Annotated in this window: 122 protein-coding genes, 2 tRNA genes, 1 pseudogene and 1 riboswitch (1 of these 126 running past the window's edge); of the genes and pseudogenes, 64 read left to right on the forward strand and 61 right to left on the reverse strand. The window is 68.3% G+C overall.

Going from position 1 to position 110,117, the window contains the following annotated elements:
- The 6 genes from EV137_RS41465 to EV137_RS18405 all read right to left on the reverse strand — a co-directional run.
- On the reverse strand, positions 1–256 hold a 256-nt coding region (locus tag EV137_RS41465; protein ID WP_238175406.1), incomplete at its 3' end, for a hypothetical protein.
- Positions 257–309: 53 nt separating this feature from the next.
- Entirely contained in the window at positions 310–2,622 is a 2,313-nt protein-coding gene (locus tag EV137_RS18385; protein ID WP_166679927.1) for an HNH endonuclease signature motif containing protein, read from the reverse strand.
- A gap of 78 nt (positions 2,623–2,700) precedes the next feature.
- Positions 2,701–3,252: a DUF4240 domain-containing protein gene (locus EV137_RS18390; protein ID WP_134001969.1), complete on the reverse strand. Its 552-nt coding sequence runs from the start codon at positions 3,250–3,252 to the stop codon at positions 2,701–2,703.
- Positions 3,253–3,308: 56 nt separating this feature from the next.
- Positions 3,309–4,781 (reverse strand): hypothetical protein, encoded by a 1,473-nt coding sequence (locus EV137_RS18395; protein WP_202871035.1) that lies wholly within the window; start codon positions 4,779–4,781, stop codon positions 3,309–3,311.
- 119 nt (positions 4,782–4,900) lie between these two features.
- Positions 4,901–5,845, reverse strand: a complete 945-nt coding sequence (locus EV137_RS18400; RefSeq protein WP_202871036.1) for an aldo/keto reductase — start codon at positions 5,843–5,845, stop codon at positions 4,901–4,903.
- A 29-nt stretch (positions 5,846–5,874) separates the two neighbouring features.
- Positions 5,875–6,678: an alpha/beta fold hydrolase gene (locus EV137_RS18405; RefSeq protein ID WP_134001973.1), complete on the reverse strand. Its 804-nt coding sequence runs from the start codon at positions 6,676–6,678 to the stop codon at positions 5,875–5,877.
- A 78-nt stretch (positions 6,679–6,756) separates the two neighbouring features.
- Here EV137_RS18405 and EV137_RS18410 point away from each other — a divergent pair, with 78 nt between their 5' ends.
- Positions 6,757–7,416, forward strand: a complete 660-nt coding sequence (locus tag EV137_RS18410) for a TetR/AcrR family transcriptional regulator (RefSeq protein ID WP_134001975.1) — start codon at positions 6,757–6,759, stop codon at positions 7,414–7,416.
- On the opposite strand, the gene EV137_RS18415 is transcribed toward EV137_RS18410, so the two are convergent.
- Positions 7,396–8,472, reverse strand: coding sequence for a LacI family DNA-binding transcriptional regulator (locus EV137_RS18415; protein ID WP_238175407.1), 1,077 nt, complete (start codon positions 8,470–8,472; stop codon positions 7,396–7,398). The genes EV137_RS18410 and EV137_RS18415 overlap by 21 nt on opposite strands.
- Before the next feature lie 226 nt (positions 8,473–8,698).
- Here EV137_RS18415 and EV137_RS18420 point away from each other — a divergent pair, with 226 nt between their 5' ends.
- From EV137_RS18420 to EV137_RS18445, 6 genes are all read left to right on the forward strand, one after another.
- Entirely contained in the window at positions 8,699–9,031 is a 333-nt protein-coding gene (locus EV137_RS18420) for an L-rhamnose mutarotase (RefSeq protein WP_134130121.1), read from the forward strand.
- A complete protein-coding gene (gene rhaI / locus EV137_RS18425; protein ID WP_134130122.1) occupies positions 9,028–10,191 on the forward strand; it encodes an L-rhamnose isomerase in 1,164 nt (387 codons plus the stop codon). Before EV137_RS18420 ends, rhaI begins: the two co-directional genes overlap by 4 nt.
- 6 nt (positions 10,192–10,197) lie before the next feature.
- Entirely contained in the window at positions 10,198–12,231 is a 2,034-nt protein-coding gene (locus tag EV137_RS18430) for a bifunctional aldolase/short-chain dehydrogenase (RefSeq protein WP_134130123.1), read from the forward strand.
- Positions 12,232–12,239: 8 nt separating this feature from the next.
- The gene (locus EV137_RS18435) at positions 12,240–13,664 is read left to right on the forward strand and encodes a rhamnulokinase (RefSeq protein WP_134130124.1); all 1,425 of its coding nucleotides are present in this window, start codon (positions 12,240–12,242) and stop codon (positions 13,662–13,664) included.
- A 5-nt stretch (positions 13,665–13,669) separates the two neighbouring features.
- Positions 13,670–13,912: a helix-turn-helix domain-containing protein gene (locus EV137_RS18440; RefSeq protein WP_133786749.1), complete on the forward strand. Its 243-nt coding sequence runs from the start codon at positions 13,670–13,672 to the stop codon at positions 13,910–13,912.
- Between the two features lie 71 nt (positions 13,913–13,983).
- Positions 13,984–14,478 (forward strand): hypothetical protein, encoded by a 495-nt coding sequence (locus tag EV137_RS18445; RefSeq protein WP_134130125.1) that lies wholly within the window; start codon positions 13,984–13,986, stop codon positions 14,476–14,478.
- Between the two features lie 6 nt (positions 14,479–14,484).
- On the opposite strand, the gene ilvA is transcribed toward EV137_RS18445, so the two are convergent.
- Positions 14,485–15,777 (reverse strand): threonine ammonia-lyase IlvA, encoded by a 1,293-nt coding sequence (ilvA, locus tag EV137_RS18450; protein ID WP_134130126.1) that lies wholly within the window; start codon positions 15,775–15,777, stop codon positions 14,485–14,487.
- A gap of 229 nt (positions 15,778–16,006) precedes the next feature.
- On the opposite strand from ilvA, the gene EV137_RS18455 reads away from it, so the two are divergent.
- Positions 16,007–16,873, forward strand: a complete 867-nt coding sequence (locus EV137_RS18455; protein WP_134001989.1) for an HIRAN domain-containing protein — start codon at positions 16,007–16,009, stop codon at positions 16,871–16,873.
- A 74-nt stretch (positions 16,874–16,947) separates the two neighbouring features.
- On the opposite strand, the gene EV137_RS18460 is transcribed toward EV137_RS18455, so the two are convergent.
- Positions 16,948–17,772 carry an NAD(P)H-binding protein gene (locus EV137_RS18460; RefSeq protein WP_134130127.1) on the reverse strand — a complete coding sequence of 275 codons (825 nt, stop codon included), beginning with the start codon at positions 17,770–17,772 and terminating at the stop codon, positions 16,948–16,950.
- 76 nt (positions 17,773–17,848) lie between these two features.
- Here EV137_RS18460 and EV137_RS18465 point away from each other — a divergent pair, with 76 nt between their 5' ends.
- Both EV137_RS18465 and EV137_RS18470 read left to right on the forward strand, forming a co-directional pair.
- Positions 17,849–18,268, forward strand: a complete 420-nt coding sequence (locus EV137_RS18465) for a MarR family winged helix-turn-helix transcriptional regulator (protein WP_134130128.1) — start codon at positions 17,849–17,851, stop codon at positions 18,266–18,268.
- Between the two features lie 14 nt (positions 18,269–18,282).
- Entirely contained in the window at positions 18,283–18,513 is a 231-nt protein-coding gene (locus EV137_RS18470) for a hypothetical protein (protein WP_134001995.1), read from the forward strand.
- Positions 18,514–18,525: 12 nt separating this feature from the next.
- On the opposite strand, the gene EV137_RS18475 is transcribed toward EV137_RS18470, so the two are convergent.
- Positions 18,526–18,906 carry a hypothetical protein gene (locus EV137_RS18475; protein ID WP_134001997.1) on the reverse strand — a complete coding sequence of 127 codons (381 nt, stop codon included), beginning with the start codon at positions 18,904–18,906 and terminating at the stop codon, positions 18,526–18,528.
- Positions 18,907–19,046: 140 nt separating this feature from the next.
- Between EV137_RS18475 and EV137_RS18480 the strand changes: the two genes are divergently transcribed.
- The 3 genes from EV137_RS18480 to EV137_RS18490 are packed head-to-tail and all read left to right on the forward strand — an operon-like array spanning position 19,047 to position 22,063.
- Positions 19,047–20,984, forward strand: coding sequence for a sensor histidine kinase (locus tag EV137_RS18480; RefSeq protein ID WP_134130129.1), 1,938 nt, complete (start codon positions 19,047–19,049; stop codon positions 20,982–20,984).
- Positions 20,981–21,625 (forward strand): response regulator, encoded by a 645-nt coding sequence (locus EV137_RS18485; RefSeq protein ID WP_134002001.1) that lies wholly within the window; start codon positions 20,981–20,983, stop codon positions 21,623–21,625. The genes EV137_RS18480 and EV137_RS18485 overlap by 4 nt, the downstream gene beginning before the upstream one ends.
- A 36-nt stretch (positions 21,626–21,661) precedes the next feature.
- Positions 21,662–22,063, forward strand: coding sequence for a GNAT family N-acetyltransferase (locus EV137_RS18490; RefSeq protein ID WP_134002003.1), 402 nt, complete (start codon positions 21,662–21,664; stop codon positions 22,061–22,063).
- Here EV137_RS18490 and EV137_RS18495 read toward each other — a convergent pair.
- The 3 genes from EV137_RS18495 to EV137_RS18505 are packed head-to-tail and all read right to left on the reverse strand — an operon-like array spanning position 22,041 to position 23,261.
- Positions 22,041–22,433, reverse strand: coding sequence for a VOC family protein (locus tag EV137_RS18495; protein ID WP_134130130.1), 393 nt, complete (start codon positions 22,431–22,433; stop codon positions 22,041–22,043). The genes EV137_RS18490 and EV137_RS18495 overlap by 23 nt on opposite strands.
- Positions 22,426–22,929: an SRPBCC domain-containing protein gene (locus tag EV137_RS18500; protein WP_166679928.1), complete on the reverse strand. Its 504-nt coding sequence runs from the start codon at positions 22,927–22,929 to the stop codon at positions 22,426–22,428. Before EV137_RS18500 ends, EV137_RS18495 begins: the two co-directional genes overlap by 8 nt.
- 14 nt (positions 22,930–22,943) lie before the next feature.
- Positions 22,944–23,261 (reverse strand): ArsR/SmtB family transcription factor, encoded by a 318-nt coding sequence (locus EV137_RS18505; protein ID WP_133786740.1) that lies wholly within the window; start codon positions 23,259–23,261, stop codon positions 22,944–22,946.
- 211 nt (positions 23,262–23,472) lie between these two features.
- Between EV137_RS18505 and EV137_RS18510 the strand changes: the two genes are divergently transcribed.
- Positions 23,473–23,988 carry a hypothetical protein gene (locus EV137_RS18510; RefSeq protein WP_134130132.1) on the forward strand — a complete coding sequence of 172 codons (516 nt, stop codon included), beginning with the start codon at positions 23,473–23,475 and terminating at the stop codon, positions 23,986–23,988.
- Positions 23,989–24,026: 38 nt separating this feature from the next.
- On the opposite strand, the gene EV137_RS18515 is transcribed toward EV137_RS18510, so the two are convergent.
- The 4 genes from EV137_RS18515 to EV137_RS18530 all read right to left on the reverse strand — a co-directional run bounded on the left by EV137_RS18515 (position 24,027) and on the right by EV137_RS18530 (position 28,130).
- Positions 24,027–24,986 (reverse strand): acetylxylan esterase, encoded by a 960-nt coding sequence (locus EV137_RS18515; protein WP_134002009.1) that lies wholly within the window; start codon positions 24,984–24,986, stop codon positions 24,027–24,029.
- A gap of 4 nt (positions 24,987–24,990) precedes the next feature.
- On the reverse strand, positions 24,991–25,449 hold the full coding sequence (locus tag EV137_RS18520) for a hypothetical protein (RefSeq protein WP_134130133.1): 459 nt from the start codon (positions 25,447–25,449) through the stop codon (positions 24,991–24,993).
- Positions 25,450–25,483: 34 nt separating this feature from the next.
- The gene (locus tag EV137_RS18525; RefSeq protein ID WP_134002013.1) at positions 25,484–26,269 is read right to left on the reverse strand and encodes a hypothetical protein; all 786 of its coding nucleotides are present in this window, start codon (positions 26,267–26,269) and stop codon (positions 25,484–25,486) included.
- Between the two features lie 265 nt (positions 26,270–26,534).
- Positions 26,535–28,130: an LCP family protein gene (locus tag EV137_RS18530; RefSeq protein ID WP_134130134.1), complete on the reverse strand. Its 1,596-nt coding sequence runs from the start codon at positions 28,128–28,130 to the stop codon at positions 26,535–26,537.
- A gap of 278 nt (positions 28,131–28,408) precedes the next feature.
- Here EV137_RS18530 and EV137_RS18535 point away from each other — a divergent pair.
- Positions 28,409–28,498, forward strand: a tRNA-Ser gene (locus tag EV137_RS18535).
- Between the two features lie 202 nt (positions 28,499–28,700).
- Here the strand turns inward: EV137_RS18535 and EV137_RS18540 are convergent.
- Positions 28,701–29,585 carry an LLM class flavin-dependent oxidoreductase gene (locus EV137_RS18540; RefSeq protein ID WP_134130135.1) on the reverse strand — a complete coding sequence of 295 codons (885 nt, stop codon included), beginning with the start codon at positions 29,583–29,585 and terminating at the stop codon, positions 28,701–28,703.
- Between the two features lie 151 nt (positions 29,586–29,736).
- On the opposite strand from EV137_RS18540, the gene EV137_RS18545 reads away from it, so the two are divergent.
- Positions 29,737–29,976, forward strand: a complete 240-nt coding sequence (locus tag EV137_RS18545) for a hypothetical protein (RefSeq protein WP_134002019.1) — start codon at positions 29,737–29,739, stop codon at positions 29,974–29,976.
- A gap of 39 nt (positions 29,977–30,015) precedes the next feature.
- Complete coding sequence (locus EV137_RS18550) at positions 30,016–30,672, forward strand: phosphoribosyltransferase (RefSeq protein ID WP_202871037.1); 657 nt, start codon at positions 30,016–30,018, stop codon at positions 30,670–30,672.
- A 61-nt stretch (positions 30,673–30,733) separates the two neighbouring features.
- Here EV137_RS18550 and EV137_RS18555 read toward each other — a convergent pair whose 3' ends face one another.
- From EV137_RS18555 to EV137_RS18570, 4 genes are all read right to left on the reverse strand, one after another.
- Entirely contained in the window at positions 30,734–32,617 is a 1,884-nt protein-coding gene (locus tag EV137_RS18555) for a phosphoenolpyruvate carboxykinase (GTP) (RefSeq protein WP_134130137.1), read from the reverse strand.
- Between the two features lie 322 nt (positions 32,618–32,939).
- Positions 32,940–34,151, reverse strand: coding sequence for a hypothetical protein (locus EV137_RS18560; protein ID WP_134130138.1), 1,212 nt, complete (start codon positions 34,149–34,151; stop codon positions 32,940–32,942).
- Entirely contained in the window at positions 34,151–34,744 is a 594-nt protein-coding gene (locus EV137_RS18565; protein ID WP_238175408.1) for a hypothetical protein, read from the reverse strand. Before EV137_RS18565 ends, EV137_RS18560 begins: the two co-directional genes overlap by 1 nt.
- A gap of 145 nt (positions 34,745–34,889) precedes the next feature.
- Positions 34,890–35,444 (reverse strand): hypothetical protein, encoded by a 555-nt coding sequence (locus EV137_RS18570; RefSeq protein ID WP_134130140.1) that lies wholly within the window; start codon positions 35,442–35,444, stop codon positions 34,890–34,892.
- Between the two features lie 180 nt (positions 35,445–35,624).
- Between EV137_RS18570 and EV137_RS18575 the strand changes: the two genes are divergently transcribed.
- Positions 35,625–35,700 (forward strand) — tRNA-Arg (locus tag EV137_RS18575).
- Positions 35,701–35,877: 177 nt separating this feature from the next.
- On the forward strand, positions 35,878–36,111 hold the full coding sequence (locus tag EV137_RS18580; protein ID WP_238175409.1) for a hypothetical protein: 234 nt from the start codon (positions 35,878–35,880) through the stop codon (positions 36,109–36,111).
- A gap of 42 nt (positions 36,112–36,153) precedes the next feature.
- On the opposite strand, the pseudogene EV137_RS41080 reads toward EV137_RS18580, so the two are convergent.
- The 4 genes and pseudogenes from EV137_RS41080 to EV137_RS18595 form a co-directional block, all read right to left on the reverse strand.
- A pseudogene (locus EV137_RS41080) lies at positions 36,154–36,284 on the reverse strand (dihydrofolate reductase family protein); the annotation flags it as partial.
- Between the two features lie 72 nt (positions 36,285–36,356).
- On the reverse strand, positions 36,357–36,890 hold the full coding sequence (locus EV137_RS18585; RefSeq protein WP_202871038.1) for a nucleotidyltransferase domain-containing protein: 534 nt from the start codon (positions 36,888–36,890) through the stop codon (positions 36,357–36,359).
- 4 nt (positions 36,891–36,894) lie between these two features.
- Positions 36,895–37,836 carry a hypothetical protein gene (locus tag EV137_RS18590; RefSeq protein ID WP_134130142.1) on the reverse strand — a complete coding sequence of 314 codons (942 nt, stop codon included), beginning with the start codon at positions 37,834–37,836 and terminating at the stop codon, positions 36,895–36,897.
- Between the two features lie 122 nt (positions 37,837–37,958).
- Positions 37,959–38,489 carry a GNAT family N-acetyltransferase gene (locus tag EV137_RS18595; RefSeq protein WP_134130143.1) on the reverse strand — a complete coding sequence of 177 codons (531 nt, stop codon included), beginning with the start codon at positions 38,487–38,489 and terminating at the stop codon, positions 37,959–37,961.
- 109 nt (positions 38,490–38,598) lie between these two features.
- Here EV137_RS18595 and EV137_RS18600 point away from each other — a divergent pair, with 109 nt between their 5' ends.
- Positions 38,599–39,264 carry a Type 1 glutamine amidotransferase-like domain-containing protein gene (locus EV137_RS18600; RefSeq protein WP_134130144.1) on the forward strand — a complete coding sequence of 222 codons (666 nt, stop codon included), beginning with the start codon at positions 38,599–38,601 and terminating at the stop codon, positions 39,262–39,264.
- A gap of 4 nt (positions 39,265–39,268) precedes the next feature.
- Here the strand turns inward: EV137_RS18600 and EV137_RS18605 are convergent, their stop codons facing one another.
- A complete protein-coding gene (locus EV137_RS18605; RefSeq protein WP_134002039.1) occupies positions 39,269–39,850 on the reverse strand; it encodes a dihydrofolate reductase family protein in 582 nt (193 codons plus the stop codon).
- 335 nt (positions 39,851–40,185) lie between these two features.
- A complete protein-coding gene (locus EV137_RS41085) occupies positions 40,186–40,506 on the reverse strand; it encodes a hypothetical protein (protein WP_202871039.1) in 321 nt (106 codons plus the stop codon).
- 378 nt (positions 40,507–40,884) lie between these two features.
- Between EV137_RS41085 and EV137_RS18615 the strand changes: the two genes are divergently transcribed.
- The gene (locus EV137_RS18615; protein ID WP_375372032.1) at positions 40,885–41,334 is read left to right on the forward strand and encodes a nucleotidyltransferase domain-containing protein; all 450 of its coding nucleotides are present in this window, start codon (positions 40,885–40,887) and stop codon (positions 41,332–41,334) included.
- 181 nt (positions 41,335–41,515) lie between these two features.
- Here the strand turns inward: EV137_RS18615 and EV137_RS18620 are convergent, their stop codons facing one another.
- Positions 41,516–41,950 carry a VOC family protein gene (locus tag EV137_RS18620; RefSeq protein WP_134002047.1) on the reverse strand — a complete coding sequence of 145 codons (435 nt, stop codon included), beginning with the start codon at positions 41,948–41,950 and terminating at the stop codon, positions 41,516–41,518.
- 72 nt (positions 41,951–42,022) lie between these two features.
- On the opposite strand from EV137_RS18620, the gene EV137_RS18625 reads away from it, so the two are divergent.
- The 3 genes from EV137_RS18625 (at position 42,023) to EV137_RS18630 (ending at position 43,840) form a co-directional block, all read left to right on the forward strand.
- A complete protein-coding gene (locus EV137_RS18625) occupies positions 42,023–42,772 on the forward strand; it encodes a phosphotransferase (protein WP_202871040.1) in 750 nt (249 codons plus the stop codon).
- Positions 42,773–42,955: 183 nt separating this feature from the next.
- Entirely contained in the window at positions 42,956–43,120 is a 165-nt protein-coding gene (locus tag EV137_RS40630; RefSeq protein WP_166679929.1) for a hypothetical protein, read from the forward strand.
- Positions 43,121–43,177: 57 nt separating this feature from the next.
- Positions 43,178–43,840, forward strand: a complete 663-nt coding sequence (locus tag EV137_RS18630) for a nucleotidyltransferase domain-containing protein (protein WP_134130147.1) — start codon at positions 43,178–43,180, stop codon at positions 43,838–43,840.
- On the opposite strand, the gene EV137_RS18635 is transcribed toward EV137_RS18630, so the two are convergent.
- The gene (locus EV137_RS18635; protein WP_134002053.1) at positions 43,808–44,203 is read right to left on the reverse strand and encodes a cytidine deaminase family protein; all 396 of its coding nucleotides are present in this window, start codon (positions 44,201–44,203) and stop codon (positions 43,808–43,810) included. The two genes, EV137_RS18630 and EV137_RS18635, sit on opposite strands and share 33 nt — an antisense overlap.
- Positions 44,204–44,266: 63 nt before the next feature.
- On the opposite strand from EV137_RS18635, the gene EV137_RS18640 reads away from it, so the two are divergent.
- On the forward strand, positions 44,267–45,121 hold the full coding sequence (locus EV137_RS18640; protein WP_166679930.1) for an alpha/beta fold hydrolase: 855 nt from the start codon (positions 44,267–44,269) through the stop codon (positions 45,119–45,121).
- Here the strand turns inward: EV137_RS18640 and EV137_RS18645 are convergent.
- Together EV137_RS18645 and EV137_RS18650 are read right to left on the reverse strand one after the other, a co-directional pair.
- Complete coding sequence (locus tag EV137_RS18645) at positions 45,109–45,684, reverse strand: histidine phosphatase family protein (RefSeq protein ID WP_238175520.1); 576 nt, start codon at positions 45,682–45,684, stop codon at positions 45,109–45,111. The genes EV137_RS18640 and EV137_RS18645 overlap by 13 nt on opposite strands.
- A 13-nt stretch (positions 45,685–45,697) precedes the next feature.
- On the reverse strand, positions 45,698–46,042 hold the full coding sequence (locus tag EV137_RS18650) for a ClpX C4-type zinc finger protein (RefSeq protein ID WP_134002059.1): 345 nt from the start codon (positions 46,040–46,042) through the stop codon (positions 45,698–45,700).
- 94 nt (positions 46,043–46,136) lie between these two features.
- Here EV137_RS18650 and EV137_RS18655 point away from each other — a divergent pair, with 94 nt between their 5' ends.
- Positions 46,137–46,556 carry a hypothetical protein gene (locus EV137_RS18655; protein WP_202871041.1) on the forward strand — a complete coding sequence of 140 codons (420 nt, stop codon included), beginning with the start codon at positions 46,137–46,139 and terminating at the stop codon, positions 46,554–46,556.
- Positions 46,553–47,071: an AAA family ATPase gene (locus tag EV137_RS18660; protein ID WP_511194531.1), complete on the forward strand. Its 519-nt coding sequence runs from the start codon at positions 46,553–46,555 to the stop codon at positions 47,069–47,071. The genes EV137_RS18655 and EV137_RS18660 overlap by 4 nt, the downstream gene beginning before the upstream one ends.
- Here the strand turns inward: EV137_RS18660 and EV137_RS18665 are convergent, their stop codons facing one another.
- A complete protein-coding gene (locus EV137_RS18665; RefSeq protein WP_134130152.1) occupies positions 47,072–47,452 on the reverse strand; it encodes a VOC family protein in 381 nt (126 codons plus the stop codon).
- 176 nt (positions 47,453–47,628) lie between these two features.
- On the reverse strand, positions 47,629–48,828 hold the full coding sequence (locus EV137_RS18675) for a phosphotransferase (RefSeq protein ID WP_202871042.1): 1,200 nt from the start codon (positions 48,826–48,828) through the stop codon (positions 47,629–47,631).
- Positions 48,829–48,848: 20 nt separating this feature from the next.
- Here EV137_RS18675 and EV137_RS18680 point away from each other — a divergent pair, with 20 nt between their 5' ends.
- Together EV137_RS18680 and EV137_RS18685 are read left to right on the forward strand one after the other, a co-directional pair.
- Positions 48,849–49,691: a DUF72 domain-containing protein gene (locus EV137_RS18680; protein WP_134002067.1), complete on the forward strand. Its 843-nt coding sequence runs from the start codon at positions 48,849–48,851 to the stop codon at positions 49,689–49,691.
- Between the two features lie 19 nt (positions 49,692–49,710).
- The gene (locus EV137_RS18685; RefSeq protein WP_134130153.1) at positions 49,711–50,169 is read left to right on the forward strand and encodes a hypothetical protein; all 459 of its coding nucleotides are present in this window, start codon (positions 49,711–49,713) and stop codon (positions 50,167–50,169) included.
- A gap of 11 nt (positions 50,170–50,180) precedes the next feature.
- On the opposite strand, the gene EV137_RS18690 is transcribed toward EV137_RS18685, so the two are convergent.
- Both EV137_RS18690 and EV137_RS18695 read right to left on the reverse strand, forming a co-directional pair.
- Positions 50,181–50,681 carry a methylated-DNA--[protein]-cysteine S-methyltransferase gene (locus EV137_RS18690; protein WP_134130154.1) on the reverse strand — a complete coding sequence of 167 codons (501 nt, stop codon included), beginning with the start codon at positions 50,679–50,681 and terminating at the stop codon, positions 50,181–50,183.
- Between the two features lie 37 nt (positions 50,682–50,718).
- Positions 50,719–51,558, reverse strand: coding sequence for a carbon-nitrogen hydrolase family protein (locus tag EV137_RS18695; protein WP_134002073.1), 840 nt, complete (start codon positions 51,556–51,558; stop codon positions 50,719–50,721).
- Between the two features lie 400 nt (positions 51,559–51,958).
- On the opposite strand from EV137_RS18695, the gene fgd reads away from it, so the two are divergent.
- Genes fgd through EV137_RS18710 form a run of 3 tightly spaced genes read left to right on the forward strand, consistent with a single transcriptional unit; the run spans position 51,959 to position 54,158 of the window.
- Entirely contained in the window at positions 51,959–52,963 is a 1,005-nt protein-coding gene (fgd, locus tag EV137_RS18700) for a glucose-6-phosphate dehydrogenase (coenzyme-F420) (RefSeq protein WP_134130155.1), read from the forward strand.
- A 10-nt stretch (positions 52,964–52,973) separates the two neighbouring features.
- Positions 52,974–53,549: a GNAT family N-acetyltransferase gene (locus tag EV137_RS18705; protein ID WP_134002077.1), complete on the forward strand. Its 576-nt coding sequence runs from the start codon at positions 52,974–52,976 to the stop codon at positions 53,547–53,549.
- Positions 53,550–53,576: 27 nt separating this feature from the next.
- Complete coding sequence (locus tag EV137_RS18710) at positions 53,577–54,158, forward strand: GNAT family N-acetyltransferase (RefSeq protein WP_134130156.1); 582 nt, start codon at positions 53,577–53,579, stop codon at positions 54,156–54,158.
- A gap of 278 nt (positions 54,159–54,436) precedes the next feature.
- On the opposite strand, the gene EV137_RS18715 is transcribed toward EV137_RS18710, so the two are convergent.
- The gene (locus EV137_RS18715; RefSeq protein WP_134130157.1) at positions 54,437–55,198 is read right to left on the reverse strand and encodes an IclR family transcriptional regulator; all 762 of its coding nucleotides are present in this window, start codon (positions 55,196–55,198) and stop codon (positions 54,437–54,439) included.
- 112 nt (positions 55,199–55,310) lie between these two features.
- On the opposite strand from EV137_RS18715, the gene EV137_RS18720 reads away from it, so the two are divergent.
- The 8 genes from EV137_RS18720 (at position 55,311) to EV137_RS18755 (ending at position 61,375) form a co-directional block, all read left to right on the forward strand.
- Positions 55,311–56,516 carry a DUF6986 family protein gene (locus tag EV137_RS18720; protein WP_238175410.1) on the forward strand — a complete coding sequence of 402 codons (1,206 nt, stop codon included), beginning with the start codon at positions 55,311–55,313 and terminating at the stop codon, positions 56,514–56,516.
- A 9-nt stretch (positions 56,517–56,525) separates the two neighbouring features.
- Positions 56,526–56,765 carry a thiamine-binding protein gene (locus EV137_RS18725; protein WP_134130158.1) on the forward strand — a complete coding sequence of 80 codons (240 nt, stop codon included), beginning with the start codon at positions 56,526–56,528 and terminating at the stop codon, positions 56,763–56,765.
- Positions 56,758–57,132: a helix-turn-helix domain-containing protein gene (locus tag EV137_RS18730; protein WP_134130159.1), complete on the forward strand. Its 375-nt coding sequence runs from the start codon at positions 56,758–56,760 to the stop codon at positions 57,130–57,132. Before EV137_RS18725 ends, EV137_RS18730 begins: the two co-directional genes overlap by 8 nt.
- A gap of 86 nt (positions 57,133–57,218) precedes the next feature.
- Positions 57,219–57,710, forward strand: a complete 492-nt coding sequence (uraD, locus tag EV137_RS18735) for a 2-oxo-4-hydroxy-4-carboxy-5-ureidoimidazoline decarboxylase (protein ID WP_134002089.1) — start codon at positions 57,219–57,221, stop codon at positions 57,708–57,710.
- A complete protein-coding gene (uraH, locus tag EV137_RS18740; RefSeq protein WP_134002091.1) occupies positions 57,707–58,024 on the forward strand; it encodes a hydroxyisourate hydrolase in 318 nt (105 codons plus the stop codon). Before uraD (EV137_RS18735) ends, uraH begins: the two co-directional genes overlap by 4 nt.
- 6 nt (positions 58,025–58,030) lie before the next feature.
- On the forward strand, positions 58,031–58,936 hold the full coding sequence (gene pucL / locus EV137_RS18745; protein ID WP_134130160.1) for a factor-independent urate hydroxylase: 906 nt from the start codon (positions 58,031–58,033) through the stop codon (positions 58,934–58,936).
- Positions 58,933–60,276 (forward strand): 8-oxoguanine deaminase, encoded by a 1,344-nt coding sequence (locus EV137_RS18750; RefSeq protein WP_134130161.1) that lies wholly within the window; start codon positions 58,933–58,935, stop codon positions 60,274–60,276. Before pucL ends, EV137_RS18750 begins: the two co-directional genes overlap by 4 nt.
- A 118-nt stretch (positions 60,277–60,394) precedes the next feature.
- Positions 60,395–61,375: a type IV toxin-antitoxin system AbiEi family antitoxin domain-containing protein gene (locus EV137_RS18755; protein ID WP_134130162.1), complete on the forward strand. Its 981-nt coding sequence runs from the start codon at positions 60,395–60,397 to the stop codon at positions 61,373–61,375.
- Here EV137_RS18755 and guaD read toward each other — a convergent pair whose 3' ends face one another.
- From guaD to EV137_RS18785, 6 genes are all read right to left on the reverse strand, one after another.
- Positions 61,376–62,653, reverse strand: a complete 1,278-nt coding sequence (gene guaD, locus EV137_RS18760) for a guanine deaminase (protein ID WP_134130163.1) — start codon at positions 62,651–62,653, stop codon at positions 61,376–61,378.
- Complete coding sequence (gene xdhC / locus EV137_RS18765; RefSeq protein ID WP_134130164.1) at positions 62,650–63,516, reverse strand: xanthine dehydrogenase accessory protein XdhC; 867 nt, start codon at positions 63,514–63,516, stop codon at positions 62,650–62,652. Before xdhC ends, guaD begins: the two co-directional genes overlap by 4 nt.
- Complete coding sequence (xdhB, locus tag EV137_RS18770; RefSeq protein WP_134130165.1) at positions 63,504–65,843, reverse strand: xanthine dehydrogenase molybdopterin binding subunit; 2,340 nt, start codon at positions 65,841–65,843, stop codon at positions 63,504–63,506. Before xdhB ends, xdhC begins: the two co-directional genes overlap by 13 nt.
- Complete coding sequence (locus EV137_RS18775; RefSeq protein WP_134130166.1) at positions 65,840–67,276, reverse strand: xanthine dehydrogenase small subunit; 1,437 nt, start codon at positions 67,274–67,276, stop codon at positions 65,840–65,842. Before EV137_RS18775 ends, xdhB begins: the two co-directional genes overlap by 4 nt.
- Positions 67,273–69,198, reverse strand: coding sequence for a 2-oxo-4-hydroxy-4-carboxy-5-ureidoimidazoline decarboxylase (gene uraD / locus EV137_RS18780; RefSeq protein ID WP_134002104.1), 1,926 nt, complete (start codon positions 69,196–69,198; stop codon positions 67,273–67,275). The genes EV137_RS18775 and uraD (EV137_RS18780) overlap by 4 nt, the downstream gene beginning before the upstream one ends.
- Before the next feature lie 151 nt (positions 69,199–69,349).
- Entirely contained in the window at positions 69,350–70,894 is a 1,545-nt protein-coding gene (locus EV137_RS18785; RefSeq protein WP_134130167.1) for a PucR family transcriptional regulator, read from the reverse strand.
- 174 nt (positions 70,895–71,068) lie between these two features.
- Here EV137_RS18785 and EV137_RS18790 point away from each other — a divergent pair, with 174 nt between their 5' ends.
- From EV137_RS18790 to EV137_RS18815, 6 genes are all read left to right on the forward strand, one after another.
- Positions 71,069–71,881 carry a hydroxypyruvate isomerase family protein gene (locus EV137_RS18790; RefSeq protein WP_134130168.1) on the forward strand — a complete coding sequence of 271 codons (813 nt, stop codon included), beginning with the start codon at positions 71,069–71,071 and terminating at the stop codon, positions 71,879–71,881.
- Between the two features lie 68 nt (positions 71,882–71,949).
- On the forward strand, positions 71,950–72,834 hold the full coding sequence (locus EV137_RS18795; protein ID WP_134130169.1) for a 2-hydroxy-3-oxopropionate reductase: 885 nt from the start codon (positions 71,950–71,952) through the stop codon (positions 72,832–72,834).
- The gene (gene gcl / locus EV137_RS18800; RefSeq protein ID WP_134130170.1) at positions 72,834–74,603 is read left to right on the forward strand and encodes a glyoxylate carboligase; all 1,770 of its coding nucleotides are present in this window, start codon (positions 72,834–72,836) and stop codon (positions 74,601–74,603) included. Before EV137_RS18795 ends, gcl begins: the two co-directional genes overlap by 1 nt.
- A gap of 3 nt (positions 74,604–74,606) precedes the next feature.
- Positions 74,607–75,782, forward strand: coding sequence for a glycerate kinase (locus EV137_RS18805; RefSeq protein WP_134130171.1), 1,176 nt, complete (start codon positions 74,607–74,609; stop codon positions 75,780–75,782).
- Positions 75,779–77,119: an allantoinase AllB gene (gene allB, locus EV137_RS18810; RefSeq protein WP_134130172.1), complete on the forward strand. Its 1,341-nt coding sequence runs from the start codon at positions 75,779–75,781 to the stop codon at positions 77,117–77,119. The genes EV137_RS18805 and allB overlap by 4 nt, the downstream gene beginning before the upstream one ends.
- Positions 77,116–77,931, forward strand: coding sequence for a bifunctional allantoicase/(S)-ureidoglycine aminohydrolase (locus EV137_RS18815; protein ID WP_134130173.1), 816 nt, complete (start codon positions 77,116–77,118; stop codon positions 77,929–77,931). Before allB ends, EV137_RS18815 begins: the two co-directional genes overlap by 4 nt.
- On the opposite strand, the gene EV137_RS18820 is transcribed toward EV137_RS18815, so the two are convergent.
- Together EV137_RS18820 and EV137_RS18825 are read right to left on the reverse strand one after the other, a co-directional pair.
- Positions 77,921–78,460, reverse strand: coding sequence for a GNAT family N-acetyltransferase (locus tag EV137_RS18820; protein WP_134130174.1), 540 nt, complete (start codon positions 78,458–78,460; stop codon positions 77,921–77,923). The genes EV137_RS18815 and EV137_RS18820 overlap by 11 nt on opposite strands.
- Positions 78,461–78,510: 50 nt before the next feature.
- Complete coding sequence (locus tag EV137_RS18825; protein WP_134130175.1) at positions 78,511–78,870, reverse strand: hypothetical protein; 360 nt, start codon at positions 78,868–78,870, stop codon at positions 78,511–78,513.
- 17 nt (positions 78,871–78,887) lie between these two features.
- Here EV137_RS18825 and EV137_RS18830 point away from each other — a divergent pair, with 17 nt between their 5' ends.
- Complete coding sequence (locus EV137_RS18830) at positions 78,888–79,655, forward strand: SDR family NAD(P)-dependent oxidoreductase (RefSeq protein ID WP_134130176.1); 768 nt, start codon at positions 78,888–78,890, stop codon at positions 79,653–79,655.
- Here EV137_RS18830 and EV137_RS18835 read toward each other — a convergent pair.
- The 3 genes from EV137_RS18835 to EV137_RS18845 form a co-directional block, all read right to left on the reverse strand.
- A complete protein-coding gene (locus EV137_RS18835; RefSeq protein WP_134130177.1) occupies positions 79,645–80,547 on the reverse strand; it encodes an FkbM family methyltransferase in 903 nt (300 codons plus the stop codon). The genes EV137_RS18830 and EV137_RS18835 overlap by 11 nt on opposite strands.
- A gap of 98 nt (positions 80,548–80,645) precedes the next feature.
- Positions 80,646–81,440, reverse strand: a complete 795-nt coding sequence (locus EV137_RS18840; RefSeq protein ID WP_134130178.1) for an ABC transporter permease — start codon at positions 81,438–81,440, stop codon at positions 80,646–80,648.
- The gene (locus tag EV137_RS18845) at positions 81,437–82,378 is read right to left on the reverse strand and encodes an ATP-binding cassette domain-containing protein (RefSeq protein WP_238175411.1); all 942 of its coding nucleotides are present in this window, start codon (positions 82,376–82,378) and stop codon (positions 81,437–81,439) included. Before EV137_RS18845 ends, EV137_RS18840 begins: the two co-directional genes overlap by 4 nt.
- 95 nt (positions 82,379–82,473) lie before the next feature.
- Between EV137_RS18845 and EV137_RS18850 the strand changes: the two genes are divergently transcribed.
- Positions 82,474–83,247 (forward strand): TetR/AcrR family transcriptional regulator, encoded by a 774-nt coding sequence (locus tag EV137_RS18850; protein WP_134002128.1) that lies wholly within the window; start codon positions 82,474–82,476, stop codon positions 83,245–83,247.
- Here the strand turns inward: EV137_RS18850 and EV137_RS18855 are convergent.
- From EV137_RS18855 to EV137_RS18865, 3 genes are all read right to left on the reverse strand, one after another.
- Positions 83,233–83,835 (reverse strand): FMN reductase, encoded by a 603-nt coding sequence (locus tag EV137_RS18855; RefSeq protein WP_134130179.1) that lies wholly within the window; start codon positions 83,833–83,835, stop codon positions 83,233–83,235. The genes EV137_RS18850 and EV137_RS18855 overlap by 15 nt on opposite strands.
- A complete protein-coding gene (locus tag EV137_RS18860) occupies positions 83,832–84,944 on the reverse strand; it encodes an LLM class flavin-dependent oxidoreductase (protein WP_134130180.1) in 1,113 nt (370 codons plus the stop codon). The genes EV137_RS18855 and EV137_RS18860 overlap by 4 nt, the downstream gene beginning before the upstream one ends.
- A gap of 181 nt (positions 84,945–85,125) precedes the next feature.
- Positions 85,126–85,461: a tetratricopeptide repeat protein gene (locus EV137_RS18865; protein WP_238175412.1), complete on the reverse strand. Its 336-nt coding sequence runs from the start codon at positions 85,459–85,461 to the stop codon at positions 85,126–85,128.
- A gap of 121 nt (positions 85,462–85,582) precedes the next feature.
- Here EV137_RS18865 and EV137_RS18870 point away from each other — a divergent pair, with 121 nt between their 5' ends.
- Positions 85,583–85,885 (forward strand): hypothetical protein, encoded by a 303-nt coding sequence (locus EV137_RS18870; RefSeq protein ID WP_134130182.1) that lies wholly within the window; start codon positions 85,583–85,585, stop codon positions 85,883–85,885.
- Positions 85,882–86,172 carry a hypothetical protein gene (locus EV137_RS18875; RefSeq protein WP_134130183.1) on the forward strand — a complete coding sequence of 97 codons (291 nt, stop codon included), beginning with the start codon at positions 85,882–85,884 and terminating at the stop codon, positions 86,170–86,172. The genes EV137_RS18870 and EV137_RS18875 overlap by 4 nt, the downstream gene beginning before the upstream one ends.
- Before the next feature lie 70 nt (positions 86,173–86,242).
- Here EV137_RS18875 and EV137_RS18880 read toward each other — a convergent pair whose 3' ends face one another.
- Positions 86,243–87,118 (reverse strand): aldo/keto reductase, encoded by an 876-nt coding sequence (locus EV137_RS18880; protein WP_134130184.1) that lies wholly within the window; start codon positions 87,116–87,118, stop codon positions 86,243–86,245.
- Positions 87,119–87,269: 151 nt separating this feature from the next.
- Between EV137_RS18880 and EV137_RS18885 the strand changes: the two genes are divergently transcribed.
- Positions 87,270–88,793, forward strand: coding sequence for an alkaline phosphatase D family protein (locus tag EV137_RS18885; protein ID WP_238175413.1), 1,524 nt, complete (start codon positions 87,270–87,272; stop codon positions 88,791–88,793).
- Positions 88,793–89,602 (forward strand): polysaccharide lyase family protein, encoded by an 810-nt coding sequence (locus EV137_RS18890; RefSeq protein ID WP_134130186.1) that lies wholly within the window; start codon positions 88,793–88,795, stop codon positions 89,600–89,602. Before EV137_RS18885 ends, EV137_RS18890 begins: the two co-directional genes overlap by 1 nt.
- Positions 89,603–89,604: 2 nt before the next feature.
- Here the strand turns inward: EV137_RS18890 and EV137_RS18895 are convergent, their stop codons facing one another.
- Positions 89,605–91,185, reverse strand: a complete 1,581-nt coding sequence (locus EV137_RS18895; RefSeq protein WP_134130187.1) for an alkaline phosphatase D family protein — start codon at positions 91,183–91,185, stop codon at positions 89,605–89,607.
- Between the two features lie 186 nt (positions 91,186–91,371).
- Here EV137_RS18895 and EV137_RS18900 point away from each other — a divergent pair, with 186 nt between their 5' ends.
- From EV137_RS18900 to EV137_RS18910, 3 genes are read left to right on the forward strand one after another with little or no spacing between them, the layout of a single operon-like run.
- Positions 91,372–91,602, forward strand: a complete 231-nt coding sequence (locus EV137_RS18900; RefSeq protein WP_134002147.1) for an antitoxin VbhA family protein — start codon at positions 91,372–91,374, stop codon at positions 91,600–91,602.
- On the forward strand, positions 91,599–92,417 hold the full coding sequence (locus EV137_RS18905) for a Fic/DOC family protein (RefSeq protein ID WP_134130188.1): 819 nt from the start codon (positions 91,599–91,601) through the stop codon (positions 92,415–92,417). Before EV137_RS18900 ends, EV137_RS18905 begins: the two co-directional genes overlap by 4 nt.
- A 19-nt stretch (positions 92,418–92,436) precedes the next feature.
- Positions 92,437–92,919 carry a GNAT family N-acetyltransferase gene (locus tag EV137_RS18910; protein WP_134130189.1) on the forward strand — a complete coding sequence of 161 codons (483 nt, stop codon included), beginning with the start codon at positions 92,437–92,439 and terminating at the stop codon, positions 92,917–92,919.
- A gap of 423 nt (positions 92,920–93,342) precedes the next feature.
- On the opposite strand, the gene EV137_RS18915 is transcribed toward EV137_RS18910, so the two are convergent.
- The 6 genes from EV137_RS18915 to EV137_RS18940 all read right to left on the reverse strand — a co-directional run bounded on the left by EV137_RS18915 (position 93,343) and on the right by EV137_RS18940 (position 99,519).
- On the reverse strand, positions 93,343–94,782 hold the full coding sequence (locus tag EV137_RS18915; RefSeq protein ID WP_134002153.1) for a diguanylate cyclase domain-containing protein: 1,440 nt from the start codon (positions 94,780–94,782) through the stop codon (positions 93,343–93,345).
- Positions 94,783–94,863: 81 nt separating this feature from the next.
- Positions 94,864–95,619 (reverse strand): sugar phosphate isomerase/epimerase family protein, encoded by a 756-nt coding sequence (locus tag EV137_RS18920; RefSeq protein WP_134130190.1) that lies wholly within the window; start codon positions 95,617–95,619, stop codon positions 94,864–94,866.
- Positions 95,620–95,634: 15 nt separating this feature from the next.
- On the reverse strand, positions 95,635–96,450 hold the full coding sequence (locus EV137_RS18925; RefSeq protein WP_134130191.1) for a sugar phosphate isomerase/epimerase family protein: 816 nt from the start codon (positions 96,448–96,450) through the stop codon (positions 95,635–95,637).
- Entirely contained in the window at positions 96,447–97,613 is a 1,167-nt protein-coding gene (locus tag EV137_RS18930) for a dihydrodipicolinate synthase family protein (RefSeq protein ID WP_134130192.1), read from the reverse strand. Before EV137_RS18930 ends, EV137_RS18925 begins: the two co-directional genes overlap by 4 nt.
- On the reverse strand, positions 97,613–98,773 hold the full coding sequence (locus EV137_RS18935; RefSeq protein ID WP_134130193.1) for a Gfo/Idh/MocA family protein: 1,161 nt from the start codon (positions 98,771–98,773) through the stop codon (positions 97,613–97,615). The genes EV137_RS18930 and EV137_RS18935 overlap by 1 nt, the downstream gene beginning before the upstream one ends.
- Positions 98,770–99,519: a cupin domain-containing protein gene (locus EV137_RS18940; protein WP_134130194.1), complete on the reverse strand. Its 750-nt coding sequence runs from the start codon at positions 99,517–99,519 to the stop codon at positions 98,770–98,772. Before EV137_RS18940 ends, EV137_RS18935 begins: the two co-directional genes overlap by 4 nt.
- A gap of 200 nt (positions 99,520–99,719) precedes the next feature.
- Between EV137_RS18940 and EV137_RS18945 the strand changes: the two genes are divergently transcribed.
- Complete coding sequence (locus EV137_RS18945) at positions 99,720–100,574, forward strand: hypothetical protein (RefSeq protein ID WP_134130195.1); 855 nt, start codon at positions 99,720–99,722, stop codon at positions 100,572–100,574.
- Here EV137_RS18945 and EV137_RS18950 read toward each other — a convergent pair.
- Positions 100,561–101,979 (reverse strand): FGGY family carbohydrate kinase, encoded by a 1,419-nt coding sequence (locus tag EV137_RS18950; RefSeq protein WP_134130196.1) that lies wholly within the window; start codon positions 101,977–101,979, stop codon positions 100,561–100,563. The genes EV137_RS18945 and EV137_RS18950 overlap by 14 nt on opposite strands.
- A 116-nt stretch (positions 101,980–102,095) precedes the next feature.
- Between EV137_RS18950 and EV137_RS18955 the strand changes: the two genes are divergently transcribed.
- The 7 genes from EV137_RS18955 to EV137_RS18985 are packed head-to-tail and all read left to right on the forward strand — an operon-like array spanning position 102,096 to position 108,925.
- Entirely contained in the window at positions 102,096–102,989 is an 894-nt protein-coding gene (locus EV137_RS18955) for a nucleoside hydrolase (RefSeq protein WP_134002170.1), read from the forward strand.
- The gene (locus EV137_RS18960; protein WP_134002172.1) at positions 102,986–104,281 is read left to right on the forward strand and encodes an ABC transporter substrate-binding protein; all 1,296 of its coding nucleotides are present in this window, start codon (positions 102,986–102,988) and stop codon (positions 104,279–104,281) included. The genes EV137_RS18955 and EV137_RS18960 overlap by 4 nt, the downstream gene beginning before the upstream one ends.
- Positions 104,282–104,283: 2 nt before the next feature.
- Positions 104,284–105,183 carry a carbohydrate ABC transporter permease gene (locus EV137_RS18965; RefSeq protein WP_134130197.1) on the forward strand — a complete coding sequence of 300 codons (900 nt, stop codon included), beginning with the start codon at positions 104,284–104,286 and terminating at the stop codon, positions 105,181–105,183.
- Positions 105,180–106,067 (forward strand): carbohydrate ABC transporter permease, encoded by an 888-nt coding sequence (locus EV137_RS18970; RefSeq protein WP_134130198.1) that lies wholly within the window; start codon positions 105,180–105,182, stop codon positions 106,065–106,067. Before EV137_RS18965 ends, EV137_RS18970 begins: the two co-directional genes overlap by 4 nt.
- A gap of 10 nt (positions 106,068–106,077) precedes the next feature.
- Entirely contained in the window at positions 106,078–107,073 is a 996-nt protein-coding gene (locus EV137_RS18975; protein ID WP_134130199.1) for a sugar phosphate isomerase/epimerase family protein, read from the forward strand.
- A gap of 8 nt (positions 107,074–107,081) precedes the next feature.
- On the forward strand, positions 107,082–107,960 hold the full coding sequence (locus EV137_RS18980) for a transketolase (RefSeq protein ID WP_134002178.1): 879 nt from the start codon (positions 107,082–107,084) through the stop codon (positions 107,958–107,960).
- Positions 107,957–108,925, forward strand: a complete 969-nt coding sequence (locus EV137_RS18985) for a transketolase family protein (protein WP_134002180.1) — start codon at positions 107,957–107,959, stop codon at positions 108,923–108,925. Before EV137_RS18980 ends, EV137_RS18985 begins: the two co-directional genes overlap by 4 nt.
- Here the strand turns inward: EV137_RS18985 and ribB are convergent.
- Entirely contained in the window at positions 108,909–109,523 is a 615-nt protein-coding gene (gene ribB / locus EV137_RS18990) for a 3,4-dihydroxy-2-butanone-4-phosphate synthase (RefSeq protein ID WP_134002182.1), read from the reverse strand. The two genes, EV137_RS18985 and ribB, sit on opposite strands and share 17 nt — an antisense overlap.
- A gap of 84 nt (positions 109,524–109,607) precedes the next feature.
- A riboswitch (FMN riboswitch) is annotated at positions 109,608–109,741 on the reverse strand.
- 47 nt (positions 109,742–109,788) lie between these two features.
- On the opposite strand from ribB, the gene EV137_RS18995 reads away from it, so the two are divergent.
- Positions 109,789–110,117, forward strand: the beginning of a protein-coding gene (locus EV137_RS18995) for a glycoside hydrolase family 140 protein (RefSeq protein WP_134130200.1). It continues 1,159 nt past the right edge of the window; 329 of the gene's 1,488 nt are visible here — the first part of the coding sequence; the start codon lies at positions 109,789–109,791; its stop codon lies beyond the right edge, outside the window.

Genomic DNA, 110,117 nt, shown 5'->3' on the forward strand with positions numbered 1-110,117 from the left:
TCCGCGCTGGGGTCACGTTCCGCGCTGGGGTCACGTTCCGCGCTGGGGTCACGTTCCGCGCTGGGGTCACGTTCCGCGCTGGGGTCACGTTCCGCGCTGGGGTCACGTTCCGCGCTGGGGTCACGTTCCGCGCCGGGGTCACCTCCCACGCTGGGGTCACGTCCCGCGCCGGGGTCACGTCCCGCGCCGGGGTCACCTCCCACGCCGAGGTCACCTCCCGCGTCGGCGTCGCCTTCCATGCCGGGTCACCTTCCATGCCGACGTCACCTTCAAGGAATGATCGCTTGAAGGTGAGACGTCGGGTGTGGATCAGAAGGGTGGCGGGTGATCCGGAGATCGGCTGACAGAGGTGGGCGTGTTGGCGTGTGGAGTGATGGGACCGCGGGCGGGTGGGACGGTGGTGTAGCGGTGGCCGGTGGGGGCAGTGAGAGTGACGGAGCCGTCGGGGTGGGTGGTGCTTTTCCATCCCCATGCCGGGGTGTCCTTGATGACGTGGTGGTATTCGCAGTAGGGCACTAGCCCGGTCAGGTTTGTCCGGCCGGATTGTTTGAATGGTGTGGCGTGGTCGCGGTCGCATTGGCGTGAGGTGCGGTTGCAGCCGGGCCAGGCGCAGACGGGGTGGCGGGCGAGCAGGGTTTCGGTGACGACCGTGCCGGGGTCGTGGCGGGTGGTGGATGCGTCGAGGACGGTGCCGTTGGTGGGGTCGGTGAGGAGTCGTCGCCAGGTGCCGTCGCTCGCGATGCGGCGGGCCATTTCGGCTGGGATGGGTCCGTAGCCGGTGAGTTCGCAGGGGTCGTCGTCCACGCCGAGGAGGGTGGTGATGGGGACGAGGACCTCGATGTGGGGTCGTCGGCGGTGTTGGTCGGGTAGTCGGCGGCCGAGCCAGTCCAGGCCGTTGTGCAGCATGTGTTCGAACACGTCGGCTACTACGTCGGCTCGTCGTTGCTCGACGTTCCGCTCGTCCTTTGCCCGCTGACCTGACTCCTTCTCGGCCGGTCCACCGGAGAAATCCGGTCCGGACTCGGCGGTTCCGGTGACATCGTCAGCCCCGGCAGCGTCAGCCCCGGCAGCGTCAGCCTCGTCGGCGTTGGACGTGGCGTTGAACGTGGTGTTGGCGTCGGTCCTCCGAGCCCCGGAGATCGCGTCGGTTGTCGCGCTGGTGTCGGCGTCGGTTGTGGCGCTGGAGTTGCGAGCGCCCGGGAACGCGTCGTCGAACTCCACGGAGCGGCGGCGATCACGTGGCGGATCGGTGACGGCGGTGTTGTCCGCGCTGTCGTTGTTGCCCGGGATGCCGGCAGTGCCTGAGGTGCTCGCGTTGCCCGCGGCGTTGTCCGTGCTGTCGCCGTTGCCCAAGCTGCTGGCGTTGCCCGGGGTGCTGGCAGTGCCCGGGGTGCTGGCAGTGCCTGGGGTACAAGCAGCGCCTGGGGTACAAGCAGCGCCCGGGGTACAAGCAGCGCCCGGGGTACAAGCAGCGCCCGGGGTGCTGGGGGTGCTCGCGGTGTTCTGCGTGGCGGTCGTGTTGCGGTGGTGCGAGGCCGGCGCGTCGGTGCCTGCGGTGTTTGGGGTGTGCGCGGTGTTTTGCGGGGCGGTCGTGTTGCAGTGGCGCGGGCCCGGCGTGTCGGTGCCTGCGGTGTTGGGCTTGCCGGTGGGGTGGGTCGTCTGGGTGGGGTTGGTGGTGGGGCTTGTTCGTTTGGCGAGGTCGGCCATGGCTTGGATGACGACCCACATTTGCTGGATCTTGTCGGCGGTGTGTACGACCCAGAGCCCGGCCATGCCGTCCGTGAGCGGGACGATTTTGCAGGTGCGCTCCGCGACCGCGGTGCGGTGTCGCTCCGCGGTGTCGTGGGTGGTGTGTTTGGCGACCTGGCGGCGCAGGGATGCGTTCAGGTTGGCGTGGGTTTGGCCGGGGGCGCGGCGCAGCACGTGTGCCTCGACGGCTTGGGCGGCTGTGTCGGACAGGGCGCGGGTGGCCTCGGAGATCGCGAGGGCTTTGGCGAAGCTCAGGGCGCCGCAGCGCAGCGCGGTGTGGGTGGCCGGCAGGGTGCCGGTCAGGTGGAGTGCGGTGTCGATGTGTCGGGCTGCGGTGTTGGTGGACAGCCGCAGTGCGGCGCCGACTTCGGCCGCCCAGGATCGTTCGGGGTCGATCGGCCGGCCGGTGGAGTCGATCTGGGTGGGGCGGGGGATCTCGGTGGCTTGGGCCTTGCGTTGGCGGTGGAACGAGGCCATCGCCGAGGTCTTGATGGCCGCGGCCCAGGCTTCCATGCGGGCTGCGGCCTTCATGGCCTCGATCAGCGCGATCGGTGACTCGCACTGTGGTCGCAGCTCCTCCAGCGCCGCGGCGAGCTCGGCGCCGGGCGGCAGGAAGACCCAGGCGGGTGCTTTCAGGCGAAGCATCTCGCGTTCGGCCTCGTCCTGCTCGACCCCGGCCCACAGTTCCCATTCCAGTCCGTCCACCCGCGACATCGGCGGCAGGTCCTCGTACCAGTCCTCCTCGTCCAGATAGCGCGGAGGACATGGATCCGCGAGGTCGGGCAAGTCATCCGGCGGCACCAGCGCCCACGCAGCCTCGGCTCCGGCGAGTGCCTGCTCGCCGGGAAGCTGTGCCATCACCACCGCCGTCATGGACCTATATTGGAACATGCGTTCGACTCAAGCAAACGCGTGGATCCGCGATGTGGCCCGATGGTGACAAGCCGAACGTCAGGCGTCGAGGTACAGGGCCGCGAGCCGCGGCAGGCGCGTCTGCAGATCGTCCTCGTCGTCGAAGTCGATCTCCTTGCCGGCGGGGAGGTCCGGGGTGTCCGGGGCGTCGCGGTCGACGGCCTTCCAGTACGCCGCCTCGTCGCCGGTCAGGTTCTTGTAGGCGTGACTGCCGACGTGCAGCATCCCTTCGCCGTCGAAGCCCTCGAACCCCTCCGGCCGGTCCTCGTCGACCACATCGGCGAGCGAGTCCGGATCGGTCAGCGCCGCTTCCCACACCTCCCGCCCCTGTGCGAGCAGCCAGCCCCGGAACGAGTCGAACCCGTCCTCCGAAGCACCGGAGTTGATCAGGTACGCCGCCGCCCACAGATCCCAGCGGTACGACTCGACCTGCAACCGCGCGAGCTCGGTCCCGAACCCGACGATCTCCTCGGCCTCCGCCGTACCCAGCACCTTGGTCAGCGCGTCCGCAACTCCGTCCGCATCAGCCACGGTGTCATCCACCGAGGCCCGCGCATCCTCGACCAGACCCCAGAACGCATCCCTGTCCACCCCCAAACCATCTCACCGACCCCGGGTCCAACGGGAGCGCTGATCGAGGATGATCTTCAGATAGATGGCTCAGGCGTTCCGGGCCGGCCGCCTGCCAGGCTCGGAGACGGCTGCCCAGCACCTTCCGTGTCCCACCGATCGTCGGGGGCGTCCGGGTGCAGTGCGTGACCGTCCTCGGGCTGCTGAGGGATCTCGTCGGCCTCGGCTCCGTCCTGCGACGACAACGCGGTGGACGTCAGCGCCGGTCGTTCGTCCGAAGTCTCCGGTACTTCGCGTAGTCGCGGCGGTGCTGCCGTCCAGGCCCGCAGGTCCTGCACGATGTCGCCGTAGAAGGTGTTGATCGCGTTCTCCACCGAGTCGATGAAGGAGCCGCGGCCCCGCCCACGCTTGCTTCCGATCGGTGAGCCGAGTGCGATCCGGAACGAGCGCAGGTCCTTCTTCGGATCCTCGATGAGCAATGCCGGCTGATCACGGACAGCACGCAGCAACTCCGCCGTACCAGCCCCACGACCATGCATCACGAACGCTTCGACCCTCGTCGAGTCCGGTGCGTGCCTGAGCTGGCGCAGAAGCCAGTTGACCCGCGTTGTAGCCCGGCCGTCCCGCGGTGCAGCGATGTCGACGTGACAGGTGACAACCCCAGCGCGGAGATCGGTGGTGACGACCAGCGGCCCCACAGCGTTCTGGATGTTGATCGCTCCTTGAAGCGTCCCCTGCGTACTCATCGACTGCACCAGCGACTGCGAGCGCAGAGCGGGATCGGCCAGCTGCTTTCGGGACAACGCGGGTGTGACATCCTCACCGAGCTTCCGGCCAAGTTGAAGGCTTACGTAGGTGAGGAGCGCATCGAACCGGGCAGCAACCTCGGGTGCGCACTTGTCGCCCGCGCGGAGCGTGCCGGAGGCAACGGCCTCCCGGGTCGTCACCCACGAGGGACCCATGTCGTCGAACTGGAGCGCTCCTGACCGCGGATGCTCGAGGTAACGGATCAGCTCACCGAGGATCCAGGCTTGGTCAGGATCGGCGACGCCCCGATGTTCCTTCTGCAGCACGGCCTCCGCGAGGACCATCGACCAGGACCAGTGGTGCAGGGCGACCCGCTTGAGCTTCCGCTTGTCGACCGTGGTCGGATGCAGCCCAGCGACGGCGGGAATCTCGTTCGAGATCGTGATGACGGCATCGAATCCCTGCTCACGGGCGATGTCGAGGTAGGCCTCGAGTTGTTCCGCGTCGAGTGCGTTGACGCCGGTCTTCACCTCGACGAGCGCCGTCCATTCCTTCTGGCCGCGCCGCGATCGCAGAAGTCCGTCTGGATAAAGGCGCCGCTCGCCCAGGTAGAACGGCACCTCTATAAACGTCTCCAGTTGTCCTGCGGGTGCTCCCAACGGCTGCGTAAGAACCCGGCCGAACTCGCGCACCGACGACATCACGGCGAGCAGAGCGGACGTCGCCCGGCGTTCCTGTTCATCAGCGCCGTTGATTCCCGACGTCGGTATCAGACGTGCCTGATGCCAGCTTTCCTCTGTCATGTGCCATCCCCCACCAACTCGTCACGGCCGACCCCCCACAGGCCCGCGTGATCATGCCGTTGAGCACGGCACCCTACGCCTGCCGTCACGCAACGTGAAGGGTTGGTGGAATCTGGTGTCTACCAGGCCTCGTCGAGTTGGTTGCGTTGGGCGGGGGTTAGGGAGAGGTTTGCGCCGGTTAGGGCGGTGGTGAGGTAGGTGGGGGTGCTGATGCCGACTATGGGGGTGATGGCGGGGGCGCCGCCGGTGAGCCAGGCGAGGACTACTGCCGAGGGGGTGGTGTTGAGGGTGGTGGCCAGGTCGGTGAGGGCCTCCAGGCGGCGGGTGGTGCCGGGGTGGTGGAAGGCTGGGTCGATCGGGCGGTCGGCGCGGTTCTCGTAGGCACCGGACATCAGCGGGCTGTAGGCGAACAGCTGCTGCTCCGGGTTGTTCTGTGCGTAGTCGAGGACCTCGTCGGTGATCCAGCCGAAGCGGTGGTCGTGGGTGTGGTCGCGGACGAACGGCCGGGGCTGCAGGTACGAGTACCGCAGCTGCAGCGCACTCGGAGCCATCACGCCCAGCTCACCCGCCAGACCGCGCATCCGCTCCACCCGCCAGAGTGCGTAGTTCGACAGCCCGAGACGGCCGATGGTGCCGGCCGCAGCGTGCTTGCCGAACGCGGCGACGGTCTCCTCGAGTGGAGTGGACCTGTCGTCGCGGTGTGCCCAGTAGAGGTCGATGTGGTCGACACCGAGGCGGCGCAGCGAGGTCTCGAGCGCAGTGTCGATCGCCTTGGAGCCCAGGCCTTCCGAGTGTTCGGGCCAGCTGCCGGGCCAGAGCGGTTCGCACCCGACCTTGGTCGCCAGCTTGACCCGGTCCCGTACGCCGGGCCGCTGGGCGAACCACCTCCCGAGCAGCTCCTCACTCTGGCCACCGTGTCCGCTCGGGTCCTGCCAGAACGCGTAGCAGTTCGCAGTGTCGATCCACTCCCCGCCCGCGTCCACATAAGCATCCAGCAACCGGAACGAGGTCTCTTCGTCGATCCGCGTCCCGTACTCCATAGCGCCCAGCGCAAGATTCACCATGCGCAAGAGCCAACAAGCTGGAGCGCGCCCTAGGTCAAGTCCGCGAATTCCCGCAGTACCGGAGCCAGCGTCGCCGCCTCGGTCCCGTGGTTCTCTCCGGGGATCGCCTTCAATGTCGCGGTAGGCAGGTGCTCGGCCACGGCCCTGGCTCCGGCGGACAGCGCGGGCCAGGTCTGGTCGCCGTACAGAACCAGGACCGGAACCTTCACGTCCGCCCAGCGGTCGGCAGGCAGCGGGTTGCCCGACATCGTGGTCCCCATGATGCGGCCGTCGTACGAGATCGTGTGCGCGATCTCCTCGACCGGCGCCCAGTACGGCGACTGCTTCATGCCCGGGATCGCCTCTGCGGGCATCATTGCGGCCGCGGTCATGAACAGCTCGGCGGCCTGGTCGCGGCGCCCCTCCGCGACGAACGTCTCGAGCTGCTCGACGTAGTCGGATGGCAGCGGCGGCCGTACGTCGTCGACGACGACAGGCGGCTCGAACAACACCAGCCCGGCGATCGGCAGCCCCGCAGCCGCGGCGTCCAGCGCCAGCAAACTGCCCGACGACCAGCCGAAGAGGACGGCCGGCTGACCAGCGTCCTCGATCAAGGCGGCGATGTCCTCGATCTCGCGCTGGATCGCGTACGGCGCGGTGTCGCCACTCTCGCCCCGCCCACGCCGGTCGTACGCGTACGTCCGGAAGCTGTCGGTCAGCAGCTTCCCGACCTCGTCGTTCACCGGGTTCACCGCCCGGTGTGCGGTCGCCCCGTCGATCAGGATCAGCGGCCTGCCCTGGCCGTACGCCTCGAAGGCGATCGCGGTGCCGTCGGCCGAAGTCACGGTGCTCATGCTTCTTCCCCTCTCCTATGAAGAACTAGACCGTACAGTACTCATCAGAGAACTGGACTGTCTAGTATGATTTTCCGCATGGAGCGAGTGGAGCAGGCAGAGATCGAGGGACGGACGCCCCGCAAACGCCGCGCGATCCTGGCCGCGGCGACCGAGGTCTTCCTCAGCCACGGGTACCTCGGCGCGAGCATGGACGAGGTCGCAGCCAAGGCCGGCGTCTCCAAACAAACCGTCTACAAGCAGTTCGAGAACAAGGAGCGCCTGTTCGCCGAGATCGTCCTCGGCACCAGCGACCAACTGCTGGACGGCCTCCAGCAGGCGTACGTCGACACGCTCGAAGGGGCCGCCGACGCGCGCGAAGCCCTGCGTGCGTTGGCGCATCGCCTGCTCCAGAGCCTCACCGCCGACAGCGTCCTGCAGCTCCGCCGGCTCGTGATCGCCGAGGCGGACCGGTTCCCCGAGGTGTGCGGCGCCTGGTTCAACAGCGGCTTCGAGAAGTCCCTCGACGCGCTCGGGCAGGCGCTGACCCGGTTGAGCGACCGCGGTCTGTTGAAGCGACTCGACGACCCGACGCTGGCGGCGTACCAGTTCGCCGGTCTGGTGATGTACAAGCCGATGAACCGCGCCATGTTCGCGGGCACCCGGCAGCGCCCGAAGCCCGGTGAGCTCGAGAAGCTCGCCGACCAAGCCGCCGAGGTCTTCCTCGCGGCCTACGGACTAGAGCGTTCCGCGCGTTGACGTGCGAACCACCAGCTCCGGCGTGAACGTCACGCGCTGGTGCTCGTGGTCCGGGTTCGACGACTCGTCCAGCAGCAACTCCGCGGCCGTGCGGCCGAGCAGCTGCCGCGGCTGACGCACCGAGGTCAGCGGTACGGCGGCCGCCTCCGCGAACTCGATGTCGTCGTACCCGACGATCGCGAGATCCTCCGGAACGCGCAGCCCGAGGCTCACGCACTGTTGCAGCAATCCCAACGCCAGCAGGTCGTTCGCGCAGAACGCGGCCGTCGGCCGGCGATCCGCCGGGAGCCCCGCAAGTCGTTGCCCAGCGCCCCTACCTTCGGCGACCGTCAGTGCGCCGGTGGTCAACTCGATCAGGTCCGCCATCGGCCTCCCGGCGGTCCGCAGCGCACGGCGAGCACCGTCGCGGCGGTCGATGACCTGCCCGATCGTGTTCGGCCCGCCGACGTACGCGATCCGCTCGTGGCCGAGCTCCAGCAGATGCGAGATCGCGAGCTCGCCGCCGAGGACGTCGTTCACCGCGACTGAGCAGTGCGAGGCGTCGTCGAGCGCGCGGTCGACCACGACCACCGGCGTACCGCGCGACGGCAGCTTCCGCAGGCGGGACGAGTTCTGGTCGATCGGCGTGATCAGGATGCCCTGGACGCGTTGCTGCTCGAGCAGATCGAGGTACGCCGCCTCGCGGTCGACGTCCTCACTACTGGTACAGAGGAACACCGAGAGGCCGGCCGCCTGCGCCGCCTCCTCGACGCCCTTCGCGACATCGGTGAAGAACGGGTTGCCGGCGTCGAGCATCACGTACGCGAGGATCCGGCTGGAGCCGGCCCGCAGTTGCCGCGCCGACTCGTTCCGGACGAAGCCGAGCGAGGCCATCGCGGCCTCGACCTTCGCCCGGGTCAGGGGGCTGACGACCTCGGGACGGTTCAGGACGTTGGACACGGTCCCCAGCGAGACCCCGGCGGCCGCGGCGACCGCCTTCACCCCGGCGGCGTGCGGCTTCGGCGCACGGCGTCGCCGGGTGCGCTCGGGCACGGCTTCCGCGTCATCCACCGACACGAGAACCTCCCTCCGCGCTGCAAACACTTGAAACGTCTTAGCGGCCGAAGAATACCCGCTTCCGGCCCGATTCCCGCGCTACCGGTCCGGGATCGGCCGCGAAAGGTGGGCAGACTCTTGACGCCCGGGCGTACACCCGCTTAGCGTCATGGGACGCTCTTGAAACCTTTCATCCCAGGAGTCGTCAGCACGCCACAGTCCCGCCCGCTCGAGTACAGGTGACGCCGTGAATCGTTACTGCTTCTGTCTGCAGGTCCGGCCCGACCGGCTCGACGAGTACGTCGAACGGCACCGCGACGTCTGGCCGGACATGCAGGCCGCGTTGCGGGACTCGGGCTGGCACAACTACTCGCTCTTCCTCCGCGACGACGGTCTGCTGATCGGGTACGTCGAGTCCGAGGACCTGGAGGCGGCGCAGAAGGCGATGGCGGCGACCGAGGTAAACACCCGCTGGCAAGCCCAGATGACCGAATTCTTCACCGGTATAGACGGCAGGCCGCCGGACGAGTCGTTCCTCCTCCTGCCCGAGATCTTCCATCTGAAAGAGGACCAACCATGACGACCGAAGCCGTGAAGGCCGCCCTCAGCCGCCAGGAGATCGAGCTGCCCTCGTGGGCGTTCGGGAACTCCGGCACCCGGTTCAAGGTGTTCAGCCAGCCCGGGGTGCCGCGGTCGCCCGAGGAGAAGATCGCCGACGCGGCCGTCGTCCACAAGTACACCGGGGTGGCGCCGAGCGTGGCGCTGCACATCCCCTGGGACAAGGTCGACGACTATGCGGCGCTGGCGGCGTACGCGAAGGAGCAGGGTGTCCGGCTCGGGGCGATCAACAGCAACGTGTTCCAGGACGACGACTACAAGCTGGGCAGCGTCACCAACCCGGATCCCGCGGTACGCCGGAAGGCCACCGATCACCTGCTCGAATGCGTCGACATCATGGACGCGACCGGGTCCCGGGACCTCAAGCTGTGGTTCTCCGACGGCACGAACTACCCCGGCCAGGACGACATCCAGGACCGGCAGGACCGGCTCGCGACCGCGTTGAAGGAGGTGTACGACCGGCTCGGTGACGACCAGCGGATGCTGCTCGAGTACAAGCTGTTCGAGCCGGCCTTCTACACCACGGACGTGCCGGACTGGGGTACGTCGTACGCACACTGTCTCGAACTGGGGCCGAAGGCAACGGTCTGTATCGACACCGGGCACCACGCGCCGGGGACGAACATCGAGTTCATCGTGGCCTTCCTGCTCCGCACCAGGAAGCTCGGCGCGTTCGACTTCAACAGCCGGTTCTACGCCGACGACGACCTGATGGTCGGCGCCGCGGACCCGTTCCAGCTGTTCCGGATCATGAACGAGATCGTCCGCGGCGACGCGCTCGACCCGGACCGCGGGATCGCGTTCATGCTCGACCAGTGCCACAACATCGAGGAGAAGATCCCCGCGATCATCCGCTCGGTGATGAACGTCCAGGAGGCCACCGCCAAGGCGCTGCTGGTCGACCGCGACGCTCTCCGCAAGGCACAGCGGGAAGGCGACGTCCTCGGTGCGAACGCCGCCCTGATGGACGCGTACAACACCGATGTCCGGCCGCTGCTCGCGGACCTCCGCGAGTCGCAGGGCCTGGACCGTGACCCGGTTGCGGCGTACAAGCGCAGCGGCTACTTCGAGCAGATCAGCAAAGACCGAGCCGACGGCCAGCAGGCCGGATGGGGAGCCTGAGTACCGATGACCGACACTGCAGCCGAGCTCGTTGCGCGTAGCAACCGACTGGGTGCCGATCCGCGCAACACGAACTATGCCGGCGGGAACACGTCGGCGAAGGGCACCGAGACCGACCCGGTCACCCAGCAGCCCGTCGACCTGCTGTGGGTGAAGGGATCCGGTGGTGACCTGGGCACGCTGACGACGAAGGGTCTCGCCGTACTGCGTCTGGACCGCCTGAACTCGCTCGTCGACGTGTACCCGGGCGTGGACCGTGAGGACGAGATGGTCGCCGCGTTCGACTACTGCCTGCACGGGAAGGGCGGTGCGGCGCCGTCGATCGACACCGCGATGCACGGGCTGGTCGATGCCCCTCATGTCGACCACCTGCACCCGGACTCCGGAATCGCGCTGGCGACCGCGGCGGACGGCGAGAAGCTGACCGCGGAGTGCTTCGGCGACCGCGTGGTGTGGGTCCCGTGGCGACGGCCCGGCTTCCAGCTCGGGCTGGACATCGCCGCCGTCAAGCGGGAGAACCCGCAGGCGATCGGCTGCATCCTGGGCGGCCACGGCATCACGGCCTGGGGAAACACGTCCGAGGAGTGCGAGGCGAACTCCCTGGAGATCATCCGTACGGCGGAACGCTTCCTGGCGGACCGCGGTGTCGCCGAACCGTTCGGCGCGATCGTCCCCGGCTACGAACCCCTGCCGACCGACGAACGTCGCGCCCGGGCCGCCGCACTTGCACCCGTCATCCGTGGGCTCGCGTCGACGGACAAGCCGCAGGTCGGCCACTTCAACGACTCCGACGTCGTGCTCGAGTTCACCGCACGGGAGAAGCTGGCCGAGCTGGCCGCGCTGGGCACCTCCTGCCCGGACCACTTCCTCCGCACCAAGGTCCGGCCGCTGGTGCTGGACCTCCCGCCGTCGGCCTCGGTGGAGGACACGGTCGCACGGTTGAAGGAGCTGCACGCCGCGTATCGCGAGGACTACGCGGCCTACTACAACCGGCACGCCGAGCCGGACAGCCCGGCGATGCGCGGTGCCGACCCGGCGATCGTGCTCGTGCCTGGTGTCGGGATGTTCAGTTTCGGGAAGGACAAGCAGACCGCGCGGGTGGCCGGCGAGTTCTACGTGAACGCGATCAACGTGATGCGAGGCGCCGAGGCGGTGTCGACGTACGCGCCGATCGACGAGCGGGAGAAGTTCCGGATCGAGTACTGGGCGCTGGAGGAGGCGAAGCTGCAGCGGATGCCGCGGCCGAAGCCGCTCGCGACCCGGGTCGCGTTCGTGACCGGTGGCGGGTCGGGCATCGGCAAGGCGATCGCGCAACGACTGGCCGCCGAGGGCGCGTGCGTTGTCGTCGCGGACCTCGACCAGGCTGCGGCCGAGGCGGTGGCGAAGGAGATCGGATCCACGGACGTGGCGGTCGCGGTCGGCGCGGACGTGTCGTCGGCGGACGCGGTCGAGGCGGCGTTGCGAGAGGCTGTGCTGGCCTTCGGCGGTGTCGACCTGATCGTCAACAACGCCGGGCTGTCGATCTCGAAGTCGTTGCTGGAGACAACGGACCGCGACTGGGACCTGCAGCACGACGTGATGGCGAAGGGCTCGTTCCTGGTCTCGCGGGCGGCCGCGAAGGTGCTCATCGACCAGGGGATGGGCGGCGACATCGTCTACATCTCCAGCAAGAACTCGGTGTTCGCCGGCCCGAACAACGTCGCGTACGGCTCCGCCAAGGCGGACCAGGCCCACCAGGTCCGGCTGCTCGCGGCCGAGCTCGGCGAGTACGGGGTCCGGGTCAACGGCGTGAACCCCGACGGCGTCGTCCGCGGATCCGGCATCTTCGCCGGCGGCTGGGGTGCGAAGCGGGCCGCGGTGTACGGCGTACCGGAGGAGGAACTCGGTGCGTACTACGCGCAGCGGACCCTGCTGAAGCGTGAGGTGCTGCCCGAGAATGTCGCGGCCGCGGTGTTCGCGCTGACCGGTGGGGATCTCACCCACACGACCGGCCTGCACATCCCCGTCGACGCCGGCGTAGCCGCCGCCTTCCTCCGCTAGGTATCGGTATGAAGCGCGTCGCGGCGGTCGATCTCGGGGCCTCGAGCGGGCGGGTGATGCTCGGCGAGGTGGGCGCTGACGTCCTCGAGCTGCGTGAACTGAACCGCTTCTGGAACGGTCCGGTGCGCGTGAGCGGTCGGCTGCACTGGGACGTGCTGCACCTCTACCGCTCGATCCTGGAGGGATTGCGGGCCGCAGGACCGCTCGACGGCGTCGGCATCGACTCCTGGGCAGTCGACTACGGCCTGCTCGACGAGAGCGGCCGCCTGCTGGGCAACCCCGTGCACTACCGCGACTCCCGCACCGACGGCGTGATGGAACGCGTCCTATCAACGATTCCAGCGGCCGAGCTGTACGCCGTCACAGGCCTGCAGCAGCTCCCGTTCAACACCATCTACCAACTGGCCGCCGAGAAGCTGCCGGCCGACGCGGCCACGCTGCTGATGATCCCTGACCTGCTGGCGTACTGGCTGACAGGGGAGATCGGTGTGGAGCGGACCAACGCCTCCACGACCCAGCTGTACGACGTGGTGGCCCGGGACTGGAGCGATGACGTGGTATCTCGGGTGGGGGTTCCACGTCAGGTGCTTCCTGCGCTGCGGGAGCCGGGCGATGTAGTCGGGACCGTGCTACCGGACGAGACCGGCTTGGCGCCGGGGATTCCGGTGATTGCTGTCGGATCGCATGACACGGCTTCGGCTGTCGTTGCTGTGCCCGCGGTGGGTGAGCGGTTCGCATACATCTCCTCGGGCACCTGGTCGCTGGTCGGCCTCGAGCTCGATGCGCCGGTCCTGACGGACGACGCTCGGGAAGCGAACTTCACCAACGAGGGCGGCGTCGACGGGCGAACCCGGTTCCTGCGGAACGTGATGGGGCTGTGGATCCTGCAGGAATGCCAACGGGTCTGGGGCGACGACGACCTGCCCGGGCTACTGCGGGACGCGGCCGCCGCGCCGCCGTACGCCGTACTGATCGATCCGGACGCTCCCGAGTTCCTCGCCCCGGGCAACATGCCGGCGCGCATCGAGGAACACTGCCGGGCAACCGGTCAGGACGCGCCTCGATCTCGTGGTGCCGTGGTTCGCTGCATCCTGGAGAGCCTCGCCCTCGCGTACCGCCGTACGTTGCGTGCCGCGCAGACGATCGCCGACCGAGAGGTCGACGTACTGCACGTGATCGGCGGTGGTTCGCAGAACGAGCTGCTCTGCCAGCTCACCGCCGACGCGTGCGGCGTACCGGTCCTCGCCGGACCCGTCGAGGCCTCCGCGTTGGGCAATGTCCTCGTCCAGGCTCGTGCCCTCGGCGAGCCCTTCCCGGACCTGAGCGCGATGCGCGCCCTGGTCCGATCCACACACTCCCTGCGGCGTTACGAGCCGCAGGGTAAACCGGCCGACTGGGACGCCGCCGAGTCCCGGGTGTTCGGAACAAGGTGATCAGCATGACCGCCCTCCCCCAGGAACTTCGACCGCTCGCGCGACGGGTGCCGCCGCGCGAGATCAGCCACGACGACCTGCAACTCCTCCGCCTGCTCGCCACCGGCCTGCCGGTCGACGGCGTCGCCCGGCGCCTCGACCTCTCCGAACGCACCGTCCGCCGGCGCACCCGGCTGATCTGCGACCGCCTCGGCTTCAGCACCGCCATCGAAGCCATCGTCTGGGCCGCCCGCCGCGGTCTGGTCTGAGAGAGGGGGCCGAGTTAGGCGGCGACGGCTCCGGGTACCGGGGTTTCTGAGCATCGAGCCGAGGAGGACCGATGAACGGAATGACCATCGTCTGGATCGTCGTCGCGATCGCCGTCCTGGTCATCGTGATCGCCCTGATCGCGAGCGCGATGTCGCGCAGGTCGCAACAGCGCGCCCAGCAGGAGGCGTACGAACACGACCAGCAGGCGCGAGCGAGCGCGGCAGAGGCCGACAAGCAGCGTGCGGTCGCCGACGAGGTGGACGCGCGTGCCCGCAAGGCGCAGGCGGCCGCCGACGAGAAGACGGCCGAGGCTCGCCGGTTGTCGGCCGGCGCCACCGAACGGCGCGACGCCGCCGAGAACGCCCGCGCACAGTCGGACGAGCATCGCACCCAGGCCCAGAACCTCTGGCCGGACCACGACGGCGCCCAGAACGACGGCGCCCTGAATGATGGCGCCCAGAACGACGGTGCCCAGAACCGCGAGGGGCAACCGGTCGATCCGGACTGGGACGACGGCCGGCATCCGCACGACCCGCGGCACCCGAAGCACTCGCGGCGGGATTGAGAAACGTCAGATCAGATACCTGAATTCCGGTGAGTTCGGGTTGATGCGTTCGATGTCGAGCGGGGCGGCCTCCATGCGCGACAGCAGCAGCGGGAGGTCGTCCCGGGTACTGATCTCGATGCCGACCAGGGCGACGCCGGTCTCGCGGTTGTTGCGCTTGACGTACTCGAACAGCGTGATGTCGTCGTCGGGGCCGAGCGTCTCGTCGAGGAAGGCGCGCAGGGCACCGGGCTCCTGCGGGAACGTCACCAGGAAGTAGTGCTTCAGGCCTTCGTACACCAACGAGCGCTCGAGGATCTCGCCGTACCGGCTGACGTCGTTGTTCCCGCCGGACAGCAGGCAGACCACGGTCTCGCCCGGGCGCACGTCGAGACCGTTGCCCAGAGCACTTGTCGACAAAGCGCCCGCGGGCTCCGCGATCAGGCCGTCGGTCTGGTAGAGCGCGAGCATCTCCGAGCACACGAGGCCTTCGGGAACCGCCATCAGCTCGACGCCGGCCTGCTGCACGAGCGGGAGGGTCACGTCACCGACCCGTCGTACGGCGGCACCGTCGACGAAGCTGTCCAACTGCGGCAACGTCACGGGCTTACCGGCCGCGACCGCCGCAGCCATGCTCGCCGCGCCACCCGGCTCCACCCCGACGATGCGTACGCCGGGATGCCGCTCGGCGATCCAGGTTGCAACCCCTGCAACGAGACCGCCCCCACCGACCGGAACCACGAGTACGTCGGGAGCGTGGCCGAGCTGCTCCACCAACTCGATCGCCACGGTCCCTTGCCCCGCAACGGTTCTCGGGTCGTCGAACGCCGGCACCATCGTCGCCCCGGTGGCGGAACCTTCCGCGATCGCGGCGGCAGCGGCATCGTCGTACGTGTCGCCGGTGACGATCACCTGGATCTGCTTGCCGCCGAGCGCCGCGATCCGGTCCCGCTTCTGGCGCGGTGTCGTCCGCGGAACGTACACCTTGCCGTGGACACCGAGAATGTGGCACGAATACGCCAGCCCTTGGCCATGGTTGCCGGCGCTCGCACAGATCACGCCGGCTGCCTTGGCCGCATCGTCGAGCTGTGCGATCAGGTTGTACGCGCCGCGAAGCTTGTAGGAACGGCCGATCTGCAGGTCCTCCCGCTTCAGCCAGACCTGCGCGCCGGTGCGCTCCGACAGGCGGAGGTTGCGCTCCAAGGGTGTACGGACTGCGACGCCGTCCAAGCGCTTGCTGGCGGCCTCGATCGCCGCCGCGTCAACGGTGCTGACCTCGGCGCCGATGGTCGATCGAGCGACTGAACCACTGCCCTGCATGACGTTCCTTCCCGTGCATTTGCACGATCTTCGCCGATTCGCTCGCTGCACAAGACAATTCGCGTCCACAGTCCGGACCGACGGATACCTTTGCGTATCAGACTCTTGCACCATGCGTGAAACGGCTCTTCACTGGGCAGTCTAGTTTTCATACGCTCACTCGGTGTAACGGCCAGGTCCTTGGGAGAGATGAGCCGTGTATAGCCGGTCAGTGAGGACTGGAGGGCACATGGAACTGATTCCGTTCAGTCTGTGGGGCGACGCTTTGTGGTGCGGTCAGGAAGTCGTGCGGGAGGCCCCGCACGAGCAGGCGATCAGAAGCCTGTTCCCGGACCCCATCCCGGCGCGCGGCGCAGATCTGGACACCGAAGCGGACCTCGTCCCGGAACCGCACAACCGTTTCGACCCGCGGTCGATCGCCGTCCGGGTGCAAGGCAAGGTTGTCGGCTATCTGCCGAGGGACGACGCGCACCGGTACCACCCGGTGCTGTCAGAGTTGGTGGCACAAGGCCTGCAACCGCGGGTCCCTTGCCACCTGTGGGTCAGTGAGTGGGAGCCGGCGGACTGGGACGGCAAGGGCGCCCAGGGCACCGAGTTCCACGCGAGTGTCGCGGTCGCCCTGGGGCAGCCGCACATGCTGGTGCCGGTGAACCTGCCCCCGCCAGGCAGTTTTCACCTGCTGCCGCCCGGCAGCGGCATCGTTGTGCCGGGCAGCGAGGTGCATCCCGACGTACTGGCGCCGTTCTTCCGCGCGGAGGGCGAGTGCTGGGCGTACGCCACCATGCACGCGATCGAGGAGGAGGACAGCTTTCAGGACCGGCACCGGATCGTGGTCGAGATCCGGCTCGACGACGAACCCGTCGGCCGGCTCAGCCCGCGGCTGAGCGCCGAGTTCCTGCCCGCGATCCATTACCTCGCCGACATGCGTGCCGAGACCGCCGCCAGGGTCGCCGTCCGCGGTGACCGTTGCGCATCGGAGGTGATCCTCTACGCGGCGCGGAGTCACGACCTCCCGGCCACCTGGCCGGACGGGCTGGCCCGCTCCCCAGTCGCGTCCCCGCAATGGCACTACTGGGCGACCAAAGAGGCCAACTAGGCGGCTGCGCAGTACTGACCATGCCTCACCAGGCCGGTACTGCGGAGCTACTTTCAAGGCGCCGGGCAGTTCTCCTAGGAGAGCTGCCCGGCGTTCTCCTTGCACCACACGGAAAACGTGTTCGGTGAGCGCCCGGTCAGGCGCCGTACGACGTCTGTTCGCAAGCCGATCGTGTCGGCGCGCATGAGGGTCAGGCCCTCGATCAGGGCAGCCGCCAACTCGGCCGGAGCCCCTTCTGGATAACGGAATCGAACCGCCTCCTCAGGGGTCGCGATCGGGCGTACGTCGAGTGCGCGGCCGATCGCCGTACTGAGGATCGCGACCTGCTCGGCGACCGTGAACGCCTCGGGTCCGGTCAGCGTGTACGCCTGCTTCTCGTGGCCGTCCTCGACGAGCACCGTCGCCGCGACCGCCGCGATGTCCGCCGGGTCGATCGGCGCCATCCGTCCCGGCCCGATCGGGTCGAGCACGTATCCGCCGGCGCGGATCGTCGGCAGCCAGTCGAACGCGTTCGTCATGAAGCCGGTCGGCCGCAGGAACGTTGCCGCGATCCCCGAATCCGCGATCAGCCGCTCGCGCTCGTGATGCCACCGCCCCATCGCCGGGACCGGGTCGCCGAGTACGGCGTACGACGACAGGTACACGATCTGCCGGACGCCGGCGCGACGGGCGGCCGCGACGACGTTGGCCGTGTGCTCGAGTCCGGTGCCGGGCACGAGCAGGAACACCTTGTCGACACCGCTCAGGTCGAGCGGTCCGTCGAGATCCCGGACGACCTGCTCCGCGGGCAGTTCCGGCCGCGGGCTGCGGACGAGTGCGCGGAACCCGGCGCCGCGCCGGTTGAGTTCCTGGACGAGCGCGCGACCGACGTGTCCGGTGGCGCCGGTGATGAGCAGCATGGCAAACTCCTTTACCGGTTAACGAGTCGCCGGGAACGTTAACCGGTAAACGATCTGATCGTCAAGGAGTCTGCCGATGCCCGAGTTCCTGGAGCTGCACAGCAAGACGTCCAAGTTGCTGCGGGCCGCCGCGGACGCCGCCGTACAGCGGCACGGGTTGCGGCTCGGGCAGGATCACCTGCTCGCGGCGCTGTGGGCGGAGGACGGCCGTACGCCGGGCGAGATCGCCGCCGCGGTGAACGTCACCACGCCCGCCGTCACCAAACTCGCCACCCGGCTGGCCGAGTCCGGTCTGCTCGAACGCCGGCCCGATCCGCGCGACAACCGCCTCGTGCGGCTGTGGCTGACACCGGCCGGGCGTGCGCTCCAGGCCCCCATCGAGGCGGAGCGCCAGCGGCTCGAGGACCGCATCACCGCGACGCTCACGAAGACCGAGCGGGCCCAGCTGATGAAGGCGCTCGCGAAGATCAATCAGGTGTTGGTGGACGGGCCGTGACGTACCTTGGCCGTATGGCGAACGTACCCGTCTGCCCGGTTTGTGGAGAACGCGGAGTGCCGATCCTTTACGGCCTGCCTACCCCGCTCGCTCGCGAAGCGGCCGCGGCCGGCAAGGTGCGGCTGTTCGGCTGCGTCATCCCGGCCGAACCGGACAACTGGACGTGCGCCCAGGACCACACCTGGAAGGCCGACGACGATCAGGTGCTGACGGCCGCCATCGACGCCGCGCTCGGCCGGAACTGATCGACTGCGTGATCAAGCAGCGTTCGGGCGGCGTGTGGCGCACACGAGGGCGATCAGGGCGAGCACGCCGAACGGGATGGCTTGGAGCTCTTGGAACGCGATGAGCTTGAAGAGCGTGAAGTAGATCATCCAGGTGGCGTAGAGGATGACGCCGGGGCGGCCGAGGCGGTGGCCGCGGAGGAACGCGGCGACCGCGACCAGGCCGGTGAGCGTCAGGAACTCGTACGCGACCACGAAGCTCACCCCGATGCCGTCCCATCCCTCCAATCCGGTGAAGTAGATCGCTCCGTAGCCACCCACTACGGCGATCAGTGTGAGGAGGACGGACGCCGTGACGGCGGTGGCGGACGGGCGTCGGCGGGTGATGGATCGAGTGCTGGTCATGGTGGTCATTGCGGTCTCCTGTCGTTCGGTTTGACGTGCCGCCAACGATCGCGACCGGGCCGTCCCGATCGACACGGCCGCGGGTCACGACCTCAGCTGGGACGTCCTGTCCCGTGACGGCGGGACACAGGTGCGGCGATGATGCCCTCATGGGGGTTGTCATCGGGGTACTCGCGGTGCTCGCCGGCCTGGCAGGCACCGGCGTCCATGCCGTGAATGCGGCAGCGGGACGGACGGCCGGGCCGTCGTTCTGGTTGATGGAGGCGGCGGCCGCGATCGCCTACGGACTCGTCTGCCTGCTCCTGCGGTCGGCGGGCGCCCGCCGGATCCAGGCGGTCCTCGGAGCCATCGCCCTGACCCAGGGTCTGGCGCTGCTGGGGTCAGAGGTCGGAGCGCTCGCCAGTGACGACTGGGCAACCTGGATCGGGGCCTGGCTCTGGGCACCCGGGTACGTCGCGATCGCCGTACTGCTGCCGGTGCTGCTGCCGGACGGTCGCCCGCGATCACGTGCTGCTCTCGCGCTGAACGCGGCCGCCGTCGCCGTCATCACGATCATGTGGGCGCTCACGCCGTACAACTCCCAGGACTTCCCCGAGGCTCTGCGCGGCGCGCGGCATCCACTGGCCGTGGCCGCGGTCGGCGAACCCGTCGCGGGAGCGATCGCCGGCGTACTCCTGCTCGCCGCCGTCGTCGTCGGCCTCGCCGCGCTCGTCGTCAGGTGGCGGCAGGCCGCGGATCTCGAGCGTCAGCAGTTGAAGTGGGTACTCGTCGGCTACGCGTGCACGCTCGTCCTCTTCGGCGTGGCCAGACTGCTCCCCGCCGGCATCACGGGTGCCACCGCCGCTCTCGCCATGCTGCCGCTTCCGATCGCGATCGGTATCGCCGTGATGCGCCACGGCCTCTGGAACGTGGACGTCGTCATCTCACGGGCGATCGTGTACGGCGTTCTGTCGACGGTGGTGGTCGGCCTGTACGCCGGCACGGTCTGGCTGGCCGGGGATCGGCTGGGAGCCACGATGGGTACGCCGATCCTCGCGACCACTGTGGTCGCGCTGGCCGCCCTGCCACTGCGTTCCTGGCTGCAGCGGCACGTCAATCGGCTGGTGCACGGGGACGTCGACGAGCCGTACGCCGTACTCGCGCGACTCGGAGCGCGACTGGCAGCAGCCACCACACCGGATGACCTGTCCGAACGCGTCCTGCCGTCGGTGCTCGAACAGGTGGCGCGATCGCTGGGCGTGCAGCGGGCGACGATCGTCCTGCGCGACGGGTCCGTCACGTCGTACGGCGAGGGGTCGGGGTCCGGGACGACCGTCGATCTCGAGTACGGCGGCGAGCGGTTCGGTCAGCTCACCGTCGCTCGGTCGACCACGTTCGACGGACATGAGATCCGTGCGCTCGGCGAGCTCGCCACGCAGGCTGCGGTTGCGGCACATACCGTCCTCCTGGCCCGCGAGGCCCAGCGATCGCGCGAAGCGGTCGTCGTCGCACGGGAGGAGGAGCGCCGGAGGCTGCGTCGCGACCTGCACGACGGGGTCGGGCCGTCGCTGGCCGCGCTGGCCTTGCACGTCGAGACCGCGCGCGACCTCGCCTCGAACGATCCCGAGGCAGCCCGGCGGTTGCTGGACCGCCTGGTGCCGCGGCTCAACGCCGCGGTCGCAGATGTCCGGGCGTTGGTCCACGAACTCCGGCCGCCGATGCTGGACGAGCTCGGGCTGACGGCCGCGGTGCGTGAGCTGGGCGATCGATTGTCCACAGGTGCGACGAAGGTGTGTGTGTCGGCGGACGAGATCGCCGGATTGCCTGCTGCTGTTGAAGTTGCGGCGTACCACATCGCCGGCGAAGCGATCGGGAACGCGGTCCGGCATGCCGGGGCGGGCGCTGTCGCGGTCCGGGTGTGCGACGGGGACGGATACGTGCGGATCGAAGTCGTCGACGACGGCCACGGGCTGCCTGACCAGCTGCGGCCAGGTGTTGGTACGTCGTCGATGCGCGAGCGGGCCGAAGAACTCGGCGGCCACCTGGTGATCGACTCGGGCCCGTCCGGTACGACGGTCACCGCCATGTTGCCGAGGGGGACGTCATGACAGTACGGGTCCTGGTGGTCGACGACCATCCGCTCTATCGCGAAGGTCTCGTCACCGCGATCTCGACGATGCCCGGCAAGGAGGTGGTCGGCGAGGCAGCGGATGGCGAGCAGGCTGTGCGCCTTGCCGGTGAACTCGTCCCTGACGTTGTCGTGATGGACCTGCACATGCCGGTCCTGAACGGCGTCGAGGCGACCCGACGGGTGACGGAGCGGCACCCGGAGATCGCCGTACTGGTGCTGACGATGCTGGAGAACGACGAGTCGGTGTTCGCCGCCGTCCGGGCCGGTGCACGCGGGTACCTGCTGAAGGGCGCCGACCGTGCAGAGATCGGCCGGGCGCTTGACGGGGTGTCACATGGTGAGGCGGTCTTCTCGTCCGCGATCGCCGGCCGGGTCCTGTCGTACTTCGCTGCCGGCCGATCCGGCCCTCGTGTCGCGCCGTTCCCCGAGCTGACCGATCGCGAGCGCGAGGTTCTCGATCTGGTGGCGCGCGGCCTGACCAACGCAGCAATCGCCCGTCAGCTCGTGGTGAGCGACAAAACCGTCCGCAACCACGTCTCCAACGTCTTCACAAAACTCCACGTCGCCGGCCGAGCCGAAGCAGTAGCCCGCGCCCGCGACGCCGGCCTCGGCACCTAGCTATCCTTTCCAGCTACTCGATCACCTGGGGAATGAATGCCCGTCGTCACCCCGGACGCCGAACTGCTTGCGCGCGCCGTCCGTACCTTCATGAATGCCGACGCCGACGCCGGCTACCTCGAAGCCCCCGGCACTCTGGCTTTCGTGGCCACCGCAGCCGACAAGATCATCGGTTGGTGCTGGGGCTACCGGCTTGCGCGACCCGACGGCGCTTCCATGCTCTACCTCCACCAGTTGGAGGTCGTCGAATCCCACCGCGGGCAAGGAATCGGCCGAGCCCTGACGAGCGCGTTCATGGGCGCGGGCCGGTCGGCCGGTGCCACCAAGATGTTCCTCACCACGGGAGCTGAGAACGCTCCGGCGCGCAAGCTGTACGACTCGCTCGGTGGAGGGCTGGCGACGCAAGGACCGACGGTCAACTACTGGTTCCTGTTGTAGCTGTTTCGGTGTCCCAGGTTGAGAGGCAGAACGGGTGGCCGGCGGGGTCGGCGTACACGAGGCAATGGTCGGCGTTCGGTTGGAAGTCGAGCAGTTTGGCGCCGGCCGCGAGGACCCGTGCTCCGGTTGCCTCGAGGTCGTCGACGAGGAACTCGAGGTGCATCTGCATCGGTACGTCGTTGCCGGGCCACTGTGGCGCCCGGAAGTCGTCCACCTGCTGGAAGGAGATGACCCCATTGGGCCCCGAGACGGAGGCCCAGTGCGACGTACCACGGACGACTCCACCAGTGATCTCGGCGTAGAACTGCGCCAGGACGAGTGCATCAGGTGCGTTGACGGTGATCCCTTCCAGCTTGATGCGGTCAGACATTGGTCTGCCGGTACGCCGGGGTGAGTTCGGTCCAGCGGGCGTGCCAGGCCGGGGCAGGCACCTCCGCCGACCAGCCGCCGTCGTGGGCCGGGCCGTCGTTCGCCAACGAGCGGCCGAGGTCCTCGAGGTGGACCTGCCAGCCGGCTCCGTGGAAGTGGAGTGAGCCGATGGGGAGGCCGCGCTCCTCGACCACCAGCTTGGTCTGCGAGCCCATCGGGGTGAGCCAGGCCTCGAGCTCACCCTCGTCGTCGGTGCCCGGCTCCGTGGTGAGCAGCAGATGATGCGGTGCCTCGCAGATGTCGATACGAGCCGGACCGTTCCACGTGCTGGTGAAGACGGCGTGGATCGTTCCGCCTTCGTGCAGTGCGCCGGACACCTCGGCGATCCAGCGGGCGAGTCGCTCCGGCGTGGTGCATGCCGCCCAGAGGTCGTCGATATCCGTGTCGTAGACGTCCTCGACGCGGACAGCGCCGCGGGTGCGGTCCAGAGCCCGCATCGTTCCGGTGATCCTCACTGAGATGCCTTCTTTCCTCGTGCGATCTCGGTGTGCAGCGCATCGAGCCGGTTCCGCCACAGCGCGCGGTATCCCTCCAGCCACTCGTCCACCTCGACGAGCGCCTCCGGCCGCAAGGTGTAGATCCGCCGCTGCGCCTCCTGCCGTACGTCGACCAGCCCGGCCTCCCGCAGCACCCGAAGGTGCCGGGACACACCCGGCCGCGCGATCGGCAGCGCATCGGCCAACTCACCGGCCGTCGCGGGATGATCCCGCAAGATCTCCAGCACCGTCCGCCGGCTCTGATCAGCCAACGCCTGCAACACCACGTCCATGACCCCGAATGTACCCAACCGGCTACGTAACCACAAGGGTACATATGTCGGTAAGTCACCAGTGGCGGGGGCTGGCCCGGTCCGATCTGCAGCTGGACAGGAAGTGTCGGGTGGCCGGGTAGTGCACCTGAGCGTGAACGTGTCCGTGCGTACAGCGTCTCGCCGGTGCACTACCAGTCGAGCTGCACATCACGCGACCGCGAGGATCACAATGCCGGTTGGAGTGGAACTAGCATCGAGTTGTGTCGACGTCACGGGTACGTACGACCTGCAGCAGCAGATCAACGAGATCGGACGGCTCGTGGCGACAAGCCCGGTGCCGGACGGCGGTCTGTCGTGGGATCACGAATCGCGGGTCGTGGTGGTCCGCCTGGTCGGAGCGGTGAACGGAACCTCAGCCGACGTGGAGCGGCTGAAGTACGCCGTTCTGGAGGCCGCCGACGGATTCGTCGTCAAGTTCGTGTCTGTGCGTTACTCGCGGGCGGAGCTGGAGGCACTGGCGGACCGCCTCTTCTCGACCATGGATCGGTGGGGGCCGAGCCGCGAAGGAATCGGCGGTGGTTGGGATTGCCTCAAGAACCGCGTCGTGATCGTGATTCGCCGCGACACCGACGAGACAGCTCAAGCCTGGATCGACGCGATCGAGGCACTCCACGACCCCCGCATCCTCTACGAGACCTACATTCCGGTTCCCCGCAACCGACGACCACCCCGGCGCCGGCACTGAGCGCCCTCACCCAGTACGTCGACGCGTACGCCCGGTGCTCAGAGTTTGGTGCCGATCAGCTGGTAGATGTCGTCGTGGGCGCCGGGGAGGTCGTCGTGGCCGAAGTCGGGGTACGTGCGGACTTCCTTGGGGGACTGGATCTTGTTGTAGGCGGCGAACTGCGTCGACGGCGGGCAGATCTGGTCCTCGAGGCCGGTGAAGAGGGTGACCTCGGCCTGGATCCGGGGCGCCAGGTGCTGGATGTCGATGTAGCCGAGCGTCGTGAACACCTCCTCCTGGCGGAGGTGCCGCGGGTCGCGCTTGCGGAACCACGTGACGATCTCGTCGTACGGCGAGGTTTCCAGGTTCAGGTCCCACGTCCGCTGGTAGTCGGAGAGGAACGGGTACACGCTCGCGACGTACTTGATGGTCGGCGTCAGCGCGGCCGCCACCAGCGACAGTCCGCCGCCCTGGCTCCAACCGGTCGTCGCGATCCGGGCCGCGTCGACCTCCGGCAGCCCGCCGATGAGGTCCGCCAAGCGCCGCGTGTCCAGGAAGACGTGCTTGTAGAGCAGCCCGTCGGGACCGTCGTCGAGCCCGTGCACCAGGTGGTGCTGCAGCGAGAAGCTGTTCGATGCCTGCGACGACGTACGGAATCCGACCTGTTCGCGGACATCCAGTGCCGCGACCGTGAATCCACGAGCGGCGTACGGCAGTAACTCGACCCACTTCGGCTGCTCACCGCCGTACCCGTGGAACAGCAGCACGGCCGGTCCGGTCGGCTCGGCGGGACGCAGTACCTTCGCGTGGACCCGGTAGCCGCCGGTCCCGGTGAAGTACAGGTGCTGTGCGGTCGCCGTCGTCAGCGGGAAGTCGACGGCGTCGACGAACTCGGCATCAGCCGCGACCTCGTCGAGTGACAGCAGGGCCTTGTCCCAGAACGTGTCGAAGTCCGCGGGCCGCGGGTTCGTGCCCTGGTACGTGAGTAGTTCGTCGTACGACAGCTCGAAGGAAAGCACCGCATCATTCTGCGCTGTTGGTGTCCTCGGGGGCAGTCCCGTCCCAGATCGTGTACCCGTGGGCCGCGTTCAGCTTGTCCCGGAGCGCGGTCTCCAGGCTCTCGGCCGTACCGGGCGCCAGCCACGAGATCGGCAGCAGGATCGGATGATCGGGGTTCTTGGTGCGCAGCACGATCGCCTCGCCGTGGGTGGTCTCGACCCGGCCGACCTCGGTGATGTCGGTCCAGGGCGTGCGGAGACCGCGGACCTCGAGGTCGCTGTCGCGGAGCCGTGCGACCTTCGGCGGCCGGGCCAGGATCCACAGGCCGGCCAGCGCGATCATCCCGCCGAGCGTGACGAACACCGAGACGGCGACATCCGGCAGCCCCAGTGCCCAGAGCACCGCGGCCACCCCGAGAATGATCAGCCCGGCGGCCAGGATTCCGAGGAAGCGCCCCGGCCGCATCCGGTACGTCGTACGCATCGCCACAGGATCTCATCCGCCCGGGGCGACCGGATCAGAAGGCTTCCGTCTCGGACTCCGAGGTGTTGCCGGCCACGGACTTCAGCGTCAGCGACCACGAGTACGACCCGTCCAGGAACCGCTCGAGCTTCGAGTACGAGCAGTCCTCGGTGAACCGGTTGTTCTTTGCGTCCCAGTTCCTCCCGGTCTTGTAGTAGACCCAGTAGTCGCCGCGGATCCCGTTCAGCGTTGCCGACTTGTTCGCCCGGACGTAGATCGAGGCCTGCGGCTTGCGCGGGCTGTTGGCCGTGACCACGACCACGATGTCCGAGCCGGCGTTGGTGATCCGTAGCGAACCCGAGCCACGCGGTCCGGACCGTTGGAACACGTCGCCGTTCTCACCCCGGCCGGCGATCACGGCCGGCTGGGCCAGCTTCGCCGGCACCGACAGCGCACCGAACTTCACACCCTTGCCGATCGACTTCTGCACGCCCTGCGCGAGCTCGGCGTACGCGAACCGGACGCCGCTCTTCGCCTCGTACAGCCGGACGTCCAGCGCCTTCGGGAAGCCGCAGCTGGTCTTCGTCCCGCCGGCCCTGGTCAGCTCAGTGGCCACGTTCCCGGCGTACGCGTCGAAGGCGTCGAGGACCTGGGGATGTGCGGACACCAGACCGCGCGGCGGCGTGATCTTCACGAGCTCGCTGCGTTCGAGTACGACGGCGCTCGCGAGCTGGGCGCGGGACGCGTCGAACGCCGCGATCGTCTGCGCGTTCATCACGCGGGCGACGTACGGCTTGAGAACCTTCTCGACATTGGTCAGCGCCCGCTGGTACATCGGCACCGACAGCGCTACGGCAGTCGGTGTCGGCTTCGGGGCCGGCTTGGGTGCCGCCGACGAGGGCGGCGGCGCGCTGGTGCTGGTCGTCCTACCCCCTGCCGAGGGCGCGCCCGCACTGTCAGCACTGTCCGCCTTGCCGCTGCAACCTGCGCAGAGCAAGGCCGCAACACCGACCACAACCGCCACCGAACGCCTCACAGTCACCCCCAGGTGTGACCAATTTTCACTTTGGTCCAATACTTCCCTGAGAGGGGTTCACCAAGCCGGATCAGTTGGTGCCGGTCTCGCTCGGGTTGTAGGCGCAGGCGTCGTTCAGGTTCTCCGCGGCGCCCGGGGTGGTGGTCGTCTTCGACGGCGTCGGCCGCTTCGTGGAGCCGGAGGTCGGCGCCTTGGTAGGGTTCCGGGTCGGCTTCACCGTCGGCGTCGAGGCGGCCGGGGCGGTCTTGGGGGCGATCGCCTTCTGGATGATCTCCCGCATCGCCGCGTAGTCCGGGTTCTTGCCGCTCGGGAAGTTCTTGTTCTTGTCCAGGTCGATGTTCGCGACCTTCGCGTTCTTCACCTTCAGCGCGAGCTGGATGAACGCCCCCAGGATCTCCTGCGGGATGTCGGTGCGCAGCAGCTGCTTCCCGGCCTTCGCGATCTGCTGGTACGACGTCACGAGCGCCTGCGGGTTCGCGCTGTTCACGAGCGCGTGGATCGTGCAGCGCTGCCGCTCCTGCCGGGACGGGTCGCTGAGCCCGTAGCGGCCGCGCGCGAACCACAGCGCGTGGTACCCGTCGAGCTTCTGGTTCGGGCCCTTCTCGATGTACCCGCTCGGCTTCTTCTCGCTGTTCGACCCGGGGCCGGCGCCGTAGTCGCCGCCGATCGGCACCCGGTAGTTCACGTTCACGGTGATGCCGCCGAGCGCGTCGATGATCTGCCGGAACCCGGCCAGGTTGACCTGCATGTAGTAGTCGATGTCCAGGCCGAGCGCGGCGCTCGCGGCCAGCTTGACCACGTCCGCGCCCTCGTTGTCGGTCTGGCCGAGGATCCCCGGGTGCGCCTTCGGGACGTTCTCGTACATCGCGTCCAGGTAGTACTCCGGCTGCTCGACATTGCCCAGACTCGGGTCCCAGAAGCCGTCCGGGTACACCTTGTGCAGCGGGGAGTCCTCCGGGAACGGCATCCGCATCCAGTTCCGGCTGAGCGAGATCAGCGCGGTGTCACCGGTCTTGGTGTCGATGCTCGCCACGATCACCGTGTCGGTCCGGACACCGGTCCGGCCGACGCCGTCGTCGGCGCCGAGCAGCAGCAGGTTCAGCCGCGGGGTCTTCGCCCACGGGTCGCTCGCGTTGCCGACCTTCGGCCGGGTCGCGCTCTTCGAGTTCCCCTCCGACTGGAACACGCTGCCGATCAGGTCGCGCTGCGCCATCACGGTCTGCGCCGCGACGGTCGTCGGTACGGCGATCGCGAAGCAGAGCAACCCGACGAACATCGAGCCGGCCAGCCGGCCGGTATACGTCATGCTGACCGGGCGGAGCAGCTTGTGCGACGCGACCACGGTCCAGATCCAGCCGATCCCGAGCAGGACGACGGCACCGGTCGCGACCAGCAGCTGACGCGGGGAGACGAGCAGGGCGAGCACGGAGTCGCGGTGCGTGAGTCCGACGTACGCGCCGATCAGCAGCAGGCCGATGCTGATCGTCAGGATGAACGAGCCGAGCTTCTTCCGGCCGCCCATCAGCAGCCCCGAGCCGGGGACCAGGGCGCTGAGCAGCGTCAGGCCGATCGCCTTCGACGCCGTCCGGGCACGGTGCGTTCGGGCCCGGGACCGGCTGGCACGAGGAGCTGCCCTCCGACCGGTTGCGCGAGTACTCCGCGACATGGCTCCGTTCCCTGATCGACGACGTCACGACCCTTCCGTCGGCCGCGCATGGCAGCCCACGGTACTTCAGACGCCCACGACACCAACTTGGTTGACGCGTTGGTTGACGTGATGCTGGCGACCCCCGTCGATGCTCGTCAGGGTACAGGGGCTCGGGGCTACTACCGCAACGTGCCGTGTCGGCGACCCAGCGTGCCCGGCGGCCCGCTTTGCTCCCGGACCGGTCGAGCGGATACTCTTGGCCGTCGTCGTGTCCGCTCCTCGAGTGGGCCGTCGGAGGAGGCGTCGCCTAGTCCGGTCGATGGCGCCCGCCTGCTAAGCGGGTTGAGGGTTACCCCCTCTCGCGGGTTCAAATCCCGCCGCCTCCGCTCTGGGAGCTCTTTGCCTGCAAAAAGCGCAGGCAAAGAGCTCCGGCCATGTCACTGGGGGTGCAACCCCCAGACCCCGCCCGGCGGGGCTTCGCCCCCCGGACCCCCCAGCGGCTGCCCCGCTGGATGGATGCTCCGTGCTGATGACTGTCCCGCGCGTGGGTGCTCCGTGCTGCTTCTCGTTTCGCTGCGACCTGCGGGGTTAGCTCGTCAGATCTTGGTTTGCTTGGGCTATGCGTTCTATCGAGGTTGGGGTCATGGGTTCTGGGGAGATGATGAGTTGGTTGACGCCCAGTCTTTGGTAGGCGGTTGATACCTCGGGGAGATCTTGTACCGGGATTGCGTTGGGGTTGGGGTCGGCTGCTTGCTGGTCTGGGTCGCGGACGATGATGCCCGCCGTGCGGGCGACTGCTTCTTGGGGGCGGTTCGCGGTGACCAAGGCTTGGCGGAGGGCTTCCAGGCGTTCTTCCACCTGCAGGTTGGGAGCGCCGTACCAGGCTGTGTTCCAGGCGTCGGCCCATTGGGCGACCAGTTGCATCATGCGGGGGCGGTGACCGGCGACCAGGATGGGGATCTGGTGGGGTGGGGCCGGGTCCAGGTTGGCTTCGCGGACCTTGTAGTAGGTGCCTTCGTAGCTGACCGTTTCGCCGCGGATCAGTCGGGCCACGATCTCCAGCCACTCGGTGAAGCGACCCACTCGATGGTCGGTGGGTAGGCCGAACGCCTCGTACTCCGGGTCGTGCCACCCCGCGCCGACTCCCAGGGTCAGGCGACCGCCGGAGACCTCGTCCAGGGTCGCGGCCATCTTCGCGGTCAGGCCGGGGTCGCGGAACGATGCGCAAAGCACCATGTTGCCGAGCTCGACCCGGGACGTGACCGCGGCGATCGCGCTCAGCAGGGTCCAGCTGTCGTGCATGCCGAACACCTGCCCCTCCGGATCCCGGTAGAGGAAGTGGTCCGCGAGCCAGACCGAGTCCAGCCCGCTCTGGTCAGCCGCCTCCGCGGCCGCCCGCACGTCCTTCCAGCCAGCCATCCCGCCATCGGGCCCATCGCCGGCTCCGAGCGGAAGCATCACACCGATCTTCATGCGCTCAACGTACCCAGACCGCGGCCCGTCGATTGGGTCGAGGCCGTGACGGTTCGGTGCCGTGTCCGAAACATTTCCTGGGTACCAGCAGGTGCCCGGGGTGCGACGTCACGGTGAGGAGCGGGCATCGGATCTCGAGAGGTGATGACAGATGACCGCTCTCGCACCGCCGACGACCGCGTGTGATCCCCGGCCGCTGCTCGGCGTCGGCCTGCCCGCGCACGTGCTCGTCCAGTTCGACGACCGTTGGTCAGCGGCCTGGTTGATCGGCCGGTTGCACTGCGCCGACGGCTGGGTCGCGCTCGTTCAGTTCGTGGACCGCACGGGGTGCGAGCAGACTGTCCGCCTCCCGGCTGAACGGGTCTGCTTGACCACGACACCACACAACTGAATCCTCCCAACGCGCCGCCGTCCGTGGATGATGGGCGGTATGAGGAGGCCGTACCCGGATCGGGCGGCCGCGGGCCGCGTGCTGGCCGACGAGCTCGGATCGGTCGGCGGTTCCGTGCTGGTCCTCGGGCTGGCGCGGGGCGGCGTACCCGTCGCGGCCCCGGTGGCGGACGTCCTGGACACGGAGCTCGACGTACTGATCGTGCGCAAACTCGGCTTGCCCGGTCAGCCGGAGCTGGCAATGGGCGCGATCGCCGGCGTCGGCGAGGAGTTGCACGTGGTCCGCAACGAGCCGATCGCGGCGGAGGTCACCCCGGAGACCCTGGAGGCCGTACGCCGCCAGGAGGTCCAGGAGTTGCGCCGCCGCGAGCAGGCGTACCGGGGCGACCGGCCGCCGATCGACGTACGGGATCGCGTGGTGATCCTGGTCGACGACGGCCTCGCGACCGGCGCGACGATGCTGGCCGCGGTAGAAGCAGTACGACGCCATCGGCCGACGCGCGTCGTCGTCGCCGTACCCGTGGGCGGCGTCGAGAGCTGCCGGCGGCTGTCGCGGGTCGCGGATCAGGTGGTGTGCGCGTGGATCCCGCAGTACTTCACGGCGGTCGGCCAGGCGTACCGGGACTTCTCAGCGGTGAGTGACGACGAGGTACGGCGGGTGCTCGCAGAAAGCACCGCGCGGCGCCCCGGCGGATGAACCAGGGCGCCGCGCGGTGTTGGTCCGGCCGCCGGCTTCCGACTCGGCGGCCGGCGTTTGGTCAGGCCAGCCGGGCCTTCAGGTGGTCGAGTTCGACCTTGAGCTCCGTCGGGACGGTGTCGCCGAGCTTCGCGAACCACTCCTCGATCAACGGGATCTCGGCCTTCCACTGCTCGACGTCGACGTCGAGCGCGATCTCCAGGTCGTGCGCGGTCAGGTCCAGACCGCTGACGTCGAGCGCGTCCGCCGCCGGCACCCGTCCGATCGGGGTCTCGACCGCGTCCGCCTGACCCTCGATCCGCTCGATGACCCACTTCAGCACACGGCTGTTCTCACCGAAGCCCGGCCAGACGAACTTGCCGGCCTCGTCCTTGCGGAACCAGTTCACGTAGAAGATCTTCGGCAGCTGCGCCGCGTCGTGCTGCTTGCCGACGGTCAGCCAGTGGTCGAAGTACTGCCCCGCGTCGTACCCGAGGAACGGCAGCATCGCCATCGGGTCCCGCCGTACGACGCCCACCTGGCCGACCGCCGCGGCGGTGGTCTCCGAGGACAGCGTCGCACCCATGAACACGCCGTGCGCCCAGTCGCGGGACTCGGTCACCAGCGGGACCGTCGTGGCGCGGCGGCCGCCGAAGATGATCGCGGAGATCGGTACGCCGTTCGGGTCGTCGTACTCGTCGGCGATGATCGGGCACTGCTTGATCGGCGTGCAGAACCGGCTGTTCGGGTGGCTGGACAGCTCGCCCGAGCCCGGCGTCCACTCGCGGCCCTTCCAGTCGGTCAGGTGGTCCGGCGGGGTCGGCGAGTAACCCTCCCACCAGACGTCACCGTCGTCGGTGAGCGCGACGTTGGTGAAGACCGAGTTGCCCTTCTCGATGGTGCGCATTGCGTTCGGGTTGGTCTTCCAGCCGGTGCCGGGGGCCACGCCGAACAGGCCGAACTCCGGGTTCACGGCGTACAGCCGGCCGTCCTTGCCGAACCGCATCCAGGCGATGTCGTCGCCGAGCGTCTCGACCTCCCAGCCCTCCAAGGTCGGGTCGAGCATCGCCAGGTTGGTCTTGCCGCAGGCGCTCGGGAACGCGGCGGCGATGTAGTGCACCTTCTTCTCCGGCGAGATCAGCTTCAGGATCAGCATGTGCTCGGCGAGCCAGCCCTCGTCCCGAGCCATCGCCGACGCGATCCGCAGCGAGTAGCACTTCTTGCCGAGCAGCGAGTTACCGCCGTACCCGGAGCCGTAGGACCAGATCGCCCGCTCCTCGGGGAACTGCACGATGTACTTCTCGTCGTTGCACGGCCACGGCACGTCCTGCTGGCCGGGCGCGAGCGGCGCGCCGACCGAGTGCAGGCAGGGGACGTACGGCGCTGCGTCGCCCATCTTCTCGAGTACGTCGGCGCCGGTGCGGCACATGATCCGCATCGAGGCGACGACGTACGCCGAGTCCGTGATCTCGACGCCGAACATCGGCTTCTCGGCCGTCAGCGGACCCATGCAGAACGGGACGACGTACATCGTCCGGCCGCGCATCGAACCGCGGTACAGCTCCGTCAGCGTCGCCTTCATCTCGACCGGGTCGACCCAGTTGTTGGTCGGGCCGGCGTCGGCTTCGTCCGTGGAGCAGATGAAGGTGCGCTGCTCGACCCGGGCGACGTCCGACGGGTCGGTGCGGACCCAGAACGAGTTCGGCTTCTTCTCGTCGTTCAGCCGGACCATGGTGCCGGCCGCGATCAGTTCGTCGGTCAGCTCGGCGTACTCCGCGTCCGACCCGTCGACCCAGTGGATCCGGTCGGGCTGCGTGAGCGCGGCGACCTCGGCCACCCAGGCCAGCAGGCCGGCGTGGCGGGTCGGTGCGTCGGTTAGGTCGTACGGTGCCTCGGCTTCGAGGGGCTCCTTGGCGACTGCGGGGGCGGCGGCTTCGGTATGGGTCGGGCTGGCGGTGGTCGTCATCGGCGGCTCATTCCCTCTCGGCTGTCGGGCCCGGCGACCGCGCGACCCCTCGACGCTGAGGGGGTACGGCTCCGGCCGCCGGGGTCTCCGGCGGTTCGATTCAGCTGGCTGGCGGTGTGATCTGTCGCAGACCAGTGCGTCCAGTGGACGTATACCAGTGTGCAAGTGGTACTACCGTACGGGATCGACCCAAGTGGTGAGAACCCCTAGAACGTGAACCCGGTCACAAACTTTTCGCGACAATCGCTTTCCGGTTCAGCTTGTGAAAACGAGAACGGCCCGCGCTGTTCGCGCGGGCCGTTCCAGGAGATTTTCCGGTGCTTCAGCTGGTCTGCCGCCAGATGTCGTTCACGAGCCGCTGGATGTCCGCGGCCTCCGCAGGCTGGCCGTAGACCATCGCGCCGACCAGCCACCACTGCCCGCCGCTCAGGAACGCGCGCGTCATGGTGATCGTGTACGGCGTCTTCGTCGACACCGTCAGCCAGGTCCGGGCGTCCTTCGCGGTCGCGGGCGCGGTGGTCTTGTAGATCTTCGTCCACTGCTGGTCGAACGTCGGCCGGTCGGACAGGCACTTGGCCAGGCTCGCGCACGGATGCAGGGCGAACTGCGCCTGCATCGCGTTCTTCAGCCCACCCGGATCCTGGTCGCTCCTGGTGACGATCCGGCGCAGGATCAGCTGCGAGGACTCACCGAGAAAACCCACCTGCGGCGGCCGCGGCCAGCCGACCGCGAACGGCAGCTCGGCGTTCGTGACGACCTGTACGTCGGCGCCGGCCGCGTACGTCGCGCCGAAGACGCCCGGCGATCCGTCGGACCGCTTGTACGGCGCGGTCGTCACGCGGTTGATCGGAGGGATCAGGACGCTCGAGGCGATCGGCTCCGGGCTGACGGCCGGCGGCGGGGCGGCCTCGGTTGGTTCCTCCTTGACGCTGCCGCCGATCGCGGTGCCGATCGAGTAGGCGATGCTGAACACGATCAGCACGACGACCGCGACGACCGCGTAGATCCAGGGGCCGATCTTGCGGCGGTACTGCCGCGCGACCTCGATCTTCGACTGCGGCTGCGCTTCTGCTACCTGCTCCTGTTCAGGGCGGTCGACGTACGACGGGATGCTGCCTTGCGACGCGGTGTCGCCGGGCGGAAGGATCGGCGGCGTCGCGCCGTACCCGACGAGCTGGTTGCGGACCGCCTGCAGCGACTCGTCGTCGTTCCCGAGTACGCCGTCGAGCGGGTCGACCAGGCGCTCGGCGCCGGTCTCGCCGTAGGTCAGTTGCGTGATCGCGTACGGGCGGCTCGAGGTGAAGTTGGCGGCCCAGAGCGGGGTTTCCTGGCGGCCGGGTTCGAGTGCGGCGTCGCGGCTCGCCCTGGTGAGGCGGTCGACCACGGTCGGGTTCCGGGCGCCTTCCTCACTGAGGACGAGCGCGATCACGTCCGTCCCGGTGAACGTGCGGCCGTGCCACAACTCCGCCAGCGGGTGCAGCAGGATCCGCTGATCGAACTGGTAGCCCGGGATCTCCGGCGTGCTGTTGGTCATCACTGTTCGCTTTCCCAGATCGCCCGGTCCGCCAGCGCCAGCGCCGCCTTCTGCGCCGTGTCCGCGTCCACGGGGTTGGCCTTGTAGTCCACCTGTACGACGATGTCCGCGCGCTGCACCAGCGTGTGCACGGTCCAGGACTCACCGGCCAGTCCGGTCGCGGTCCGGCTGACCTTGGTCGGGTACGGGCGGTCCCCGTCGTACTTGTTCATCGTCGACCGGCTGAACGTCCGGTTCGCGACCTGGGTCGGCGTGAACGGCGCGTTCCCCGCGCCGGCATCCAGCCCGCCGTACGCCGTGATCGTGACGTTCACGCTCGCCGACGTGTACGCGCGCACCTTCTGGCGCGAGCTCGCCGCCGTACAGCTGATCGTCGTCGTCCCGCCCTGCGTCATCGTCACCGGACCGGACGATGCCTTGGGCAACAGGTTCGCCACGTCCCCGATCCGCGCGCACAGATCCGCCGGCAGCGTCCGCGCCGGCAGGATGTCCTTCGGCGTCACCGGCTCCCCGACCGCGAACCCGACCCCACCCCCCACGAGCGCGGCCACACCACACCCGATCGCCGTACCCCGCACCAGTCGACTACCCATGCCCGCGACCTTAACCACGCGAAGGTCCTCCCGCGCACTCAACACGGGACACGCGCCGGTGACTGGGAACAGGCAATAGCCAGTTCGCAGTGACCAAGGGGTATTCCCAGTCCGGCCCGCTCGGACTTGCCTGCGTGGTCAGCGTTCAGCCGAGGAGGGTTTTCACCGAGCCGCCTGACTCGGTGAGCTTCGTGCCGAGCCCGTTCAGCGCCTCGCCGACCGTCGCGAGAATGCCCGACAGGTCCTGCAAGTTCCCGGCCAGCGCCTCGACCTCGGTCGCGACACCGCCGATCTGCCCGCTTCCGTCGTTCAGCTTCTTCGCCGCGGCGTCGCCGATCCCGGGGATCTTGTCGAGCTCACCCGCGAGCCCGGCGAGCATCCCGGCCGCGTCGTGCAGCTTGTCCTTGGCCGCGTTCATCGTCCCGGCGCTCCCGGCCAGCGCCTTCCGCGCGCCACCCTCGCCGTCGTCCCCGACCAGCGCCCCGGCCGCCTTCGCCGCCTGCTCACCGGCCTCCGCCAGCCCCGACCCGATCGCCTTCAGCAGCTCCGGCAGCTTCCCGATGAGCCCGAGTGCGTCGTCCGGCAGCCCGCGCACCAGATTCAGCACCTTCTCGAAGTCGTCCGAGTTCTCCATCACGAACCCGACCGCCTTCTTCACATCCCCCAGATCCCGCCCACCGAGCAACTCCTCAATACCCATGCGCGGATCGTAGAGCCCCCACCGCGCCTCCCCGGACGCGCCGCACCGCGCCGCCGTCCTACCCGGTCGTACCCCCGCCGTACCCCCGTCGTACCCCCGAATTCGCCCCCCGGAGCCCTCCCTCCGGAGCCGATTGGCCTCCACCCGCCCCCTCCATGTATCGTTACTCGACGTTGTCCAGCGCTCGTAGCTCAACGGATAGAGCATCTGACTACGGATCAGAAGGTTGGGGGTTCGAATCCCTCCGAGCGCGCCAACAAACCCCAGGTCACGAGCTGAATGACCTGGGGTTTTCGCTTTGTCCCGGGGGCTGTTTTGCTAACGCCTCAGATGACACGGCACCATGTCCGACGTGCCGGTTGCTCGCCCGAGGATCGTTTGTCTTTGCGGTTCGCTGCGCTTCAGCAGGGAGTTTGCGAGCGAGCGCACGCGCTTGACGCTCGATCTGGCGATCGTGCTGGCTCCGGAGGCCACCGAGGCGCCTGTGCTGGACCCCGTGCTCGTGCGGGCCTTGGGCGAGCTGCACCTCCGCAGGATCGACCTCGCAGATGAGGTACGGATCGTGAACCCCGGCGGCTACATCGGCGAGGCCACCCGCCGCGAGATCGCCTACGCCAACGCCTTGGGCAAGCCCGTCACGTACTTCCACGAACCGTCGCCGTCATGACTGGTACCGGCATCTAGCGGGTGAGGGCGAGGAATGGCGAGCTCAACGCCTCGTCTCGCACCTGGTCAGGAGCACGCCGCCGGAAGCGTTCGTGTCTCCACCAGGTTCAGGTTCACGCAGCTGTCCAGCGCGGTGAAGAACGGTGTGCCGCCGCCCACCAGCACCGGATGGGTGACGGCGCCCATACGGCAGCGGCACTCGTTGGGGGCCCGCGCCGATGAGCTCCCTGCCAAGCATCAGTCAGTTCACCTGGGCTTTGGTGTTCGGTTCTCGGGCGGTTGGAGCCCGAAGCGCTCGCAGAGCACAGCTACGTCGTGTCGGTCGACCTCACGCAGCTCGTAGCCGGTGTGGTTCTGCAAGGCGAACTCAGGCTGCTCGCATCGAACTGAGACGCCGGCGATCTCACCCGTACCCGAGAGATCCTCCCGGGTGAACATGAACGGCGCGTTGACACTGCCGTAGTGAAGTCGGCCGTCGCCCAGGGTCTCGTAGAGGTGAAGATCTACGCGACGACTGCGGCCGTCATGCAATACGAAGTTCCACGGGCGGTCACCGGGCCAGGGGTAGAGCCGATCGACTCCTTGATCGGCGAAGGCTGCGACGAGACCTTCGAAGTCAACCGCGTCGACCCAGATGTCGAGATCTGAATGTTCCCGAGTCTGTTTCCCCACCAGTGCATCGACAGCCCAACCTCCGCCGACGCATGCTGCGACTCCGTGCCGCTGCAGGGCCACAATCAACGTGCCCGCCGCTTCTGGCGGCATCGCGTATTCCGTCACGTCCTCAGTCTCTCAGCGCGGCGACGGTGGTCAGGTAGTGCTGGGGAATCTCGGCGCGGGCTTGGAGCTCGAGGGGGTCGGCGTACGGGATGAGGCGTAGCCAGGAGACGAGCCTGTGGACGCCGACGAGCGCCTCGGTGGCGACGAGGTCGTGGCGGAGGACTTGTGGGTCGGCGTCGAGGTGGTCACGCCATACGGCCAGGTAGGCGTCGTACAGCGCTTGTCTGTGTGCGGGTGACAACGGCGCGCCGGTCCACTCCACGACCGAGTCGAGGAAGCCGTGCAGCGAGACGAACGGGTGACCCCAGATCGCGTTGCCGAAGTCGAAGAACCGCGGCCGGAGTACGCCGGTTGAGCGGTCGGCGAAGATGTTCGCCGGGTACACGTCGTTGATCTCCAGGTCGAGGGGCACGACGTTGCTGAGGGACGCGGTGTGCCGATCGAGTACGTCGGCGGCCCGCGCCGCTCGTGCTAGCAGATCGGGCTCGAATCGCAGCGGATGCCCGGGCTGCAAGGCCGCCCACTCCTGGGCTATCGCGCGCACTCGGTCGCCGGCCGTGGTGGGCGTCAGTTCGATGATGCCCGGATGCTCGGTCGCGTCGAGGCGGCCGAGGAGCGTGCACTGAAGACGGGCCAAGGCTCGTACGACGGTGCGTCGCGTCGCCTGATCCGCAACTTCCGGATGCGTCAGCGTCGATCCTTGGTCAGCTGTGAGCAGCCGGCTGCGTTCGCGATCCACGGCGATCGGCACGATCACGTCATCCGGCGCGTGCTGTGCCAACGCCGCGACGAGACCTGCCTCGAACCGATGTCCCGGATTGTTCTCCTTGAACCACACCATGCCCTCGGCGGTGGGATAGCAGCGGACGACAGACCAGAAGCGGGCCCGGTAGGTGACAGGTACGCCGCTGATTCGGCGGTCGTGCTCCGCGAGTCGGGCGGTCACCCAGGCGTCTGCGGTTTGCGTCCACTGCGGCGACATCCAACGCTGAACCCACTGGCCCTGGGCATCCGGGCCAAGTGGTCTCGCAGGCAGCATCCGGCGACGCTAACGCCCGGTTCCGACAGTTACGGCGTGACCGGAGACCGCATGCCTAGCCATTGCTCGGCGCCCCAGGCCTCGAACCGCTCCACCTCGATGAACCCCAGCTTCGCCGCGAGGCGCATCGAGCCGACGTTGGCGGTCTGGGTGGCGAGCACCACCGGCTCGCCGGGCAGGACGCCGTCGAACCAGTCGAGGGCGGCCGCGCACGCCTCACCGGCGTACCCGAATCCCCACGCCTGCGGCAGCAACAAGTAGCCGAGATCGGCCTTCCCAACGGCGGCCGGGCGATGCTTGGTCGCTCTCCTGAGCAGGATCTGGCCGATCATTGTCCCGTCGAGCTCAACGACGAAACTCCCTGGCCACCGCTCGGGAACCTCAGGCGTCTGGCGCTCGACCTCGTCACGCGGGCGCGGACCGCCGAGGTACGTGTTCACCTCCGGCGAGGTGAGCAGCTCGACGAACGCCGTACGGTCGCGCGCCTCGGACTCACGGAGTACGAGGCGCTCGGTCTTGATCGGCTCCGGCGGCCACGCCACGAGTCCCAGAGGTTCCATTCGCGCACGCTAACAGAGGGATTTCTGACAGGGTGTCGGATCTGGAACCTAGCGTTCGTAGTACAGGTGAACGGCGGCCGGTCGAGGGCGCCAAGACAAGGAGTCAGGTATGCATCTTCTCCTCACGTCCGGAGGCATCACGAACCCGAGCATCCACGACGCGCTCGTCGAGCTGCTGGGCAAGCCGATCGCCGAGTCCCGTGCGTTGTGCGTCCCGACGGCGATGTGGGGCCATCCGATGCTCGGGCCCACCTCGGTACGGGGCTCCGTCACCGGCGAACCTCCCTGGCACATGCCCAGACTGGGCTGGGAATCCGTCGGCGTCCTCGAGCTCACCGCGTTGCCCAGCATCGGCGAGGAGCGGTGGGTGCCGTGGGTACGCGAGGCCGACGTCCTGCTGGTGGACGGCGGCGACGCGACGTACCTGTGCCACTGGATGCGGGAGTCAGGCCTGTTCGACCTCATGCCGTCGCTGTCCGACACGGTCTGGGTGGGCGTGAGCGCCGGCAGCATGGTGATGACACCGCGGATCGGTGACGACTTCGTATCGTGGCCGTCTGCCCCGGACGACCGCACGCTCGGGGTCGTCGACTTCTCGATCTTCCCGCACCTGGACCACGAGAGCATGCCGGAGAACACCCTGGCCAACGCGGAGAGGTGGGCCGCCGGCATTGAGGGTTCGTCGTACGCCATCGACGAGCAGACCGCGATCAAGGTGACCAACGGCACCACCGAAGTCATCTCCGAAGGCCACTGGAAGGCCTTCCCCGCCTAGGCTTTCAGACATGCAGGGTGGGCCGGTAGATGAGTTCTTGGGTACGTCCGTCGAACGTGCGACTCTCGATCAGATCGAGGTCGAAGTCCGCGGCGCCCTGGAAGATCGGCTCCACCCCGGTCTGACCGGCGATCACCGGGAAGACCGTCACCTGGACCCGGTCGACCAGGCCGGCGGCCATCAGCGCCCGGTTCAGCGAGAGGCTGCCGTGCGAGCGCAGAGGTACGTCGGACTCCTCCTTGAGCCGGGCGATCACCTCGACAGCATCGCCACTCACAACGCTGGCGGCCGGCCAGTCGAACGGTCCTTCGAGCGTCGACGACACCACCGTGGTCGGCATACTCCGCAGCCGCCCGTTCACCGGATCAAGCGCCTCAGCCGGCACCTTGCTCGACCCGATCATCTCCATGAACAGACGAAACGTGTCGGCCCCGAAAACCATCCGCTGCGCCTCGCCGTACAAGGCAAGCCGCCGATCCAGAAACTCCGGGCCTTGCTTACCCCAGTACGGCCCCCAGTCGGCGTTGTCGTACGACGCGAAACCGTCGAGGCTGGAGAAGATGTCGAAGGTATAGGTGGCAGTCATAACGCGCTCCTTGAATGCTCCGGACGACCCCGTGGACGACCGCTCACCCACAGGTCGAACAACCCTCCCCTGAATCGACAGCCTCTCCCAGATTTCCAACGGAAGCCTGCCAATGCGCCCGCGTACCGACTAACTCCGCTCGCGGGAGGGCGGGTGATCCAGGCGACGTACCGCTGAAGTGTCCGCACGATCAGCCGCCGCCGCGGGTGTGGCGTCGGCCCGACTGTTTGCCAGCAGACGCTCGGCCCTGAATGGGCCACGCGCTTTCAGCCGCTTGTCGAGTTCGGAGAGGAGGTCGACGATTTCACTTGCTCTGAATTCGTTGCGGGCGCCGGTCATGCGGTCACCAGATCGCGGGCGGGGATGAAGATGTTGGCTTGTGCCAAGTAGTCCGGGGTTTGCTCGATGATCTCGTCGTGGTCCAGGAACGGATGTGCGGGAATCCAGCGATCGGGGAGACGGTCGACCTTGGTCCAGTCGGGCGGGTCCTCTCCGGCTTCCTCGAATTCGTGCGCTGTCAGGACGGCGAGGAGTGCATCGAAGCCTGCATGACCGGTCGTGCCTGGCGCCGCCTCCCAGGCAGCTTCGGAACCATCGTGACGGCGTAGCAGCAAGCGCAGGTGGTCGCGGCCCTGGAGGAGCATCCGCAGGCCCACTCCTCGTCGCTCGCGTCGCGGATAGCCGCCGCGGTAGTCGGGGCCGTCATGATCCGATACTCACGCGCCGCGTGCAGGGCACGCGCGATCCGCCCAGCCCGCAGGAAGATCTGCGCCGTCGGCTTGGTCCTTCCGGAACGGTAAGTGGAGAAGCGCGAAGCGGACGTGCCGAGGGCAGTGGCGAACGCAGCCTGAGACAGCCCACTCTCGGCGAGAGCGCGGTTCAGTTGCTCGCTGACCGCCTGACTGTCCTTGTCCATGCCGGCACTCCCTGAGGTCCGTTATCTAATCAGATAATGGCCTCGTTGCCTGGCTGCGCCAACGTCAAGGAGTTCCAGTCGCCATCGGAGCGGCCCGGGTGTGACTTACGGTTCGGGGATGGTGCGGAGGAATGACCTGGGCTTTGTTCGGTACGTCGTTGGGCGGCTGGAGGGTGCTGGGGTCAGGGCCTGGGTGTTTGGGGGATGGGCGGCGGAGTTGCTTGGGTTGAGTGCACCGCGGGCGCATGGGGACGTCGACCTGTTGTATCCGGCTGACGGCTTCGCGGTTGTGGACGAGTTTCTGGCGCGTGGCGACGTACAGGAGATCGAGGCCAAGCGGTTTCCGCACAAGCGGGCGTTCGAGATCGACGGGATCATGGTCGAGCTGTTCTTGGTGCAGGCCGACGGGGCTGGTTCGTTCACCGACTTCTGGGGTGTTGCGCGGCACGACTGGCCCGCGGACGTGTTCGCCGTCGAAGTCGACGGCCTCCGGGTCGCCAGCGCTATGGCCGTGACTGGCTATCGGGCGGGTTGGGAAGACCTGCAGTCGAAACTGCAGGGCAGGTGACCGGTCAGCGGTCCGGGGAAGGGAACGACGTACGGCGCGATCACGCCGCAGCCTGCCTCGCAGCAGGAGCAGCGGTACACGGCCACGCGGTGACCGTCGTCATCGGGGACGAGCGGCGAACCCGCCGCGAGAATCTCGGGGGTCCTCGAATCCCAAGGTGAGTACGGCGAAACGCATCGAGTCAGTCGAGGCAGAATTCGTTGCCTTCGACGTCTTGCATGTTGAGGCAGGACTCGTTTTCTTCGTCGGCGAGGAGTAGTTGGCCGCGGGTTGCGCCGAGGGGGAGTAGGCGGGCGCATTCGGCCTCGAGTGCTGCCAGGCGCTCTTCGCCCACGAGGCCGGTGCCGACGCGTACGTCGAGGTGCACGCGGTTCTTGACGACCTTGCCTTCGGGAACGCGCTGGAAGAACAGTCGCGGGCCGGCACCTGTGGGATCGACGCACGCGAACGCGGATCCCTGTCGCTCGGGCGGCTGCGCGCGGTCGTACTCGTCCCAGCTCTCGAACCCGGGCGGTGGCGGCGGTACGACGTACCCCAGCACCTCACACCAGAAACGAGCGACGCGCTCAGGATTCGCGCAGTCGAAAGTGACCTGAACCTGCCTGACCGTTGCCATGCGACCACCGTAAAGGGTGCGGCGGCCAAATGTCTGTCGAGATAATGCGACCGACCGGGCATCATGTCGGGCGTGGAAACCGAAGAGGTGCTGACCGGAGGGAATGTCTCCGACCGGGTGGTGCGGGTGGGCGCGACGGTGCGGAAGCCGGCGCTCGTTCAGACGGCCGGGGTCGAGGCGGTGCTCACCCATCTCGCCGACTTCGACGGAGCGCCGCGCACGCTGGGGCGGGACGAGGAGGGGCGGCATGTCCTCGAGTTCATCCCTGGCGCGATGGCCGACACGCTGCCGCCGTTCTCGCTGGACGAGTTGGCCCGCCTCGGTCGGCTGATTCGTGAACTCCACGACGCGATGGAGAGCTTCCGACCGCCGGCCGGCACCGTGTGGGACGCGGTGGTCCCGGACCCAGCCGGCGGCGACCTGATCTGCCACAACGATCTCGCTCCGTGGAATCTGGTGCGTGACGGTGAACGCTGGGTGTTCATCGACTGGGACAACGCGGGGCCGTCGTCGCGGCTGTGGGATCTCGGGTACGCCGCGCACGGGTTCGTACCGTTCATGGCGCGAGGCAACGTCGACGTCGACGGACCGCGGTTGCGTGCGTTGGCGGACGGGTACGGGCTCGACGCGGAGCAGCGTCGTGCCTTCCCGGCGCAGATCGCGGCGCATACGCGAGGCATGTACGACCTGCTGGTCCACGGCCACCGCACCGGCCAGCTGCCCTGGGCCCGCCTCTATGCGGAGGGCCACGCCAACCACTGGGGGCCGGCCGCCGAGTATATCGAGGCCCACCACGACGCATGGGTCACAGCACTGCTCTAGTTCTCCCGGGTGGCCGGATCTGCAGCACTCACCAATGCCATCCAAACCGCACCGTATGACCCGGCCCACCGCGTGAGCCCGTGTCGCGATCTCGGGTTGATGAGTGGCCCACGTCCGCCACCACCCGGTATCCGACGTAACGCTGCCCCGGCGGCGCCCGATCTAGCGGGTAGGGGGTGGGGAATGACTGTGCTGCGGATGTTGCTCGCTGTGTTCTTCGTTCTCGCCGGACTCGGAGGCATCGTCTCGGCAGTCCGCCGAGGCAACCTGGTCGATCTCGTCGGAGCCGTGTTGCTCTTCGCGGTCGGCGCCGCGTTGTGGCCCGGGCGAGACCGCAGCCGCCTCTAGCAGCACCCCTCGAAATGCGTTTGCTGCGCTGGGTGCACGGCGGGGATCGTTGCGGACATGACTCCCGAGCCGGTGGTGCGGTCGGCGGCCGAAGCCGAGGAGGCCCGGTATTGGGCTCGCCTCTATGGGCGTTGGGAGCCGTTCGATCTGGCTCAAACGGCTGCGTTCATGGACGGGTTCGAGCGGCCGTGGTGGGTGGTCGGCGGGTGGGCCGTGGATGCGTTCACCGGCGTACGTCGTGAGCACGATGACGTCGACGTGTCGATCTTCGCGTCCGACGTACCTGCGCTGCGTGAGCACGTAGGCGATCGGTGGCATCTGTGGAACCTGGCCGGCGGCGACATGCGGCCGTTGACGCCGCAGCATCCGGAGGTGTTCAACCCGGCGAGTCAGCTGTGGATACGCGAACACGGCGATCCTCCGTGGGTACTCGATCTACCGCTGACTCCGGATCGCAACGGGCTGTGGACGAACAAGTTCGTGCCGGATCACGTCGGCGCGATCGACGAGGTGACGTGGGTGGCAGATGACCACATCCGCTACCTGAATCCCGAGATCGTCCTGCTGTTCAAGGCGCGGAAACGGCGTACGAAGGATGAACATGACTTCGCTCGCACGTGGCCGATGCTTGCGGAGGGCAAGCAGGCTTGGCTTCGCGGCATGATCCCCGGGCACCCATGGTTGGGTTCAGTCGAGGGGGAACGACGCGGTTTCGGGTAGGAGGGTGCGGAGGGGCGTCGTACGGCGTCTGCCGAGGATCACCTCGGTGTCGAGGTTCGACGGGTCGATCTGGCGGATGAACTCCCGGCAGCGGCCGCACGGGGGCAGGACGTGCAGCGGGCCGTCGTCGCGCCAGACGGCAACGATCTTCGCGATCTTGTACTCGCGCGCGGTCACCATCGCGGCGATGGCGGCGTGCTCGGCGCAGAATCCCGTACCGGACGCGGTGTCGATGCATACGCCGACGTACACATTGCCGGCCTCGGTGACCAGCGCCGACGCCACATCGCCGAAGAGCCGATCGTCGACGTGGTACGGATGCAGCACGGCCGCGGCCGCATCGATGAGCTCGTCGTTGATCATCCCCGAGAACCTAGCAACGCTAGCGTCAGCGAATCCACCGGATTTGCATGTGAGACTGCGGTGGTGGCTGAGTCGTACGTGGTGCTCAACGGGGTGCGGCACTGGATGCGCGTGGTCGGTGATCCACAGGCGGGTACGCCGATTGTCGTGGTGCATGGTGGACCCGGCGGGTTCATCTACGACTTCGAGCGGTTGACGGGGCCGCTGCTCGAGCAGCTCGGGCCGGTTGTGTACTACGAGCAGCGTGGCTCCGGTCGCAGCGAGCAGGACGGGCGGTACGCCGTACCGCTGCTGGTCGACGATCTGGAACAGCTGCGCCGGCATCTCGAGCTACCGCGGATCACGCTGCTCGGTATCTCATTCGGCGGGGATCTCGCGGCCGAGTACACGGTCGCGCACCCGGACCGCGTCGACCGGCTGATTCTCCAAGGCACCGCGCTGGCCGGTTCGCTGACCCCTTCGCCGTGGGGATCCGGGTTCGAGGCGGTCGCCACCAGCGACGAGATGCGGGCCGCGATCCGTACGGCGGTTGCGGAATCGGGGCCGCGCGCGGTCTGGGGGGTCGTCGACCGGCCGACTGTCGACCGGTTCCTGTTCCACCAACCCGCCGCCGCTCGGCGGGTCCGCGAACTGTGGGCCGAGAGCGGGCTGATCAACACCGGCGAGATGGCGGCCGCGCTGGCGAAGGAACCTCCGCGATCGGTACCGCTTGTCGACGAGCTCGCCGCGCTCGACGTACCGGTCCTGGTGCTGATCGGCTTCTGGGATCGCAACGCAGGCGTCGACGCGTGCCGCGACCTGGCCACCCGCCTCCCGCGCGCGCAACTCCGCGTCTTCGACGAGAGCGCCCACTTCCCGAACGTCGAGGAGCCCGAGCGGTACGTCGCCGAGATTGCCGCCTTCCTTCACACCGACTGACGTGGCAGGAATGGCTCAGCGGGATCTAGTTGTACGGCGTCCTGCAGGTTGATCTCATGTACGCCGCAGAACTCGACGCGGCGTGCGTCCGTGAGCGCCTCGATCACCATGCTGTGGCACACGGCAACGAACGGTTCGTCATCGATGGCTGCCTGTCGACGGAGCGCTCCGAGCGCGCGTCGACGTACCGAGGACTGGGGCTCCCACGTACGCGTCTCGCCCGGCGGCCACTCGCCGCCATGGCGGTGGAAGTCGTCGGTCGCCGCGATCGCCTCCGCCGAACGCCAGGAGAGCGTCGCATCCGGAAGCCACTCGCGAAGATCGAACTCGACCGCCGTCAACGGAAGCCGAGTCTCCGCCGCGATCAGGCTCGCGGTCTGCATCGCCCGCGTCATCGGCGAAGCAACAATCCGCCGCGCCCCGCACTCCCGAAGCCGCCGCCCGGCCGCCTTCGCCTGCTCGATCCCTCTCGCGGACAACGGTGACAGATCGCGCGCCGGTCCCCACCAGCCCTCCGCGTTCAACTGACTGCCGTCGACCTCCCCGTGCCGAACGAGCAACACCCGAGTCAATCGCCTACTCCTCGCCCGAGAACCGTTCCCAGGCGGACTGTCGGCTGATACCGAGGGCCTCGCCGATCCGGGCCCAGGTGACCGAGCGGGAGCGCAGGCGCAGTACGCGATCCTGCACGGCGGCCTCGACCTGCCCGCGCGACTTGTCGAGCCGAGCCATGTCGGCCAGCAACTCCTCGTCACTCTTCCCGTCCAGCGGCGGAAACGACGCAATCGGCTGCTCGTTGATCACCTGCACCGACAGATCGACGCACTCGTTGCAGATGAACACCCCCGGCCCCGCGATCAACTGCGCGATCTCGTCCTTGGTCTTCCCACAAAACGAACACCGCAACACGTTGTCCGGCATCCCAAACCCTCCAGGTTTGTCAGGTGCACCCTGACACGCTTGTCAGGCTAAACCTGACAAGCCGACGGGTCAACGGCGAGGCAGAATCTGCAGGGTGGAGTTGTTCCTGCGGTATCAGAGCCCGGTGCCGGATCGGCGGGGGCGGCGGATCGGGATCTTCGGGTTGGTGAACATGCTCGGGAACCGGGGGTATTTGAGTGCGGAGGAGGAACGGTTCCGGCGTACGACGAACGACTGGTACGACGCGACGTACACGAATCCGGCGAGCGTCGACCCGACTGTCTACGCGGACAACCTGCTCGCCGCTTCGTGGTTCAAGGCGTCGGCGACTTTCCTGATGGAGCCGATCCCTGGGTGTCTGGCGATCCTTGCCTCGCACAACCTTCCGTGCGAACGGTACGAGTCGGCCGCGCCGGGCCGGGTGCTCTACGAGGACGAGCATCAGGTGGTCGTCGTACCGGACGAGGATCTCGACTTCACCACGATGATGTGGCTGCGGCCCAAGCTGTCATGAGGTTGGTGTATCTGACGGGGTCCTCCGGGGTTGGGAAGACGGCCGTGGGTGAGGAGCTGCGGCGGCGGGGATTTGCTGTGTACGACGTTGAGGCGGACGGCCTGGCGCGGTGGTTCGAGAACGGGACGGGGGTCGAGGTGCGGATGCCGCCGTACCGCGACGACGCCTGGTTCGCCTCGAACACATACCGGTTGCCGGTCGAGACCGTGCGGCGCGTCGCGGACGAGGTCGGCGACGGGGTCGCGTTCATCTGCGGGACGGTGGGAAACGACAACGAGATCTGGGACTTGTTCGACACGGTCATCAGCCTCAGCCTCGACGCCGAGACGTTGCGCGGCCGGCTCGTGGGTCGACGTGGCGCCTTCGGATCGAGCGGCCCGGAGCTGGAACGCGTACTGGCGTGGCACGCCCAGGTAGACGCCGACAACAGCCGGTACGGCGCCCTGCTGGTCAACGCGAACGCCCCAATCCCCGAAGTCGCAGACCGCGTACTCGACGCACTCGGCATTCGCTGACTACCTCGGGACCCAGCAGAGGCAGAACGGGTGGCCTGCTGGGTCGGCGTACACCTGTACGCCGCGGGCGGCCGCGGCATCGTCGGCGGGTTTCAGGAGGCGGGCGCCGAGGGTGAGCGCTCGATCGTGTGCGGCGGCATGGGCCTCGACTCCTTCGAAGTAGAAGTCGAGGTGGATCTGCTGCGGCGTGCCGTCCGGCCAGTCCGGTGGCACGTGGTCGGGGGCGTGCTGAACCCCGAGCGCCCAGCCGCCGTCGACCCAGATCGCGTGCCAGCGGTTGCTCCACCTGTCGACGGTGCCGTCGAGGAACGTGGCCCAGAAGCTGCTCTCGGCCTCGATGTCGGCGGCGTCGAAGACGATCATCCGGTGCTTGATGTCCATCCGGGCAGTCTGGTGCACCCGCCGGGTGGGGTGAAGTGGGCTGGTGGATCACTTACCGTGATCCTCATGGCGTTTGGTGCGAAGGGGAGCAAGGGGGAGTCGTTCCTTGCGGTGGTGGTTGGTGGTGGGGCGGCGTTCGGGCTGGTAGTGCTCACGTCGCGGGCGTGGAAGGCGTGTCACGTCGACGTCACCGGGAGCGTGCCGAACGGGCTGACGTTGCTGTTCCTCGGCGTACCGATCGCGCTGATCGTCAACCTGGTGCTGTTCACCCTCGTCTTCCGGTACGCCGGGAAGGCGTTCCTGTTCTCGCTGATCGCCGCCGCCATCGCGATCGCGATCGCCGACCTCGCCCTGTTCTCCTGGCAAGGCACCCCGGCCGCCTCACCCGGCACCTGCCCCGGCAACGTCCCGCCGTGGTGGCCTACGTGGATCCCGACCTGAGGAACCCGCAGTAGGGCGGCGGCGCGTTCTGGGTCGCCGATGTGGGCTGCTGTGGGGAACAGGCGGGCCCAGGAGCCGGCGCGGGTCAGCTGACTGAGGCGCCGGGCGAGCTCGGCCGCGCGGCGGAGGTCGGGCAACGTGTGACCCGTCCATCCTTCGAGGTACGCGTCCTCCAACCGCGCCATCACCTCGGGACCGTGCTCCTCGGCGGCACGTTCGAGCGCGACGAGCAGGCTGCAGAACGGATGCCCGACGTTCGCGTCACCCCAATCGAAGAACGTGTACCGCCCAGCCCCCGCCACCAGGATCTGACCGTCATGCAGATCGGCATGGTCCAGCGAATCCGGTACGCCGATCGCCGCCAGCTCCTCGCACCACTCGACCAACCGCGGCCGGATCAACCGCAAGCGTTCACGATCCGCCGCATCCAATGTCTCGTTCCCGGCGACGGCCTCGTCGAAGACCCTCGGCAGTCCCGAAACCCGAGCATCAGGTACGCCGAGACGCAGCAGCTCCTCGGCCCGCGGTACGAGCGCCCGCTGCAGGTCGGCGTACTGCGTCAACGCCTCCTCCCACTCACGCGGCCCGGCCCCCTGACCGCGCAGCACCGGCCCGCCGGACGGCAGCAGCGACCATCCGCGCTGAGCGTCGACGGCGTACGGCGTGAGGACGTGCTCGGGCGCCCACCGCGACAATGCCTCGCCCAGCCCGGCCTCGAACGCGCTCCCGGGCGAGGCCGCCTTGAACCACACCGGGTCCGCCGCCTCGATCCGGACGATCACCGACCACGGCCGGACCCTCGCTCGACGCGGGCCGGTCTCGCGGATGCCGAGCTCGGCGAGTCGCGCCTCCAGCCAGCCGAGCGCCGCCGTACGCCACGACGGATCCTCCCAAGGCGTCAACGCGTCCGGGTACGCGCCGCGGTTGATGTCCATGCCGGGACCATAATCGAGAGATGACACGCTGGCCGGACTCCCAGTACCGAGTAGGGATCTCGGGCTGGCGCTACCCGCCGTGGCGGAAGGTCTACTACCCCGACGGGCTGCCGCAACGCGCCGAACTCGAGTACGCGTCGTCCCGGCTGAACTCGATCGAGCTGAACGGCTCGTTCTACTCCCTCCAGCGCCCGACGTCGTACCAGCGCTGGTACGACGAGACGCCCGAGGGCTTCGTCTTCTCGGTCAAGGGCCCGCGGTTCGTCACGCACCTCAAGCGACTCGCCGACGTGGACGCGCCGTTGGCGAACTTCTTCGCGTCCGGAGTTCTTGCGCTAGGCAACAAACTCGGGCCGGTGCTGTGGCAGCTGCCACCCAACTTCCAGTACGACGCCGACCGCTGTGCGAGCTTCTTCGCCCAGCTGCCCCGGACCACAGCCGAAGCGGCCGAGGTCGCCAAACGCCACGACGAGCGGATGAAGGGTCGCGCCCTGCTCGAGCCGAGAGCCGAGGGACCGCTGCGGCACGCGATCGAAGTACGTCATGACAGCTTCAAGAGCAAGGAATTCATCGAGCTCTGTCGCGAGCACGACATCGCGCTGGTGTGTGCGGACACCGCCGGCAAGTGGCCGATGTTCGGCGACGTCACCGCGGACTTCGCGTACGTCCGGCTGCACGGCGCCGAGGAGCTGTACGTCAGCGGGTACGACGACAAGGCGCTCGGCCGCTGGGCGCGCAAGATCCGCTCCTGGAAGTGCGCCACCTACGTGTACTTCGACAACGACGCCAAGGTGCATGCGCCGTACGACGCCGAGCGGCTGGCCGATCGCCTCGGAATCAGTTCGGCCGCCGACGAAGGGTGACGGCCTTACTGTCGGCCACATGACACAGAATCCAGCAGAACTCGTCGAGCAAGCCGTCGAACGATGCCTGAAGCTGATCGTGACCTGGCCGGCCTGGGACGGCGAGCCGCGGACGTCCGACGACGACCGCATCTTCACCCCGCACAAGGCGGTTCGCCGGATCGCCGACCACCTGATCGATCACCTGGCCGAGGTCGAGGCGCTGCTGGCCGGCGTACCGACGCAGCCTGACGAGTGGCACGCGAGCGCACTCACCTCCGCCGCGGACCTAGCGCCGTTCACCGAGGAGGACGTCCGCGAGGCCGAGCAGCGACTGCAACGCCTCGGACGGACCTTTGTGCTGCGGTACGCGGCCCTCGACCCGGCCGAGTGGGACAAGGACCGCACGCCCAACTGGACCCTCCGCCAGATCGCCGAACATCTGACTGAACTCGACTGGTACGCGGCCCAGGTCGGCGACCTGTCACAAAAGGACTAGTTGCAAAGCAACTAGAACAGTCGAGCGCCGACCGGCTCCTCCAGGTCGAGGAGGAACTGCTTCCGCTTCAACCCGCCGGCGTACCCGATGAGCGACCCGTTCTTCCCGATCACCCGATGGCACGGGACGACGATCGACAACGGGTTCTGGCCGACCGCCTTCCCCACCGCCTGCGCTGCGTGGGCCGGCTCGCCGAGGCGCGCCGCGATCTCGCCGTACGTCGTGGTCTCGCCGTACGGGATCTCCTCGAGCACCGACCAGACCCGGCGCTGGAACTCGTCACCGATGAGCCGCGTCGGCAACTCGAAGGTCACCCGCGAGCCGGCGAAGTACTCCTCCAACTGCTCGACGACGACCGCGATGAGCGGGTCGGACGCCTCGACCCGCTCACCCAGCGTCTCCGCCGTCGGCTTCACCCAGTGGTGCGGGAAGTAGACGCCGACCAGCACGTCCTCCGACACCACCACCGTGAGCTCCCCGATCCGGGTACTGACCACCGCGTGCCTGTTCATGCCTATGGAACGCGCCAGCCCCCGAACCTGTGAGGACCTACGACCCGATGCGCTCCCGTGTACGACGACGGAAGTCACGTCCGACCTGCGTCGTCTCGTCGTGGTGCACATCGGCCACCGCAAGTGCCGGCGATCCATCCAGTGGCGCCTGCGCTACCCACTCGCCCCGGGGATCGACAACGCCCGCCGCCAGCCCCGCCTCGGGGTTCGCCGGTACGGCGAGGCTGATCCAGGACGTGTTGTTCACCGCGCACCCACGCGCCTGCACCGCGATGTGGTCATGTCCCGAGACGCGGTGGGTCGCATAGGACACCAGGACGCCGTCGGCGCCGAGCTCGTCGTACTCCACGAACAGCTCCGGGAACAGCACATCCAGTCCGAGCGCGAGCCCGAACCGGAACCCGTCGACGTCGAACGTCACCGGCTGCTTCCCGGCCGTGTACATCCACGTCACCTTGGTCGTGGACAGTGTGCGCTCGTCGTACCGGGCGACAACCTTTCCCTCGTCGGACACGACGTACATGCTGTTGTGCGGGCGCCCCTCCGGCAGTTGGTGCACCGAGGGGATCACCACCCAGATCCCGAGCTCCCGCGCGAGTGCGTTGATCTGGTCGAGCTCGGACTGCAGCACCGACCACTGTGCCTTGGTCCAATCGGAGGCGCCGACCTCGTCCGGGCCGAGCGACGACATGATGTGCTTGCTCGGGAAGCAGATCGCGCCCTCGGTGAAGTGCACCAGGCGGGCACCGGCCGCAGCCGCCTGCCTCATGAAGTCGCGGAGTTCGGCGCCGCCTGCACGCAGTTCGTCGGCATTCGTCGGGTCGTGGCGCATCGTCGACTGGACGACGGCGAACCGCAGTGTGGTTTCTTCCGGCATGTCTGGTTCTCCTTGGGGAGTCGGACGGAAGTGCCGGAGGGCAGCCGTGTAGGACTCGCCGGTTTTCGCGGCGCGGGCTCGTACCCGTTGCTTGAAGTTCCTGTGCGCTGTCATCTGGCCTTCCACGCACTCGCACGCGATCCCCCAGCGATCCCGTCGAGGCGGCAGACCAGGACGAGCGGCCCGAGACAGGAAGTCCCTTTGCCTTCTCGGTGTGACCGCGCTGGGGGCGGTCGACGAAGGTGAGGCGCGGGCCGCGCCGGGCCAACATCCTCTCCGAGCCACGCGGCCGGAGTCAATCAGGCTCTCCGAGTCAGCGCCGGCGACCTCGGGCGGCATAAAGTCGGACCTGGGCGCGGTTGTCTTCCGGAGTACGCGCAGACGACGTTTGGAGCAGAGGGTGAGCATTCGGGTCGGGTACAAGGCTTCGGCGGAGCAGTTCGGGCCGCGGGATCTGGTGGAGTACTCCGTTCGGGCCGAGGAGCTCGGGCTCGACAGTGTGACCGTGTCGGACCACTTCCTGCCCTGGCGGCACGAGGGCGGCCATGCGCCGTTCGCGCTCGCCTGGCTGGCGTCGGTCGGTGAGCGGACCAACCGGGTGCTGCTCGGTACGTCGGTGCTGACGCCGACGTTCCGGTACAACCCGGCGGTGATCGCGCAGGCGTTCGCGACGCTCGGTGAGCTGTACCCGGGGCGCGTCATGCTCGGCGTCGGCTCCGGCGAGGCGCTGAACGAGATCGCGGTGTCGGGGATGGAGTGGCCGGAGTTCAAGGAGCGGTTCGCCCGGCTCCGGGAGGCAGTCCAGCTGATCCGCGACCTGTGGACGAAGGACGGCGTCAGCGCCGAAGGGCCGTACTACAAGACCGTGGACGCGTTCATCTACGACCGTCCGGAAACCCCGCTGAAGGTGTACGTCGCCGCGGGCGGCCCGCTCGTCGCGCGGTACGCCGGCCGCGCCGGTGACGGGTTCATCGCGACGTCCGGCAAGGGGATGGAGCTCTACACGGAGCAGCTGATGCCCGCCGTACGCGAAGGGGCCGAGAAGGCCGGGAAGAAGTTCGAGGACGTCGACCGGATGCTCGAGGTCAAGCTCTCGTACGACCGCGACCCGGAGTTGGCGCTGGAGAACACCCGGTTCTGGGCGCCGCTGTCGCTGACCGCGGAGCAGAAGCACAGCGTGACGAGTGCGACCGAGATGGAGCGGCTCGCGGACGAACTGCCGATCGAGCAGGTCGCGAAGCGGTGGATCGTGGCGTCCGACCCGGAAGAGGTCGTGAAGCAGCTCCAGCCGTACCTGGACGCCGGCTTCAACCACTTCGTCGTACACGGTCCGGGGAACGACCAGGAGCGCTTCCTCACCCAGTTCACCGAGGATGTCCTTCCGCTGCTGCGCAAACTGGGCTGACAATCACCCCGTGGCCGAATACGAGATCGTTCAGGAAGGCGACCCGCGGTGCGCCGAGCTGGAGGCAGCCGGGTATCGCGTAGTCGCCGAGTCCTGGGCGGTCCGGCTGTTCGAACCGGACCGTGAGCTGCTGGAGTCCGCCGTACGCCGGGTGACCGCCGGCGGACTCACACTCCGCGAACTCGGGCCCGAGTCGGCCGCGGATCTGTACGCGCTGGAGAAGACGAACGAGGCGGACTATCCCAACACGCCCGCGACGCATCGCGTGGTCGGAGAGCTCGCCGACGTCGCCGGACTGTGGCCGGAGAATCGGGTCTTCGGCGCCTTCGACGGCAACCGGCTGGTCGGCGCGACGGTGATTCGCGAGAAGGACGGCTTCGGTGACACCGCCTTCACCTCGGTCCTCGCCACCCATCGCCGCCGCGGCGTCGCCCAGGCCGTCAAGGCCGCGTCGATCCTCGCCTTCCTCGACATCGGCATCACCCGCTTCAGCACCGGCGGAGCCGCGGCCAACCAAGCGAGCCTCCAGGCCAACCAGTCCCTCGGCTACCAACTGACCGAACAATGGCGGACCTACGCCCCCTGACCGCCGGCCGCGCACTAGCATCGCGGGATGCCTCTGCTTGTGGATGCGGTTCTGGCTCAGGGCGTGTTGCGAGATACGGCACAGCCGCGGCTGGCGGTGGACGACGGGCTGGTGCTGCGACCGTGGCAGGGGCGGGACGCCGCCTCGGTGCGGACTGCGTTCGGCTGTCCCGACATTCAGCGCTGGCATGTCCGGCGGCTCGACACTCTCGAGGAGGCAGACGAGTGGATCGGGCAGTGGGTCGACTGCTGGGACGCTGAGACTGCGGCGAGCTGGGCGGTTGTCGATGGAGACGACGAACCGCTGGGTCAGGTCGGGCTGCGCGATATCTCTTTGGCCCAAGGGTCGGCCGCGCTGTCGTACTGGGTGACCCCTGCCGCCCGGGGACAAGCGGTCGCCGCGAGGTCGGTCGAGGCGCTGTCCGCTTGGGCGTTCGGGGCGATTGGGTTCAACCGGCTGAACATCCACCACTCCACGACCAACACTGCCTCGTGTCGGGTCGCCGCGCGCACCGGATACCGGCACGAGGGAACACTGCGGCAGGCGATCATGCACGCCGACGGCTGGCACGACTGGCACATCCACGGCCGCCTCCGCGCGGACACCTGAGCACTCGGGCACGTACGACGCCGCCGCGGCAAGACGTCGTACGGTCGGGGGGTTGGGGAGCGCTGCGCACCTGAACCGACCAGCAGGAGTCCCCAGCCTCCGGAGTCCGACCCGCGCCGCACGAGCGGTGGTGTGTGATCAGGCGTCGACGATGTGCACTCTCAACAGGTAGAGCACCCCGAGACACCGTACGCACCCAGCGCCATCGCGCTCAGGTGCACTAGTACGCTGCCCGACACCACCTGTCCACGTGCACACAACCACCGATGGACTGCGAGTTAGTGCAGGTCGTCGGAGAGGGACTTGGCGGCCTGGGTCAGCAGGGGGATGGCCTGTTCTACCAGGGATTCGGTCATGCGGCCGGCGGGGCCGGAGATGGAGATGGCCAGGGGGGTGGGGGCGTCGGGGACGGCTACCGCAACGCAGCGGACGCCGACTTCCTGTTCGCCTTCGTCGATCGCGTATCCGACGTCCGACGCCTGGTGGAGCTGGGCGGTGAAGACGTCGGGCGTGACGATCGTGTTGTCGGTGTGCTTGGGCATGCCGGTGCGGTGCAGGAGGTCGCGGACCTCGGCGTCGGGGAACTGGGCGAGGATCGCTTTGCCGACGGCAGTGCAGTGTGGGAGGACGCGGCGGCCGACCTCGGTGAACATGCGCATCGAGTGCCGCGACGGGACCTGCGCGAGGTACACGATCTGGTCGCCGTCGAGCATCGCCATATTGGCGGACTCGCCGAGCTCGTCGACGAGCCGGGCCAGATGCGGCCGGGCGAACACACTCAGCATGTGCGACGAACTCTCCCCGAGCCGGATCAGCTTCGGTCCGAGCACGTACTGCCGCGACGGCTCTTGACGCAGGTAGCCGAGGTCGACCAGGGTGCGAACCAGTCGGTGGATCGTCGGCAGTGGCAGGCCGGAGGCGGCGGCCAGCTGGGACAGGCCCATCATCCCGCCCGCGTCGGCCATCGTCTCGAGCAGCCCGAAGGCGCGCTCGATGGACTGCACGCTGCCGGTGCGTCCCTTGCCGTTCGTCTCCACCATGACAACCACCTTTCCGGATCACGGAAGTTTAGCGCCAGATCTCGGAAGCTCGAATGGTTGTGTCTTCCGCAGAGTAGATATTAGTCTCCACAATACGGAAAAGGAGGCTGCAGTGAGCCTGGATGATCTGGTGAGCGAGCTTGACCGGCGGCTGGCGGCCGCGGACGCGGCGCTGACTGCGGACTATCGCGGCGATCGCGGGGCCCGGCAGCCGGTCCACACGGTGTACGTTCCGGCCGATCGGTACGACGTACGCACGGTGGAGGACTGGGGCGCGCAGGCGCGCGCGGCCCTCGACGAGTACGGCGGATCCGCCGAGGAGTTCGCGAAGGTGCTGGATCTGCCGGACGACCTCGCGGGCGACGTGTACGACCGCGTGCGGGCCAAACTCGAGCGCGAGCCGATCGAGGACCTCCGTATCGACTTCGAGGACGGCTACGGCAACCGGCCGGCCGACGAGGAGGACGCCGCGGCGATCGCGGCCGCCCAGGTGCTTGCGACCAACCTGCAGACGCCGTACCGAGGTCTGCGGATCAAGTCGCTGGAAGCGCCGACCAGGCGCCGCAGTGTGCGGACTCTCGACCTCTTCCTCAAGCACCTGGGCGCGATCGACGACGGCTTCGTCATCACGCTCCCCAAGGTGACGTCGGTCGAGCAGGTCGAGGCGATGGTGCTCGTGCTGGAGACGCTCGAGCGTCAGTACGGCGTACCGCAGCTGAGGTTCGAGATCCAGGTCGAGACCCCGCAGGCGATCCTCGGCGCGGACGGCACCGCACTGATCGCCCGGATGATCAAGGCCGGCGGCGAGCGTGTCACCGGTCTGCACTACGGCACCTACGACTACTCCGCCTCGCTCGGTGTCGCGGCGGCGTACCAGAGCATGGAGCATCCGGTCGCCGACCATGCCAAGGACGTCATGCAGCTGGCCGCGGCCGGCACCGGCGTGTTCGTATCCGATGGATCGACCAACGTTCTCCCGGTCGGCGACGCGGTCCACGATGCCTGGCGCCTGCATTTCCGGCTGGTACGCCGTTCGCTCGCACGCGGCATCTACCAGGGCTGGGACATGCACCCCGCCCAGCTCCCGACCCGCTTCGCGGCGACGTACCTGTTCTACCGGGAAGGCTTCGACCAGGCCGCCCGACGCCTGCGCGCGTACCTCGGTGAGGGCGAGTCCGGGTACCTCGACGAGCCCGCAACGGCCGCCGCTCTCGCCGGTTTCGTACTGCGCGGCATCGAGTGCGGCGCGATCGAGACATCGGAGTTCGACGACAACGAGCTCGCCAGGCTGGCGCGCCGACCATTCCCGGAGAGTTAGCCTCGCGGCATGCGACTGGTTGCGGAGTTCACCACGGAACCCTTCGATGTCGAGGGGGCACCGCCCGCGCACGCCACGGAGGCGTTGCAGGCGGCGGAGGCGGCCGGGCTCGACTGCGAGTTCGGCCCGCTCGGTACGCAGGTCAGCGGCGAGCAGCATCTCCTGCTGCCGGCGCTCCCGAAGGTGCTCGAGGCGGCGTTCGCCGGCGGCGCGAGCCAGGTGACATTGCAGGTACGGCGCGATGCCTGAACAGCACCCGCTGGTGCAGGCGATCGCCCCGCTCGTCGAGCGGCTGGACGCACAACTCGTCGACGCGGCGGAGGCCCGCGCGGACGACGTGACGCTCGAGTGGGACGGCAAGCCTGTGGTCGCCGTACGCCTGTCCCCTCCAAAAGCGCCTGAAAAGCCAGAGGGTGGCGTGCAGAGTCTGCTGGCCGGTGTCGCCGAGGAGCTGGGTGGTCCGTTGCGCGACCTGTCGCGGCACGACAAGCAGCAAGCCGTACTGCTGCTGGAGGCGCGCGGAGCCTTCGAGTACCGCAAGTCGGCCGAGATCGTCGCCGAGGCGCTCGGCGTCACGCGCTTCACCGTCTACAACTACCTGAACCGCGCCCGCTGATTTCAACAAACTGTTGACGACGAGCGCGGCAGCTGCCACTCTCGTCATACGGAAAGTCGATTTCGGGATTCGAGAAGGTGTGATCCGTGGACCTGGAGGAGTTCAACTCCGCTCCGACCGACCGGCTGCGGCCGGCCCTGGCGGCCTGCTGCGACGTGCCCCGCTGGGTCGACGCGATCCTGGCCAAGCGGCCGTACGGCGATCTCGCGGCGCTGACCGCGGTCGCCGACCAGTCGCTGCGGGAGCTCGACGACAACGAGGTCGATCGCGCACTGCAGGCGCATCCGCGGATCGGTGACCGGCCGCAGGGCGCGAGCACCGAGGCCGCCTGGTCGCGGAACGAGCAGTCCGGTGTCGGTGCCGACGCCGGCGTCCGGCAGGAGCTTGCCGACGGTAACCGTCAGTACGAGGAGCGGTTCGGCCGGGTGTTCCTGATCTGCGCCACGGGGTTGTCGGCAGCGCAGATGCTGGACAGTCTGCGGACCCGCCTCACGCACGACGATGCGACCGAGGCGACCGTCGTACACGAAGAGCTTCGCAAGATCGCGCTGCTCCGGCTGAGCAAGGTGGTGGCATGAGTTCTCTGTCCACGCACATTCTCGACACCGCGCTGGGGCGACCGGCGCGGAACGTCCAGGTCCGGCTCTACCGGGGTGACGTGCTCGAAGCCACCGGTACGACGGACGACGACGGGCGGATCGGGGAGCTCGCGCCGGCGTTGGAGCACGGAACGTACCGGCTCTGGTTCGACGTCGCGGCGTACGCGGAATCCACCGGTCAGGACATCTTCTTTCCCGAGGTCTCCGTGACCTTCACGGTCGCCGACGAGCGGCACTACCACGTCCCGTTGCTGCTCAGCCCGTTCGCGTTTTCCACCTACCGAGGGAGCTGACCTCAGATGGCCATCCACCTGGGAGCCAACCAGTACGGCAAAGCCGAGAACCGTGTCGTCCGCATCTACCGCGACACGCCCCGCCACCAGATCCGCGACCTGAACGTGTCGACCGCGTTGCGCGGCAACTTCGAGGACGCGCACACGACCGGCGACCAGTCCGACGTACTGCCGACCGACACACAGAAGAACACCGCGTTCGCCTTCGCCAAGGAGAAGGGCGTCGGGGCGATCGAGGACTACGCGCTGACGCTCGGCGCGCATTTCCTGGACGCGTCGCCGGCCGCGCAGGGCGCGCGGGTCGAGGTCGAGGAGTACGCCTGGGAGCGGATCCAGGTCGACGGCCAGGGGCACGACCACTCGTTCGTCCGGACCGGCGGCGGTGTGCGGAACACGGTCGTCAACGTGGAGGGCCGCGGCGCGGAGCGGAAGACTTACGTCGTGTCGGGGATCAGCGACCTCGTCGTACTGAAGTCGACCGGGTCGGAGTTCCACGGGTTCCTGAAGGACGAGTACACGACGCTGCCGGAGACGAACGACCGGATCCTGGCGACGTCGCTGGTCGCGCGGTGGCGCTACGACCACACCGAGGTCGACTGGGACAAGTCGTACGACGAGATCAAGGGACTGCTGCTCTCGCGATTCGCCACGATCCACAGTCTTGCGTTGCAGCAGACGTTGTACGGCATGGGCGAGGCGGTGCTCGAGCAGCACCCGGAAGTCGCCGAGATCAAGTTCTCGGCGCCGAACAAGCACCACTTCCTGGTCGACCTGTCGCCGTTCGGTGTCGAGAACCCCGGCGAGGTCTTCATCGCCGCCGATCGCCCGTACGGCCTGATCGAGGCGACCGTGACGCGCGACGACGCGAGCGACGCCGGCAGCGCGTGGCATGCCACGCCGGGATTCTGTTGAGCAGGATCGTGATCGAGGGTGCCTACGTGGCGACCCTCGATCCGGCCCGGCGCGAGTTCGTCGGGCACGTGGTTGTCGAGGGCAACCGTATCGTCGCGGTCGGTCCGGGATCGGCACCGGCGTACGACGATGCACGCGTCGTTGACGGAGACGGCTGCCTGGTCACGCCGGGATTCGTGAACACGCATCAACACCTGTACCAATGGGTCACGCGCGGGCTCGCCGCGGACGCGACCCTCTTCGAATGGCTGACGACGCTGTACCCGGTGTGGGCGCGGATCTCCGAGGAGACCGTGTACGTCGCGGCGCGAGCGGCGCTCGCCCAACTCGCGCGCACCGGATGCACGACTGTTGCCGATCACCACTATGTCTTCCCGCGTGACGGTGGCGACCTGCTCGCTGCGGAGATCGCCGCGGCGGGTGAGATCGGGCTGCGGTTCCATCCGGCCCGTGGGTCGATGGACCGCGGTCAGAAGGACGGCGGGTTGCCGCCGGACTCCGTGGTCGAGAACCGCGACGAGATCCTCGCCGCGACCGAGGCCGCGATCGACCGCTGGCACGATCCGGCGCCCGATTCGATGCTGCAGATCGTGGTCGCGCCGTGCTCGCCGTTCAGCGTGAGCGGCGAACTGATGCGCGAGTCCGCGGAGCTCGCGCGACGGCGCGGGGTGCGGATGCACACTCATCTCGCCGAGACCACGGACGAGACGGACTGGTGCCGGGAGACGTTCAACTGCACGCCTCTCGAGTACGCCGACCGCCTCGGATGGACCGGTCCGGACGTGTGGTTCGCACACGGGATCCACTTCGACGACGCGGAGATCAAGCACCTGGGCAGCACCGGCACCGGCGTCGCCCACTGCCCCAGCTCGAACGCCCGCCTCGGCGCCGGCATCGCCCGTACGGCGGACCTCCGGGCTGCCGGTTCTCCGGTCGGCCTGGGCGTGGACGGTGCCGCGAGCAACGAATCCGGGAGCCTGGTCGAGGAACTCCGCCATGCCCTGCTCTTCGCCCGCGCCCGCGGCGGCCCGCAAGCACTGACCGTCCGCGCCGCCCTGGAGATGGCGACCCTGGACGGCGCCCGCATCCTGGGCCGCTCCAACGACATCGGCTCGATCGAACCCGGCAAACAAGCCGACCTGGCCGTGTGGAACCTCACCACCCTCCCGCACGCCGGCATCCCCGACCCGATCGCCTCCCTCACCCTCTCCACACCCCCACCCCTGACCCTCCTCCTAGCCAACGGCCGCCCCGTCGTACAACACGACGTACTCCAAACCGCCGACGAGACAACCCTCGCCACCCAGGTAGCCCGCACCCAAGCCGCCCTCGTCGGCTGACTCGTAACCCCCGCCGGGGACTGGGAACTAGCAATAGCCTGTTCCCAGTCCCCGGGGGTTATCCACAGTTGCACGATCGCCGGTCCGCGGGTCGTGTCAGACGTGCACCTTCTTGGGCATGAACAGGAGATTGGAAGTGATCGCCGCCGGGCGGGGCGGGTGGTTCACGCGCCCGGACGCGCTCGCCGCCGGTTACAGCGATAGCGAGCTCCGGCAACGCGTGCGCAGCGGGCAGTGGCTCCGGTTGAGCTTCAACTCGTACGTCGACCCCCGGGCCTGGCCGTCCGACGAACCTCCGTGGGAGCACGCGACGAGGCTTCACCTACTGAACGTGCGGATGGCGAGTGAGCGCCTCCGCGGCGTTGTCGTGAGTCATCAGTCCGCTGCCATGCTCCACGGGTTGCCCGTGTGGGGGACCGATCTGTCGAGGGCACACTTCACGCGCGTGGCGTCCGGTGGGGTTCGCACCGGGCGAGGGGTTCGGGTGCATCGCGGTACGACGTCCACCGACGAGATCGTCGAGTTGGGCGGCCTGAAGGTCACGAGCGTCGAGCGAGCGATCGTGGAGACTGCCTGTACGACGTCGTACGAGGTCGGCGTCGTACTGGCCGACGCGGCCCTCCGCGAGCCGCTGACGACGCGTGACCAGTTGGTTGATGCGGTACGGCGGCATCGGCACTGGCGTGGGGTGCCGGCTGCGCAGGCGGCCGCGCTGTTTGCGGACGGGCGGAGTGAGTCGGTCGGCGAGTCGCGGCTCCGCGTGCTGATGGCGAATCACGGTCTACCCGAACCAGAGTTGCAGGTGGAGATCTGGGACGCGGACGGCCGGCTGATCGGGCGGGTCGACTTCCTGCTCGCGGGCGTGCTGGTGGTCGAGTTCGACGGCGCGATGAAGTACGGCGACAACGCAGACGCCGTACTGGCGGAGAAGTACCGCGAGGACCGCCTCCGCGAGCGCGGGTACGGCGTGGTCCGCGTCAACTGGGCCGACCTGGACCACGCACACAAAACCGCCGCGCGCCTCAGGCAGGCGTTGTCGGCATATGCCGCGGGGACTGGGAATAGGCAATTGCTGGTTCCCAGTCCCCGTGGGGGGTGATCAGTGGAGGAGGTCGCCGTTGATCCAGACGGCTTGGACGTCGGCGGGGGTGCCTAGGGTGAAGATTCGGGCCAGGGCTTCCTCGGTGTCTTCGGCGTTGGTAATGGCTACCGCGAGGGGGGAGCCTTCGGCGGGGCGGAGGAGTTGGGCGTCGAAGTGGTGGCCTACGGAGAGGTGGCCGACCTGGGGCAGGTCCAGGGCCTCGGCGCCGGCGGTGGTGGCGAGGTAGAGCAGGTGGGCTGCGGAGAGCGGGCGGCCCTGGTCGCCTTGGAGTTGCTGGCAGAAGTACGCCTGGAGCCCTTCCTTCAGGAGCGAGAAGCCGGTGCCCGCGCCGACATCCGATCCAAGCGCCACACGTACGCCGTACTGCAGGTGCCGCGTCAGCGGGAACAGCCCGCTCCCGAGCGCCGCGTTGCTCGTCGGGCAGTGGGCAACGGTGGCGCCGCTAACAGCCAGCATCTTGAGCTCGACGTCCGTCGGGTGCACGTTGTGGGCGAGCACGGTACGCCGGTCCACCAGGCCGTGCCGGTCGTACGTCGTCACGTAGTCGCAGCCCCCGAACAGGTCGGCGACGCTCGCGATCTCGGCCTCGTTCTCGTTCACGTGCGACGTGAACAGCGCGCCGGGGATCGCTTCCATCAGGTCATGGCAGGTCGCGAGCAGCTCGTCCGTGCAGGAGAGCGAGAAGCGTGGTGTCACGGCGTACCGGTTGCGGCCGACGCCGTGCCAGCGGTTCGCGAGGGCGAGCGACTCGGCGTACGCGCGGACCGGGGTGGTGAGCAGCTCCGGTCGCAGCAGCCGATCGCTCAGCACCAGACCGCTCGTCACTCGCAGTCCGACCTTGGACGCGGCGTCGAACAGCGTGTCGACCGCGTCCGCGTAGTGCGCGCCGAAGACGAGCGCCGACGTCGTACCAGCGGCCGCCAGCCCGCGGACGAACTCGTTGGCGACGCCTGACGCGTAGTCGACATCGGCCATCCGCGCCTCCTCGGGGAGCGCGTACCGGTCGAGCCATTCGAGCAGCGGCAGTCCGAGGCCGCCCACGGCGCGGATCTGCGGGAAGTGCACGTGGGTGTCGACGAACCCGGGCAGTACGACGCCGTCGCGCAGATCCACGACCTGCTCGGCGGGATGCGCCTGGCGGATCTCCACGAACGGGCCGCGGGCAACGATCATCCCGTCCTCGACCAGCAGCCCCGCGTCGCTGTCGACCCGCAGGCCGCCGCCGTCGAACGGGTTCTCCGGCGTGTCGATGAACGTGCCACGATAAAGAGTCATGCCTTTGCCTCACGCTGAGCCGGCGTGGGGCGACGCTCGGCAGAATGGGCCGACGCGGGATGCCGCTCGGCGACGAACTGCTGCAGGAGCCAGGCCGCGACGCTCACCGCGATCACGGCCGGCTCCTTGCCGGGGAGATCGGACAGACCGATCGGCGTGGTGATGCGAGCGATCGCCTCGGCGGAGTTGCCGTCCTCAGCGAGCTTGCGCTGGAACCGCGTCCACTTCGCACTGGAGCCGATCAACCCGATGGTCGCCAGCTCCTCGTTGCGAATCGCGGCGTCACAGAGCGCCGCATCTTCCGCGTGGTCGTGCGTCATGATCAGAACATGCGTACCGGGCGGCAGCTCGCCGACAACCAGCTCCGGCAACACCGGCACGTTGTGCACATGGACGTGCGCGACCGCGTCATCCAGCACTGCTAGCCGATCATCCGTGAGCTGGTCGGCCCGCGAGTCGATCAGATGCAGCTCGAGATCGTGCCGCGCGAGTACCCGTGCCAGCTCCAGCCCCACATGCCCGACCCCGAAGATCGCCACCGAAGGCACGACAGGCAACGGCTCCAGCAACAACTTCACCTCACCACCACAACACTGAACGCCATGCTGGTACGGCGCTTTGTCGGACAACGCCGCCGTCAATACCTCAGGCGCGGTCACGTCCTCGGCGATCATCGCCCGCGAACGCTCGACGGCCAGCGCCTCCAGGTTCCCGCCGCCGACGGTTCCCCAGACGTTGTCAGCGGCAACAACCATCTTCGCCCCGGCCTCCCGAGGCGCATGCCCACGAACGGACATCACGGTGACGAGAACCCCAGGACGGCGGGCCGACCGCAACCGCTGCACCGCCTTTACCCACTCCACGAGACACCTCCCCGAGCTCGATCGATCGCCCAGTAGACCGCCTCGGGGGTGGCGGGTGACGGGAGGTTGATGCTGGTGCCTGGCGGGCCGAAGGCGGCGGCTGCGTGTCGCAGTGCTTCCCGGACGGAGAAGGCCAGCATGAGCGGCGGTTCGCCGACGGCCTTGGAGCCATAGACAGCACCGTCCTCGTGGGCCTTCTCCAGCAGCGTGACGTTGAAGACTTCAGGCATCTCGGAGAAGCTCGGCAACTTGTACGTGCTCGCCGCCTGCGTGGACAAACGACCGCGACGGTCGCCCGAGCTCTCGTCCCAACGAAGGTCCTCGAGCGTCAACCACCCGGCGCCCTGCACGAAGCCACCTTCGATCTGACCGATGTCGATCAACGGGCTGAGGCTGTCCCCGACGTCGTGCACGATGTCGACGCGGCGCAGGGTGTACGACCCGGTGAACCCGTCGACCTCGACCTCGGACGCCGCAACGCCGTACGCGAAGTACTTGAAAGGCTCGCCCCGCATCGCGTTGGCGTCCCAGTGCAGGCCCTCGGTCCGGTAGAACCCGGCCGCCCAGAGCTGCACCCGCTGGTGATAGGCGAGATTCACCAGTTCGTTCCAGTCCACCCCGTCCCCGGACAGCCCGCGTACGACGCCGTGCACGAAGCGCACGTCCGAAGGGCTGATCCCGAGACGCCCGCCGGCGACCTGCGCCAGCCGTTCCCGGATCTGCTCGCACGCGTTCTTGATCGCCGCGCCGTTGAGATCAGCACCAGAGGACGCCGCGGTCGCCGAGGTGTTCGGCACCTTGTCGGTCCGCGTCGGCGCCAGCCGTACCCGCTCCAACGGCAGCCCGAGTGTGGTCGCCGCCACCTGCAACATCTTCGTGTGCAGGCCCTGCCCCATCTCGGTGCCGCCGTGGTTGATCAGCACCGAGCCGTCTTTGTAGACGTGCACGAGTGCCCCGGCCTGGTTGAACGCGGTCAGGTTGAACGAGATCCCGAACTTCACCGGTGTCATCGCCAGCCCGCGCTTCACATGCTCATGCGCGGCGTTGAACGCAGCGATCTCAGCCTGCCGCGAGGCAACGTCCCCAGCAGCAAGCACCTGAGTCCAGCACGACTCCAGCCGATCCGCGTGCCGCACCGGTTGTCCGTACGGCGTGGAGTCGCCCACGTGGTAGAAGTTCCGCCGACGCAGCTCCAACGCGTCGTACCCGAGCAGCGGGGCGCACCGTCCGAGGATGTCCTCGATCATGAGCATCCCCTGCGGCCCGCCGAACCCGCGGAACGCCGTCTGCGACGTCTTGTTCGTCTGCGCGATCCGCCCGTCCACGCGCACATGCGGAATCTCGTACGCGTTGTCGATATGGCACATCGCCCGCGCCAGCACCGGCTCCGACAGGTCGAGGCTCCACCCGCCGTCGGCCGTCAACGTCGCGTCCAAAGCAACAAGTTTGCCATCGGCCCCGAACCCGACGGTCCACGAGCTGTGGAACCCGTGCCGCTTCCCCGACATCGTCATGTCCTGTGTGCGGTTCAACCGCAACCGCACCGGCCGCCCGGTCAGCGTCGCACCCAGCGCGGCGATCGCGGCGAACCCGTGCGGCTGCATCTCCTTGCCGCCGAACCCACCGCCCATCCGCAGGCACTGCACCGTCACCGAGTGACTGGCCAGCCCCAGCACATGCGCAACGATCTCCTGCGTCTCCGACGGGTGCTGCGTGCTCGACTGCACGAAGATCTGCCCGTACTCGTCCACCAGCGCCAACGCCGCATGCGTCTCGAGATAGAAGTGCTCCTGCCCAGCGAACTCGAACTCGCCACGGAACACGTGTTCCGCGTTCGCCAGGGCAGCCTCGACATCGCCACGCTCCAGGTGCCGCCCGATGCCCTGGAAGCTCCCCGCCTCGATCGCCTCGCGCACGCTCACCAACGACGGCAGCGGCTCGTACTCGACCTCGACCGCCATCGACCCGAGCCGCGCGGCCTCCAGCGTCTCCCCGAGCACCCAGCACACCGCATGCCCGTTGAACATCACCTCACCCGGGAACAACGGCTCGTCGTGCTTCACGCCGGCGTCGTTCACGCCTGGTACGTCGTCCGCCGTCAACACGCGCACCACACCGGGCACGTCGTACGCCGGCTTCACCCGAAGAGCGGTCACGCGCGCGTGCGCGTGGGGCGATTGCACCGGCCAAGCGTGCAGTACGTCGCGGGTGCGCATCACCAGATCGTCTGTGTACAAGGCGGCCCCGGTCACGTGCAGCGCGGCGCTCTCATGCGGCATCGGTACGCCGACAACCGCAGCAGCAGGCCGTTCAGACAACGAGCTCATGCGCCGACCTCCTGAAAATAGAAGCGCAGTAACGACTGCCCGAGCATCGCCGAGCGGTACGACGAACTGGCGCGGTGATCGTCCATCGGCGTACCCTCCGCGGCCATCACGCCCGCCGCGATCCGCACCGTCTCCTCGTTCCACGGGCGACCGACCAACGCGGCCTCGGTCTCGTACGCGCGCAACGGAGTCGCCGCGACACCACCGAGCCCGATGCGAGCCTCGCGCACCACGCCGTCCGTCACGCTGACGGCGTACCCGATCGCGACGCTCGAGATGTCGTCGAAGCGCCGCTTGGCGATCTTGTGGAACGCGGTCATCGGTGCCAACGGCAACGGGATCACGATCGTCCGGATCAGTTCGTCGGGCTCTTTGAGAGTCTCTCGGTAACCTGTGAAGTACTCCGCCAGCGGGACGACGCGCTCGCCCCGGCGGGACGCGAGGACGAGCGAGGCGTCGAGCGCGAGCAGCGCCGGCGGCGTGTCGCCGATCGGCGAGCCGGTGCCGAGGTTCCCGCCGATCGTCGCCCCGTTGCGGATCAGCCGCGAGGCGAACTGGGGCATCAGCTGAGCGAGCAACGGGACCCGCCCCGCGAGCCGCCGCTCGATCTCTGTCAGCGTCAAAGCCGCACCCAACCGGACCTCGTCACCGCCGAAGCTGAACTCGCGCAGCTCCTCCAGGCGGTCGATCGCGATCGTCAGCGACGGGCGGGAGCCGAAGATGTTCACCTGCACACCGAGGTCGGTCGACCCGGCCACGAGCTGCGCGTCCGGTCGCTCCGCGATCAACTCCAGCACTCCGTCAAGCGAAGCGGGCCGAACGAACTCACCCTCGGTGGACACGATCCCCGTCGCGACAGGAGCGGGCGGGGCCGCGTCCCGGCGGGCGGCGAACGTGTCGTTCTCGGCGGGGGCATCGAGCGCGTACGCCGCGTCGCGGATCGGCCGGTAGCCCGTGCAGCGGCACAGATTCCCGCTCAACGAGTGCAGGTCGAACCCGTTCGGCCCGTGTTCGTGATCGCCCTCGCCACAAGCACGTCCCGGCCGGTAGTACTCCGCCGCCATACTGCAGATGAAGCCTGGCGTGCAGTACCCGCACTGCGAGCCACCGCGCACCGCCATCTCCTGCTGGACCGGGTGCAGCTCAGCCGGAGAACCCAGGCCCTCCGACGTGACCACCTCCTGACCGTCCAGCGACGCGACCGGCAGCAGGCACGCGTTGACCGCGGTCCACTCGGTCTGCGAGTCGGTGCCCGGCCGGGCGACCATCACCGAGCAGGCACCACACTCGCCTTCCGCACACCCCTCCTTGGCGCCGGTCAGGCCGCGGTCCCGCAGCCAGTCCAGCACGGTGGTGTGCACGGAGATGTCGCCGAGAGGGGTGACCTCACCGTTGACGGTCAAGGCAGGGGCGCGGAGGGCTTGTGTAGTCATCGATTCGTGCTCCATCGGGTGCGTGCACTGTGGATCGGGTTGGCCTCGGAGACGAAGTCGTCGAACCGGTACCCAGCGATCTTCGCGATCTCGAGCAGCGCGGCGGCGTGCTCCTGGTTCTCGCAGTTCCCGAGCCGCTCGCGACCTTGCTCGACGATCCGCTCGTACGACTCGGCGTCGCGCACCGAGATCACCAGCGGGAAGCCGAAACGCTCCTCGTACGCCGAGGTGATCGCGGTCAGCTCGTCCCGCTCCGGGTCGCCGAGGAACGTGAGGCCCTTGTCCGACTGGTCGCGCAGCGAGGCCTCGCCGCTGAGACCGTCGGCGACGAACTGCGATCCGAGCCGCGGGTACGCCTGGATCAGTTCGAGCTGCTCCTCGCGGGAACCGGAGAACAACGCCTCCTGGAACGAGCGCCGGAGTGCGTGAGTGTCGGCGTACGGCCGCATCTCCCAGGCCCGCTCGACGGCCCAGCGGGGGCCCTGGAACAGGGAGCCGAAGGTCTCGACGAACTCCTCGCGGGTCATCTCGTTCACCTGGTCCAGCCGCACCGTGTCGCCGGGCTGACCTGCAACCGCCGGGCCGAAGCTCTTGCCGACGTGGTGGAACAGGATGTTCAGGACGATCGCGGTCAGGCTGCCGAGCGTGATGCCGCTGCCGAAGATGATCTCGGCCCAGTCCGGAACGGCCTGCGCGACCTGCGGCTGCGCGGTCACGTACATCGCCAGTCCGACGCTGGTTGCCACGATGACGACGTTGCGGTGGTCGTGGAAGTCGACCTTCGCGAGCGTCTGGAACCCCACCACGGCCACGGTCGCGAACATCGCCAGCGCCGCGCCGCCGAGCACCGGGTGCGGTACGCCGGCCACGATCGCGCCGGCCTTCGGCACCAGCCCGATCAGGATCATGATCGCGCCCGCGGTCGCCACCACCCACCGGCTGCGGATCCGGGTCAGCCGGACCAGACCGACGTTCTCGGCGAAGCAGGTGTACGGGAACGAGTTGAAGACGCCGCCGATCGTGGTCGCCAGGCCGTCGGCCCGCAGCGCCCGGGCGATGTCTTCGCGGCCGATCCGCTTCTCGACGATCTCACCGGTCGCGAACACGTCACCGGTGGTCTCCACCGCGGTGATCAGCATGACCACGACCATCGAGATGATCGCCGCGATCGAGAACTTCGGCCAGCCGAAGTAGAACGGTGTCGTCACACCCGCCCAGGCCGCGTCGCCGACCGCGCCGAAGTGCGCGTCGCCGAACGCCCAGGCCACCAGGGTCCCGACGACCAGGCCGATCAGTACGGCGATGGTGGCCATGAAACCTTTGAACACCCGCTGGATCAGGACGATCAGCGCGAGCGTGCCGAGTGCGTACGCCATGTTCTTACCGCTGGTCGGCGCCGCGGTCGGGCCGGCGCCGCCGACCGCGTCCCCGGCCGCGACCGGCAGCAGTGCCAGACCGATGATCGTGATCACCGAGCCGGTCACCACCGGCGGGAAGAACCGGATCAGCTTGCTGAAGTACGGCGCGATGAAGAACGTGGCCAGCCCGGCGACCAGCACGGCGCCGTAGATCACCAGCAAACCGTCGGTCCCGCCGCCGGCCGCGAGGCCGATCGCGATCATCGGCGACACCGCGGTGAACGTCACGCCCTGCAGCAGCGGCAGCCGTACGCCGACCTTCCAGAAGCCGACCGACTGGATGATCGACGCGATGCCGCAGGTGAAGAGGTCGGCGTTGATCAGGTGGATGAGCTGCTCGGTGGTGAGTCCGATCGCACTGGCGAGCAGGATCGGTACGATCACCGCCCCGGCGTAGAACGCCAGTACGTGCTGAGCGCCGTACACCGCCAGCTTCCCAGGTGGCAGCACCTGGTCGACGGGATGGCGGTTGGTATGGCGGCTCGGTCGCAGGACTGCCTTCATCGGGACACGCTCCTCGGCTGCGTGGGGCGGTGCTGGCTGTGGGGGAGTTTTGACCTGCACCCGAGCATCGACTCACCGAGCGGTGGATTGCACCCCGTGAACCTCCGAAGATGAACGGCCGGAGAACGCTTCGTTTTGTGTGATCACACAACTACAGCGATTTGCAGGCGAGAAACACGTCCACCCGGTCCTCGAGGGTCGACAGATCGCGTCCGGTCAGTTGCTCAACGCGTTCGATCCGGTAGCGAACGGTGTTCACGTGCAGATGCAGGTACTCCGCCGTACGGGTCCAGGAGCACGAGCAGGCGAGGAACGCCTGCAGCGTCATGAGCAGGTCGGCATGGGTACGGCGGTCGTGGTCGAGGACCGCGCCGAGGACGCGGTTGCTGTACGTACGCCGTACGTCGTCGGGCAGCGTGCCGAGGAGGAGGACGTGCGAGGCGACCTCGTCCGAGGTCACCACCGAGACCGGCGCCCGCGCCGCCCGGGCAGCCCGCTGCGCGAACCGGGCCTCCTCGAGCGCACCGGCGAGCGCGTCGATCGACGTCTCACCGCTGATCCCGACCGTGAGACGGGCCCGGTTGAGACCTGGAGCGAGGCGTCCGAAGGCCCGTCGAAGCTGCTCGGGAAGCTCGGGCGTGAAGGGCAGGAACGCGACGAGCAGATCGTCCCGGCCGGGGGCGACCACGGCAGGCCCGACCGTGAGAGCGACGTCTTCGAGCAGGCTCAGTGCGACCTCGCCGGGCCCGTCCTCCCGCAGCTCGGTGACCGCGACGACCATCGGCCGCTCGGAGTGCGCGCCCGCCTGCCGGAGCCGCGCGGCGACCTCGGCCTGTGGCGCGCCGGACTCGACCAGCGCCAGGGCGTCGGCGACCAACGGGCGCAGTGCGCGGCGGCCCTCGTCGCGGCGGGCGCGGTCCAGCGCCGCGATCGCGCTCAGTTCGTGCACCGCCTCGACATGATCGCGGGACCAGGTCGTGTGGTCGCCGTCGATGACCAGCACCCACGCGGTCAGCCGGTTGCCGAACCCCGATCCGACCGGGAACAGGCTGTACGGCGAGCTTCCGGCCTCCTTCGGCGCCACCGCCACGGCCGGCATCCGGTCGGCGGTCAGGAAGCGCCGCGTCACCGCGTCGACCGTCTCGGCGTCGAGCTCGCTGGGACCCGGTACGACGTGGCGCCCGGTCGGCGTCAGCACGCGGCAGTCGTGCCCGATCTCGGCGGAGATCCGTGCCGCGAGTTCGTCGAGACTGCGCCCGGCCGCGATCGACGACAGCAGTTGCCGCTGCCGCACCAGGCTCGCCGACAACCGCGCGCCCGTCTCGGCCGATCCCGCCGCCGCGACGTACTCCGTCACATCCGCGAACGCGACCTCGATCGGCACCTCGACCAACGTCACGTCATGCCGCCGGCACGCTTCCAGGAGATCCGCCGGCACGTCGCCGAGCTGCGCCTTCCCCGCGAGGATCGTGGTCGCGCCGCGGCCGGCCATCGACGCCACGAACACCTCGCTGTCGGCCGCCTGCCGCCGCCAGACCAGCCCGGTCAGCACCACTTCGCCGCCGCTCAGGTACCGCCCCGGCTCCAGCAGGTCGGTGGTCACGAGCCGCCCGATCGGGCGGTCGAGCGTCCCGCCCGCGGAATGCATCAACCGCAATCCGAGCTCCGGTGCGTCCAGCAGTTCAGCCAGCAACACGACGTACCTCCGGCCCGGATCCCCTTTAGAGGAACGTACAACGCGCGCGTACGCGTAGGAAGCATCCAATCTACGGCGACTGCTTCTCCAGCGCCTTGACGCTCATCCAAAGCGAGCTTATGGTAATTTCACAGAGCAGAAGTTAAGTTCCACAATGCGGAAATGGGAGTCGGGATGAGTCACCAGCTGAAGTACACGGTGAACTGTTCTTTGCTCTTCACCGAGTTGCCTCTGCTCGAGCGGCCGGCGGCTGCTCGGCGGGCGGGGTTCAGCGCGGTGGAGTTCTGGTGGCCGTTCGTCGAGGCCGTCCCACCGGAGCGGCAGGTCGACGCGTTCGTCAACGCGGTCACCGACGCCGGCGTCCAGCTCACCGGCCTGAACTTCTTCGCCGGTGACATGCCGGGCGGCGACCGCGGGCTGGTGTCCTGGCCGAAGCGGTCGAGCGAGTTCCGCGACAACATCGACGTCACCGTCGGCATCGGCGAGCGGCTCGGCACCCAGGGCTTCAACGCCCTGTACGGGAACCGCGTGGACGGCAGCAGCGAGCAGGAGCAGGACGACGTCGCCGTCGAGAACCTCGCCCTCGCCGCCAAGGCCGCCGCGCGGATCGGCGCCACCGTCCTCGTCGAGCCGGTCAGCGGTGCGGAGCGCTACCCGTTGAAGGTCGCGGCCGATGCGCTGAGCATGATCGATCGCGTCCAGGCGGCGTACGACGTACCGAACATCGGGCTGCTCGCGGATCTGTACCACCTCGCGGTCAACGGCGACCACGTCGACCGGATGATCGCCGAGCACACCGACCGGGTCGCTCATGTGCAGATCGCCGACAACCCCGGCCGTAACGAGCCCGGCACCGGCACGCTCCCGCTCGACCACCAGCTCACTGCCCTCGAGGCGAACGGTTACGCCGGCTGGGTCGGGCTCGAGTACAAGCCGTCCACCACCTCAGAAGGAAGCTTCGGCTGGCTGCCGTACGAGCGCCGCTGAACCGGTCCCTCGCCTCCCCTTCCTTCGTTCCTTCCTTCCTCGCCCACGCACTTCCAGGAGAACCAACTATGACGAACATCGCCTTCATCGGCCTCGGCATCATGGGCAACCCGATGGCCGTCCACCTCGCCAACGCCGGCCACACCGTCGCCGGCCTCGACCGTACGCCGGAGCGCGCCGAGGCACTGATCGCCGCCGGCGGGCGGGCCGCGACCTCGATCGGTGACGCGGTCAAGGGCGCCGACGTGATCTGCGTGATGGTGCCGGACTCGCCCGACGTCCAGGACGTCCTCGAAGGCGAGAACGGCGTCTTCCAGAACGCCGAGACCGGCGCGCTGATCATCGACTTCTCCAGCATCCGCCCGGACGTCACGCAGCAGCTCGCCGAGCAGGCCCGCGCCATCGGGTTCCGGCTGCTCGACGCGCCGGTCTCCGGTGGCGAGGCCGGGGCCAAGAACGCGGCGCTGTCGATCATGGTCGGCGGCTCGGCGGACGACTTCGCCGAGGCCAAGCCGCTCTTCGACGTGGTCGGCAAGACCGTCGTCCACGTCGGCCCGAACGGCTCCGGTCAGACCGTCAAGGCCGCGAACCAGCTGATCGTCGCCGCGAACATCCAGGCCGTCTCCGAGGCGGTCGTCTTCCTGGAGGCGTACGGCGTCGACACCAAGGCAGCCCTCGAAGTACTGGGCGGTGGCCTGGCCGGTTCCACCGTGCTGAACCAGAAGAAGGAGAACATGCTGTCGCGCTCCTTCGAGCCCGGGTTCCGGATCGACCTGCACCACAAGGACATGGGCATCGTCACGGCGGCCGCCCGCGAGGCGGGCGTCGTCGTACCGCTGGGTGCCCTGGTGGCGCAGCTGGTCGCGTCGGCCCGTGCGAACGGCGATGGCGGCCTCGACCACTCGGCGCTGCTGCGTGGCGTGGAGCGGCTGTCCGGAAAGGATGTCGTCTGATGGCCCGCATGCGCGCGGTCGATGCCGCCGTACTGATCCTGGAGAAGGAAGGGTCGACGCAGGCGTTCGGGCTGCCCGGCGCCGCGATCAACCCGTTCTACAGCGCGATCCGCGCCCACGGCGGGATCAAGCACGTGCTCGCCCGTCACGTCGAGGCCGCGTCGCACATGGCCGAGGGGTACACCCGGGCCAAGGCCGGCAACATCGGCGTCTGCATCGGTACGTCGGGACCCGCGGGCACCGACATGATCACCGGGCTGTACTCCGCCTCCGCGGACTCCATCCCGATCCTGTGCATCACCGGCCAGGCGCCGGTCGCGAAGCTGCACAAGGAGGACTTCCAGGCCGTCGACATCTCCTCGATCGCCAAGCCGGTCGCGAAATGGGCGGTCACGGTGATGGAGGCCGCGCAGGTCCCGGGCACCTTCCAGAAGGCGTTCCAGGTGATGCGCGAAGGACGTCCGGGTCCGGTGCTGATCGACCTGCCGATCGACGTACAGCTGACTGAGATCGACTTCGACATCGACACGTACGAGCCGCTTCCGGTCTCGCGTCCCGCGGCCACCCGGGCGCAGGCGGAGAAGGTGCTGTCGATGCTGGCGGACGCCGAGCATCCGCTGATCGTGGCGGGCGGCGGGATCATCAACGCCGACGCGGCAGAACTGCTGGTCTCATTTGCAGAGATCACCGGGATTCCCGTCGTACCGACCCTGATGGGCTGGGGCGCGATCGCGGACGATCACCCGCTGAGCGCGGGCATGGTCGGTCTGCAGACCTCGCACCGGTACGGGAACGCGACGATGCTGGCCTCCGACCTGGTCCTGGGGATCGGCAACCGATGGGCGAACCGGCACACCGGCGGCCTGGATGTCTATCGCGGCTCTCGCAAGTTCATTCACGTTGACATCGAGCCGACGCAGATCGGGCGGGTGTTCGCACCGGACTACGGGGTCGTGTCGGATGCCCGGGCCGCTCTGGAGATTCTCGTCGAGGTGGCCCGGGAGCGGGCCGGTTCGTTGCCGGACCGTACGGCGTGGGCGGCGGAGTGCCGCGAGCGTAAGACCACGCTGCAGCGGAAGACGCACTTCGACGCGGTGCCGATCAAGCCGCAGCGGGTGTACGAGGAGATGAACCGGGCGTTCGGGCCGGACGTCCGCTACGTCAGCACGATCGGGCTGTCGCAGATCCAGGCGGCGCAGATGCTGCACGTGTACCGTCCGCGGCACTGGATCAACGCCGGCCAGGCCGGACCGCTCGGCTGGACCGTCCCGGCGACGCTGGGGGTCGCGGTCGCGGATCCGGACAGCACAGTGGTGGCGCTGTCGGGCGACTACGACTTCCAGTTCCTGATCGAGGAGCTGGCGGTCGGGGCCCAGTTCAACATCCCGTACATCCACGTGGTGGTGAACAACTCGTACCTCGGCCTGATCCGCCAGGCGCAGCGGAACTTCGACATGGACTACTGCGTGCAACTGTCCTTCGAGAACATCAACAGCCCCGAGGTCAACGGGTACGGCGTCGACCACGTGAAGGTCGTGGAAGGCCTTGGCTGCAAGGCGTTGCGGGTCTCCGAGCCGGAGGGGATCCTGCCGGCGCTGGAGCAGGCGAAGAAGCTGATGGTCGAGCACCAGGTCCCGATCGTCGTCGAGGTCATCCTCGAGCGGGTCACGAACGTGTCGATGGGCGTCGAGATCGACAACGTCATCGAGTTCGAGGATCTGGCGATCTCACCGGAGGACGCACCCACCGCCCTCGCGTCGCTGGACTGACCAGTGCGCGTGGTTGTTGCCTCCGACAAGTTCAAGGGCACGCTGACGAGTGCTGAGGTGGCGGACGCGGTCGGCGCCGGGGTACGACGAGTCCACCCCGACGCGACCGTGGTCTCCGTACCGGTGGCCGATGGCGGCGACGGCACCCTCAGCGCCGCCATCGCCGCCGGTTACACCCACGTCCCGATCGTTGCCTCCGGCCCCACGGGCGAGCCGGTCTCGAGCGGGTATGCCCGGTTGGGCGACACCGCGGTAGTCGAGTTGGCTGACGTCTCGGGGTTGGTCCGCCTCCCCGACGGCATCCCAGCTCCCCTGACGGCCACGTCGTACGGCACCGGTGAACTGATCGCGGCAGCCCTCGACGCCGGCTGCACCCGCATCATCCTCGGAATCGGCGGCAGCGCCTCCACAGACGGCGGCCAGGGCCTCGTCCACGCGCTCACTGGCACCACTCGCCCCGCCACCGGCTCTGCGGCCTCCGCCGCGACTCCGGGCCCGCCGAGCTCGGGTGGAGCTGTCGACGAGCTTGATTTGGCGGGGCTTCGGCGCCGGCTGCGGGGCGTTGCGGTGGTTGTTGCGTGCGATGTGGACAACCCGCTGACCGGGCCTCGGGGTGCGGCTGCTGTTTACGGGCCGCAGAAGGGGGCGAGTCCGCAGCAGGTCGCGGAGCTGGATGCCCGGCTCACCCGGTGGGCTGATCTTGTCGCCGAGCAAACGGGCAGCGATCTGCGTGACGTTCCTGGCGCGGGGGCCGCCGGTGGGGTCGGGTTTGCGGCGCTAGCACTGCTAGGTGCCGAACTCAGGCCCGGGATCGACCTGGTGCTGGAGATGGTCCGCTTCCGCGAACAACTCGCCGGCGCCGACCTCGTGATCACCGGCGAAGGCGCTCTCGACGCGCAGACCCTCAACGGGAAAGCCGTAGCGGGCGTCGCAGGAGCAGCCCGAGCCTCGACCGCCGGCGCTTTCACCCCGGCCCCCGTGGTCGCGGTGTGCGGCGTCAACCGCCTCGAACCTCAGCAGCTGCAGGAGCTCGGAGTGTCAGCGGCGTACGCGCTCACCGACCTGGAATCCGACGTACGGCGGTGTATCGCCGAGCCGCGGCCGTTGCTCGAGCGGATCGCGGAACGGATCGCGGTGGAGCACCTTACGATGACACGAAGGGAGAGAGGCATCGCATGAGTGCTCTGGATCTCGTGATTCGGGCCCGGCGGGTTGTGCGGGCGGACGGGGAGGAGCCGGCTGCGGTCGGCGTGCGGGACGGGCGGATCGTCGCGATCTCGCCGTACGACGCCGAGCTCGACGCCGCGACCGACCTGCGGCTCAGGGACGACGAAGCACTACTGCCCGGCCTCGTCGATTCCCACGTGCACGTCAACGATCCCGGCCGTACCGACTGGGAAGGCTTCACCTCCGCGACCAAGGCCGCGGCAGCAGGCGGCGTCACGACGATCATCGACATGCCGCTGAACAGCATCCCGCCGACCTGCGACGTACCGGCGCTCACGCTGAAACGCAAGACCGCCGAGACCCAGTCGTACGTCGACGTCGGCTTCTGGGGCGGCGCGATCCCAGGCAACGTCCCCGACCTCCGCCCGCTGCACGACGCCGGCGTATTCGGTTACAAGTGCTTCCTGCTGCACTCCGGCGTCGACGAGTTCCCCCCACTCGACGCCGACCAGCTCGAGGCCGCGATGCGCGAGCTCAGCACCTTCGACGGTCTGCTGATCGTGCACGCCGAGGACGCCCACCGCATCGACGAGGCGACGGCCCCGAACGGCGCGAGTTACGAAGCGTTCCTCAACTCCCGCCCGCGCGTGGCCGAGAACGAGGCGGTCGCCCACGTCATCGATCTCGCCCGCGAGACCGGCTGCCGCGTACACATCCTGCACGTGTCAAGCGCCGACATCCTCCCGCTGCTCACGCAGGCCCGCAACGACGGCGTACGGATCAGCGCGGAGACCTGCCCGCACTACCTGAGCTTCGCCGCCGAGGACATTCCCGACGGCGCCACGCAGTACAAGTGCTGCCCGCCGATCCGCGAGGCCGCGAACCGCGAGCTGCTCTGGGAGGGCCTGCGCGACGGGACGATCGACCAGGTCGTGTCCGACCACTCCCCGTCCACGATCGACCTGAAGCACCTCGACACCGGCGACTTCGGCACCGCCTGGGGCGGGATCGCCTCGCTCCAGCTCGGCCTGCCCGCCGTCTGGACCGAGGCCCGCCGCCGCGGCTTCACCCTGTCCGACGTCGTCCGCTGGATGGCTGCCGCTCCGGCAGCGCAGACCGGGCTCGCTACGAAGGGCGGGATCGAGGTCGGGTACGACGCCGACTTCTGCGTCCTCGCCCCCGACGAGACCTTCACCGTCGACGCGCGACAGCTCCAGCACAAGAACGCCATCACGCCGTACGACGGACGCACGCTGACCGGCGTCGTCCGGAGCACCTGGCTCCGCGGCGACCCCGTCGACATCGCGGCCGACCCACGTGGCCGCCTGCTGACCCGAGGAGAACGATGAGCTACTACGCGCCGAAGGGCGGACTGCCCGCGCAGACCGACCTCACCACCGACCGCGCGGTCTTCACCGAGGCGTACGCCGTCCTCCCGCGCGGCACCATGCGCGACATCGTCACCAGCCGGCTGCCGTTCTGGGACGACACCCGGTTGTGGGTGATCGCGCGGCCGCTGTCCGGGTTCGCAGAGACGTTCTCGCAGTACATCGTCGAGGTCGGTCCGGGCGGCGGTAGCGACAAGCCGGAGACGGACCCGGCCGCCGAGGCGGTGCTGTTCGTTGTCTCCGGCAACCTTGTGCTGACGGTCGCGGGGGACAAGCACACGCTGGTCGAGGGCGGCTACGCGTACCTGCCGCCGGGCGGCGACTGGACGGTGCGGAACACCAGCGATGCGGCCGTGACGTTCCACCTGGTGCGGAAGGCGTACGAGCGGATCGAGGGGATCGACGTACCGCCCGCGCTGGTCACCAACGAGGCGGACGTCGAGGGCCGGGAGATGCCCGGCACCGAGGGCCGCTGGAAGACGCAGCGGTTCGTGGACCCGGACGACGTACGGCATGACATGCACGTGAACATCGTGTCGTTCGAGCCGGGCGGGGTGATCCCGTTCCCGGAGACACACGTGATGGAGCACGGCCTGTACGTACTCGAAGGCAAGGCCGTTTACCTGCTGAACAAGGACTGGGTCGAGGTCCAGGAAGGCGACTTCATGTGGCTCCGAGCCTTCTGCCCCCAAGCCTGCTACGCCGGCGGCCCCGGCCCCTTCCGCTACTTGTTGTACAAGGACGTCAACCGCCACCCGAAACTCACGCTCTGACGATCACCGGGCGCTGGGGTTGGGGGAGAGGGTCGGTGATCAGGCGGGCGTGGCGTTCTACGTCGTAGCGGGTGCCGTCGTAGGTGAGGCGTTGGCGTTCGACGCCTTCGGAGAGGAAACCGGCGCCGGCGGCGACCGCGCAGGAGGCCGCGTTGTTGAGGCGGTGGCCGAGCTCGAGGCGGTACAGGCCGGCGTCGTGGTGGGCCCAGCCCGCGAGGGCGCGGAGGGAGTCCCGCGCGACGCCCTGGCCGCGGACGTCGGCGAGCGTCCAGTACCAGGTCCAGCCGACCCGGTGCCGGTCGATGTTCGTCACCCCCACGCACCCGATCGGATGATCGTCCGCGTCTGCCACGGCGTACACGTGCCCGTTGTCCAGGTCCGCGACCCGCCCGATCCAGTCGACGGCGGACGCCCGGTCCACGATCCCGCCCTGGTTCACCATCTCCGGATCGTCATGCGCGACCACCAGCCGCAGCGCATCCCCAGTCCGCCACCGCCGGAGCCCCAGCTCCCCGAGCGCGTATCCCATCCCCCGAAAATACCCCCGCCCGGCCACGCGCAGGCCGCCGTACGGCGCGTTCAGCTCAACGCCAGCGCCACGATTCCGAGGATCGCGGCCAGCGCATCCAGAAGCTCGACCAGGCGGTCGCCCAGCGGGATCTTCCCGTCGTACTCCCAGTAGGTCGTGTTCTGGTCGAAGGTGAACGTCACTCCACGCGCCGTCGCCAGGCACCCGCCCGCCGCGACCGCCCCTCCGAGGAGCAGGCCCAACGGCACCGCAACAGTCGTCGGTGTCGCTGTCGTCGCGAGGACGAGCGCGACCAGACAGCCGAGCCCGGTGACGATGAGGCATCGCCTACGGACGCGACTCACCAGGCGCAGCACCACCGCACCGGCCGGCCAGGCGACATACGCGGCGAGCAGAACGGAACGCGGCACTAGGAGAGGATAGGCGTATGGGATATCTGGATTTCAGGGATCAGGTTGTGGTGGTGACCGGGGCCAGTAGTGGGATCGGGGCTGCGGCGGCGGTCGGGTTCGCGGAGACCGGGGCGACTGTCGCGCTGCATTACCACCGCAACGAGGAGGGTGCGAAGCACACCGTGGGCGCCGTGCAGACGGCCGGCGGTACGGCGTCCCTGCACCAGGCGGATCTCGCCGACTCGAAGGCCGCGGACGCGTTCGTCGACGAGGTGCTCGCGCAGCACGGGCGGATCGACGTACTGGTGAACAACGCCGGCGACCTGGTCCACCGGTCCGCGATCGCCGACGTACCGGACGAGGAGTTCCACCGGATCCTGGACGTCAACCTGACCTCGGTGTTCGCGCTCTCCCGGCGGATCGTCCCGGTGTTCCGGGCACAGGGCGGCGGCTCGATCATCAACGTCACGTCGATCGCCGGACGCACGGGCGGGGCCGGCGGGTCGGTGGTCTACGCGACGTCGAAGGGCGCGGTCAGCACGTTCACCCGCGGTCTCGCCAAGGAGCTGGCGCCGGAAGGCATCCGGGTGAACGCGATCGCCCCCGGCGTGATCAAGACCCCGTTCCACGACCGCCATACCGCCGACGCCCAGATGCAGGCCATGCTCACCACGATCCCGATGGGCCGCACCGGCACCCCGCACGAGTGCGTAGGCACCATCCTGTTCCTGGCCTCCGACAGCATGTCGTCCTACGTCACCGGCCAGATCATCGAGGTCAACGGCGGCCAGCTCACCCCCTGAGCTCCGGCCTGAAGACCGCGTTCCGATCCAGCACCTCGCCGGTCGCCCGGTAACCACATTCGTCCAGTACGGCGTGCAGCCGCGCGCTCGACTCGCTGCGCTTGTCCTCCACGAGCAAGGCGCGTGGCTGCAACCGCTTCAACGTCCTGGTCGCACCGGTGAGCGCAGCGATCTCGGCTCCTTCGATGTCGAGCTTGACGACGTCCAGCCGGTCGAGGGCATGCTCGCGCGCCCAGTCGTCCAGCCGTACGACCGGCACCTCCTGCACGACCTCACCGTCGCCGTACAGCGAACGCACACCGGCGTCGGCCTCGTCGTACCGGCTGTCCGCCTTGAGCGACGCCAACTCCCGCCGCTCGCCCAGCGCCATCGGCACAACCTCCAGCCGTACGTCGTTGCGCGCGACTCCCGCCTCCAGTTTCGCCACGCTGTCCGCGGCCGGCTCGAACGCGATCACCCGTCCGCCGCCGAGCTCCTTCAACCGCTGCGCCGCCGCCAACGCATGGATGCCGATGTTCGCTCCCACGTCGAGTACGAGGTCCCCGCGCCGCAGTTCGCTCCGCAAGAACCGCCGTACCGCCGGCTCGTACCGTCCTGCGTAATACAGGACCGCCTGCAGGTTGTCCCGCAGGTCCAACTCCAGCTGCACCCCTTGCCGCCGCACCTGCACGGTCGCGGCCCAGCGCGGCGAAATCTTCACCAGCCCCGGATTCGCCCCCGCCAACCGCGGCGACACCCGCAACGCAACCCGATGCACCCCCGCATCGGTCACCCCCTCCACCATCCCCACCATCCGAGCAGTACGACGGGCGACGCCGGGGCCGGCCAACCGCTCAACCGCGTAGGCCAGTCCCCAGGCGCGCCGCCGTACCACTCCATCCCGGACGTCCACTCTCAGCCGTTACCCCAAGAACGCCTCGCATACTCGCGGCGGCTGTTCCACCGCCCGCTCCCGTCGAGCCCGTGAGGGGTCTTCGCCGGCCTTGGTGATTACCGTGACAAGGTGCGGAAGCGGTGTGCTGACAGCGGCAGGAAGATCGCTGTCAGCACCAGTGGCGCGATGAGCGCGGCGAGTCCTGCGTGGGTGCCGATCCAGGTGGCGGTGGCTGATGGGTCGGGGTTGCCGAACAGGGCGCGGGACGCCGTGGCGGTGGCGGACAAGGGGTTCCACTGGGCGACCGTGCCCAGCCAGTCCGGCATCGTCGACGTCGCGACGAACGCGCTGGACAGGAATCCCACCGGCCACACCAGCACCTGCACCATCGTCACGCTCTGTGCGTTCTTCACCGTGAGACCGATGAAGATCCCGACCCACAGCAACGCGAACCGCAGCAGCAACAGCAGCCCGAACGCGGCCAGCGCCGACGGCAACCCTTCGTGCCACCGCCAGCCGAGCACCAGCCCGGTCGCGGCCAGTACGACGAGCGTCACCAGCGAGTCGAGCATGTCCGCGACACACCGCCCGAGCACGACCGCCGCCGAACTCATCGGCAGCGACCGGAACCGATCTGTCACCCCCTTCGAGACATCGGTCGTGACCGCGGTCATCGTGCCCTCCAGCCCGAAGAGCATCGACAGCGCGAAGATCCCGGGCACGAGCAGCTCGTAGTACGACGAACCCTCCGGGAACTCCATCGCCCCACCGAGCAGCCCGCCGAACATCAGCAGCATGAGCACCGGGAAGAACCACGTGAACAGCACCAGCCCCGGCTGCATCCGCCAGTGCATCAACGTCCGCCGCGCGATCGTCCAGCTGTCGGCGAGCGCCCATCCAAGGCCCGTCATGCCGCAGCTCCGGTCAGGTGCAGGAAGACCTCGTCCAGCGTCGGCCGCCGCAACGTGAGGTCCTCCGGTTCGATCTTTGCCTCGTGCAACGAGTTCGCCATCTGCACCAGAGCTCTCGTCCGATCCTTCACGGGGATGCTGATGCGTACGTCGGTCACCCGGACCTCCCCGTCCGCCAACGGCCCGGCCAGCTCCACGACACGTGGCACATCGGCCGGATCCGCAACGACCAGATCCAGCCAGTCCGACCCCAACTGCGTCTTCAACTCGTCCGGTGTCCCTTCCGCGACGACCTTCCCCTCCTTGAGCATCGAGATCCGGTTCGCCAGCTGATCCGCCTCCTCCAGGTACTGAGTCGTCAACAACACCGTCGTACCGCCGTCGACCAGCTGCCGTACGGCGGACCACACCTCGATCCGCCCGGCCGGGTCGAGCCCCGTCGTCGGCTCGTCCACGAACAGCACCCGCGGCGCCACGATCAGACTCGCGGCCAGATCGAGCCGCCGCCGCATCCCGCCCGAGTACTTGCTCACCGCCTGCCCCGCCGCCTCCGTCAGGCCGAACCGCTCCAGCAATTCGTCCGCCCTGCTCTTCGCATTCCTCAGATGATTGAGCCGCCCGAACATCACCAGGTTCTGCCGCCCGGTGAGTACCTCGTCCACCGCGGCGTACTGCCCGACCAGTCCGATCCGCCGCCGCACCTCCGCCCCTTGCCGTCGTACGTCGAACCCCGCGATCGTCGCCGTACCGGAATCCATCTCGAGCAGCGTGGACAGGATCCGCACCGCTGTCGTCTTACCGGCGCCGTTCGGGCCGAGCAGACCCGTCACCGTGCCGGCCGTGACCTCCAGGTCGAAGCCGTTCAGCCCCGCCCCCTCCGTGCCGCCCCGGTAGTTCTTCCGTACGCCGACGGCCTCGATCACTCGCTCCGTTGCCACTTCCCACCTCTCGGGTCGTTGAGCCGTAGAGTGTACCGTACATTGTACGGCTCAGGTACGATGCATCCAACGACGAGCGGTGGAGGAAGGTTCCCGTGGCGGGAAGGAAGGCGGCGGCACCCGATCCGGCGCGCAGTCTGGCGCTGCTCTGGGGGAGTCACACCAAGCCTGGCCGCTCCGGCCTGACGGTGCGCGCGATCGTCGACGCGGCGATCGCGCTCGCGGACGTCTCCGGGCTCGAGGCGCTCTCGATGCGGATGGTCGCCGAGCGGCTGAAGGTCGGCACGATGTCGCTCTACACGCATGTCCCCGGCAAGGGTGAGCTCACCGACCTGATGTTCGACCAGGTGTACGGCGATCTGTATGCGGACCTCGACGAGCCTTTGAATCAGCCCGGCGGGTGGCGCGGCGCGCTCGAGTTCATCGCCCGCCGCAACTGGGAGGTACTGACCGCGCACCCGTGGATCCACGAGGTCCCGACGATGCGTACGGCGCTCGGCCCGAACATCACGCGCAAGTACGAGACCGAGCTACGTCCCCTGGACGGCTTGGGCCTGACCGACGTCGAGATGGACTCGGCCCTGACCCTCGTCCTCACCCACGTGCAGGGCACCGCCCGCGCCGGCGCCGAACAACTCCGCACCCAACGCGACTCCGGCCTGTCGGACGAGGAGTGGTGGCGTCAAATCTCCCCGACCCTCACCACGGTCATGTCCGGCACGCATTTCCCCACCGCCGGCCGAGTAGGCACCTCAGTAGGCGAACACTTCCAGTCCGCCATGGACCCCGCCCACGCACTGACCTTCGGCCTAACCACAATCCTCGACGGCCTCACCCCGCTGATCACCTCGCGATCAGCTGTTCAGTAGGTCCTCGAACGGGGTGGGGTTGTTGAAGGGGTCGGTCGCGGTGGGGGTTTCGTGGTGGAGGGCGGCGACGAGTTCGCCGGCTGCTTGGGTGATGCGGGGGCGGAGGCCGGCGGCGTTCGGGCCCCAGTCGGTGGAGGCGGCGTACACGCCTGTTGGGACCGGAAGTGCCTTGAGGTAGGCGAACAGCGGTCGTAGGGCGAACTCCAGAACCAGGGAGTGGCGTTCGGTGCCGCCGGTTGCCGCGAGGAGGACGGGCTTGCCGGCGAGGGCCTGGTCGTCGAGTACGTCGAAGAACATCTTGAACAGGCCGGAGTACGACGCGCTGAACGTCGGACTGACCACGATCAGCGCATCGGCGCCTGTCACGGTCTCGAGCACCTCGCGCAACGAGGCCGACGGGAAGCCGGTGAGCAGGTTGTTGGTGAGGTCGTGGGCGTGATCGCGGACCTCGATCAGCTCGATCCGCGATCCGATCCCGCGACCGGACAACTCGTCCCGCACAGCCTCCGCCAGCTGGTCGGCCAGCAGCCGGGACGACGACGGCGTCGTCAGCCCAGCCGTCACAACCGCGATGACCTTCTCGTTCATCGACTCGGCTCCTCGATCGTCTCCAGGTCGTGGGCGCGCTGCGCCGCGGCCTTCAGGGAAGCATGGGTCGGCGCGTCCGGGACATGCGCCGGCTTCAGCGCCGCGAACTCCTTCCGCAGCACCGGAACGACCTCTTCGCCGAGGATGTCCAGCTGCTCGAGCACCGTCTTCAGCGGCAGCCCGGCGTGGTCCATCAGGAACAACTGCCGCTGGTAGTCACCGAAGTGCTCCCGGAACGACAGCGTCCGCTCGATCACTTCCTGCGGGCTCCCGACCGTCAGCGGCGTCTCCCGGCTGAAGTCCTCCAGCGACGGGCCATGCCCGTACACCGGTGCGTTGTCGAAGTACGGCCGGAACTCGCGCACGGCGTCCTGCGAGTTCTTCCGCATGAAGATCTGTCCACCGAGTCCGACGATCGCCTGGTCCGCGGCGCCGTGCCCGTAATGCTCGAAGCGCTGCCGGTACAGGTCGATCATCCGCTTGGTGTGCGTGATCGGCCAGAAGATGTTGTTGTGGAAGAACCCGTCGCCGTAGTACGCCGCCTGCTCGGCGATCTCCGGCGACCGGATCGAGCCGTGCCAGACGAACGGCGGTACGTCGTCGAGCGGCCGGGGCGTCGACGTGAAGCCCTGCAGCGGCGTACGGAACTTGCCTTCCCAGTCGACGACGTCCTCGCGCCACAGTCGGCGGAGGAGTGCGTAGTTCTCGACCGCGAGCTGGATGCCGTTGCGGATGTCCTGCCCGAACCACGGGTACACCGGGCCGGTGTTGCCGCGCCCCATCATCAGGTCCACCCGGCCGTCGGCCAGGTGCTGCAGCATCGCGTAGTCCTCGGCGATCTTCACCGGGTCGTTGGTCGTGATCAGGGTCGTCGATGTGGACAGGATGATCTTCGACGTCTGCGCGGCGATGAACGCGAGCTGGGTCGTCGGCGACGACGGCACGAACGGCGGGTTGTGGTGCTCGCCCTGCGCGAACACGTCCAGTCCGACCTCTTCGGCCTTCAGCGCGATCCGGACCATCGCCTTGATCCGCTCGCCCTCGCTGACCGTGGTCCCCGTCGTCGGGTCCTCGGTCACGTCCCCAACGGTGAACACCCCGAACTGCATCCGTCCTCCTCGGCTCGAGTAGTTCACTATTAAACTACTGATACTCGACAGAACACCAATCGTCGGCGAGTCATTCCGGACCTGTAGCACTCACCAAACAGCAACGCCGACCCCGCGTCACGCTCGCGCGCAGCAGGATCGGCGTTGTTTCTCGAGGTTGGTGAGTGGCGCAGGTCCGCCCTCACACCGTGTGATGTTGCAGTAGGTCGTCGTCACCGGTCAGGGCGGCGGCGATGCGGCGGTGTTTGCCGGCCTCCTCGCGGCGGGAGAGCCGTTCGAGGGTGCGGGCCAGCATCAGGTGCGCGTAGTACTCCGTCGGCTCACGTTCGATGACCTCGAGAAGATGCTCCTCGGCGGGCTTCAGCAGAGCCGCGTGGTAGTACGCCCGCGCCAGCAGCAGTCGCGTCCCGACGTCGTCGGGAGTCTCGTCGACCACTGGCTTGAGCGCCCGGATCACACCTCGGTAGTCCCGCTCCTCGAAGAACTGCTGTGCCAGTCCGTAGCTCAGTGCTCGCATGTCTTCCATGCCCCAGCCCAACGCTTGGAGAGGCCGGGATATGCCGGGCGGGCGTTTCACAGAGTCACGGGCGGGCACTGAGTGTAGTGGTCAAACGATCGCTTCACCAAGGAGGAAGCACATGACCAGGAGATGGAGTGGTGCCGTACGACGAACCGCGATCAGGGCCGCCGTCGCGGTCGCGGCCCTCATGGCCCTCACGGCAAGCGCGGTCGTGCCGGCTTCGGCCGCTGGGCCTGCCGGGTCGTCGGTGGCGACCCAACAGCCCGACCCGACCGAGTGGATGGGGCCGTTCTACACGTCGTGGCACTGCAACGTGGTCCTCGCCCTGCGCGGCGACGACGGCCCGTGCCAGTTCAACCCGAGTCCGCCCACGACCACGTGGGGCTGGTGGTACCGCTTGGACAAGGAGGAAGGTCGATGAACTGGAGACGGAGTGACGCTGTACGACGAACCCTCGCCGGGACCGCCGTGGCGCTCGCCGCGGTCACGGCAAGTGCAGGCACAGCGAGTGCGGTCCCGTCCGCCGTACCTTCTGGGTCGTCGGTGGCGATCCAGCAGAGCGGTGACGAGGGCTGGGTGGGACCGTTCTTCACGCGATGGTCGTGTGAGGTCGTTCTTGCCTCGACCATTCCGCCCGACGGCAACGTCTGTCATTTCAACCCGAGCCCGCCACTCACCACCCTGGGCTGGTATTACCAGATCCCCTGAGCCCGAACCGGGCCGCCGGTCAGGTCGCGTCGAGCGTTGCGACCTGACCGACGGTACCGAGGCCCGGGTTTCAGGCGGCGTCGAGTGCGGCGACCTGCTCGGCCGTGAGTTGCAGATCGACTGCGGCGTACGAGTCGCGGATCGTCTCGGGGCGGCTGGAACCCGGGATCGGGATCACGTGCGGCGACTTCGCGAGCATCCACGCCAGCGTCAGGCGTTGCGGCGAGACGCCCAACTCCGCCGCCAGCGTGTGGAACGCGGGGTGCTTCGCGCCCAGGTCGCCGGCCCGGCTGATGCCGCCGAGCGGCGACCAGGGCAGGAAGGCGATGCCGAGGGAGTCGCACAGCTCGAGCTCCGGCTCGCTGGACCGGAAGGCCGGCGAGAACTGGTTCTGCACCGACACCAGCCGCCCACCCAGGATCTCCTGGGCCTGCTTGATCTGCGCTGGGTTCGCGTTCGAGATGCCGGCCATCCGGATCTTGCCGGCGTCGAGCAGATCGCGGATCGCGCCGATCGAGTCCTCGTACGGCGTCTTCGGGTCGGGCCGGTGGAACTGGTACAGCCCGATCGCCTCGACACCGAGCCGCTTCAGCGACGCCTCGGCCGCCTCGGCGAGGTACTTCGGGGACCCGTTCTGCGTCCAGCTCCCGTCGCCGGGCCGGAGGTGGCCGCCCTTCGTCGCCACCAGGACGTCCGAGGTGTCACCGCCGTACGACGCCAGTGCCTTGGCGATCAGGCTCTCGTTGTGACCGTCGTCGGTCGCGGTCAGGTGGTACGCGTCGGCGGTGTCGATCAGCGTGATCCCGGCGTCCAGCGCGGCGTGGATGGTCGCGATCGAGCGGGCTTCGTCGGGCCGGCCCTCGATCGACATCGGCATCCCGCCGAGCCCGATCGCGGACACCTCGACGTCACCGATCCTGCGGGTCTTGTTCGTGTCAGCTGCCATAGGTCCAACCTCCCGCGCGCGGACTGCGAAATCCAACAGGAATCTCCGCAGGGATTCAGCACCACGAGTGGTCAATGTAGTCAAGGGCTTACAAATAGAAGTGTTGTTACGTAAGAATATGGCGGAACTCGCCCGAGGAACGGAGCCGCCAGTGCCGTCCCGTCGTACCTTTCTCCAGCTCACCGGCCTGAGCGCGGCCTCGGTCGCGCTCGGCATCTCCGCGCCGACCGCGGCCGACGCCACCCCGGCCCGCCCGATCCCGGACGGCGCGTTCGCGCTCGGCGTCGCGTCCGGCGACCCGCGCACCGACGGCTTCGTGCTGTGGACCCGGCTCGCCCCCACCCCGCTCGCCGTCGACGGCCACGGCGGCATGCCGGCCGGTGAGGTGCCGCTGCAGTGGGAGGTGGCCGAGGACAGTCGCTTCCGGACCGTCGTACGGCGAGGGCTCGCGATCGCCTCGCCCGACCTGGCGCACGCCGTCCACCCGGAGGTACGTGGTCTCCGGCCGGGTCGCGAGTACTTCTACCGCTTCCGCGTCGGCACCCAGGTCAGTCCGGTCGGCCGCACCAAGACCCTGCCGGCGTACGGCGACCAGTTCACGTTCGCGACCGCGTCCTGCCAGGCCTGGTACCACGGTTACTTCGCCGCGCATCGCGACATCGCCCGGCGCGCCCCGGATGCGGTGTTCTTCCTCGGCGACTACGTCTACGAGTACGGGATCGTTGCCGGTGACAACCTTTGGCGCGCGGGCGTCACGGTCGGGCCGGAGCACGGCGTAGAGATCGAGACGCTGGAGCAGTACCGCTTGCGCTACAGCCTGTTCAAGACCGACCCCGATCTCCAGGCGGCGCACGCGGTCGCACCCTGGTTCCTGGTCTGGGACGACCACGAGGTGCAGAACAACTACGGCGCCGCCAACTCGCTGTACGGCGTACCGCCCGAGCTCTTCGTCCATCGCCGTGCCGTCGCGTACCGCGCGTACTACGAGAACGCGCCGCTCGCCCTCGGCAGCCTGCCGCAGGGTCCGGACGGCCGCATCTACCGCCGGTACGACATCGGCTCACTCGCGAGGGTCCATCTCCTCGACACCCGCCAGTATCGCGACCCGCTGCCCGTCGACGAGGCCGATCGCGTCTCCGAGAAGCGCACGATCATGGGTGCCGAGCAGGAAACCTGGCTGTACGGCGGACTTCGCTCCTCGCGCGCGCCGTGGAACATCGTCGCGGGCGGCGTCGTACTCAGCGCTGTCACCGACGATCGCACCGAGCAATGGGACGGCTATCCGGCGAACCGCCGCCGCGTCCTCGAGGCGATGGGTGGAGCCGGGACGTCGGTGATGCTCACCGGCGACATCCACCGCCACGTCGCGTCGGAGCTCAAACTCGACTTCGCCGACCCCGCCTCGCGGACCGTCGGAGTCGAGCTCGTCTGCTCGTCGGTCGGCTCGAACGGCGACGGCACCGACACCGACATGTACGCGAAGGACTGGCTGCAGCACCCGTACATGAAGCTCTACAACGCCCGTCGCGGCTACGTGCACAGCACGATGACGCGCTCCGAGCTGACCACCGAGTTCGTGAACTTCCCGTACATCCAGGCCGACGCGAACGCTCAGCCGAACGTCGTCGCCCGCTTCCGCACGCCCGTTGCCGATCCCCGCCTGGAGGCACTGTGATGCGTCGACCACCAGCAATCACCGGCCTACGTGGCGCCGGCGGCATCAGAATCGTGACGCTCGACTGGAAGCCCGTCTCGTGGGCGACCGTCGTCGACCACTACGCGGTGTACGCCGACGGGACCCTGATCGGCAAGACCGTCTACCCGCACTTCGTGCACCGCGGCCTCGGCTTCACCGGCGTCACGAGGTCGTACTCGGTCGTGACGGTCGATGCTGCAGGCAACCGGTCCGCACAGTCGCCGGCGACGGCGGTCGCGAACCTGACGTCCGTCACGATCTCCGGTACGCCGATCGCGACGGTCGGCACGTTCGACGGCAAGGGTTCCGAGTTGGCCCTCTCGCCGAAGGGCTACGCCCAGTACCCGACCCGCTTCCCGTCGGACGTCGACTACACGTTCGGTACGTCGACCCCGGCCGCGGACTGGTCCTACCTCCTGCCCGGTCCGGCGGACAAGTGGGCCGGCACGAAGAACCACCGCGCCGCGTTCCGCTTCGACCTTCCCGCCGTACCCGAACAGGATCTGGATCTCGCACTCTGGTTGATCGACAGCCACGCCAGCCTCGCGGCCTCGGCGCTCCTGACGATCAACGGCGCCGAGGCCGGTCGCCTCACCTTCGCGAACGGCGCCACCAAAGGCTCGACCATTGCCGACAGTACCTACCCGGGATCGCCGCTCAAACCGTCGTACCTCGAGCTTCCGTTGCCGAAGGCCCTCTTCCGCCCCGGGCAGAACACCCTCGAACTCTTCAAAGACCAAGGTTCTTGGATCGCCTACGACGCCCTGGGGGTGTTCGCCCGACGTTAAGGTCAGGCGGAGTGGACGTGCGGGCGGCGGTCCTCGACGACGTACGTCGCGCGCGTGCTGATCGGAGCGCCCGGCGTGTCGACGTACGGCACGACCCGGAAGTCGTTGCGCCACTCGTGCTGGTCGATCGTCACGCGCGAGTAGCCGCGCTGTGAGTTGAAGAACTTCAGGTGCGGGTTCGCGGCCAGGAACTGCCGACCCTGGTCCGTCGTGTCGGCGCCGTTGCCGCCGCTGGTGATCGACGTACCGACGAACTCGGTGCCGACCGTCGCCGAGTCCGGGTTCGCGAAGTCGCGCTTCAGTTCGAGCGCGTAGTTCTGGTGCCGGTCGCCGGTGATCACCACCAGGTTGCGGACGCCGCTGTCCTGCGCGGCCGCGAGCACCTTGTTGCGCTCGGCAACATAACCGTCCCACGGGTCCAGCCAGACGTGGGTCTCCGGGCCCGGCGTCCAGTCGGTCTGGCCCATCGGGGTCTGGTTGCCGATCACCTGCCAGCGCGCCTTCGAGCGGCGGAAACCGTCCAGCAGCCAGGCGCGCTGCTTGCCGCCGAGCATCGTGTTGTCCGGGTCGAACCGGTCGTCGCACGTGGACGAGTCGCCGTCACCGCACGGCTGGTCGCTGCGGTACTGGCGGGTGTCGAGGATCGTGAAGTCCGCGAGCCGGCCGTACGGGAGCCGGCGGTGGTAGCGGATGTCCGGCCCGGACGGCATCTGCTCGTGCCGCACCGGCAGGTTCTCGTACATCGCCTGGAACGCCTGGGCGCGGCGGGCGCGGAAGACGGCCGGGTCCTGGTCCGGCTCGGTGTCGAGCTGGGAGAGGTCGCCGGCCCAGTTGTTCTCCACCTCGTGGTCGTCGAACGTGTGGATCCACGGGTGCGCGGCGTGCGCGGCCTGCAGCGGAGCCTCGGTCTTGTACAGCGAGTACTGCAGCCGGTATCGCGCGAGGTCGAACGTCTCGGTGTGGAATCGCGGGTCGGTGGTCACGCCGCGCTTGTTGGTCTTCACGCCGGACTCGTACAGGTAGTCGCCGAGATGCACGACCAGGTCGAGGTCTTCGTTGGCCATGTGGTCGTACGCCGTGAAGTACCCGTCCTGCCAGGCGTTGCAGGACGCGAACGCGAACCGCAGCTCGCGCGGGTTCGCCAGCGGGTGCGGGGCGGTCCGGGTCCGGCCGGTCGGCGAAACCTCGTGACCCGTGCGGAAGCGGTAGTAGTACACGTGGTCCGGCAGCAGGCCGCGGACCTCGGGGTGGACGCTGTGCCCGAGTTCGGGGGTTGCGACGACGCTTGAGCGCCGTACGACGTGGCGGAAGTTCTCGTCGTACGCGACCTCGTACTCGACCCGGACCGGGCGTGCGGGCATGCCGCCCTTCCCGTCGACGGCGTACGGATCGGTGGCCAGACGGGTCCACAGCACAACGCCGTCGTACTGCGGATCGCCCGAGGCGACCCCGAGCGTGAACGGGTTGCCGGTGCCGGACGGGGACGCGTACGTGGTCGAGGCGTCCCAGGCCCCGGTGCCGAGCAGTACGGCGGCGGCGCCCGTACCCCCGTACCCGAGGAAGCGACGGCGGGACACGGACATGGTTCCTCCAGATGACGGGCGGGTCAGCGGTGTTGATCGGATTGGGCTGTCAGTGTTCAGGCGGCGGGTGGCGGTGGCTTGACGCGGAGGTTAACGACTCAGTTCGGTAAATTAACGAGAGTGAACGGTAGGAACCGGAGCTTCGCTAGGCTGACCGGAATTGCCGACTACACGGGGAGCTGACCGATGCCGTACGAACCGTGCCGCTACGCGCGCCGGTGGCCGGACCTGTTCGACCAACTCGACGACGAGCAGAAGCAGCGGGTCAGCGACGCGCTGGCGAACAACCGCCTGGAGGGCTGGGAGCCCGGCCGGGACGACGTCGCCGATCTGATCGACCGCGAACTGGGCCGGATCGACACCGCGGAGTACATCCGCCGGACGCTGTCGAAGGTGACCGACGGCGGACCGGCGTGACCGAGGAGGTCTCGCCGGAGGAAGCCGCGGAGGCCGCCGCCAGGAAGCAGCGCTGGGACGCGTACTTCTGGGAGCCGGGCAGCTGTCTGAAGAACAAGCTCGACATCAAGAACCCGATCGAGCTGCACTTCGCCGAGTACAAGCTGCGGGCCGTCCGGCAGGGCGAGATCGACCGCGGTGAGGTCGACATCCCGCGCACGTACGACAAGGCGCACCTGCAGGCGATCCACAAACACATGTTCCAGGACGTGTACGACTGGGCCGGGAAGTTCCGGGACGTGAACATCTCCAAGCAGGGCAACCCGTTCGTGCCGGCCGATCGCCTGGACAAGTGGACCGACAAGGTCAGTGCGAAGGTCAAGGACAAGGACTGGTCGACGATGTCGCGCGAGGAGTTCGTGCAGAGCATCGCCGAGGTGTACAGCTACCAGAACCTCACGCACCCGTTCCGCGAAGGAAACGGCGCGACCGCCAAGCAGTTCATCAGCCACGTGTCCGAGATGTCGCCCTACCGCCTCGACTTCGACCGGGTCGAGCGGGACGAGTGGAACGCGGCGTCGAGTGCGTCGTACCCGGAAGACCTGCAGAAGAGCACGGACCCGGACCCGCGGAAGATGTACGCCGTCTTCGACAAGCTGACCGTCGAACGCGGCTCCGTCGTGCGCGCCGACCCGGAACTGGCAGCCGCCCTCCAACTGCAGAACGAGACGTACGCCGGAATCGACGAGTCCGAGCAGATCGACGTCGACGACAAGCGTCCAGGCACCCACGCCGTCGAGCTGGAAGCCGAGGCGGAGGCCGAGCACCAGACCTGACCGGTGCAGGATAGGCCGTATGCAGACCGACGAACGCATCCGCCGTGCCCGGCCGGAGGACATCCCGGCGATCGTGGAACTGGTGTACGCGCTCGCGGAGTACGAACGTGCTCCCGAGGAGTGCCACCTGACCGCGGACCAACTCCGGACCGCCCTCTTCGGCGACACCCCCGCCGCGTTCTGCCACGTCGCCGAACACGAGGGCCAGGTAGCCGGCTGCGCGATCTGGTTCCTGAGCTTCTCCACCTGGCGCGGCGTCCACGGCATCTACCTCGAAGACCTCTTCGTCCGCCCCGAAACCCGCGGCACCGGCCTCGGCAAAGCCCTCCTCACCGCCCTCGCCCAGGAATGCGTCCGCAACAACTACGAACGCCTCGAATGGTCCGTCCTCAACTGGAACACCCCCGCCATCGACTTCTACAAGTCCCTAGGCGCCAAACCCCAAGACGAATGGACCACCTACCGCCTGACCGACGAACCCCTCAAAACCCTCGGCTCATAACCTGAGCAGGAGACGCTAACCCCACGCGCCGAGCGACCGTCCCGGCGCGAAGGTGAAGGGTGGGGGTTGGGGAGTCCTGCCTACCCAGATCGGGCAGTAACTCTCCCCACCCCGGAGACAGATCCAACCAACCACAGGCCTTGGCACACCACTCGGGACAGGCGGTGGTGGGGCGGGACCTGCTATTGCCTGTCCCCAGTCACCAGCACCTGTCCCCACCCCCGCCGCCGCGTCGCGAACGGTCGCGCGCCAGTCGCTCGACGGTGTGCAAGCTCGACAGGTAGAGCACCAGGGAGACGCCGTACGCAGGAGCACATTCACGCTCAGGTGCACTACCCGGCCACCCGACATCTCCTGTTCAAAATGCATGCGCCCTTCACTGCATCGCCTCAACCATCCGCACCGCGAGCCGAACCCCCACTCCTAAAGGCGGCGGTTCTTGGCGGTGTACATGGCCTGGTCGGCTTCGTGGAGGAGGGCGTCCAGGTCTGTGGTGGTGGGGGTGATGGGGACGGTGCCTACGCTCGTGGTGACCTTGACGGCGATGTTGGGGAGGGGGCGGCTGACGGCGGTTTCGAGGCGGGTGATGAGGGTGGCGAGGTCGTCGGCGGTGATGTCTTCGGCCAGTACGGCGAACTCGTCGCCGCCCAACCGTGCAACGGTGTCGCCGTGGCGGACCGCCGTACTCAGCCGGGTCGCGATCTCGCGGAGTGCGCGGTCGCCGGCCTCATGCCCGTAGCCGTCGTTGACGAGCTTGAAATGGTTGAGGTCGCAGAACAGCAGGGCTCCAGGGCGGCCCGTGGCCCGGGTCTGCTCGAGGACTTTCGTGAAGCGGTGCTGCAGGAGGCGCCGGTTCGGTAGGCCGGTGAGCGGGTCGTGCGCGGCGTGGTGCCGGAGTTCGCGTTCGGCGTCCTTGCGGGCGGTCACGTCGTCGATCTGGACGAGCAGGATCCGCGGCCGCCCGGCGCCTTGCGTGACGAGTGCCGCCGTACCGGCGAGCCAGATCGCGTTCCCGCTCGGCTGCGTGAACACCCGCTCGAAGCGGTACGTACCGTTGCTAGCGGCAACCTCTTCCAGCTCGCTCCGGGTCTGATCCGGCTCCTCGTCGCGCAGGAAGCTCACCAGCCGCGTCCCGAGCAACTGGTCCGGCGTGTAGCCGGTGATCCGGCAGAACGCGTCGTTCACCCGCAGGATCCGGCCCAGCTCCGGCCCGTCGAACGCGACCGTCGCCATCCCGTTCCCGGCGCCCTCGAAGACGAGCCGGAACGTCGCCTCGCTCGCCTCCAGCCGGGTCTTCTCGGCCAGCAGCCGATCGGTCAACCGCGCCTTGTCGATCGCCAGCCCGGCCTGGGTCGCGAAGATCTCCAGAAGCTCCCGATGGATCGGACCCGGCCGGCGCTGGTCCTCGGGCAGGTCGACCGACAGCATCCCGACCAGGTCGCCGTCCGACGAGTACAGCGGCGCAAACAGCGCGTCCAGCGGATGCCACGCGTCCGGCGCGTCGGACACCGGTACGTCGGGCACCCAGCCGGTCACCTCGCCCTCCGGCAGCCGCTCGTGCGGGACGAACCGGAGCTTGCCCCACGCGTCCGCGATCGCGAACTCGGCGTCGAACAGGTCCGACGCGCTCACCTTCCCGAGCAGCGCCGCCCGGGCCTCCGGCGACCCGGCGACGGCGATCACCTCGAACTTCCCGTCCGGGTGCCGGATATTCAGGACCGCGATGCCGAAGCCGAGCCCGTTCACGACGCCGTCGACGACCGCCTGCAGGGTTTCGGCAAGGCTTCGCCCGGCCCCCATCCGCGCGCTCACCTCGTACAGGCGACGGACGGCAGACAGCCGGACCGATGGCTCGTTCTGCACTCGTTGAGAATAGGCCGATTTCACCGGGGGTGAGCACTCGTATCCACAGCTGACCCGGTTAAGCGTTTGTTGTCACAGGACTCAGTACCGGAGTTCGGTCAGTCCGCGGTAGCTGCGCTCGGCCGAGTGCCAGGCGTCCGTGGGTTTGTCGTGCTCGACCAGATACTGCTCCACGCCCCCCGACTCCGCGTGCGCGAACATCGCGCCGAAGTCGAGTTTTCCGGCTCCGACGTCCTCCCAGGACCCGTCCTCGGCCATGTCCTTGACGTGCAGCGCCGGGAACCGGCCCGGGTGCTCCTGGAACAGCTTCGCCGGGTCGTGCCCGCCGTCGACCGCCCAGTACAGGTCCAGCTCGAACCCGAGCAGCTCCGGGTCCACGTCCAGCAGGATGTCGTACAGCACCTGCCCGTCGACCTCGTCGAAGTCCCGGCCGTGGTTGTGGAACAGCAGCTTCAGCCCGGCGTCCCGCGCCGCCTTCCCGGCCTCGGTGAACGCGGCCGCGGCGGTCTTGAAGCCCTCGACCGAGTGCAGCTCGGACGGAATCGACGGTACGACGGCCCACTGCGCCCCGAGCGTCTGTACGTCGGCCAGCGCGCCGGCCCAGTCGTCGCTCATCCGCGCGTACCCGACATGCTCCAGCACGATCGACAGCTCGGCGTCGTCCGCGAACCCACGGATCTCCGCCGCGGTGTGGTCGAACCGCCCACTCACCCCCACCGTGCGGTACCCGATCCCGGCGAGCCGCTTCAGCGTCCCCGGATAGTCCTCGGCCAGCACATCTCGCATCGTGTAGAGGTGCATCCCGATTCCGTCGGCAGGAATGGTCCGGTCAGTCATACAGGCAGCTCCTTGTCAGAGGACGTGTTCCTGATACCTCGCCAGCGCCAGGTCGAAGACCTCCTGTCCCGGCGCGTCCCACAGTTGCTGGTTGAAGATCTCGACCTCGATCGGTCCGTCGTACCCGGCCGCGTCGCAGGCCTCGCGGAGCCGGCGCAGCTCGATCGAACCGTCGCCCATCATGCCGCGCCCGAGCAGCGTGTCCTCGGGCAGCGGGACCACCCAGTCGCTGACCTGGTACGACACGATCCGCTCGCCGGCCCGCTCGATCTGCCGGTACACATCCGCGTCCCACCACAGGTGGTAGGCGTCCACGATCACACCGACCTGCGACGCCGGGAACTGCTCCGCCAGGTCGAGCGCGCCGCCCAGCGACGACACCACGCACCGGTCCGAGCAGAACATCGGGTGCAGCGCCTCGACTGCCAGCGTGACACCGCGTTCTTCGGCGTACGGCGCCAGCTCGGCGATCCCGTCGCGCACCATGCCGCGGGCGCCGTCGAGGTCACGTGATCCGGGCGGCAGTCCACCGCTGACGAGGATGAGCACCGACGTACCGACCGTCGCGGCCTCGTCGATCGCGCGCCGGTTGTCCTCGATCTTCGCCTTCCGCTCGACCGCGTCGGTCGACGTGAAGAAGCCGCTACGGCACAACGACGAGACCTTCAGGCCGGCGTCCGCGACCAGACGAGCGGCCTTGTCGACGCCGTACTCCTGGATCGGCTCGCGCCACAGCCCGATCCACTCCAGACCGGCCTTCGCACTCGCTGCGACGACGTCCTCGAGCGGCCAGTACTTCGTGGTCGCCTGGTTGAGGCTGTACCTGTTCACGCGTCGATCCCACTCACGCGCAACAGCTGCCGGAACCGATCGACGGCCAGCTCGGGATTCGTCAGTACGCCGGCCTGGTCCGCGAGCCGGAACGTGTCCGCGAGATGCGGCAGCGACCGTCCCGTCTGCAGGCCACCGACCATCGTGAACCCGGGCTGGAACCCGTTGAGCCAAGCCAGGAAGGCGATGCCGGTCTTGTAGTAGTACGTCGGCGCGGAGAAGATCTGACGGGCCAATGGGACCGTCGGCGCGAACACGTTCTCGTACGTCTCCAGGTCACCGTCGTCCAGAGCCTTGAGCGCAGCTGCTGCCGCCGGAGCGATCGCGGCGAAGATGCCGAGCAGTGCGTCGCTGTGCCGTTCGCCGTCACCGCGGATCAGTTCGGGGTAGTTGAAGTCGTCCCCGGTGTAGAGCCGGACGCCCTCGGGGAGGCGGTTGCGCAGGGCAACTTCCTTCGAGGCGTCGAGGAGCGAGATCTTGATGCCGTCGACCTTTGACACGTTGTCGTTGATCAGCTCGACCACGGTGTCCGCTGCCGCGTCCACCGAGGCGCTTCCCCAGTAGCCTTCGAGCGCGGGATCGAACATCGAGCCCAGCCAGTGCAGGATGACCGGTCGGGTCGACTGCGTGAGTAGACGGTCGTACACCTTGCGGTAGTCGTCGGGGGATTCGGCTGCAGCACACAACGCACGACTGGCCATCATGATCGGCTGCGCCTCGGCCGCCTCCGCGACGGCGAGCTGCTCCTCGTAGGCGGAGATCACGTCTTCGAGCGAATGCTTGCCGGGGGCAAGCTGATCGGTTCCCGCGCCGACCGCGATCCGGCCGTCGGGTGCCTCGGCCGCCGAGCGGCGGATCAGTTCCTGCGTGGCCTTCCAGTCGAGGCCCATCCCACGTTGCGCGGTGTCCATCGCCTCCGCGACCGACAGCCCGAGCGACCACAGGTGCCGCCGGAACTCCAGCGTGTGCTCCCAGTCGATCACGGCAGGCGCACCCGGCGAGTTGTCACCCAACGGATCCGCAACCACATGCGCCGCCGCGAACGCCAACCGCGAGCTCGCCGGGGAATAGGTGCCTTGAGCAACCGGCTGACCGATGAGGCGATACTTCTCCAGTCCGCCGGAGGCGGTGGGATCAGCCGGGAGGCGGAGCTCCAGGGCCATCAGTTGGTCCCGAGGTCGAGGGCGGGCACCTCGAGCTTGCGACCTTCGTGCCAGGACTTGAGGCCGAGCTCGGCCAGCTGGACGCCCTTGGCGGCCTCGGCGAAGTCCCAGGTGAACGGGGTGCCGTCGACCACGTGCCGCAGGAACATCTCCCACTGGACCTTGAACCCGTTGTCCATCGGCTCGTTGTCCGGCACCGTCGCCCACTGGTCGCGGAACTTCTCGGTGACCGGGAGGTCCGGGTTCCACACCGGCTTCGGCGTCGCGGACCGGTGCTGGGCGCGGCAGTTCCGCAGGCCGGCGACCGCGGACCCCTCGGTCCCGTCGACGTGGAACTCGACCAGCTCGTCGCGGAACACCCGCGTGGCCCAGGACGAGTTCAGCTGCGCGACGATCCCGCCCTCGAGCTCGAACACGCCGTACGCCGCATCGTCCGCAGTGGCGGTGTACTTGTCGCCGTTCTCGTCGACCCGGGTCGGGATGTGCGTCGCGCCCTGGCAGTACACCGACTTGACCTCGCCGAACAGCTGGTCGAGCACGTACCGCCAGTGGCAGAACATGTCCAGGATGATGCCGCCGCCTTCTTCGGACTTGTAGTTCCAGGACGGCCGCTGCGCCTCCTGCCAGTCGCCCTCGAAGACCCAGTAGCCGAACTCGCCGCGGACCGAGAGGATCCGGCCGAAGAACCCGCCGTCGATCAGCCGCTTCAGCTTCCGCAGGCCGGGCAGCGACAGCTTGTCCATCACCACGCCGTTCTTCAGGCCGGAGTCGAGGACCAGCTTGGCCAGGTCAACGGCCGCGTCCAGGCTCTCGGCGATCGGCTTCTCGCAATAGATCGCCTTGCCGGCCTCGACCGCGGCCCGGACGCCCTTCTCGCGCAGCTGGGTGAGCTGCGAGTCGAAGTAGATCTCCACGTCCGGCGCGGCCAGCGCCTCGGCCAGGTCGGTGGTGTACCGCTCCAGGCCGTACTGTTCGGCGATCCGGCGCAGCTTCAGCTCGTTGCGCCCGACCAGGATCGGTTCGGGGATGATCATCGTGCCGTCCGCGGCGGGGATTCCGCCCTGCTGCCGGATCGCCACGATGGAGCGCTCGAGGTGCTGGCGCAGGCCCATCCGGCCGGTGACGCCGTTCATCACGATGCCGATGCGTCGCTCGTTCACAGTCTTACCTCTCGCGCTTGAGTGTCATAAACATCGAGGCGGCCGCACATGCCGTGCCGGCCGAGCTCGGTGGGGGCGGGGAGTCGATGGAGCTCGGCGGACTGCAGGTGCGGCGCGGTGCCGGCCTCCAGAGCGTCCAGCGCGGCACCGGTCTCGTCCGCGAGTCGGCGGGCGCCGTCTTCCCACCGCTTCCGCCAGTCCGCAAGTTGCGGCTGCACGATCTGGATCGCCGCCGCGAAGAAGTCGTCCAGCGCCGCGGGTCCTTCCGCCTCGTACCGTTCCCGCAGTACGGCGTACCCCTGCAGCGCGAGGTCGCGCCGGGCCATCGCGGACGCCGTACGGTCCTCGCCCTCACCGGTGAGGGTGGTTGCTCGCAGGTATGTCTCGCGGTCGGTGAGGTGCTCGGGCGGCAACGTCAGGACGGCGTCGCCGGCCTCGGGGAGTCCGGAGTTGGACATCAGCGTGAGGATCTGCAGACCGCCGCCGTTGACCAGCCGGTGGATCGTGCCCGGGTCGAACCAGACCACGGTTCCTGCCTGCAGCGGGGTCTCGGTGTAACCCTTCGTGTTCAGGGTCTGTACGGCGCCGGTGCCGGCAACCACGTAATACCCCTCGGAGCAGGCCAGGTGCACATGCGGCGTACCGCCGACCAGGCCGTCGGGAGCCTCGATGTCGTACACCGTCAGCTTCGAGATGCCGATACCGCCCGGCAGCGCCACGGCCGGTCCGGGCTCGAACTCACACATGTGCGCCTCCCTTCGAGCCTTGGAAAGGGCTTTCCGCAGCTTGTGACCGTAACCATAGGTGGGCGAAAACCTCCCGTCAACCTGTAACGGAAAGCGATCTCCACCACCCGGGTGGAACGGCTGTGAGGTTGGCTACGTCGTAGCCCGTCAACAAGACAAACGCCCTCCGGCCACGGTGCCGGACTCTTGCGGAGGTGGTCATGGCCGAAAGGATCAGTAGACGGCAGGCTCTGTTGCTCGGGGGTCGTGCGCTGGCCGGCGCGGCTACGCTCGGTTCGGTGGCCGCCGCCCAGTCGGCATCAGCGGCTCGACCGGCGGATGTGGCGTCGAGAGCTGCGGCCGGGACCGGGTGGTTCCGGCTGCCGATGGTGACGGCCAATATCGGGCGTAAGCACCTCGGTGCCCGGGAGGCGGCGATTCGGGCGGTCCGCGGTGGCGATCCGGGGTACCGGCCGTTCGTCGGCTGGCAGGAAATCGGTGAGGGTGACTCGGGTGAGGTGCCGATGATCACGCGGCACTTCGGGAGCAAGTACCACAACGCGTTCCTGCGCGACCCCAAGTCCTTCCGGGTGCCGATCTCGGTGCCGGCGCCGTGGCAGATCGTGAACTCGAAGCGGACCTTCGTCCACGGCGGCATCGCCAACGTGACCCCGCCGCGCTTCATCAACGAGGTGGTCGTCGAGCACACCGCCCACCCAGGGCTGAAGTTCGCCCTGATCAACTCGCACTACATCGCCGGCGCCTACAACGGCAACAACAACCCGACCCTGCGCGACGAGTGGCAGCTGCACAAGAAGCTCCACCGCGAGCGCGTGATGGCCCACCACGACAACGGTCACCTGGTGATCTGGACCGCGGACACCAACAACCCCGGCTACGACCGGGCGACCGGTCAGGACGCCGAGCACAAGGTGTATGCCCACGGCATCGACCGCATCAACTGGCTGCCCGGCGACGGCTCGGTCCGGCTCGATCTGGTCGGGACGAAGACGATCCCGATGAGCGTCGACGGCCACGACGCCCGGCTGGCTGTGTTCCGGATCAAGCTGGCCTGACGCGCACCGAGGCGACCGCCTGGGCCCACTCGGCTCGGCGCCGGCCACGATCGCCGGCGTCGGGTTCGGGCTCGAACGTCCGGAAGGACCGCTTTCCGGCCCAGCCGGTCGTCTCCCCGAGTGTGGTCCAGGCCAGCTCGGCCACACCGAGGGCAGAGATCTCGGGTATGTCGGCAGCCTCGACGGGATGGCCGAGCAGATCCGCCTGCGTCTGCATGAGGAGGGCGGACACCGTCGCGCCGCCGTCCGCGCGCAGACTGCTGAGCGTGCCGGGGATGGTGTCCGTGATGTCGCAGATCTGGTGAGCGACCGCGTCAACCGCCGCCCGCGCGATGTGCGCCCGCGTGGTCGAACTGCTCATCCCGGTCAGTGCCGCCCGCGCTTCGCGATCCCAGTGCGGCGCCCCGAGCCCCGCGAAGGCCGGCACCAGTACGACGCCCTCGGCCGACGGGACAGTCGCCGCGAGCGCCGTCAGCGCGCCGACATTCGGCAGGCCGAGGAGGTCGGCCGTCCAGGCGAGCGCGGCCCCGGACGACACGATGTTCCCTTCCAGCGCGTACATCGGCCGATCGGTCAGCCAGGCGAGCGTGCACCCGCTCGGCACGAAACCGTCCACCGGCGTCATCACCGACGAGCCGGTCCCGTACGTCGCCTTGGCCATCCCTGCCTGCGTGCAGCCCTGCCCGTACATCGCCGCATGTGAGTCCGCCAGCACGGCCACGATCGGGATGCCGTCGGCCAGTCCCGGTACGTCTTTCGTGACTCCGAAGCCGGCGTTCGACGGCCGTACGTCGGGGAGCGCTGCCAGGGGCACGTTGAACGCTTCGAGTAGTTCCGTCGACCAGTCGAGCTCGAGTGTGTCGTAAAGCAAGGTCCGGGAGGCGTTGCCGGCCTCGGTCAGGTGCTCCTGGCAACCAGTCAGTCGATGGATCAACCAGGCGTCGACGGTACCGACGTACGCGTCGGACCGGTCGAGGAGCCAGCGCATCTTGGGCGCGGAGAACATCGCGTCCACGCGCAGTCCGGTGCGTCGGCGGACCAGGTCGTCGACGGACGAGGGGAGTTGGGCGCACCACTCGGCGGTTCGTACGTCCTGCCAGCCGAGAACGGGGCCAACCGGTTCGCCCGACCGGTCCCAGCCCACGACGGATTCGCGCTGGGTGGAGAGCGCCACGGCGACGACCTCGACCGCCGCGGAGGAAGACGAGGCGGTGGTCAGGCAGGTGGTGATCGCTGTCAGGACGCTCTGCCACAGGTCGGTCGCGTCTTGTTCGACCCAGCCTGGGCGCGGGGTGGACAGGCCGACCGGGGCGGAGGCGGTGGCGAGGACGTGGCCGGCGGCGGTGACCAGGGCGGCTTTGGAGTTGGTCGTGCCCTGGTCGACCGCCAGTACCGCCTGGACCATCGCCCCTCCAAGTTTCAACTGAGCTCTTGACGTGACTCTAGCCGCGTGGTGACACTCATGGCGACAGGCTATGCACTACTGAATATCTATTCGTCGCCAAAGCCGGAGGAGAGCGCGTGAGGCCGACCAGACGCCGGGTGATCATCAATACCGATGCCAAGAACGAGGCGGACGACCAGTTCGCGATCGTGCACGGGCTGCTGTCGCCGACCTTCGACGTCCGCGGCCTGATCCCCGCGCACTTCGGCACCCGCCGATCGGACCGCAGTATGGAGGAGTCCCGCGAGGAGATCGACCTGCTGCTGGACCTGATGGACCTGACCGGCCAGGTCACGGTCGCGAACGGCGCCGCCACCGGCATCCCGGACGAGCAGACTCCGCTCGACTCGCCCGGCGCGCAGTTGATCATCGAGGAGTCCAAGCTGGCCTCCGAGGGTGACCCGCTGTTCGTGTCGTTCCTCGGCCCGCTCACCGACATGGCGTCGGCGATCCTGCTCGACCCGGAGCTCGTGCACCGGAACGTGATCGTGGTCTGGATCGGCGGTCGCGGTTACAACGGCTACGCGGCCGACCACCGGATGGAGTTCAACCTGTCCAACGACATCCACGCCGCCAACGTGGTGTTCGGCTCCGGGATCACGGTCTGGCAGGTCCCGAGCGACGTCTACACCAAGGTCTCGGTCAGCTACGCCGAGCTCGAGGAGAAGATCGGCGACGCCGGTCCGCTGGGCAAGTACCTCATCGAGCAGCTGATCGAGTGGAACGCGACGTACCACGGCGAGCCGATCGAGTCCCGCTCCCTCGGCGACTCGCCTGCCATCTCCCTGATGCTCTACCCGCACAGCGGCAACTTCCGGACCCGTCCGGCGCCGCGCTTCGGTGTCGACGGCTGGTACCTGCCCGGCACCGACAACCCCATCCAGGTCTGCGAGCAGGTCGATGTCCGCTTCCTGCTGGAGGACATGTTCGCCAAGATCCGCCGTTTTGCCCGCCAAAGGAGCACCTCATGAGCACGTTCAGCCGCCGTGGCTTCCTCGGTCTCACGTCCGCCGCCGCACTCGGCGCCGGTCTGTCCGCCTGCACGGGCGGTGGTACGTCGACCAGCAGTGGCGGCGCCACCGGCGCGGCCTCGAACGACCTGCGCGTCTTCACCTACGAAGGCGACGAGACCATCGGCCTGTTCAAGGCGCAGCTGAAGAAGTTCGACCAGCAGGCCGGTACGACGACCACCGTCGAGAGCCTGCCCGGATCGGGTGCCGCGGTCTACCCGGACAAGCTCCGGACCCAGCTGCTCGGCGGCAAGGGACCGGACATCTGGCGGATCTGGGGCGGTCAGATCGGTAGTCCGTTCGCGAAGGCGAAGCAGGTGCTCGACCTGGCGCCGTACTACCAGAAGTACGGGTGGGACAGCTCGATCAACAAGCAGGCGATCGAGGGGATGACCTTCGAAGGCATGAAGGCCGGGCTGCCGTTGCTGTCGCTCGGTCTCGGGGCCTGGTACAACAAGTCGCTGTTCGCCAAGGCCGGCGTCAGCGCGCCACCGAAGAGCTATGCCGAGCTGGAGGAGGTCAACGACAAGCTGGTCGCCGTCGGCGTCACGCCGTGTGGCCTGGGCGGAAAGTACGGCTGGGACATCATGCGGCTGTTCGAGTACCTGCTCGAGCACACCGCCGGGCCGGAGCTGCACGACAAGCTGCTGACCGGTGACGAGAGCTGGGACCGGCCGGAGGTGGTCGAGGCGTTCACGCTCTTCAAGAAGTGGCAGGACAAGAAGTGGCTGCCGCAGGGTGCGCTGGGCCTGGACCCGTCCGACGTCGAACCGTGGTACGTGCAGGGCAAGACGGCGTACACCATCGTCGGCCCCTGGACGGAGGCCGCCGCCATCCTGTCCGCGAAGAAGAGCCCGTCGGGCTTCGGCAACTTCGAGCTGCCGACCGACAAGACACCCGCCCGGCACTCCGGGTTCGTCGAGGGCTACATGATCAACGCCAAGGCGAGCAACCCGGACAAGGCGGCCGAACTGCTGGACTTCCTGGCCAAGCCGGAGACCCAGAAGGCGTTGCAGATCACCGCGTCGACCGTCAAGGGTGCCGAGCCGGACCCGAAGTCGCTGCCGCTGTCGGCCGAGTGGGCGCAGAAGTACGGCAGCAATCCGTTCTACACGATCCAGGACCAGGCGTTCCCGAAGAAGCAGGCGGATCAGTACTTCAGCGTGCAGAGTGACCTGCTGCAGGGCTCGGTCAAGCCGGACGCAGCGGCGAAGAAGATGCAGGAGATCGTCTCGGCCTGGGCGAAGAGCTGAGCATGGCAACGACTGTCGCGCTCTCCAAACCCAAACGTGGTGGCCGCTGGTCCCCGTGGCTGTTCGCGCTGCCTGCGCTCATCGTGTACGTCGGGTTCCTGGTGTACCCGGCGGTGTCGTCGCTGTGGTTCAGCCTGACCAACTGGGACGGACTGAGCGCGACGTACAAGTTCGTCGGCCTGGACAACTACTTCAAGCTGCCCAGTGACCCGGTCGTCGTGACCGCGGTGAAGAACAACCTGATCTGGACCGTGGTCACGATCGCCGTACCGACCGTCATCGGTCTGCTGCTGGCGATCGCGCTGAACGGGAAGGTGCACGGCAAGCCGATCCTGCGGCTGATCTTCTACACCCCGGCCGTCCTGCCGCTCGTGTCCATCGCGAGTATCTGGGGCTGGCTGTACAACCCGCAGTACGGCGCGATCAACTCGTTCCTCAGGCTGCTCGGGCTCGACGGACTCGCCCAGCCCTGGCTCGGGCAGGACTCGACTGCGCTCTGGGCCGTGATGGTGCCGGCGATCTGGTTGCGGACCGGCTTCCCGATGTTGCTCTATCTGGCCGCGTTGCAGGGCATTCCGAACGAGCTCTACGAGGCGGCGACCGTCGACGGAGCGACGAAATGGCAGCAGTTCTGGCATGTCACGATGCCGAGCCTGCGGCCGGCGCACTACATCGTGCTGGCGCTGTCCCTGATCGATTCGTTCAAGGTCTTCGACATGATCTACGCGATGACGTACGGCGGCCCGGGTACGTCGACGCAGGTGATGGGAACGTGGATGTACTTCAACGTCTTCCAGTACTACCAGGCCGGCTACGGCACCGCGATCGCCGTCGTGATCACCCTTGTGGCCATCGCAGTCGGCATCCCGTACGTACGCTCCCAGACAAGGGAGGCCTCATGACGCTGACGGCTCCGGTTCGGGTCGACGTGTCGATCGAGTCCGCTGAGCCCGCGAAGGCTCCTAGGACGAAGCGTGGTCTGGTCATAACGCTGGTCCTCATCGTGATCGCACTGTTCTGGATTTCGCCGCTGGCGCTGCTGGTGATCACCGCCGTTCGCCCGCTGTCCGACTTCATCGGGAACGGGCCGCTGTCCTGGCCCGCGGACTTCACCTGGAAGAACTTCTCGGACGCGTGGGGGATCGGCAACTTCGCCACGACGTACAAGAACAGCGCGATCCTGGCGCTGATCAAGGTGCCGCTCGGGGTGCTGGTGTCGGCGATGCTCGGCTTCGCGCTGGCCAAGCTGCGGATGAAGTTCCGCCGGACGGTGATGTTCACGGTGTTCCTCGGGCTGACCATCCCGATCTACATCACGATCGTCCCGGTCTTCATCATGATGCGCTCGGCCGGTGCGACCGACAGCATCTTCGGGCTGATCGGGCCGTACCTGGCGTTCGGCATCCCGTTCGAGGTGCTGGTGCTGCAGTCGTTCTTCCGGCAGCTCCCGGACGAGATCATCGAGGCCGCCCGGGTGGACGGCGCCGGTGACTGGCGGGTGTTCTTCACGATGATCCTGCCGCTCTCGGTCCCGGCCCTGGTGACCGTGGCGATCCTGGACGCGGTCGCGACCTGGAACGAGTTCCTGTTCGCGCTGATCCTGCTGAACTCGGACGCGCACAAGACCATCCCGGTCGGGCTGCTGAACTTCCAGGGCCAGTTCGCCAACAACAACACTGGTCTCGCGGCAGGCATCCTGATCGCCGTGGTGCCGATCCTCATTGCTTACACCTTGCTTCAGCGTTGGATCGTCGGCGGACTCACCGCCGGTTCTCTCAAGGGTTAGGACACAAGATATGACTGACATGCCGGTCTTCGGCGCAGGGATCTGGCACTTCGCGACGTACAAGGACCGCTATGCCACTGACGGGTACGGCGAGCCCGTCGGACTGCTCGAGCAGATCGACCGCGCCGGTGCGGTCGGCGACCTGTCCGTCGTCGACCTGAACTGGCCGTTCGCCGGGTACGACGGGACGCTCGACGAGGTGAAGGCCGCGCTGCAGCGGAACAACCTGAAGGCGATCGCGATCACGCCGGAGATCTACACCCGCGACTTCGTCAAGGGCTCGCTGACCAACCCGGACCCCGGCGTCCGCAAGCAGGCGCTGGAGCTGTTGCACCAGGCAACCGAACTCGCCAAGGACCTGGGCTGCTCGTACGTGAAGCTGTGGCCGGGGCAGGACGGCTGGGACTACCCGTTCCAGGTCAACTACCACGACATCTGGAACCTGGCGCTGGACGGCCTGAAGGAACTGGTGTCCGCGCATCCGGACATCAACTTCGTGATCGAGTACAAGCCGCGCGAGCCGCGGGTGAAGATCATCTTCCCGAACGTCGCCCGCACGCTGCTCGGCATCGAGAAGATCGGCCTGCCGAACCTGGGCATCCTGCTCGACTTCGGCCACTCGCTGTACGGCCAGGAGACACCGGCCGACGCAGCGCAGCTGGCGATCGACTACGGCCGGCTGTTCGCGATCGACGTCAACGACAACCTGCGCGGCTGGGACGACGACATGGTGGTCGGCTCGGTGCACCTGGTCGAGACGTTCGAGTTCTTCCACACGCTACGGAAGAACAACTGGGAGGGCGTCTGGCAGCTCGACCAGTTCCCGTTCCGCGAGGACAGCGTCCAGGCCGCGAAGCAGGCGATCACGTTCCTCAAGGCGATCCACCACGCGCTCGACGTACTGGACGACGAAGCCCTCGCTGCCGCGCAGGCCTCGCACGACGCGCTCGCCGCGCAGAGGCTGGTCCAGAAGGTGCTGCTGAGTTCGATGGCTGGATTGGAGTGAGGGCCGGCATGACGCTGACCGTCGAACACACCACGATGCCGGTGCTCGGCCGGCTGCCGGTCCACAGCAGTCGCGCCGAGCAGATCGCGCACATCGCCGAGGCCGCCAAACAGATCCGGATCCAGGACCTCAAGCTGGTCCACCACGCCGGCGCCGGGCACATCGGCGGTGACTTCTCCGCGATCGACATCCTGGCCACGCTGTACGGCGCTGTGCTCGACATCTCGCCCGCGACGGTGAACGACCCCGAGCGGGACCGCTTCATCCTGAGCAAGGGGCATGTCGCGGGTGCGCTCTACACGACGCTGGCCGCGTTCGGGTTCCTGCCGGTCGAGGACCTCGCGACGTTCCTCAAGCCGCTGTCCGCGCTGAACGGGCACCCGAACCGGAACAAGGTCGCCGGCGTCGAGGCCAACACCGGCCCACTCGGGCACGGCCTGCCGGTCGCGGTCGGTCATGCCCTGTCGGCGAAGCTCGACGTCTCGTTGCGCCGTACCTATGTGCTGGTCGGTGACGGGGAGCTGCAGGAGGGCTCGAACTGGGAGGCCATGATGGCTGCCTCGCAGTACCAGCTGGACCGGCTCACCGTGATCGTCGACCGGAACCGGCTGCAGCAGGGCGCGACCACCAAGGAGACCAACGACCTCGACCCGCTGCCGGAGAAAGCGGCCGCGTTCGGGTTCGCCGTCGTGGAGGTGAACGGTCACGACCACGGCGAGCTGCTCGACGTGCTGTCCGCCGTACCGTTCCGGCCGGGCAAGCCGACTTTCGTGATCGCCCATACGCACAAGGGTCACCCGATCTCGTTCATGAGCAACAACGTCGCCTGGCACCACCGCGTACCCGATGCCGCTGAGTACCAGCAGGCCCTGAAGGAGCTGCAATGACCGTCCTCGAGACCCGTTCGATCGCGGACCAGCCGCGGTACGACTGCCGCGACGCGTACGTCGAGACGCTCGCCGAGCTGGCCGAGGCCGATCACCGGATCGTTGGCGTGGTCAACGACTCGGTCGGGTCGAGCAAGCTGAACAGCTTCCGCAAGGCGTTCCCGGACCGGCTGATCAACGTCGGCATCGCCGAGCAGGACATGGTCGGCGTCGCGTCCGGGCTGGCCAACGGCGGCCGGATCCCGTTCGTCTCGGCGGCGTCCTGCTTCCTCACCGCCCGCGCGCTCGAGCAGATCAAGGCCGACGTCGCGTACTCGAACACCAACGTGAAGCTCTGCGGCATGAGTCCTGGCGTCGCGTACGGCGAACTCGGCCCGACGCACCACTCGATCGAGGACATCGCCTGGCTGCGTGCGATCGCCAACATGACGATCATTGTTCCGGCCGACCCGATCGAGACGGCGGCGGCGTTGCGCTGGGCAGCGGCCTCGGACGGGCCGGTGTTCATCCGGGTCAGCCGGATGAGCGTGCCGAAGGTCTACGCCGAGGACTACGAGTTCGAGCTGGGCAAGGCGATCACGGTTCGCGACGGGAGCGATGTGACGCTGATCAGCAACGGGACCGTGCTGTGGCGGGCGCTGGCCGCCGCAGAACGGCTCGCGGAGGAAGGGATCTCGGCCCGGGTGCTGTCGATGCCGACGGTCAAGCCGCTGGACACCGACGCCGTGGTCGCGGCCGCGCGGGAGACGGCCGGCATCGTGACCGCGGAGGAAGCGGTGTCCGGCGGCGGCCTCGGCGGTGCCGTCGCCGAGACCGTCGTACAGCATCATCCGGCGCGGGTGTCGATCCTCGGGTTCCCCGAGTTCGCGCCCACGGGGTCGGCCGGCTACCTGCTGGACCGCTACGGCCTCTCCGCCGAGGGCATCGCGGACGCCGCCCGCAAGCTGGTCACGACAGGTAAGTGACCAGGTCGGCGATCGAGATCATCGCGAAGCCATGGGCGTCGGCGAACGCGCGCAGGTCCGCGCCGGCCATCAGCGTGCCGTCGTCGTTCATGAGTTCGCCGATCACGCCGACCGGCGGCAGCCCGGCGAGCCGGACGAGTTCGACGGTGGCCTCGGTGTGACCGGGCCGCTGCCGGACTCCGCCGGCGACCGCTCGCAACGGCAGGATGTGGCCGGGCCGGATCAGGTCCGCGGGCTGCGCCGAGAGATCGGCCAGCACACGGACGGTCCGCGCGCGGTCGGCGGCCGAGATGCCGGTCCCGACACCGGTCGCCGCATCCACCGACACGGTGTACGCCGTACGCAGGCTGTCCTGGTTGTTCGGCACCATCAGCGGCAGCTCGAGCCGGTCCAGGATCTCCGGCGCCGCGGGCGCGCAGACGTACCCGCTGGTGTGACGGACGAGCAGTGCCATCAGCTCGGGCGTCGCGAGGCTCGCGGCGAAGGTCAGGTCGCCTTCGTTCTCGCGGTCCTCGTCGTCGACGACCACGACCGGCCGTCCGGCGGCGAGCTCGGCGACAGCGTGTTCGATGGTGTCCAGGCTGGTCACGGTGTTCACGATCGTTGTCCTCTCGGGCAGTGCACTCAGAGCACTCCGGGGCAACGACAAGCTCCACGACCCGGGTCAGGGGACGTGCAGCTGCCACGTGCGTCTTCCCATCCGGACTTTCACCGTCGGTCCCGGAGTTCCACCGGGTCAACCGCTCCTTCTCACGAAGTCACGGGTCGCGGACTGTCACCGCCGGCTCGGAATTTCACCGACCCCAGAGCACGTGTGTTCTTCTCACCATCAGCTTAACGGCAACGAGCATCCCTGGAGTGTCATGTCCATCTCATCCGTCTGGCAGGAGATCGAGCTGCCCGCCGCCGCCGACTGGGTCGAGTTCGAGCACGAGAGCGGTGTAGTGCTCCGGCGGCCCACCTTCTGGGACGGCGGCGACACGTACCGCGTCCGTTTCGCGCCACCGCAGGCGGGTCGCTGGCGCTGGACCCACGGCGCGGAGGGCGCCGGCGAGAGCGGTGAGTTCGAGGTGCGTCCGGCGGACAGCGACGAGGCGAACCCGTTCTACCGGCACGGGTTCTGGCGGATGTCGCCCGGCGGCCGGAGCCTGGTGCACGCGGATGGCACGCCTGCTCTGCTGGTCGCCGACAC

Origin of the sequence: Kribbella pratensis, from assembly GCF_004366075.1 — a bacterium.
GTDB classification, from domain to species: domain Bacteria; phylum Actinomycetota; class Actinomycetes; order Propionibacteriales; family Kribbellaceae; genus Kribbella; species Kribbella pratensis.

Coding starts and splice junctions, on each gene's coding strand:
- EV137_RS18970 (WP_134130198.1), top strand. CDS start 105,180: ATGACGCTGACGGCTCCGGTTCGGGTCGACGTGTCGATCGAGTCCGCT.
- EV137_RS18930 (WP_134130192.1), bottom strand. CDS start 97,613: ATGGCCCTGGAGCTCCGCCTCCCGGCTGATCCCACCGCCTCCGGCGGA.
- EV137_RS18855 (WP_134130179.1), bottom strand. CDS start 83,835: ATGAACGAGAAGGTCATCGCGGTTGTGACGGCTGGGCTGACGACGCCG.
- EV137_RS18385 (WP_166679927.1), bottom strand. CDS start 2,622: ATGACGGCGGTGGTGATGGCACAGCTTCCCGGCGAGCAGGCACTCGCC.
- EV137_RS18940 (WP_134130194.1), bottom strand. CDS start 99,519: ATGTGTGAGTTCGAGCCCGGACCGGCCGTGGCGCTGCCGGGCGGTATC.
- EV137_RS18505 (WP_133786740.1), bottom strand. CDS start 23,261: ATGGACGTGGTGTTGCAGGCGTTGGCTGATCAGAGCCGGCGGACGGTG.
- EV137_RS18960 (WP_134002172.1), top strand. CDS start 102,986: ATGAGCACGTTCAGCCGCCGTGGCTTCCTCGGTCTCACGTCCGCCGCC.
- EV137_RS18900 (WP_134002147.1), top strand. CDS start 91,372: ATGCCGTACGAACCGTGCCGCTACGCGCGCCGGTGGCCGGACCTGTTC.
- EV137_RS18540 (WP_134130135.1), bottom strand. CDS start 29,585: ATGAAGATCGGTGTGATGCTTCCGCTCGGAGCCGGCGATGGGCCCGAT.
- EV137_RS18860 (WP_134130180.1), bottom strand. CDS start 84,944: ATGCAGTTCGGGGTGTTCACCGTTGGGGACGTGACCGAGGACCCGACG.
- EV137_RS18775 (WP_134130166.1), bottom strand. CDS start 67,276: ATGACTACACAAGCCCTCCGCGCCCCTGCCTTGACCGTCAACGGTGAG.
- uraH (WP_134002091.1), top strand. CDS start 57,707: ATGAGTTCTCTGTCCACGCACATTCTCGACACCGCGCTGGGGCGACCG.
- EV137_RS18460 (WP_134130127.1), bottom strand. CDS start 17,772: ATGCTGCTCATCACCGGCGCCACCGGACACGTCGGTCGCGCGCTCGTC.
- EV137_RS18910 (WP_134130189.1), top strand. CDS start 92,437: ATGCAGACCGACGAACGCATCCGCCGTGCCCGGCCGGAGGACATCCCG.
- EV137_RS18435 (WP_134130124.1), top strand. CDS start 12,240: ATGAAGCGCGTCGCGGCGGTCGATCTCGGGGCCTCGAGCGGGCGGGTG.
- EV137_RS18795 (WP_134130169.1), top strand. CDS start 71,950: ATGACGAACATCGCCTTCATCGGCCTCGGCATCATGGGCAACCCGATG.
- EV137_RS18510 (WP_134130132.1), top strand. CDS start 23,473: ATGCCGGTTGGAGTGGAACTAGCATCGAGTTGTGTCGACGTCACGGGT.
- EV137_RS18980 (WP_134002178.1), top strand. CDS start 107,082: ATGACGCTGACCGTCGAACACACCACGATGCCGGTGCTCGGCCGGCTG.
- EV137_RS18675 (WP_202871042.1), bottom strand. CDS start 48,828: ATGGACATCAACCGCGGCGCGTACCCGGACGCGTTGACGCCTTGGGAG.
- allB (WP_134130172.1), top strand. CDS start 75,779: ATGAGTGCTCTGGATCTCGTGATTCGGGCCCGGCGGGTTGTGCGGGCG.
- EV137_RS18560 (WP_134130138.1), bottom strand. CDS start 34,151: ATGACCAACAGCACGCCGGAGATCCCGGGCTACCAGTTCGATCAGCGG.
- EV137_RS18615 (WP_375372032.1), top strand. CDS start 40,885: ATGGTGCGGAGGAATGACCTGGGCTTTGTTCGGTACGTCGTTGGGCGG.
- uraD (WP_134002104.1), bottom strand. CDS start 69,198: ATGAAGGCAGTCCTGCGACCGAGCCGCCATACCAACCGCCATCCCGTC.
- EV137_RS18950 (WP_134130196.1), bottom strand. CDS start 101,979: ATGGTCCAGGCGGTACTGGCGGTCGACCAGGGCACGACCAACTCCAAA.
- EV137_RS18690 (WP_134130154.1), bottom strand. CDS start 50,681: ATGAACAGGCACGCGGTGGTCAGTACCCGGATCGGGGAGCTCACGGTG.
- EV137_RS18520 (WP_134130133.1), bottom strand. CDS start 25,449: ATGCGTACGACGTACCGGATGCGGCCGGGGCGCTTCCTCGGAATCCTG.
- EV137_RS18870 (WP_134130182.1), top strand. CDS start 85,583: ATGACCAGGAGATGGAGTGGTGCCGTACGACGAACCGCGATCAGGGCC.
- EV137_RS18875 (WP_134130183.1), top strand. CDS start 85,882: ATGAACTGGAGACGGAGTGACGCTGTACGACGAACCCTCGCCGGGACC.
- EV137_RS18880 (WP_134130184.1), bottom strand. CDS start 87,118: ATGGCAGCTGACACGAACAAGACCCGCAGGATCGGTGACGTCGAGGTG.
- EV137_RS18730 (WP_134130159.1), top strand. CDS start 56,758: ATGCCTGAACAGCACCCGCTGGTGCAGGCGATCGCCCCGCTCGTCGAG.
- pucL (WP_134130160.1), top strand. CDS start 58,031: ATGGCCATCCACCTGGGAGCCAACCAGTACGGCAAAGCCGAGAACCGT.
- EV137_RS18815 (WP_134130173.1), top strand. CDS start 77,116: ATGAGCTACTACGCGCCGAAGGGCGGACTGCCCGCGCAGACCGACCTC.
- EV137_RS18570 (WP_134130140.1), bottom strand. CDS start 35,444: ATGGGTATTGAGGAGTTGCTCGGTGGGCGGGATCTGGGGGATGTGAAG.
- EV137_RS18865 (WP_238175412.1), bottom strand. CDS start 85,461: ATGCGAGCACTGAGCTACGGACTGGCACAGCAGTTCTTCGAGGAGCGG.
- EV137_RS18400 (WP_202871036.1), bottom strand. CDS start 5,845: ATGGTGAATCTTGCGCTGGGCGCTATGGAGTACGGGACGCGGATCGAC.
- EV137_RS18430 (WP_134130123.1), top strand. CDS start 10,198: ATGACCGACACTGCAGCCGAGCTCGTTGCGCGTAGCAACCGACTGGGT.
- gcl (WP_134130170.1), top strand. CDS start 72,834: ATGGCCCGCATGCGCGCGGTCGATGCCGCCGTACTGATCCTGGAGAAG.
- EV137_RS18550 (WP_202871037.1), top strand. CDS start 30,016: ATGAGGAGGCCGTACCCGGATCGGGCGGCCGCGGGCCGCGTGCTGGCC.
- EV137_RS18710 (WP_134130156.1), top strand. CDS start 53,577: ATGCCTCTGCTTGTGGATGCGGTTCTGGCTCAGGGCGTGTTGCGAGAT.
- EV137_RS18605 (WP_134002039.1), bottom strand. CDS start 39,850: ATGACTGCCACCTATACCTTCGACATCTTCTCCAGCCTCGACGGTTTC.
- EV137_RS18490 (WP_134002003.1), top strand. CDS start 21,662: ATGCCCGTCGTCACCCCGGACGCCGAACTGCTTGCGCGCGCCGTCCGT.
- EV137_RS18840 (WP_134130178.1), bottom strand. CDS start 81,440: ATGACGGGCCTTGGATGGGCGCTCGCCGACAGCTGGACGATCGCGCGG.
- EV137_RS18545 (WP_134002019.1), top strand. CDS start 29,737: ATGACCGCTCTCGCACCGCCGACGACCGCGTGTGATCCCCGGCCGCTG.
- EV137_RS18620 (WP_134002047.1), bottom strand. CDS start 41,950: ATGGCAACGGTCAGGCAGGTTCAGGTCACTTTCGACTGCGCGAATCCT.
- EV137_RS18465 (WP_134130128.1), top strand. CDS start 17,849: ATGCCCGAGTTCCTGGAGCTGCACAGCAAGACGTCCAAGTTGCTGCGG.
- guaD (WP_134130163.1), bottom strand. CDS start 62,653: ATGACTCTTTATCGTGGCACGTTCATCGACACGCCGGAGAACCCGTTC.
- EV137_RS18695 (WP_134002073.1), bottom strand. CDS start 51,558: ATGCCGGAAGAAACCACACTGCGGTTCGCCGTCGTCCAGTCGACGATG.
- EV137_RS18630 (WP_134130147.1), top strand. CDS start 43,178: ATGACTCCCGAGCCGGTGGTGCGGTCGGCGGCCGAAGCCGAGGAGGCC.
- EV137_RS18635 (WP_134002053.1), bottom strand. CDS start 44,203: ATGATCAACGACGAGCTCATCGATGCGGCCGCGGCCGTGCTGCATCCG.
- EV137_RS18685 (WP_134130153.1), top strand. CDS start 49,711: ATGACACAGAATCCAGCAGAACTCGTCGAGCAAGCCGTCGAACGATGC.
- EV137_RS18895 (WP_134130187.1), bottom strand. CDS start 91,185: ATGTCCGTGTCCCGCCGTCGCTTCCTCGGGTACGGGGGTACGGGCGCC.
- EV137_RS18790 (WP_134130168.1), top strand. CDS start 71,069: ATGAGTCACCAGCTGAAGTACACGGTGAACTGTTCTTTGCTCTTCACC.
- EV137_RS18405 (WP_134001973.1), bottom strand. CDS start 6,678: ATGAGCACCGTGACTTCGGCCGACGGCACCGCGATCGCCTTCGAGGCG.
- EV137_RS18965 (WP_134130197.1), top strand. CDS start 104,284: ATGGCAACGACTGTCGCGCTCTCCAAACCCAAACGTGGTGGCCGCTGG.
- EV137_RS18975 (WP_134130199.1), top strand. CDS start 106,078: ATGACTGACATGCCGGTCTTCGGCGCAGGGATCTGGCACTTCGCGACG.
- EV137_RS18660 (WP_511194531.1), top strand. CDS start 46,553: ATGAGGTTGGTGTATCTGACGGGGTCCTCCGGGGTTGGGAAGACGGCC.
- EV137_RS18650 (WP_134002059.1), bottom strand. CDS start 46,042: ATGCCGGACAACGTGTTGCGGTGTTCGTTTTGTGGGAAGACCAAGGAC.
- EV137_RS18475 (WP_134001997.1), bottom strand. CDS start 18,906: ATGACCACCATGACCAGCACTCGATCCATCACCCGCCGACGCCCGTCC.
- EV137_RS18890 (WP_134130186.1), top strand. CDS start 88,793: ATGCGTCGACCACCAGCAATCACCGGCCTACGTGGCGCCGGCGGCATC.
- EV137_RS18725 (WP_134130158.1), top strand. CDS start 56,526: ATGCGACTGGTTGCGGAGTTCACCACGGAACCCTTCGATGTCGAGGGG.
- xdhB (WP_134130165.1), bottom strand. CDS start 65,843: ATGAGCTCGTTGTCTGAACGGCCTGCTGCTGCGGTTGTCGGCGTACCG.
- EV137_RS18395 (WP_202871035.1), bottom strand. CDS start 4,781: ATGACAGAGGAAAGCTGGCATCAGGCACGTCTGATACCGACGTCGGGA.
- EV137_RS18495 (WP_134130130.1), bottom strand. CDS start 22,433: ATGTCTGACCGCATCAAGCTGGAAGGGATCACCGTCAACGCACCTGAT.
- EV137_RS18945 (WP_134130195.1), top strand. CDS start 99,720: ATGGCCGAAAGGATCAGTAGACGGCAGGCTCTGTTGCTCGGGGGTCGT.
- EV137_RS18665 (WP_134130152.1), bottom strand. CDS start 47,452: ATGGACATCAAGCACCGGATGATCGTCTTCGACGCCGCCGACATCGAG.
- EV137_RS18455 (WP_134001989.1), top strand. CDS start 16,007: ATGGAACTGATTCCGTTCAGTCTGTGGGGCGACGCTTTGTGGTGCGGT.
- EV137_RS18755 (WP_134130162.1), top strand. CDS start 60,395: ATGAACAGGAGATTGGAAGTGATCGCCGCCGGGCGGGGCGGGTGGTTC.
- EV137_RS18530 (WP_134130134.1), bottom strand. CDS start 28,130: ATGTCGCGGAGTACTCGCGCAACCGGTCGGAGGGCAGCTCCTCGTGCC.
- EV137_RS18680 (WP_134002067.1), top strand. CDS start 48,849: ATGACACGCTGGCCGGACTCCCAGTACCGAGTAGGGATCTCGGGCTGG.
- EV137_RS18445 (WP_134130125.1), top strand. CDS start 13,984: ATGAACGGAATGACCATCGTCTGGATCGTCGTCGCGATCGCCGTCCTG.
- EV137_RS18565 (WP_238175408.1), bottom strand. CDS start 34,744: ATGGGTAGTCGACTGGTGCGGGGTACGGCGATCGGGTGTGGTGTGGCC.
- ilvA (WP_134130126.1), bottom strand. CDS start 15,777: ATGCAGGGCAGTGGTTCAGTCGCTCGATCGACCATCGGCGCCGAGGTC.
- EV137_RS18830 (WP_134130176.1), top strand. CDS start 78,888: ATGGGATATCTGGATTTCAGGGATCAGGTTGTGGTGGTGACCGGGGCC.
- rhaI (WP_134130122.1), top strand. CDS start 9,028: ATGACGACCGAAGCCGTGAAGGCCGCCCTCAGCCGCCAGGAGATCGAG.
- EV137_RS18480 (WP_134130129.1), top strand. CDS start 19,047: ATGGGGGTTGTCATCGGGGTACTCGCGGTGCTCGCCGGCCTGGCAGGC.
- EV137_RS18715 (WP_134130157.1), bottom strand. CDS start 55,198: ATGGTGGAGACGAACGGCAAGGGACGCACCGGCAGCGTGCAGTCCATC.
- EV137_RS18985 (WP_134002180.1), top strand. CDS start 107,957: ATGACCGTCCTCGAGACCCGTTCGATCGCGGACCAGCCGCGGTACGAC.
- EV137_RS18920 (WP_134130190.1), bottom strand. CDS start 95,619: ATGACTGACCGGACCATTCCTGCCGACGGAATCGGGATGCACCTCTAC.
- EV137_RS18555 (WP_134130137.1), bottom strand. CDS start 32,617: ATGACGACCACCGCCAGCCCGACCCATACCGAAGCCGCCGCCCCCGCA.
- EV137_RS18600 (WP_134130144.1), top strand. CDS start 38,599: ATGCATCTTCTCCTCACGTCCGGAGGCATCACGAACCCGAGCATCCAC.
- EV137_RS18410 (WP_134001975.1), top strand. CDS start 6,757: ATGGAGCGAGTGGAGCAGGCAGAGATCGAGGGACGGACGCCCCGCAAA.
- EV137_RS40630 (WP_166679929.1), top strand. CDS start 42,956: ATGACTGTGCTGCGGATGTTGCTCGCTGTGTTCTTCGTTCTCGCCGGA.
- EV137_RS18470 (WP_134001995.1), top strand. CDS start 18,283: ATGGCGAACGTACCCGTCTGCCCGGTTTGTGGAGAACGCGGAGTGCCG.
- EV137_RS18440 (WP_133786749.1), top strand. CDS start 13,670: ATGACCGCCCTCCCCCAGGAACTTCGACCGCTCGCGCGACGGGTGCCG.
- EV137_RS18820 (WP_134130174.1), bottom strand. CDS start 78,460: ATGGGATACGCGCTCGGGGAGCTGGGGCTCCGGCGGTGGCGGACTGGG.
- EV137_RS18500 (WP_166679928.1), bottom strand. CDS start 22,929: ATGCGGGCTCTGGACCGCACCCGCGGCGCTGTCCGCGTCGAGGACGTC.
- EV137_RS18595 (WP_134130143.1), bottom strand. CDS start 38,489: ATGGAACCTCTGGGACTCGTGGCGTGGCCGCCGGAGCCGATCAAGACC.
- EV137_RS18485 (WP_134002001.1), top strand. CDS start 20,981: ATGACAGTACGGGTCCTGGTGGTCGACGACCATCCGCTCTATCGCGAA.